104 protein-coding genes, 5 tRNA genes, 3 rRNA genes and 1 pseudogene (2 of these 113 running past the window's edge) are annotated in these 115053 nt (G+C 55.3%); 52 read left to right on the forward strand and 61 right to left on the reverse strand.

Annotation, left to right across the window (positions count from 1 at the left end; translation table 11 throughout):
• On the reverse strand, positions 1–1432 hold the 5' portion of the coding sequence (psbB, locus tag SynMITS9220_RS02545) for a photosystem II chlorophyll-binding protein CP47 (protein WP_115124822.1). 128 nt of this gene lie to the left of the window's left edge; only the first 1432 of its 1560 coding nucleotides appear in the window; its start codon is at positions 1430–1432; its stop codon lies off the left edge, out of view.
• Between psbB and SynMITS9220_RS02550 the strand changes: the two genes are divergently transcribed.
• Complete coding sequence (locus SynMITS9220_RS02550) at positions 1431–2189, forward strand: 2Fe-2S iron-sulfur cluster-binding protein (RefSeq protein ID WP_370594357.1); 759 nt, start codon at positions 1431–1433, stop codon at positions 2187–2189. The two genes, psbB and SynMITS9220_RS02550, sit on opposite strands and share 2 nt — an antisense overlap.
• Positions 2190–2247: 58 nt before the next feature.
• On the forward strand, positions 2248–2352 hold the full coding sequence (psbM, locus tag SynMITS9220_RS02555; protein ID WP_006042119.1) for a photosystem II reaction center protein PsbM: 105 nt from the start codon (positions 2248–2250) through the stop codon (positions 2350–2352).
• 30 nt (positions 2353–2382) lie between these two features.
• On the opposite strand, the gene SynMITS9220_RS02560 is transcribed toward psbM, so the two are convergent.
• On the reverse strand, positions 2383–3231 hold the full coding sequence (locus SynMITS9220_RS02560; protein ID WP_186990501.1) for a universal stress protein: 849 nt from the start codon (positions 3229–3231) through the stop codon (positions 2383–2385).
• A 54-nt stretch (positions 3232–3285) separates the two neighbouring features.
• On the opposite strand from SynMITS9220_RS02560, the gene SynMITS9220_RS02565 reads away from it, so the two are divergent.
• The 5 genes from SynMITS9220_RS02565 (at position 3286) to SynMITS9220_RS02585 (ending at position 6587) form a co-directional block, all read left to right on the forward strand.
• Complete coding sequence (locus tag SynMITS9220_RS02565; protein ID WP_186990503.1) at positions 3286–3735, forward strand: thioesterase family protein; 450 nt, start codon at positions 3286–3288, stop codon at positions 3733–3735.
• 87 nt (positions 3736–3822) lie between these two features.
• Positions 3823–4878 carry a DNA-processing protein DprA gene (locus SynMITS9220_RS02570; protein ID WP_186990505.1) on the forward strand — a complete coding sequence of 352 codons (1056 nt, stop codon included), beginning with the start codon at positions 3823–3825 and terminating at the stop codon, positions 4876–4878.
• 9 nt (positions 4879–4887) lie between these two features.
• Positions 4888–5781 (forward strand): peptide chain release factor N(5)-glutamine methyltransferase, encoded by an 894-nt coding sequence (gene prmC / locus SynMITS9220_RS02575; protein ID WP_186990507.1) that lies wholly within the window; start codon positions 4888–4890, stop codon positions 5779–5781.
• A 27-nt stretch (positions 5782–5808) separates the two neighbouring features.
• On the forward strand, positions 5809–6426 hold the full coding sequence (locus SynMITS9220_RS02580) for an L-threonylcarbamoyladenylate synthase (RefSeq protein WP_186990509.1): 618 nt from the start codon (positions 5809–5811) through the stop codon (positions 6424–6426).
• Complete coding sequence (locus SynMITS9220_RS02585; RefSeq protein ID WP_170951729.1) at positions 6414–6587, forward strand: hypothetical protein; 174 nt, start codon at positions 6414–6416, stop codon at positions 6585–6587. Before SynMITS9220_RS02580 ends, SynMITS9220_RS02585 begins: the two co-directional genes overlap by 13 nt.
• Positions 6588–6610: 23 nt before the next feature.
• On the opposite strand, the gene SynMITS9220_RS02590 is transcribed toward SynMITS9220_RS02585, so the two are convergent.
• The 7 genes from SynMITS9220_RS02590 to ctpZ form a co-directional block, all read right to left on the reverse strand.
• Positions 6611–6682 (reverse strand) — tRNA-Thr (locus SynMITS9220_RS02590).
• A complete protein-coding gene (locus tag SynMITS9220_RS02595; RefSeq protein ID WP_115124815.1) occupies positions 6673–6915 on the reverse strand; it encodes a response regulator transcription factor in 243 nt (80 codons plus the stop codon). Before SynMITS9220_RS02595 ends, SynMITS9220_RS02590 begins: the two co-directional genes overlap by 10 nt.
• Before the next feature lie 48 nt (positions 6916–6963).
• Positions 6964–7242, reverse strand: a complete 279-nt coding sequence (gene minE, locus SynMITS9220_RS02600; RefSeq protein WP_067095546.1) for a cell division topological specificity factor MinE — start codon at positions 7240–7242, stop codon at positions 6964–6966.
• Positions 7243–7247: 5 nt separating this feature from the next.
• A complete protein-coding gene (gene minD, locus SynMITS9220_RS02605) occupies positions 7248–8063 on the reverse strand; it encodes a septum site-determining protein MinD (protein WP_067095549.1) in 816 nt (271 codons plus the stop codon).
• A gap of 62 nt (positions 8064–8125) precedes the next feature.
• A complete protein-coding gene (gene minC, locus SynMITS9220_RS02610) occupies positions 8126–8806 on the reverse strand; it encodes a septum site-determining protein MinC (RefSeq protein WP_186990511.1) in 681 nt (226 codons plus the stop codon).
• 26 nt (positions 8807–8832) lie between these two features.
• Positions 8833–10080, reverse strand: a complete 1248-nt coding sequence (locus tag SynMITS9220_RS02615) for an HD domain-containing protein (RefSeq protein ID WP_186990513.1) — start codon at positions 10078–10080, stop codon at positions 8833–8835.
• The gene (gene ctpZ / locus SynMITS9220_RS02620) at positions 10081–11382 is read right to left on the reverse strand and encodes a carboxyl-terminal processing protease CtpZ (protein ID WP_186990515.1); all 1302 of its coding nucleotides are present in this window, start codon (positions 11380–11382) and stop codon (positions 10081–10083) included. It abuts the gene before it with no gap.
• Between the two features lie 66 nt (positions 11383–11448).
• Between ctpZ and petB the strand changes: the two genes are divergently transcribed.
• Together petB and petD are read left to right on the forward strand one after the other, a co-directional pair.
• The gene (gene petB / locus SynMITS9220_RS02625) at positions 11449–12105 is read left to right on the forward strand and encodes a cytochrome b6 (RefSeq protein WP_007100534.1); all 657 of its coding nucleotides are present in this window, start codon (positions 11449–11451) and stop codon (positions 12103–12105) included.
• Between the two features lie 75 nt (positions 12106–12180).
• A complete protein-coding gene (petD, locus tag SynMITS9220_RS02630) occupies positions 12181–12663 on the forward strand; it encodes a cytochrome b6-f complex subunit IV (RefSeq protein WP_067095562.1) in 483 nt (160 codons plus the stop codon).
• Between the two features lie 48 nt (positions 12664–12711).
• On the opposite strand, the gene SynMITS9220_RS02635 is transcribed toward petD, so the two are convergent.
• Entirely contained in the window at positions 12712–14220 is a 1509-nt protein-coding gene (locus SynMITS9220_RS02635; protein ID WP_115124812.1) for a glycoside hydrolase 100 family protein, read from the reverse strand.
• A 664-nt stretch (positions 14221–14884) separates the two neighbouring features.
• Here SynMITS9220_RS02635 and SynMITS9220_RS02640 point away from each other — a divergent pair.
• From SynMITS9220_RS02640 to rrf, 5 genes are all read left to right on the forward strand, one after another.
• Positions 14885–16369, forward strand: a 16S ribosomal RNA gene (locus SynMITS9220_RS02640).
• A 183-nt stretch (positions 16370–16552) separates the two neighbouring features.
• Positions 16553–16626: transfer RNA gene (locus SynMITS9220_RS02645), tRNA-Ile, on the forward strand.
• Between the two features lie 9 nt (positions 16627–16635).
• Positions 16636–16708 (forward strand) — tRNA-Ala (locus tag SynMITS9220_RS02650).
• A 394-nt stretch (positions 16709–17102) separates the two neighbouring features.
• A 23S ribosomal RNA gene (locus tag SynMITS9220_RS02655) occupies positions 17103–19968 on the forward strand.
• Positions 19969–20084: 116 nt separating this feature from the next.
• A 5S ribosomal RNA gene (gene rrf, locus SynMITS9220_RS02660) occupies positions 20085–20201 on the forward strand.
• Together the 16S, 23S and 5S rRNA genes with 2 tRNA genes alongside form the textbook arrangement of a ribosomal RNA operon.
• Positions 20202–20296: 95 nt before the next feature.
• Here the strand turns inward: rrf and mtnC are convergent.
• From mtnC to SynMITS9220_RS02680, 4 genes are read right to left on the reverse strand one after another with little or no spacing between them, the layout of a single operon-like run.
• Positions 20297–21055, reverse strand: coding sequence for an acireductone synthase (gene mtnC / locus SynMITS9220_RS02665; protein ID WP_186990517.1), 759 nt, complete (start codon positions 21053–21055; stop codon positions 20297–20299).
• Positions 21052–21663: a methylthioribulose 1-phosphate dehydratase gene (gene mtnB / locus SynMITS9220_RS02670; RefSeq protein ID WP_255483191.1), complete on the reverse strand. Its 612-nt coding sequence runs from the start codon at positions 21661–21663 to the stop codon at positions 21052–21054. The genes mtnC and mtnB overlap by 4 nt, the downstream gene beginning before the upstream one ends.
• Before the next feature lie 52 nt (positions 21664–21715).
• On the reverse strand, positions 21716–22567 hold the full coding sequence (locus SynMITS9220_RS02675; protein WP_186990519.1) for a DNA-formamidopyrimidine glycosylase: 852 nt from the start codon (positions 22565–22567) through the stop codon (positions 21716–21718).
• A gap of 5 nt (positions 22568–22572) precedes the next feature.
• A complete protein-coding gene (locus tag SynMITS9220_RS02680) occupies positions 22573–22782 on the reverse strand; it encodes a photosystem I reaction center subunit IV (RefSeq protein ID WP_066912053.1) in 210 nt (69 codons plus the stop codon).
• A gap of 156 nt (positions 22783–22938) precedes the next feature.
• Between SynMITS9220_RS02680 and SynMITS9220_RS02685 the strand changes: the two genes are divergently transcribed.
• A complete protein-coding gene (locus SynMITS9220_RS02685) occupies positions 22939–23961 on the forward strand; it encodes a hypothetical protein (RefSeq protein ID WP_067093881.1) in 1023 nt (340 codons plus the stop codon).
• 42 nt (positions 23962–24003) lie between these two features.
• Complete coding sequence (locus SynMITS9220_RS02690; RefSeq protein WP_186990521.1) at positions 24004–25491, forward strand: ATP-dependent DNA helicase RecQ; 1488 nt, start codon at positions 24004–24006, stop codon at positions 25489–25491.
• 7 nt (positions 25492–25498) lie between these two features.
• Here SynMITS9220_RS02690 and SynMITS9220_RS02695 read toward each other — a convergent pair whose 3' ends face one another.
• Both SynMITS9220_RS02695 and SynMITS9220_RS02700 read right to left on the reverse strand, forming a co-directional pair.
• The gene (locus SynMITS9220_RS02695; RefSeq protein ID WP_186990523.1) at positions 25499–26584 is read right to left on the reverse strand and encodes a LysM peptidoglycan-binding domain-containing protein; all 1086 of its coding nucleotides are present in this window, start codon (positions 26582–26584) and stop codon (positions 25499–25501) included.
• A 78-nt stretch (positions 26585–26662) separates the two neighbouring features.
• Positions 26663–28063 (reverse strand): aldehyde dehydrogenase family protein, encoded by a 1401-nt coding sequence (locus SynMITS9220_RS02700; RefSeq protein ID WP_186990524.1) that lies wholly within the window; start codon positions 28061–28063, stop codon positions 26663–26665.
• Between the two features lie 118 nt (positions 28064–28181).
• Here SynMITS9220_RS02700 and SynMITS9220_RS02705 point away from each other — a divergent pair, with 118 nt between their 5' ends.
• Positions 28182–29843 (forward strand): alpha-amylase family protein, encoded by a 1662-nt coding sequence (locus SynMITS9220_RS02705; protein ID WP_186990526.1) that lies wholly within the window; start codon positions 28182–28184, stop codon positions 29841–29843.
• Between the two features lie 21 nt (positions 29844–29864).
• Here SynMITS9220_RS02705 and SynMITS9220_RS02710 read toward each other — a convergent pair whose 3' ends face one another.
• The 4 genes from SynMITS9220_RS02710 to SynMITS9220_RS02725 all read right to left on the reverse strand — a co-directional run bounded on the left by SynMITS9220_RS02710 (position 29865) and on the right by SynMITS9220_RS02725 (position 33322).
• Positions 29865–31433: a glycerol-3-phosphate dehydrogenase/oxidase gene (locus SynMITS9220_RS02710; protein WP_186990528.1), complete on the reverse strand. Its 1569-nt coding sequence runs from the start codon at positions 31431–31433 to the stop codon at positions 29865–29867.
• Positions 31426–32931 carry a glycerol kinase GlpK gene (glpK, locus tag SynMITS9220_RS02715; protein WP_186991785.1) on the reverse strand — a complete coding sequence of 502 codons (1506 nt, stop codon included), beginning with the start codon at positions 32929–32931 and terminating at the stop codon, positions 31426–31428. Before glpK ends, SynMITS9220_RS02710 begins: the two co-directional genes overlap by 8 nt.
• A 227-nt stretch (positions 32932–33158) precedes the next feature.
• Positions 33159–33230 (reverse strand) — tRNA-Thr (locus SynMITS9220_RS02720).
• A 10-nt stretch (positions 33231–33240) separates the two neighbouring features.
• Positions 33241–33322 (reverse strand) — tRNA-Tyr (locus SynMITS9220_RS02725).
• A 105-nt stretch (positions 33323–33427) separates the two neighbouring features.
• On the opposite strand from SynMITS9220_RS02725, the gene aroQ reads away from it, so the two are divergent.
• The 3 genes from aroQ (at position 33428) to SynMITS9220_RS02740 (ending at position 34903) form a co-directional block, all read left to right on the forward strand.
• Positions 33428–33871 carry a type II 3-dehydroquinate dehydratase gene (gene aroQ, locus SynMITS9220_RS02730; protein WP_186990530.1) on the forward strand — a complete coding sequence of 148 codons (444 nt, stop codon included), beginning with the start codon at positions 33428–33430 and terminating at the stop codon, positions 33869–33871.
• On the forward strand, positions 33868–34494 hold the full coding sequence (locus SynMITS9220_RS02735) for a tRNA-(ms[2]io[6]A)-hydroxylase (protein WP_186990532.1): 627 nt from the start codon (positions 33868–33870) through the stop codon (positions 34492–34494). Before aroQ ends, SynMITS9220_RS02735 begins: the two co-directional genes overlap by 4 nt.
• A 172-nt stretch (positions 34495–34666) precedes the next feature.
• On the forward strand, positions 34667–34903 hold the full coding sequence (locus tag SynMITS9220_RS02740) for a hypothetical protein (protein ID WP_186990534.1): 237 nt from the start codon (positions 34667–34669) through the stop codon (positions 34901–34903).
• A gap of 4 nt (positions 34904–34907) precedes the next feature.
• On the opposite strand, the gene SynMITS9220_RS02745 is transcribed toward SynMITS9220_RS02740, so the two are convergent.
• Positions 34908–35453, reverse strand: a complete 546-nt coding sequence (locus SynMITS9220_RS02745; RefSeq protein WP_186990536.1) for an acireductone dioxygenase — start codon at positions 35451–35453, stop codon at positions 34908–34910.
• Between the two features lie 61 nt (positions 35454–35514).
• Here SynMITS9220_RS02745 and cobI point away from each other — a divergent pair, with 61 nt between their 5' ends.
• Both cobI and SynMITS9220_RS02755 read left to right on the forward strand, forming a co-directional pair.
• Complete coding sequence (gene cobI, locus SynMITS9220_RS02750) at positions 35515–36306, forward strand: precorrin-2 C(20)-methyltransferase (protein ID WP_186990538.1); 792 nt, start codon at positions 35515–35517, stop codon at positions 36304–36306.
• A complete protein-coding gene (locus SynMITS9220_RS02755) occupies positions 36297–36929 on the forward strand; it encodes a DUF4079 domain-containing protein (protein ID WP_370594387.1) in 633 nt (210 codons plus the stop codon). Before cobI ends, SynMITS9220_RS02755 begins: the two co-directional genes overlap by 10 nt.
• Before the next feature lie 3 nt (positions 36930–36932).
• Here the strand turns inward: SynMITS9220_RS02755 and SynMITS9220_RS02760 are convergent, their stop codons facing one another.
• Genes SynMITS9220_RS02760 through SynMITS9220_RS13275 form a run of 3 tightly spaced genes read right to left on the reverse strand, consistent with a single transcriptional unit; the run spans position 36933 to position 40130 of the window.
• Positions 36933–38924, reverse strand: a complete 1992-nt coding sequence (locus SynMITS9220_RS02760) for a glycosyltransferase (protein ID WP_186990540.1) — start codon at positions 38922–38924, stop codon at positions 36933–36935.
• Positions 38921–39925: a tRNA dihydrouridine synthase DusB gene (dusB, locus tag SynMITS9220_RS02765; RefSeq protein ID WP_186991789.1), complete on the reverse strand. Its 1005-nt coding sequence runs from the start codon at positions 39923–39925 to the stop codon at positions 38921–38923. Before dusB ends, SynMITS9220_RS02760 begins: the two co-directional genes overlap by 4 nt.
• A gap of 52 nt (positions 39926–39977) precedes the next feature.
• Positions 39978–40130 carry a hypothetical protein gene (locus SynMITS9220_RS13275; protein ID WP_255483193.1) on the reverse strand — a complete coding sequence of 51 codons (153 nt, stop codon included), beginning with the start codon at positions 40128–40130 and terminating at the stop codon, positions 39978–39980.
• A gap of 259 nt (positions 40131–40389) precedes the next feature.
• On the opposite strand from SynMITS9220_RS13275, the gene SynMITS9220_RS02775 reads away from it, so the two are divergent.
• The gene (locus SynMITS9220_RS02775; RefSeq protein ID WP_186990543.1) at positions 40390–40854 is read left to right on the forward strand and encodes a DUF1823 family protein; all 465 of its coding nucleotides are present in this window, start codon (positions 40390–40392) and stop codon (positions 40852–40854) included.
• A 3-nt stretch (positions 40855–40857) separates the two neighbouring features.
• Here SynMITS9220_RS02775 and SynMITS9220_RS02780 read toward each other — a convergent pair whose 3' ends face one another.
• Positions 40858–41241 (reverse strand): L,D-transpeptidase, encoded by a 384-nt coding sequence (locus SynMITS9220_RS02780; protein ID WP_115125202.1) that lies wholly within the window; start codon positions 41239–41241, stop codon positions 40858–40860.
• 183 nt (positions 41242–41424) lie between these two features.
• On the opposite strand from SynMITS9220_RS02780, the gene der reads away from it, so the two are divergent.
• The 6 genes from der (at position 41425) to proC (ending at position 46189) form a co-directional block, all read left to right on the forward strand.
• On the forward strand, positions 41425–42792 hold the full coding sequence (gene der, locus SynMITS9220_RS02785; protein WP_115125365.1) for a ribosome biogenesis GTPase Der: 1368 nt from the start codon (positions 41425–41427) through the stop codon (positions 42790–42792).
• Positions 42793–42797: 5 nt separating this feature from the next.
• Complete coding sequence (locus tag SynMITS9220_RS02790) at positions 42798–43715, forward strand: energy-coupling factor transporter transmembrane protein EcfT (protein WP_186990545.1); 918 nt, start codon at positions 42798–42800, stop codon at positions 43713–43715.
• Positions 43716–43732: 17 nt separating this feature from the next.
• Positions 43733–43999, forward strand: coding sequence for a PipX family protein (locus SynMITS9220_RS02795; RefSeq protein WP_067093917.1), 267 nt, complete (start codon positions 43733–43735; stop codon positions 43997–43999).
• A gap of 23 nt (positions 44000–44022) precedes the next feature.
• Positions 44023–44676, forward strand: coding sequence for a YggS family pyridoxal phosphate-dependent enzyme (locus tag SynMITS9220_RS02800; RefSeq protein WP_186990547.1), 654 nt, complete (start codon positions 44023–44025; stop codon positions 44674–44676).
• A 106-nt stretch (positions 44677–44782) separates the two neighbouring features.
• Positions 44783–45358, forward strand: coding sequence for a cell division protein SepF (locus SynMITS9220_RS02805; RefSeq protein ID WP_186990549.1), 576 nt, complete (start codon positions 44783–44785; stop codon positions 45356–45358).
• Positions 45359–45370: 12 nt separating this feature from the next.
• Positions 45371–46189 (forward strand): pyrroline-5-carboxylate reductase, encoded by an 819-nt coding sequence (gene proC, locus SynMITS9220_RS02810; protein WP_186990551.1) that lies wholly within the window; start codon positions 45371–45373, stop codon positions 46187–46189.
• Here proC and SynMITS9220_RS02815 read toward each other — a convergent pair.
• The 5 genes from SynMITS9220_RS02815 to hpf are packed head-to-tail and all read right to left on the reverse strand — an operon-like array spanning position 46186 to position 50903.
• Positions 46186–47373 carry a glycosyltransferase family 4 protein gene (locus SynMITS9220_RS02815; RefSeq protein ID WP_186991791.1) on the reverse strand — a complete coding sequence of 396 codons (1188 nt, stop codon included), beginning with the start codon at positions 47371–47373 and terminating at the stop codon, positions 46186–46188. The genes proC and SynMITS9220_RS02815 overlap by 4 nt on opposite strands.
• Before the next feature lie 27 nt (positions 47374–47400).
• Positions 47401–48780: an MFS transporter gene (locus SynMITS9220_RS02820; RefSeq protein WP_067093923.1), complete on the reverse strand. Its 1380-nt coding sequence runs from the start codon at positions 48778–48780 to the stop codon at positions 47401–47403.
• Positions 48781–48809: 29 nt separating this feature from the next.
• Positions 48810–49598, reverse strand: a complete 789-nt coding sequence (gene recO, locus SynMITS9220_RS02825) for a DNA repair protein RecO (RefSeq protein WP_186990553.1) — start codon at positions 49596–49598, stop codon at positions 48810–48812.
• Positions 49595–50278, reverse strand: coding sequence for a 2-deoxyribose-5-phosphate aldolase (locus SynMITS9220_RS02830; protein ID WP_186990555.1), 684 nt, complete (start codon positions 50276–50278; stop codon positions 49595–49597). Before SynMITS9220_RS02830 ends, recO begins: the two co-directional genes overlap by 4 nt.
• A 37-nt stretch (positions 50279–50315) precedes the next feature.
• Positions 50316–50903, reverse strand: a complete 588-nt coding sequence (hpf, locus tag SynMITS9220_RS02835) for a ribosome hibernation-promoting factor, HPF/YfiA family (protein WP_186990557.1) — start codon at positions 50901–50903, stop codon at positions 50316–50318.
• Between the two features lie 11 nt (positions 50904–50914).
• Between hpf and lipB the strand changes: the two genes are divergently transcribed.
• The 6 genes from lipB to SynMITS9220_RS02865 all read left to right on the forward strand — a co-directional run bounded on the left by lipB (position 50915) and on the right by SynMITS9220_RS02865 (position 59031).
• Positions 50915–51643, forward strand: a complete 729-nt coding sequence (gene lipB / locus SynMITS9220_RS02840; RefSeq protein WP_255483194.1) for a lipoyl(octanoyl) transferase LipB — start codon at positions 50915–50917, stop codon at positions 51641–51643.
• A 51-nt stretch (positions 51644–51694) separates the two neighbouring features.
• Positions 51695–53638 (forward strand): AMP-binding protein, encoded by a 1944-nt coding sequence (locus tag SynMITS9220_RS02845; RefSeq protein WP_186990561.1) that lies wholly within the window; start codon positions 51695–51697, stop codon positions 53636–53638.
• Positions 53639–53710: 72 nt separating this feature from the next.
• Positions 53711–54154, forward strand: coding sequence for a YlqD family protein (locus SynMITS9220_RS02850; protein ID WP_186990563.1), 444 nt, complete (start codon positions 53711–53713; stop codon positions 54152–54154).
• A gap of 172 nt (positions 54155–54326) precedes the next feature.
• Complete coding sequence (locus SynMITS9220_RS02855) at positions 54327–54863, forward strand: mannose-6-phosphate (RefSeq protein WP_255483195.1); 537 nt, start codon at positions 54327–54329, stop codon at positions 54861–54863.
• Entirely contained in the window at positions 54863–56320 is a 1458-nt protein-coding gene (locus SynMITS9220_RS02860) for a site-specific integrase (RefSeq protein ID WP_186990565.1), read from the forward strand. Before SynMITS9220_RS02855 ends, SynMITS9220_RS02860 begins: the two co-directional genes overlap by 1 nt.
• A gap of 1277 nt (positions 56321–57597) precedes the next feature.
• A complete protein-coding gene (locus SynMITS9220_RS02865; RefSeq protein ID WP_186990567.1) occupies positions 57598–59031 on the forward strand; it encodes a transcriptional regulator in 1434 nt (477 codons plus the stop codon).
• Positions 59032–60214: 1183 nt separating this feature from the next.
• Here the strand turns inward: SynMITS9220_RS02865 and SynMITS9220_RS02870 are convergent.
• Positions 60215–60484 carry a hypothetical protein gene (locus SynMITS9220_RS02870; protein ID WP_186990569.1) on the reverse strand — a complete coding sequence of 90 codons (270 nt, stop codon included), beginning with the start codon at positions 60482–60484 and terminating at the stop codon, positions 60215–60217.
• On the reverse strand, positions 60478–61041 hold the full coding sequence (locus SynMITS9220_RS02875; protein ID WP_186990571.1) for a recombinase family protein: 564 nt from the start codon (positions 61039–61041) through the stop codon (positions 60478–60480). Before SynMITS9220_RS02875 ends, SynMITS9220_RS02870 begins: the two co-directional genes overlap by 7 nt.
• 1332 nt (positions 61042–62373) lie before the next feature.
• On the opposite strand from SynMITS9220_RS02875, the gene SynMITS9220_RS02880 reads away from it, so the two are divergent.
• The gene (locus SynMITS9220_RS02880) at positions 62374–62649 is read left to right on the forward strand and encodes a hypothetical protein (RefSeq protein WP_186990573.1); all 276 of its coding nucleotides are present in this window, start codon (positions 62374–62376) and stop codon (positions 62647–62649) included.
• A gap of 336 nt (positions 62650–62985) precedes the next feature.
• Here SynMITS9220_RS02880 and SynMITS9220_RS02885 read toward each other — a convergent pair whose 3' ends face one another.
• Positions 62986–63153: a hypothetical protein gene (locus tag SynMITS9220_RS02885; protein ID WP_186990576.1), complete on the reverse strand. Its 168-nt coding sequence runs from the start codon at positions 63151–63153 to the stop codon at positions 62986–62988.
• Positions 63154–63502: 349 nt separating this feature from the next.
• Here SynMITS9220_RS02885 and SynMITS9220_RS02890 point away from each other — a divergent pair, with 349 nt between their 5' ends.
• The 3 genes from SynMITS9220_RS02890 (at position 63503) to queA (ending at position 67974) form a co-directional block, all read left to right on the forward strand.
• Positions 63503–64867 (forward strand): dihydrolipoamide acetyltransferase family protein, encoded by a 1365-nt coding sequence (locus tag SynMITS9220_RS02890; RefSeq protein WP_186990578.1) that lies wholly within the window; start codon positions 63503–63505, stop codon positions 64865–64867.
• Between the two features lie 74 nt (positions 64868–64941).
• Positions 64942–66837 (forward strand): APC family permease, encoded by a 1896-nt coding sequence (locus tag SynMITS9220_RS02895; protein ID WP_255483196.1) that lies wholly within the window; start codon positions 64942–64944, stop codon positions 66835–66837.
• A gap of 15 nt (positions 66838–66852) precedes the next feature.
• Positions 66853–67974 (forward strand): tRNA preQ1(34) S-adenosylmethionine ribosyltransferase-isomerase QueA, encoded by a 1122-nt coding sequence (gene queA / locus SynMITS9220_RS02900; RefSeq protein ID WP_186990580.1) that lies wholly within the window; start codon positions 66853–66855, stop codon positions 67972–67974.
• 60 nt (positions 67975–68034) lie between these two features.
• Here queA and cysK read toward each other — a convergent pair whose 3' ends face one another.
• From cysK to SynMITS9220_RS02915, 3 genes are all read right to left on the reverse strand, one after another.
• Positions 68035–69021, reverse strand: a complete 987-nt coding sequence (gene cysK / locus SynMITS9220_RS02905; RefSeq protein ID WP_186990582.1) for a cysteine synthase A — start codon at positions 69019–69021, stop codon at positions 68035–68037.
• A gap of 135 nt (positions 69022–69156) precedes the next feature.
• Complete coding sequence (locus tag SynMITS9220_RS02910; RefSeq protein ID WP_186990584.1) at positions 69157–70644, reverse strand: PLP-dependent transferase; 1488 nt, start codon at positions 70642–70644, stop codon at positions 69157–69159.
• The gene (locus SynMITS9220_RS02915) at positions 70641–71798 is read right to left on the reverse strand and encodes a PLP-dependent aspartate aminotransferase family protein (protein WP_186990586.1); all 1158 of its coding nucleotides are present in this window, start codon (positions 71796–71798) and stop codon (positions 70641–70643) included. Before SynMITS9220_RS02915 ends, SynMITS9220_RS02910 begins: the two co-directional genes overlap by 4 nt.
• Positions 71799–71882: 84 nt before the next feature.
• Between SynMITS9220_RS02915 and SynMITS9220_RS02920 the strand changes: the two genes are divergently transcribed.
• Positions 71883–72140 carry a hypothetical protein gene (locus SynMITS9220_RS02920; RefSeq protein WP_186990588.1) on the forward strand — a complete coding sequence of 86 codons (258 nt, stop codon included), beginning with the start codon at positions 71883–71885 and terminating at the stop codon, positions 72138–72140.
• Between the two features lie 176 nt (positions 72141–72316).
• Here the strand turns inward: SynMITS9220_RS02920 and SynMITS9220_RS02925 are convergent, their stop codons facing one another.
• Positions 72317–72499, reverse strand: a complete 183-nt coding sequence (locus SynMITS9220_RS02925; RefSeq protein ID WP_186990590.1) for a hypothetical protein — start codon at positions 72497–72499, stop codon at positions 72317–72319.
• 588 nt (positions 72500–73087) lie between these two features.
• Between SynMITS9220_RS02925 and SynMITS9220_RS02930 the strand changes: the two genes are divergently transcribed.
• Positions 73088–73390: a hypothetical protein gene (locus SynMITS9220_RS02930; RefSeq protein ID WP_186990592.1), complete on the forward strand. Its 303-nt coding sequence runs from the start codon at positions 73088–73090 to the stop codon at positions 73388–73390.
• Between the two features lie 139 nt (positions 73391–73529).
• On the opposite strand, the gene rpsD is transcribed toward SynMITS9220_RS02930, so the two are convergent.
• Positions 73530–74138, reverse strand: coding sequence for a 30S ribosomal protein S4 (gene rpsD, locus SynMITS9220_RS02935; RefSeq protein ID WP_067094008.1), 609 nt, complete (start codon positions 74136–74138; stop codon positions 73530–73532).
• A 74-nt stretch (positions 74139–74212) separates the two neighbouring features.
• Between rpsD and yidD the strand changes: the two genes are divergently transcribed.
• Genes yidD through SynMITS9220_RS02950 form a run of 3 tightly spaced genes read left to right on the forward strand, consistent with a single transcriptional unit; the run spans position 74213 to position 76306 of the window.
• Positions 74213–74491, forward strand: coding sequence for a membrane protein insertion efficiency factor YidD (gene yidD / locus SynMITS9220_RS02940; RefSeq protein ID WP_186991797.1), 279 nt, complete (start codon positions 74213–74215; stop codon positions 74489–74491).
• Positions 74472–74780 (forward strand): glutaredoxin family protein, encoded by a 309-nt coding sequence (locus tag SynMITS9220_RS02945; RefSeq protein ID WP_255483267.1) that lies wholly within the window; start codon positions 74472–74474, stop codon positions 74778–74780. Before yidD ends, SynMITS9220_RS02945 begins: the two co-directional genes overlap by 20 nt.
• 26 nt (positions 74781–74806) lie before the next feature.
• Complete coding sequence (locus tag SynMITS9220_RS02950) at positions 74807–76306, forward strand: UDP-N-acetylmuramoyl-L-alanyl-D-glutamate--2,6-diaminopimelate ligase (RefSeq protein ID WP_186990596.1); 1500 nt, start codon at positions 74807–74809, stop codon at positions 76304–76306.
• Here SynMITS9220_RS02950 and SynMITS9220_RS02955 read toward each other — a convergent pair.
• Positions 76303–77505, reverse strand: a complete 1203-nt coding sequence (locus SynMITS9220_RS02955; RefSeq protein ID WP_186990598.1) for an aminotransferase class V-fold PLP-dependent enzyme — start codon at positions 77503–77505, stop codon at positions 76303–76305. The genes SynMITS9220_RS02950 and SynMITS9220_RS02955 overlap by 4 nt on opposite strands.
• A gap of 44 nt (positions 77506–77549) precedes the next feature.
• On the opposite strand from SynMITS9220_RS02955, the gene SynMITS9220_RS13280 reads away from it, so the two are divergent.
• Together SynMITS9220_RS13280 and SynMITS9220_RS02960 are read left to right on the forward strand one after the other, a co-directional pair.
• Positions 77550–77864 (forward strand): hypothetical protein, encoded by a 315-nt coding sequence (locus SynMITS9220_RS13280; protein ID WP_255483306.1) that lies wholly within the window; start codon positions 77550–77552, stop codon positions 77862–77864.
• Entirely contained in the window at positions 77746–78405 is a 660-nt protein-coding gene (locus SynMITS9220_RS02960; RefSeq protein ID WP_255483197.1) for a DUF4079 domain-containing protein, read from the forward strand. The genes SynMITS9220_RS13280 and SynMITS9220_RS02960 overlap by 119 nt, the downstream gene beginning before the upstream one ends.
• Positions 78406–78560: 155 nt before the next feature.
• On the opposite strand, the gene SynMITS9220_RS02965 is transcribed toward SynMITS9220_RS02960, so the two are convergent.
• The 4 genes from SynMITS9220_RS02965 to SynMITS9220_RS02980 are packed head-to-tail and all read right to left on the reverse strand — an operon-like array spanning position 78561 to position 84608.
• Entirely contained in the window at positions 78561–79256 is a 696-nt protein-coding gene (locus SynMITS9220_RS02965; RefSeq protein WP_186990600.1) for a hypothetical protein, read from the reverse strand.
• Positions 79253–81313 carry an ATP-binding cassette domain-containing protein gene (locus tag SynMITS9220_RS02970; protein WP_186990602.1) on the reverse strand — a complete coding sequence of 687 codons (2061 nt, stop codon included), beginning with the start codon at positions 81311–81313 and terminating at the stop codon, positions 79253–79255. Before SynMITS9220_RS02970 ends, SynMITS9220_RS02965 begins: the two co-directional genes overlap by 4 nt.
• Positions 81310–83454 (reverse strand): ABC transporter transmembrane domain-containing protein, encoded by a 2145-nt coding sequence (locus SynMITS9220_RS02975; protein WP_186990604.1) that lies wholly within the window; start codon positions 83452–83454, stop codon positions 81310–81312. Before SynMITS9220_RS02975 ends, SynMITS9220_RS02970 begins: the two co-directional genes overlap by 4 nt.
• Before the next feature lie 5 nt (positions 83455–83459).
• Positions 83460–84608, reverse strand: a complete 1149-nt coding sequence (locus tag SynMITS9220_RS02980) for a biotin/lipoyl-binding protein (RefSeq protein ID WP_186990606.1) — start codon at positions 84606–84608, stop codon at positions 83460–83462.
• A gap of 219 nt (positions 84609–84827) precedes the next feature.
• Between SynMITS9220_RS02980 and SynMITS9220_RS02985 the strand changes: the two genes are divergently transcribed.
• On the forward strand, positions 84828–86579 hold the full coding sequence (locus SynMITS9220_RS02985) for a TolC family protein (protein ID WP_186990608.1): 1752 nt from the start codon (positions 84828–84830) through the stop codon (positions 86577–86579).
• 94 nt (positions 86580–86673) lie between these two features.
• The gene (locus tag SynMITS9220_RS02990; RefSeq protein ID WP_186990610.1) at positions 86674–88416 is read left to right on the forward strand and encodes a hypothetical protein; all 1743 of its coding nucleotides are present in this window, start codon (positions 86674–86676) and stop codon (positions 88414–88416) included.
• 1 nt (position 88417) lies between these two features.
• On the opposite strand, the gene SynMITS9220_RS02995 is transcribed toward SynMITS9220_RS02990, so the two are convergent.
• From SynMITS9220_RS02995 to SynMITS9220_RS03010, 4 genes are read right to left on the reverse strand one after another with little or no spacing between them, the layout of a single operon-like run.
• A complete protein-coding gene (locus SynMITS9220_RS02995; protein WP_186990612.1) occupies positions 88418–89461 on the reverse strand; it encodes a hypothetical protein in 1044 nt (347 codons plus the stop codon).
• Positions 89458–90705, reverse strand: coding sequence for a tryptophan 7-halogenase (locus SynMITS9220_RS03000; protein ID WP_186990614.1), 1248 nt, complete (start codon positions 90703–90705; stop codon positions 89458–89460). Before SynMITS9220_RS03000 ends, SynMITS9220_RS02995 begins: the two co-directional genes overlap by 4 nt.
• A 59-nt stretch (positions 90706–90764) precedes the next feature.
• Positions 90765–91166: a gamma-glutamylcyclotransferase gene (locus tag SynMITS9220_RS03005; protein WP_186991799.1), complete on the reverse strand. Its 402-nt coding sequence runs from the start codon at positions 91164–91166 to the stop codon at positions 90765–90767.
• 3 nt (positions 91167–91169) lie between these two features.
• Positions 91170–91415, reverse strand: coding sequence for a NifU family protein (locus SynMITS9220_RS03010; protein ID WP_067094052.1), 246 nt, complete (start codon positions 91413–91415; stop codon positions 91170–91172).
• 90 nt (positions 91416–91505) lie between these two features.
• Between SynMITS9220_RS03010 and SynMITS9220_RS03015 the strand changes: the two genes are divergently transcribed.
• Positions 91506–92987 (forward strand): malate:quinone oxidoreductase, encoded by a 1482-nt coding sequence (locus tag SynMITS9220_RS03015; RefSeq protein WP_186990616.1) that lies wholly within the window; start codon positions 91506–91508, stop codon positions 92985–92987.
• Here the strand turns inward: SynMITS9220_RS03015 and SynMITS9220_RS03020 are convergent.
• Entirely contained in the window at positions 92976–93629 is a 654-nt protein-coding gene (locus SynMITS9220_RS03020) for a TVP38/TMEM64 family protein (RefSeq protein WP_186990618.1), read from the reverse strand. The genes SynMITS9220_RS03015 and SynMITS9220_RS03020 overlap by 12 nt on opposite strands.
• Positions 93630–93753: 124 nt before the next feature.
• Complete coding sequence (locus SynMITS9220_RS03025; RefSeq protein ID WP_186990620.1) at positions 93754–94089, reverse strand: multidrug efflux SMR transporter; 336 nt, start codon at positions 94087–94089, stop codon at positions 93754–93756.
• Positions 94090–94161: 72 nt separating this feature from the next.
• On the opposite strand from SynMITS9220_RS03025, the gene lepA reads away from it, so the two are divergent.
• Positions 94162–95976, forward strand: coding sequence for a translation elongation factor 4 (gene lepA / locus SynMITS9220_RS03030; RefSeq protein ID WP_186990622.1), 1815 nt, complete (start codon positions 94162–94164; stop codon positions 95974–95976).
• A gap of 62 nt (positions 95977–96038) precedes the next feature.
• Here the strand turns inward: lepA and SynMITS9220_RS13455 are convergent, their stop codons facing one another.
• From SynMITS9220_RS13455 to SynMITS9220_RS03075, 9 genes are all read right to left on the reverse strand, one after another.
• The gene (locus tag SynMITS9220_RS13455; RefSeq protein ID WP_186990624.1) at positions 96039–97388 is read right to left on the reverse strand and encodes a prepilin-type N-terminal cleavage/methylation domain-containing protein; all 1350 of its coding nucleotides are present in this window, start codon (positions 97386–97388) and stop codon (positions 96039–96041) included.
• A complete protein-coding gene (locus tag SynMITS9220_RS03040; RefSeq protein ID WP_186990626.1) occupies positions 97388–97936 on the reverse strand; it encodes a Tfp pilus assembly protein FimT/FimU in 549 nt (182 codons plus the stop codon). The genes SynMITS9220_RS13455 and SynMITS9220_RS03040 overlap by 1 nt, the downstream gene beginning before the upstream one ends.
• Positions 97914–98432, reverse strand: a complete 519-nt coding sequence (locus tag SynMITS9220_RS03045; RefSeq protein WP_186990628.1) for a hypothetical protein — start codon at positions 98430–98432, stop codon at positions 97914–97916. The genes SynMITS9220_RS03040 and SynMITS9220_RS03045 overlap by 23 nt, the downstream gene beginning before the upstream one ends.
• A 77-nt stretch (positions 98433–98509) precedes the next feature.
• Positions 98510–103936 carry a calcium-binding protein gene (locus SynMITS9220_RS03050; protein ID WP_186990630.1) on the reverse strand — a complete coding sequence of 1809 codons (5427 nt, stop codon included), beginning with the start codon at positions 103934–103936 and terminating at the stop codon, positions 98510–98512.
• A gap of 790 nt (positions 103937–104726) precedes the next feature.
• Positions 104727–106061 (reverse strand): hypothetical protein, encoded by a 1335-nt coding sequence (locus SynMITS9220_RS03055; protein ID WP_186990632.1) that lies wholly within the window; start codon positions 106059–106061, stop codon positions 104727–104729.
• 124 nt (positions 106062–106185) lie between these two features.
• Complete coding sequence (locus SynMITS9220_RS13460; protein WP_304623070.1) at positions 106186–106695, reverse strand: type IV pilin protein; 510 nt, start codon at positions 106693–106695, stop codon at positions 106186–106188.
• 299 nt (positions 106696–106994) lie between these two features.
• Positions 106995–108155 (reverse strand): HlyD family efflux transporter periplasmic adaptor subunit, encoded by a 1161-nt coding sequence (locus tag SynMITS9220_RS03065; protein WP_186990634.1) that lies wholly within the window; start codon positions 108153–108155, stop codon positions 106995–106997.
• A complete protein-coding gene (locus SynMITS9220_RS03070; protein WP_255483198.1) occupies positions 108152–111040 on the reverse strand; it encodes an ABC transporter transmembrane domain-containing protein in 2889 nt (962 codons plus the stop codon). Before SynMITS9220_RS03070 ends, SynMITS9220_RS03065 begins: the two co-directional genes overlap by 4 nt.
• A 75-nt stretch (positions 111041–111115) precedes the next feature.
• Complete coding sequence (locus SynMITS9220_RS03075; RefSeq protein WP_186990638.1) at positions 111116–111772, reverse strand: peptidylprolyl isomerase; 657 nt, start codon at positions 111770–111772, stop codon at positions 111116–111118.
• Between the two features lie 231 nt (positions 111773–112003).
• Here SynMITS9220_RS03075 and SynMITS9220_RS03080 point away from each other — a divergent pair.
• Positions 112004–112270 (forward strand): annotated as a pseudogene (locus SynMITS9220_RS03080) (elongation factor 4); the annotation flags it as partial.
• Between the two features lie 328 nt (positions 112271–112598).
• Here the strand turns inward: SynMITS9220_RS03080 and SynMITS9220_RS03085 are convergent.
• Complete coding sequence (locus tag SynMITS9220_RS03085) at positions 112599–113090, reverse strand: hypothetical protein (protein WP_186990640.1); 492 nt, start codon at positions 113088–113090, stop codon at positions 112599–112601.
• Positions 113091–113155: 65 nt separating this feature from the next.
• Complete coding sequence (locus SynMITS9220_RS03090) at positions 113156–113587, reverse strand: type II secretion system protein (protein WP_186990642.1); 432 nt, start codon at positions 113585–113587, stop codon at positions 113156–113158.
• Positions 113588–113673: 86 nt separating this feature from the next.
• Here SynMITS9220_RS03090 and SynMITS9220_RS03095 point away from each other — a divergent pair, with 86 nt between their 5' ends.
• Entirely contained in the window at positions 113674–114987 is a 1314-nt protein-coding gene (locus SynMITS9220_RS03095; RefSeq protein WP_255483199.1) for a sensor histidine kinase KdpD, read from the forward strand.
• Here SynMITS9220_RS03095 and SynMITS9220_RS03100 read toward each other — a convergent pair.
• A protein-coding gene (locus SynMITS9220_RS03100) for a response regulator transcription factor (RefSeq protein WP_186990644.1) crosses the window boundary here: on the reverse strand, positions 114941–115053 show its 3' portion. Its footprint extends 628 nt past the window's final position; only the last 113 of its 741 coding nucleotides appear in the window; its start codon lies beyond the right edge, outside the window — the gene reads right to left on this strand; the stop codon is at positions 114941–114943. The two genes, SynMITS9220_RS03095 and SynMITS9220_RS03100, sit on opposite strands and share 47 nt — an antisense overlap.

A 115053-nucleotide genomic window follows, 5' to 3' on the forward strand; every position in this document is an offset into this window, starting at 1 on the left:
CATCGCGATACAACGTACGAGCTCCGTGCCAGATGTGGCCGAAGAAGAACAGCAGCGCGAATGTGGCGTGCCCGAAGGTGAACCAGCCGCGAGGTGAGCTGCGGAAGACGCCGTCGGAGTTGTAGGTCTCGCGATCGAATTCGAACGCTTCTCCCAGCTGTGCTTTGCGGGCTAATCGCTTCACGTCAGCGGGGTCAGTGAAGGTTTGACCGTCGAGTGCACCACCGAAGACTGATGCTGTGACGCCTTGCTGTTCGAAGGAGTACTTGGCTTCAGCGCGACGGAAGGGAATATCAGCCCGGACAATGCCATCGGAGTCTTCGAGAATCACTGGGAAGTTCTCAAAGAAGTTGGGCAGACGGCGAACTTGAAGTTCGCGTCCTTCTTTGTCGGTGAAAGCGATATGCCCAAGCCAGCCGGTCGGCAGGCCATCACCATTGACCATGGGACCGACGCGGAACAGTCCACCTTTGGCAGGACTGTTGCCGACATAGTCATAGAAGGCCAGCTTTTCGGGGATCGAAGCGTAGGCCTCTGATTCCGATTGACCTTGATCCATCGCGGTTTGAACGCGACGGTTGATCTCAGTCTTGAAGTAGCTCTGGTCCCACTGATAACGAGTGGGGCCAAATAGCTCAATCGGAGTGGCAGCAGCTCCGTACCACATGGTCCCTGCAACGATGAACGCAGCAAAGAACACGGCAGCGATCGCACTCGCCAAAACGGTTTCGATGTTGCCCATCCGTAGTGCCTTGTAAAGGCGCTCCGGCGGACGCGTTGTGATGTGGAAAATTCCAGCAATGATGCCGACGATTCCAGCTGCAATGTGGTGGGCAACGATTCCGCCAGGGTTGAAGGGGTTGAAACCTTCAGGACCCCATGACGGTTGCACCGGCTCTAAGTGACCCGTGATGCCATAAGGATCAGAGATCCACATCCCAGGACCGAAAACACCGGTGAGGTGGAAGGCTCCAAATCCGAAGCAGCCGAGGCCTGCGAGGAGCAGGTGGATGCCAAAGATTTTGGGGAGATCGAGAGCTGGCTCCCCGGTGCGGGGGTCCTGCCAGATCTCAAGATCCCAAAAAGTCCAGTGCCAGATGGCGGCCAGCATGAGCAGGCCGCTGAACACGATGTGAGCAGCTGCGACACCTTCGAAGCTCCAGAAGCCAGGATCCACACCAGTGGCCCCTGTAATGCTCCAGCCACCCCAGCTGTCCGTCACGCCCAGGCGGGCCATGAAGGGCATCACGAACATGCCCTGACGCCACATCGGGTTCAGGACTGGATCGGAGGGGTCGAAGATGGCGAGTTCATAAAGAGCCATCGAGCCGGCCCAGCCGGCGACGAGGGCAGTGTGCATGAGGTGCACGGCCAGAAGGCGGCCTGGGTCGTTAATGACGACGGTGTGCACCCGATACCAGGGCAATCCCATGGGTCAGGTTCGGGGGAACGGAGCTGCCAATGCAGCCAGACCTGGCGATCGTAGGGCGTTCACTTCGATGTACGCGTCAGGCTGTCGTGAGCTGCAACGTGAATTGACGGTTGCCCAGGTGATCGAAATTCTCGATCCCGCCGCTTTCCTGGCATTGCTTGTGTTCGCTGCCATCTCTGGCCGGGGGGTTACAAAACGCAACCTGGGGCTCGTAGTGTCTATGCCTCGGCGTGTCGCAGCGCCCTTCTCTGCAAGAGGTTCAATGCCTGTCATCCGTTTTGTGCGTGAGGGTCGGGATGTGGAGTGCTTCCCGGGTGAAAACCTGCGCGCTGTGGCCGTCCGTGAAGGGATTCAGCTCTATGGGCTGAAAGGGCAGCTCGGTAACTGTGGTGGCTGCGGACAGTGCAGCACCTGCTTTGTGAAAGTTGAAGGCGAGACGTCGACAGCCGCCATGAGTCCGAGAACTGCGGTGGAGGAGGCCAAGCTCAGACGGAGGCCAGAAGGATGGCGCCTTGCTTGTCAATCTCTGGTTGAGCAGTCGGTCGTGGTGGTAACCAAGCCACAGGCTTCGATGCCTGATCAGGACAAGCGGGTGGCTGCAGCCTTGGCGGCGCCTCTGCCTCCCGGACCCTTGGAATGGCCTGGTGCGTCCGCCGTTGATGAGGACGCTGATGACAAGTCAGTCACTGACGAAACCATGCAGCCTTTGGAAGTCTCTCGTCAAGGTTCGCCTGCAACGCCCGGTGAAGAGCGCTGATCGGTTCGAGTCAAAGCTTTCCGGACGGTGATACGTTCCAGCAGGTTCTTTCACATTCATGGAAACCAACGATCTCGGCTTCGTGGCCAGCCTGCTGTTTGTTCTGGTGCCGACCGTCTTCCTGATCATCCTGTTTATTCAGACCAACAGCCGTGAGGGGTGACTTCCCTCAGGACTATCAGCTCCCTAGTCATCACCGCTGTTCCGGTTCTCTCACGAGAAGCACTGGGGCAGGGGCATGAACTCGGATGTAATCGCTCACTGAACCTCCCAGCAGTTTGTCGAGGTCAACGAGTCCTCTCGCCACCAGAGGACGACGGTCTTGAGAGGCCAACACGACCAGATCAGCGTTGACCGTCTCGGCTGCCATGCACACCCCTTTGCCGATGTCTGAGTCGGTCACGTGCAAGGGCTTGAGTTCTACCCCCAGCTTGCGAGCTCTCTGGACGGCGCGGTCGAGGTAGGTATCGCTTTTGCTGGCTGCTCCTCGTGATGGTGTGGGGTCTTGGCGCGCCACGTGAACGCCGGTCAGTTGTCCTCCTGGAATCTCTCGCACCATTTCGCAGGCCAGCTTGAGGGCGTCGTCGCCGACTCCCGTGCCATCGATGGTGACCAGAACACGGTTGATATGACGGATATAAAGATCGTCTCGGACTAGCAACATCGGCCGGGTCGACAGTTGAAAGACGTACTGGCTCGCGCTGTTGGCCAGGATCGACCGGAGCCGGCCAAGACCTCGTGATCCCATCACGATCAGGTCCACGTTCAGTTCATCCGCCACGCTGAGAACGGTCTGCTTGGCGTCCCCCTGGCGAATGATTGAATTCACGTCCTGTGGATTGAGTCCCAGTCTCTCCACGGATTCAGCCAGAAGGCTGCCGGCACTTTCCCAGTGCTGTTGCGTTGCTGCCATGGTCTGTTCCGGGACCACATGCAGCAGGTTGATCCTGGCTGCCTGAAAGGCCGGCAGGTCACGCAGCATGTTGATCATTTCACCGACATGGCCTTTGCCTGAATCGGCGATCAAAAGGTTCTTGAACACGGCGAAGTTTCAGCCTATGCAGCAGCCTATGGCCGATTGGAGTGTCCAGTTCGGATGGTGAATGAGAGCGTTACTAGGCATCCCTGGCGCCTGGTCAAACGAGTGCTGCCACAGCACACAGACCATGGCGGTGTGATGTGGCATGGGGCCTATGTGGGATGGCTTGAGGAGGCTCGGGTGGAGGCGCTATCCGTAACGGGCTATCCCTATGAAGCGATGGCCTCAGTCGGCCTGGAAATGCCCGTTGTTCAGCTACAGATCCGCTATCGGGAAGCGCTGATGCTTGGGGATGAGGTGGAGCTGATCAGTGTCTCCAGTGCTCCCCAGGGTGTTCGCTGGCCCTGGTCGACCCGATTTATCAAAAATAGTGTCTGCGTGGCTGAAGCTTCCGTGGAGCTTGCCCTGGTGAGCGTGCATCCGGTCCGAAGGGTTTTGCGTCATCCGCCCGAAGCAGTGGCGGATGCATTTCGCGCTCTCGTCGACGGACCAAAAGAAGGGTTTTGATAGTATTTTTGTACTAGTAATGATGGCGTGTCGGAGCGCTCCTGGCGGTGGTTGTGGTTGCAGTGTCCTGGGATTGGGTCAGCCCGAATGCGCCAGCTCTGTTCTGCCGCCGCTCAGGCCCCTCAAGGTTTTCAGGAGCTCTGGAGTTGGCCTCTCTCGAAATTGCACAAGGAGTTCGCATGGCCGGCGTCGGTGCTGTCTTCGCTCGAGCGTTATCGAGCCAGCATCGGCCTGCGACCTTGCATCGAGGTTCCTGTCGATGTTTTGTTGCCTTGTGATCCTGAGTGGCCCGCTGGCTTTGAGAGGTTGGAGCGCCCACCTTTGTCGATTCAGTGGCGTGGACGTCGACGTCTTTTGTCCTTGCTCTCATTGCAGCAAGCGGTTGCGGTTGTCGGCACGAGAAGGCCTTCTAACCACGGCCTTCGGATGGCGGACAAATTGGGTCGAGCCCTTGCCCAGGCTCATTGGCCTGTGGTCAGCGGTCTGGCTGAGGGCATTGATGCAGCTGCACATCGAGCCTGTCTTCAGGCTGGCGGCAGTCCCGTCGCGGTGCTTGGAACGCCGCTGCATCGTGTTTATCCGCCTGAGCATCGCGCTTTGCAGCACGAGGTCGCGCAGGCTGGCTTGCTGATCACTGAGCTCCGTGATTCCGAGTGCGTCACACGATCCAGTTTTGCTCTGCGCAACCGCTTGCTCGTTGCTGTGACCAAGGCTGTTGTGGTGGTGGAATGTCCAGAAAACAGTGGGGCGCTGCGTTCGGCAGCGATGGCGCGTTCTTTGGGTATCCCGGTCTGGGTTGTTCCAGGCGATGCTCTGCGGGAATCGTCTCAAGGCAGCAATGCGTTGCTGCAGTCGGGGGCGCTGCCGCTGATCAACACGCAGACTTTGATGGATCAACTTGGGGCAGGCCCTTGTGTGTCTTCTTTTAGGCAGGGTGATGCCTCTGCGTTGCAGTCAAAGAAGCCTCAAACTTCCGACCCTGTGCAAACCCATTTACTGAAGCTGGTGGATGACGATTCCAGCTTCGACGAGATGGTGCAAGCACTTCAATCCAATCCTGAACGTGTTGCAGCGGAGCTGCTGAAGCTTGAGTTGGAGGGTTTGGTGGTGGCGCAGCCAGGGCTGCGCTGGCGCTCGCTCTAGGTTGATTTCATGGAGTCCGCCTCGTGCTCAGGACAGGAGTTGCTGGCTTGGCGTCGCCGACAGTTGCTGCGTGGCGGGCGGGCTGTTGATCTCGACTGGCTTCTGGCGATGGAGGCCAACCTGAGCTGGGCTGAATTGCAGCGGCTGCGCATCTTGCCTGAGTCAACCGCTTCTCTGGCCAGCACCCTCCAGGACCTGGAGAAGCTCTGGGCCGTGCATCTTCAAAATCATGTTCCGTTGCAACATCTCGTCGGACGTTGTCCGTGGCGCGATCTTGATCTTCAGATCAGCCCAGCCGCACTGATTCCCCGTCAGGAGACCGAGCTTCTGATTGATTTTGCGCTTGATTGTCTGCAGGATCCACTAACGGCAGGCTGTGCCTCTGCGGGTCGCTGGGCAGATCTCGGCACAGGCAGTGGAGCCCTGGCCATTGCCCTCGCTCGTGCACTGCCGGGTTGGGACGGACATGCTGTGGATCTCAGCGCTGCTGCTCTCAAGTTGGCGCGGATCAACCTCAACGCCTTGACGACGTCTCGGACATGGCAGCTGCATCAAGGGTCTTGGTGGGATCCCCTGGATCGCTGGTGGGGACAGTTTGATCTTGTTGTGGCCAATCCGCCCTATATCCCCTCCGAGGTTGTGGAGGTGCTCGACCCTCTCGTTCGCGACCATGAACCCAGGCAGGCGCTGTGCGGCGGTGAGGATGGTTTGGATTGCTGCAGAGCGATCCTGGAACGGGCTCCTGAGGCGCTCTCTCCAGGCGGATGGCTCCTGCTCGAGCATCATCACGACCAGAGTGATCAGGTGCTTGGCCTGATGAGGTCCGCAGGGCTGGTGTTGTCCAGAGCCTGCTCAGATCTCAGCGGTGTGAAGCGTTTTGCAATCGCTAGACGCCCCCTTTGACTCGGATCTTGTTGCTCGCTCGTTCCCATGACCAACGATGAGTCCCCATTGATGTCAGCCAAGGAGTTGGCCCAACATCTCAGGGGTGGTGGAGCAGCTCTGCTGCCCACGGATACCTTGCCAGCTCTTGCTGCTGCTCCTGACCATGCGGCTCAGATCTGGACCCTCAAGCAGCGTCCGCAGGACAAACCACTGATCCTGATGGCAGCACAGGCCGACCAGTTACTGGCACTCACCAGTGAAGACGCCAGAGTTGATGCTGAACCGCTGGCCCGTCGCTTCTGGCCAGGCGCACTCACTCTGGTGCTTCCTGTGGAGGGGCATCTGACTCAGCGCCTCAACCCTGGTCAAGCAACTCTGGGCATGCGCATTCCAGATTGTGATCTCACCCGAGCCCTGCTGGCGCAGAGCGGTCCACTGGCCACAACCAGTGCCAATGCTTCCGGAGCTCCGCCAACTCAGAGCGCAGAAGAAGCCGCTATTGCTTTTCCAGATCTGCCGTTGCTGACTCCTTTGCCCTGGCCTGATCCCTCTGGGCTGGCGAGCACCGTGATTGCCTGGACATCACCAGGTTGCTGGCAACTCCTGCGCCAGGGCGCTGTGATGGTTGATGTGATTGAGAGATCTCCCCCATGCTCTGGCTGATCGCGCTTGTGCTGGTGCTCCAGGCCCTCTTTCACTGGACGCTGGAGCCTGCGATCCGATGGTTCACGCCCTTGTTCGAACTGAGGGTGCTGCCTTTGTTGTTGGGCTTGGTAGGAATCTGGTTGCTGGCTGGGCGCACTGACTCAGATCGAGTGCCCTGAACAGTCGTATTTGAGTCCCGAGAAGCCGGCTGACGGATTTGAACCGACGACCTTCGCTTTACAAAAGCGCTGCTCTACCACTGAGCTAAGCCGGCAATGATCGAACTCTACCGGCGCACATCCGCTGATCCGCGCTGACCTGATGCATCCACCAGAGACTGAGCTGCAGTCTTGAACGACAGCCTGTCTTTCTGAGGGAACTGCTGATATGGCTTTCAACCGTTCGCACACTCAGAACCAGTGCTTCAGCGATGGCGTGGTTGCTGCAGCCCTGCAATAAAAGATTGAGCACGCCAATTTCGGCTGGTGTGAGCTGAAAGTTCGTCATGGATCAAGGGAAGTCCTGCTCTTGGGATTCCCCTCAATCGCCGTGCCGTCAATCTTGTGAGCTAGTCGCCATTGAACGTCGGATCGGCAGATTGGCCACGAGTGCTGTGACGCGATCTTCGGTCTCCAGGCTCACATCGCCTTCCTCGAGATCAATGTCCACGTATTTGGCCACGACTTCAAAGATTTCGCGTCGCATCTGATCCAGCGTTTCAGGGCTCAGGTCGCTGCGATCGTGAGCCAGAACCAGTTGCAAGCGTTCACGTGCAGTGGTTGCACTGGCGGGCTGACGGCGCAGGATTTTGTCGATCAAGTCTTGCAAGGTCATGGCGTTCAGAAAATCTTGGTTTGCATCAGTTGGCGCACCCTGGCGCGAATTCCCCGTCGTCCATCCTTCGCAGGGTCCATCAGTGGGATGTCCTCTCCTTGAAGGCGACGGGCGATGTTCCCGTAAGCCTTGGCAGCAGGAGAAGCACTTCCATTGAGTGTCAGAGGCTCCCCTCGGTTGGTGCTGACAATCACCTGTTCATCTTCAAGAACCAGGCCAAGCAGCGGTAGAGCCAGGATGTCGGTAACGTCATCGACCGCCAACATCTCCTGATTGGCCATCATTTTTGGCCTGACTCGATTCAGCACGAGCTGAACGGGTGAAACCCCATGGGTGTTGAGCAATCCGATCACGCGATCCGCGTCTCTGACTGCAGACACTTCCGGGGTCGTGATCACGATCGCTTCCTTCGCTGCTGCCACGGCGTTCTTGAAGCCGTCTTCGATGCCTGCGGGGCAATCGATCAGCACGTAGTCGAAACGTTCCGACAGCATTCCAGCAATGGTCTGCATGTCTTCAGGTTTCAACCACTCGAGCATGCGTGGATTCCCCGCAGGCAGCAGTGCCAGGTTCGGCTCCTGTTTGTGCTTCACCAAGGCCTGATCAAGGCGGCAGGTTTCTGCCAGCACTTCCTGAGCAGTGAACACGATTCGATTCTCGAGTCCAAGCAACAGATCGAGATTTCTGAGGCCGAAGTCCGCATCGAGAACCACGGTGCGAGCCCCTTGCCCGGCTAGAGCAATGCCGAGATTGGCAGTGAGGGTGGTCTTGCCGACGCCGCCCTTTCCCGAGCAGATCAGGATCGTTCGCGAATTGGTCACGGGGTCCCGTTTTGATCGCGCCACCTTAATGGCATTAATTCATCTCGTCCGCCTGAAATCGATCAGATTTGCTGAGGCAAAAAGGGCGGACTGGCTGGCTCGATGGAGATGGCACCATCGAGAATGCAAGCCTGCTCGGCCAGACCAGGCTGGGGCCGATCCTCAGGACCTCGGGCCACAAGCTCCGCGATCCGCAGCTGAAGTGGCCTCAGTTGCAACGCCACGATCTTGGCGTTGCTGTTGCCCTTGCTGCCTGCGTGAGCCCGGCCTCGTAGACGTCCCCAGACATAGACATCCCCCTCGGCGGACGCTGACCCCCCTGGATTCACATCACCCACGATCAGCAAGTGACCCTGGGTTTCGATGTGATCACCGGACCGCAAGGTTCCCCGATGAACTGTGAGGTCAACCATGGTTTTGGTCGCGTTCGGCTGATCATCCCTGCCTTCACGTGTGGGAATGACATTGCTGGCCTCGCGAACAGACAAACCCAGTGCCGCTGCGCTGATCAACGTGTCGCGGCAGCGCGTGATCAGCAGCTGAACGCCGTGGCCAGCCTGATCTAAAGCATGCAGCAGCTCGTCTAGATCGCGACAGCTCAGGCTCCAGTCTCCGATGTCTAGATCCAGATCACCTGGAGGGAGAGATGGCAGCTGTGCCGGAAGCCATTGCTGCCAGGACACGGACCGGAACGCCGGCAGCCTGAGGCAGTAAGGAACCTGAGGTGTTGGTTCAGCGGTCATGGCCGGAGATTAGTGAGATCATCCGCCTAACGAATGCTGGCCATGGCCACATGGAGTTCGGTTGTGATCTCTCCCGGGTGAATTAACCAGGCAGATGCCGCGGGAATCGCGAGGCTGTTCACCAGTGGCGAGCACTGTTCGAGCGCCTGAAGGCTTTGACCATCCCAAAGGCGCAATCCACCTCGATAGGGGTGATATCCCCGGATTTGATGGTGCCGAAGTCCGCAACACATTTCAGGGTCGAGGCCTGCTGCAGCCGCATAAGTCTGCGCTTTAGCCAGCAGTTCCAACTGTGTTGATGCATCCATCTGGCTGACATCGAGAGCTTTAAACAGTCGGCGGTTGAGGAATCGATCGCAGAGATCGGCAAGCGGCTCCGGTGCCTCCTCTCTCCATCGCTGAAAGTGATAACCGGTGCGCAGGTCGTCGTTGGCGAGATAACTGTGGAGGTCAAGCTCCTGGGTCTGCCACAGCCAAGCCTGCATGGTTTGGTCAGCCCAGATGCGACTAGGTCCCAGCAGTCGTGCTTGGCGGATCAACTGATCTAGCAACCAATTGCAAACCACATTGAGGCGGTGGTTATAGACGCTGCGGTACATCAGGCTGCGGACCACCAGGTAATGCTCCACCGCCATCAGCCCTTTCGGATGAATGGCTAATTCACCATCGGGCGCCAGGGTGATCGCACCAAGGATGCGATCAAGATCCAGCTGGCCATATCGGGCCCCTGTGCTGTAACTGTCGCGCAAGAGGTAATCCAGACGATCGCAGTCAAGCTGGCTGCTCACTAGGGCCTTGATGACGCCCCGTTCTGCACGACCATGTTCGAGAAGATCGGCCACCGAGGCAGCTGTGCCTGTTGAAAACTGTTCGAGGGGGGCCTGAATGTCGGGGTGTTCCCGGATCACACGCGCTGACCACTGTTCGTGGTGCGTGCCAAACATCTCCTCGCCTGAATGGCTGAGAGGAGCATGGCCAAGGTCATGAAGCAGGGCGGCGGCGTAAAGCACACCCTTTTGTTTGTTCAGAGAGGGATCGAGCTCAATCAGGCGGCCCATCGCTCGGCGGGCGATGGCAAAGACACCCAGTGAGTGAGTGAATCGGCTGGATTCCGCCCCGTGAAACGTGAGGAATGCTGGGCCGAGCTGGCGGATACGCCTCAGTCGTTGAAAAGGAGCCGAGTCCACCAGCGCGAGCACCATGGCTTCGGCGGGTTGATCGGCGTCCAGGCTGATGCCGTGATGAAGTGGGTCGTGATAAGTGCGGGAGCCCATTCAGCTCGTTGGCTCCGCTTCAACGTCATCCGTGATCGGCATGGGATCTGGACTGGCCTGACTGGCTTCCTGATCAATCATCGACTGGAGCACGAGTTCGGCGTCGCTTAGCCAGCGATCGCCTTCTCCGCCGGGATTCAGTGGTTCAGGTCCGTCAAGAATTCTGTCTGGAGTGATGCCTTCGCCCTGAATGTCCCTCCCGCTGGGAGTGACATAGCCCGCCACCGTCACGGCGAGTCCACTGCCATCACTGAGGTTGGTCAGAGTCTGAATCAGGCCTTTGCCGAAGGTGTTGCTGCCTAGCAGCAGTGATCGTTCATCGTCCTGAAGTGCGCCCGCAAGGATTTCGCTGGCACTTGCTGTCCCTTCATTGACCAGCGTCACCATCGGTCCGCTGTAAAGCACTTCAGCTCCTGCCTGGATCGGATCGGCGATGCCGCTGCGATTTCGGGTCTCCACGATCGGCTGCTGATCCAGAAATGCATCGGCAACCTCAAGCCCTGCGCTGACCAGCCCCCCTGAGTTGTTGCGTAGATCAAGCACCAGCCCCTCAACGCTCTTGTCGGAGAGCTCGTCGATGGCTGCGCGAACCTGTTCGGGCACGCCTTCGCTGAACTGTGTGATCCGGATGTAACCGAGCGTGTGGGTGTCACTGCGCAGCCGCCTTGTCCGCACCGGCCGCAGATCGATGTTGCGTCGTTCCAAAGTGATTTCCTGCTGCTCGCCTTGCGGTGGCAGCAGGGTGAGCACCACCTGGGTTCCCACTGCTCCCCGGAGGCGTGCCGCGATCGTTTCGAGGCCGAGCATCTCGACAGCCTCTCCATTCACGGCCAAGACTTCAGTTCCACTGACGATGCCGGCTTCAGCTGCGGGGGACCCTTCCAGTGGAGCAATCACCACGGTTGCATTGCTGTCTTGGCGATGACCGAGCTGCAGGCCAACGCCGCTGAGGTTCCCCTCGTTACTGGCCTTCATTACCTCGTAGTCCGCAGGTCTCAGCAGGCGGGTGTAGGGGTCATTGAGCGGCAGCAGCATCGCCTCGATGGCGCTGTAAGCCTCTTCGCTGCTTTCAATGGTGTTTTCAAGAGCCTTCTGGCGAAGGCGTTTCCAGCGGATCCGATCGAACTGGTCAGGGTCCAGATAACCCTGGTTCACAAGACGCCAGCTTTCCACCACCAGTTGCTGCGCATCGTTGAGCGCCAGGGCCTGCGGGCTGGCAATCAGAACGATGAGAATGGCACTCGCCAAACCAAAAGCCAGACGTCGCAGACGATCTGGCCATCCGTTAACAGTCGGCAACATTGGCTTCATCCCTGCCCGCAACCGGAACGACATCGGTAGACTCTCGCAATCCAAGCCCACCTCTGCATGGCGAACTCCTCACCTGTCTACGACTGGTTCCAGGAACGTCTTGAAATTCAGGACATTGCTGATGACATCAGCAGCAAGTACGTGCCTCCACACGTCAACATTTTTTACTGCCTCGGTGGAATCACACTTGTGTGTTTCCTGATTCAGTTCGCGACAGGCTTCGCGATGACCTTCTACTACAAACCCACGGTCGCTGAGGCTTACACATCCGTCCAGTACCTGATGACGGATGTGAGTTTTGGATGGTTGATCCGTTCGGTTCATCGCTGGAGTGCCTCGATGATGGTGCTGATGCTGATTCTCCACGTGTTCCGGGTCTATCTCACTGGCGGTTTCAAGCGCCCCCGTGAACTCACCTGGGTCACCGGCGTCACGATGGCTGTGATCACTGTCTCCTTCGGCGTGACGGGCTATTCCCTTCCTTGGGATCAGGTCGGCTACTGGGCTGTGAAGATCGTTTCAGGTGTTCCTGCTGCCATCCCAGTGGTTGGAGACTTCATGGTTGAACTGCTCCGAGGCGGTGAAAGTGTTGGCCAGTCCACACTGACTCGCTTCTACAGCCTTCACACCTTTGTGATGCCATGGCTTCTGGCGGTGTTCATGCTGATGCACTTCCTGATGATCCGGAAGCAAGGTATTTCTGGTCCCTTGTGATCCGTTTCAGTCTCTGAGCGCTCTGTCGTTCAGCCCCCCTGGTCTGCTTAAGGTTCAAACAACACCCCCTGATCCATGCACATCCTCAAGAAGCCGGATCTGAACGATCCCAAAATGCGCGCCAAGCTCGCTAAGGGCATGGGCCACAACTATTACGGCGAACCTGCCTGGCCGAACGACCTGCTCTACATCTTCCCGGTAGTGATCCTGGGCACCATTGCCTGCATTGTCGGACTTGCCGTCCTGGATCCCGCCATGCTTGGCGACAAGGCGGACCCCTTCGCAACCCCTCTGGAAATCCTTCCTGAGTGGTACTTGTATCCCGTTTTCCAGATCTTGAGGGTTGTTCCCAACAAGCTTCTGGGAATCGCTCTTCAGACCCTTGTTCCTCTCGGTCTGATGTTGGTTCCGTTCATCGAGAGCTTCAACAAGTTCCAGAACCCTTTCCGCCGCCCTGTCGCAATGGCTGTGTTCCTGTTCGGTACAGCAACAACCATCTACCTCGGTATCGGTGCAGCAATGCCCATCGATAAATCTCTGACCCTGGGACTCTTCTGATTTTCCCTGAGATGGATCTCATCGGCCCAGCCCTATGGCTGGGCTTTTTTAATGGTGATCCCAGTCGTGATCATTGTCTTCAGGAAACTCATCCGCAGGGTCAGGAACAGCTCCTTCATCAAGGTCCAAAAGCATCACGTCATCTGGATTGACGCGCAGGAAGTGGTGGAGCAGCAGAAAACCAACAATCGTCCAGGTCTGGTAGGTCCTCGACTGTTGGCCCACCCAGGTCCCTGTTGGGCCATCGAAGTATTCAGCCCACTGTTGCCTTGGTAACTGGTTGAGATGACTCCAATAGCACTCCTCCAGCAGTGCTTTCATCTGCCCCATCAGCAGGACATCGGCATGGGGATGGCGGCGCTCGTGCAGAAGGATGGAGCCACCGAAGAACCACAACAGGCTCGGCCAGTGGCCACCGTTGTGATAGCTCCAGGGCCAGTTCTTCGGATCCGACCCGGTCTTGTTTTGCCACTCAAGGCTTTCCATCGGAGGGTGGCAGATGCGCATGGGCATCTCGGCCATTAGGTGGTCGCGGTTGTGCAGCGTCAAGCGGAACAGTGCACGTTGTTGTGGGGCCGTCAGCAGTCCGAACAGGCAGCCGAGTGAATTTCCGAGGCTGTAGAAGCGGAAGTCCGGACGTCCTGTGCGCATGTTGCCGATCAGGTAGCCCCCACGGTTTTCCAGCCAGTCCTGCAGCCAGTCAGGAATGACTTGAGGCTGAACATTGAATTCGTTTTGGTGCTGGTTGTCTCCGTATTGTTCGGTCGGTCTGCGACGCAGCACCTGCATGGTTTTGCTCGTGACCCAGTAGTGCTTGAGAAGAAACTGGCGAAGGTCGTGAACCCACTGCCGGGTTAGCACCAGTCGTTGATCCAGCAGCCTGCTGTTGTGGTGCTTTCGTCCCAGCTCCATGAGCTGAGTGCAGCAACGCAGAGATCCGTACAGCAACACCTCCACTTCCAGTGGTGCACCCCAGACGTCCATCGGACGGTCAATCATGAAAGCGCAGTCCGGCACGAACAGCACCGGAGTTCCTTCAAAGGTGGGATGCAACACAAGGTCCAGCAGCAGCTGAACTCCGCGCTGAACAGCCTGACTCGAGGCGAATTCCTCGTCTCCACTGGACTTCACGTACATCCAGCACAGAACCGGCCACCAGAGGCTTGCGTCGACTGAGGTGATCCGACCGATGGAGCGTTGGCCATAGTCCGCAATCAGATGTCCTTCCTCTTCCACGAAGCTGGTGGGGAAGACTCCTCGTGTCTGGTAGGTGGTGCTCTGCAGGTCAAGGCAGATGGTCAGGAATTGACGGACAATGTCGAATCGTTTCTGCGTCAGCAGGTAGACCATCACGGGAACGTTGTCCCTCAGGAAGATCTCGCCGTAGTTGAGAGCTTCGTCGTGACGGGGATGTTCCAGGGCGGCGACGCTGCCAGCCAAATGTCCACGCAGGGGAATCAGCGTTCGCTCGAAGTGCTCGCGGGCCTTCTGGACCACCTGGTCTTCCTTTGAGCTCGGTCGGACACGCTGGTTCTGCTGGCTGAAGCGTCCTGCCATGATCCGTTGCGTGTAGCCAAAACGTAGTGCTGGCTTTCGATTGCGGCAGTGGAAGCAAGTCTTGAGATGCGATCAGTTGCGTCAGGGGGTGTTTGTGAGTTATGTTTTTGGACTGCGCGGCAGGCGGAAGCCTGGAGCGCAGTCACTGAGCATGAAGAGCGCGAGCTTGTAATGTTTAGGGGTGCTTACAAGGCCAAGAGGGAGCGATCCCACGGTGTTGTAGGTTTCACAAGCGGTCGCGAGACCGCACCGCCAACCGTTCCTGAGAGGGAACGCGACGGCAGAACCTGGACAATCGAAAAGTTTAGGAACTGACGCTTTCATCGCGTCGAGTTTTGATTGCTGAGCTGAAAGGTTTGGTGATTGAGCTTGATGATATAGCGATGTAAGTGTGAGGTCCCGTCAACAATTTTTAGTTGCAAAGAAGCAACGTGCTTACAAGATTAGAAGTTTTCACGAGCTTTTGATGTTGTCGGTGTGCGCGTTGTGGAGCAACGACCGGATCTGAGATCCTGGAAAGTCACGAGGGAGAGATTCTAAGTGCACTCTTAAGAACCCTTCTGTCAGAGGAAGGTGGTTTTAACTGCAATCAGTGCGCCAGTGCTGATGAGTGGGTAAAGCAAATCAAGTTGAAGAGGTGAAAGCCTTTAAGAGGACTTGATCTACAACGGAGAGTTTGATCCTGGCTCAGGATGAACGCTGGCGGCGTGCTTAACACATGCAAGTCGAACGAACCTTCGGGTTAGTGGCGGACGGGTGAGTAACGCGTGGGAATCTGCCCTCAGGAGGGGGATAACGGCTGGAAACGGCCGCTAATACCCCATATGCCGAGAGGTGAAATGAATTTCGCCTGAGGATGAGCCCGCGTCTGATTAGCTAGTTGGTGAGGTAAGAGCTCACCAAGGCATCGATCAGTAGCTGGTCTGAGAGGATGATCAGCCACACTGGGACTGAGACACGGCCCAGACTCCTACGGGAGGCAGCAGTGGGGAATTTTCCGCAATGGGCGAAAGCCTGACGGAGCAACGCCGCGTGAGGGATGAAGGCCTCTGGGCTGTAAACCTCTTTTCTCAAGGAAGAAGATCTGACGGTACTTGAGGAATAAGCCACGGCTAATTCCGTGCCAGCAGCCGCGGTAATACGGGAGTGGCAAGCGTTATCCGGAATTATTGGGCGTAAAGCGTCCGCAGGCGGCCTTTCAAGTCTGCTGTTAAAACGTGGAGCTTAACTCCATCATGGCAGTGGAAACTGTTGGGCTTGAGTGTGGTAGGGGCAGAGGGAATTCCCGGTGTAGCGGTGAAATGCGTAGATATCGGGAAGAACACCAGTGGCGAAGGCGCTCTGCTGGGCCATAACTGACGCTCATGGACGAAAGCCAGGGGAGCGAAAGGGATTAGATACCCCTGTAGTCCTGGCCGTAAACGATGAACACTAGGTGTCGGGGGAATCGACCCCCTCGGTGTCGTAGCCAACGCGTTAAGTGTTCCGCCTGGGGAGTACGCACGCAAGTGTGAAACTCAAAGGAATTGACGGGGGCCCGCACAAGCGGTGGAGTATGTGGTTTAATTCGATGCAACGCGAAGAACCTTACCAGGGTTTGACATCCTGCGAATCTCTTGGAAACGAGAGAGTGCCCTCGGGAACGCAGTGACAGGTGGTGCATGGCTGTCGTCAGCTCGTGTCGTGAGATGTTGGGTTAAGTCCCGCAACGAGCGCAACCCACGTCTTTAGTTGCCAGCATTTAGTTGGGCACTCTAGAGAGACCGCCGGTGATAAACCGGAGGAAGGTGTGGATGACGTCAAGTCATCATGCCCCTTACATCCTGGGCTACACACGTACTACAATGCTACGGACAAAGAGCAGCAAGTTCGCGAGGACAAGCAAATCTCATAAACCGTGGCTCAGTTCAGATCGTAGGCTGCAACTCGCCTACGTGAAGGAGGAATCGCTAGTAATCGCAGGTCAGCATACTGCGGTGAATACGTTCCCGGGCCTTGTACACACCGCCCGTCACACCATGGAAGTTGGCCACGCCCGAAGCCGTTACTCCAACCCTTGTGGAGGAGGACGTCGAAGGTGGGGCTGATGACTGGGGTGAAGTCGTAACAAGGTAGCCGTACCGGAAGGTGCGGCTGGATCACCTCCTAACAGGGAGACAAACAATGATTTTGATGTCTGAGTACTTAATTCTTAGGCCGAAATCCTGTCACCTTAGGTCGATCGGTACCTCAATTTTGAAGTCAAGAATACATAGAGATATGGATTGCTTGATGGAAATTTTCAGTTCCTAAACTTTGTCTAGGTCACATCCCACAAGGGTTGAGTCTTCCTGGGCCATTAGCTCAGGTGGTTAGAGCGCACCCCTGATAAGGGTGAGGTCCCTGGTTCAAGTCCAGGATGGCCCATTCGGTGTTGGGGGTTTAGCTCAGTTGGTAGAGCGCCTGCTTTGCAAGCAGGATGTCAGGAGTTCGAGTCTCCTAACCTCCACTGATCGAACTCAATCTCCATCTTCTGAATGATGGAAGGTGAACTCGAATGTGATGTGATTTAGATGTGTCCGCTGGCATGACCCCAGCTTCCTGTCATTCCGAAATGACGTGAATTATCATGATCTTTTGGTTGATAAGATGCTGGGCTCGAACTGTTTAAGCAGTTTGATGTCTAGCAGAACCTTGACAACTGCATAGGAAAAAGTCTGTAAGAATAAAGCATCTCTCATGGATGCATCATTCTTTTTTAGGATGATGTCAATTCTTGAGCAAGAGCCGAGACTCCATAACGTTCTTCTAATTGTGTCGAGCAATTGGGAGTTTGATGATTGATTCAGCAATGAATCGTTCAGAATCTGTTTCAACGACAGCAAGCGTTTTGGAGATTAAATGGTCAAGCTACAAAGAGCTCACGGCGGATACCTTGGCACACAGAGGCGATGAAGGACGTGGTTACCTGCGATAAGTCTCGGGGAGCTGGAAACACGCTTTGATCCGGGAATTTCCGAATGGGGCAACCCTTAGAACGGCCAGCTGAATCCATAGGCTGGCACGAGCCAACCCAGCGAACTGAAACATCTTAGTAGCTGGAGGAAAGGAAAGTAAAAACGACTCCCTGAGTAGCGGCGAGCGAACGGGGAAGAGCCTAAACCGATGGTTTCGACCATCGGGGTTGTGGGACAGCAATGTGGAAAAGGGATGTTAGTGGAAGTGTTTGAAAGACACGCCAAAGAAGGTGAAAGCCCCGTACACGAAAACTGAACTGACCTAGCTGTATCCCGAGTAGCACGGAGCACGTGAAATTCCGTGTGAATCCGCGAGGACCACCTCGTAAGGCTAAGTACTACTGTGTGACCGATAGCGAAACAGTACCGCGAGGGAAAGGTGAAAAGAACCCCGGGAGGGGAGTGAAATAGAACATGAAACCGTGAGCTTACAAGCAATGGGAGCCCGACTTATCGGGTGACCGTGTGCCTGTTGAAGAATGAGCCGGCGACTTATAGGTACTGGCGGGTTAAACCGGAAATGGTGGAGCCATAGCGAAAGCGAGTCTGAATAGGGCGTTTGTCAGTATTTATAGACCCGAACCCGGGTGATCTAACCATGGCCAGGATGAAGCTTGGGTGATACCAAGTGGAGGTCCCAACCAACTGACGTTGAAAAGTCACTGGATGAGCTGTGGTTAGCGGTGAAATGCCAATCGAACCCGGAGCTAGCTGGTTCTCCCCGAAATACGTTGAGGCGTAGCGTCTCGTGCTCCAGCAGGGGGGTAAAGCCACCATTTCGGTGCGGGCTGCGAGAGCGGTACCAAATCGAGATGAACTCTGAATACCCTGTGTGTAGCGAGGCAGTCAGACTGTGGGGGATAAGCTCCATGGTCGAGAGGGAAACAGCCCAGACCGCCAGCTAAGGTCCCCAAATCAACGCTAAGTGATAAAGGAGGTGGGATTGCCCAGACAACCAGGAGGTTTGCCTAGAAGCAGCCATCCTCAAAGGAGTGCGTAATAGCTCACTGGTCGAGCGATCCTGCGCCGAAAATGAACGGGGCTAAGCGTTGTACCGAAGCTGCGGATTTATGGTAGGGGAGCGTTCTATGTGGGGCGAAGCGTTAGCGTGAGCGGGCGTGGACTGCATGGAAGTGAGAATGTCGGCTTGAGTAGCGAAAACATGGGTGAGAATCCCATGCACCGAAACCCTAAGGGTTCCTCCGGCAGGCTCGTCCGCGGAGGGTTAGTCTGGTCCTAAGGTCAGGCCGAAAGGCGTAGTCGATGGATAACAGGTCAACATTCCTGTACCGGTTATGTTTTGGGAAGAGGGACGGAGAAGGCTAGCCGAGCCAGACGTTGGTTACTGGTTCAAGCGTTCGAGGCTATGAGGAGCGGCGAAAACGTTCCGAGCTGAGGCGTGAGTACGAGCTGCTACGGCAGCGAAGTCGGTGATGTCATGCTTCCAAGAAAAGCTCTATACCCGTTAAGGCATAACTGCCAGTACCCGAAACCGACACAGGTGGGGTGGTAGAGAATACCGAGGTGCGCGAGGTAACTCTCTCTAAGGAACTCGGCAAATTAGCCCCGTAACTTCGGGAGAAGGGGTGCCACCGCAAGGTGGTCGCAGTGAAAAGGCCCTGGCGACTGTTTACCAAAAACACAGGTCTCCGCTAAGTCGCAAGACGATGTATGGGGGCTGACGCCTGCCCAGTGCCGGAAGGTTAAGGAAGCCGGTCAGCGTAAGCGAAGCTGGCGACTGAAGCCCCGGTGAACGGCGGCCGTAACTATAACGGTCCTAAGGTAGCGAAATTCCTTGTCGGGTAAGTTCCGACCCGCACGAAAGGCGTAACGATCAGGGCGCTGTCTCGGAGAGAGGCTCGGCGAAATAGAATTGTCTGTGAAGATGCGGACTACATACACCCGGACAGAAAGACCCTATGAAGCTTTACTGTAGCTTGGTATTGTGCCCGGGCTCTGAATGCGCAGGATAGGTGGGAGACGTTGATCTAGTGCTCGTGGGTACTAGGGAGTCAATGGTGAGATACCACTCTTTCAGAGCTAGGGTTCTAACGTTCACCCGTTATCCGGGGAGCGGACAGTATCAGGTGGGCAGTTTGACTGGGGCGGTCGCCTCCTAAAAGGTAACGGAGGCGCACAAAGGTTTCCTCAGGCTGGTTGGAAATCAGCTGACGAGTGCAAAAGCAGAAGGAAGCTTGACTGTGAGACCTACAAGTCGAACAGGGACGAAAGTCGGTTTTAGTGATCCGACGGTTCTGAGTGGAAGGGCCGTCGCTCAACGGATAAAAGTTACTCTAGGGATAACAGGCTGATCTCCCCCAAGAGTTCACATCGACGGGGAGGTTTGGCACCTCGATGTCGGCTCATCGCAACCTGGGGCTGAAGTCGGTCCCAAGGGTTGGGCTGTTCGCCCATTAAAGCGGTACGCGAGCTGGGTTCAGAACGTCGTGAGACAGTTCGGTCCATATCCGGTGTATGCGTAGGAATATTGAGAGGATTTCTCCCTAGTACGAGAGGACCGGGAGGAACGCACCTCTGGTGTACCAGTTATCGTGCCAACGGTAAACGCTGGGTAGCCATGTGCGGAGTGGATAACCGCTGAAAGCATCTAAGTGGGAAGCCCACCTCAAGATGAGTATTCCCATGGGGTAACCCAGTAAGGTCACGGGAAGAACACCCGTTGATAGGCTCTACGTCGAAGTCCAGTAATGGATGCAGCGGAGGAGTACTAATAGACCGAGGGCTTGACCATGATTTGGTTCTTGCCTGAGGCGATGATTTATTCGATTCAGACGCATGATCAACGATGAAAGTTGTTGGTGATGTCCTATGCAGTTCTCAGGGTTCAACCTTGGGAATGTTTTCTATCCTGGTGTCCATAGCGTTGTGGAACCACTCCGATCCATCTCGAACTCGGTTGTGAAACGCAGCAGCGGCGACGATATTTGGGGGGTAGCCCCCTGAGAAAATAGCTCGATGCCAGGTAAAACATTTCTATCACGCATGTGATGCGAAGAAAGCCACCCTTGAGGGGTGGCTTTTTTTGTGCCCTGGCGCGTTTTGTTGTTGTCAGGTTCAATTCAGCGCTGGTTGTTGTGCGCTGCATTGATCTTCTCGAGATCGATATCGCAAAGTTGTTGTACGACTGCGTGCTCGCCAGGGTCTTGATGTGGATTGCCTTCACGCAGGCAGAACACAGTGTTCATGCCTGACTGCCAGGCTGCATCGCATTCGCCTGGGTGATCGCTGATAAACAGCACTTGGTTCGATTGAATGCCTAGTTTTTGCGCAATGACTGTGTAGCTCTGATGGGCAAGTTTGGGGCCTGTGCGTGTGTCAAACCAGTGGTCAAAGCGATCCGTGAGGTCTCCTTTGCTTGTATGGGCGTAGAGAAGTTTCTGGGCCTGAATGCTGCCAGATGAGTACACGGCAAGCGTGATTTCCTTGCGTTTCCAGTGATCGAGTTGTTTGCATACATCGCTGAATAGGGGTGATATCAGCTCCCCTGATAAGTAGCCTTGCTTCCAGATGATGCCTTGTAATTCCTTAAGAGCCGTCGACTTTCTGTCTGATTGAATCAGGTGCTGTAAGTACTCTTCCACCTCCTTTGTGGATGGAGGCTTTTGAGTGGTCTGGCTCAGCATTGTTTGGCTGGTTGGATCCAAATCGGCCAGCCATTCATTGATGGCTTCATCCACTAATGCATCAATCTCAGCATCGTTTGATCTGTTCATCAATGCTGCATTCAGATTCTTCTGCGCGAAAGGAAACAGCGTCTGGCTAACAAAATCGACAGGGCAGGTTGTTCCTTCGATATCCAGCAGGATGGCCCGAATCATTGTTGGCTCCGCATGAGTGATTGTCTCCAGCTGAGTTCCAAGAGAAATTCGAGGATTTCGGTATGACGACGAGCTTCTTTCAGGTTGTCGCCCCAGGCGTAGAGGCCATGGCCTGAAACCAGCAGCCCTTGGGGAGCTTCACTTAATCGTTCGGCAGCTGCTTCGCTCAGTGCCTGTAGATCCTGATTGTTGGCAATGATCGGTACGTTGACACTGGTGTCATGGGTGGTGACTCCCTTCAGTCCCTTCAACATCTCCCAGCCCTCAAGAGTCACCTTGCCTCGCTCCAGCTCCGTTTTCGACAGCAGCGTTCCTGATAGGGAGTGGGTATGCAGCACGGCCCCGGCTCCGCAACAGTCAATGATGCGCAGATGCAGCAGGGTTTCTGCACTCGCTTTGCCTGCTCCTCGGGTGACGTCACCGCTGCTATTCACTTCGATCAGTTCTTCGGGTTGGACTGAACCCTTGTCGACTCCGCTGGGGGCCATCAACAATCGCAGAGGTTCATGCGCCACCACAACGCTGAAATTGCCTCCAGTGCCATCGCACCAACCCCTGCGATGCAGCAGTTTCATCGTGGCTGAGAGTTCTTCAGCAGCCTGAACCAACGCCTTCGCTCCTCCCGCGTTCCATGCGTCTCCGTCCTATCGCACCCGAGATTCAGGATTGGCAGGTGGGGCACCAATGGGTGCTACGGCCGGCAAGTTTCACCCGATCAATGGCAGTGCCACAGTTCAAACACGGTTGCCCGGTGCGTCGATACACCGCGGCTTGTCCTCCGTAATTGCCGTTGACGCCTTCAAGGTCTCGGAAATCGCTGAATGTTGTGCCACCAACGCCGATGCTGATCTCGAGCACATGCACAAGGCTGTCGCACACGTGTTCCAGTTGTTTGCGGTTGAGCCTGCCTGCTGGTGTTTGGGGTGCAATGCCCGCTGCAAACAAGCTTTCGTCGGCATAGATATTGCCTGCGCCTGCCACCAGTGATTGGTCCAGCAGGGCTGCCTTGATCGAGCGTGTTGATCCTTTCAGCTTCTTTTGCAAATAACCGGCATTGAATTCTTCGCTGAAGGGTTCGGGTCCTAGTCGCTTCAATCCGGTGATGACGGATTCGGTGGCTGTTCCTTGCGGAACCCACCACATCTCGCCAAAGCTACGTACGTCGACGAAACGCAGCTCCTGCTCCCTGGCATTCCAGAAGCGCGCCCTTGTGTGCTGGCAAGGTTCTGTGGGTTCTTCGTGCCACTGGAACTGGCCGGTCATGCGCAGATGCACTCCCCAGCAGCCACTGGGCTCGCCAGTGCTGGGATTCAAGAGCTGAGCAATCAAATATTTGCCGCGTCGCCGCCACTCGCCAACGGTCTGGCCTGCAAGACCACGGCAAAAAGCTGTCGCGCCCCCAGGGCTTGCCACGGCTCTCTCACGGAGGATTTCGGCTTCTTGAATCACAAACGATTGAAGACGGTTCGCCAGTCCCCGACGAACCGTCTCAACTTCCGGAAGTTCCGGCAAGGGAGTTAGGCCGGCTCGAGTTCGTCGAGCGCGAAGTTGTTGGTGTTGATGCCACCGTCTGAACCCTGCAGGCCGTTGTAGTTGACCTGTTCGAACCTGACCACGACCGGGTAGCGGATGCCGGACGTGTCGATTGAGGCGACCTTGCCCACATCGTTGAACCAGAAGGACTCAGGGCGCTTGATCCGCACCATGTCACCGCGGGAGATCGCCATCGCTTCGTAGCAACTAAAAGCACATTGAGCGTATCTCTAGGTCTTTCCCTGGAGTGCTGTTGCGTCACACAATGTCGCCCTGATCAGCTCTTTGCCGGCACTGCGCCATGCCAGCATCCAGCCTCCGGACTGCTGCCTGCCTTGCTGCCAACGAACATGGAAACTCCAGTTCTGGAGCTCGATCTGCCAGATCCTGATCAGGACGACATCAGCACGATGGAGTTTCTGGCTCGCTTGGAACAGGCCTGGGCTGTCTGTGACAAGTTCGATCTGCAGACCGAAATCTGGCGTGGAAAGATCCTCAAGGCCGTTCGTGACCGTGAAAAGAGGGGTGGAGAAGGACGTGGCGCCGGATTCCTGCAGTGGCTCAGGGAGCGGGAGATCAGCAAAACCCGGGCCTACGGATTGATCCAGCTTGCGGAGTCGGCGCAGGAGATGTTGGGCGAGGGGGTGCTCGAGGAGACCAGCGTCAATCAGTTTTCCAAACGCGCCTTCATGGAAACCGCACAGGCGGCTCCGGAGGTGCAGCTGATGATCTCTGAAGCTGCCAATGAAGGGCAGGAGATCACCCGCAAGCAGGTCCGACGGCTGACGGATGAGTTCATGGCTGCCACCAGTCCTCTGCTGCCAGAGGAAATTCGGCAACGCACCCAGGAGAATCTGCTGCCCCCAAAAGTGGTTGCGCCGCTGGTGCGTGAGCTGGCCAAGCTGCCGGAGCCACAGCAGGATGATTTGCGCAAGGTGCTGCGCGATGAGCCTGAGCTTGACCGCATCAAGGATGTGACCCACACCGCGCGCTGGATCACCAAGGCGACAGAATCCAGTGTTGCCGTCCGTGCCTTTCAGCAGGGTGAGCTTGATCTGGAGAAGGCCATGCAGGAAGCCCAGAGGCTGGATGCACTGGGATTGCTGGCTGATGCAGTCGGTCAGGCTCAGTCCCTGGAATCGGCAGTGCTCAAGCTGCACACGTCCTGGCGACGACTGGGTGGTTTGCAGGAACGGCTTTGGGTAGAAAGTGGCAGCAGTACTCCGTATCTCCGGGATGTGCTCTCGGCGCTGCAGAGTCTCAGCGGCGCGACGCTTCGGGTGTCTTTAGGTGAGTTGGCTGGGGGTAAGCGGGTGCGACTCCAGCTGGTTGAGGAATCACCGGATCAGCTGGATCCTCCTCCGCTCCCCTAGATCTGGGGCTCGATAGGCTGGGCACACCATCTGTGGAGTGCTTTGGACCTGCTGCTGGATGCGCTCAAGCGTCATTACGGCTGGTCTGAGTTCCGGCCAGGGCAGCGTCCTGTTGTGGAATGCCTGTTGCAGGGGCAGGACTGCCTGGCGGTGCTGCCGACTGGTGGTGGCAAGTCACTGTGTTTTCAGTTGCCCGCTCTGGTGAGATCAGGTCTCGTCGTGGTGATCTCGCCTTTGGTAGCTCTGATGGAGGATCAGGTTCTCCAGTTGAGACGTCGAGGCATCGCAGCAGCCTGTCTTCATGGAGGAATTGATCCAGTTCAGCGGCGACAGACGCTTTCGCAGCTCAGCGACGGATCCTTGCGGCTGTTGTATCTCGCTCCGGAGCGTCTTCAGGGTGAAGCCACCCGTTCTGTTCTGCAGGAGCACGCTGCTACAGGACAGCTGGTGGCGCTCGCTGTCGATGAGGCTCACTGCATCAGCGCTTGGGGCCATGACTTCCGTCCTGATTACCGCCGGCTGGGTGAGCTGCGTGCCCTTTGCCCAGGGGTTCCTCTGGTGGCTCTCAGTGCTACGGCAGCCCCTCGGGTCAGAGCAGATATTCTTCGCCTTCTGCATCTCAGGCGGCCGCTGATCCAGGTCGGATCGGCCCGACGTCACAACCTCCACTACGCCATGCGCCGCCGGGTTGGTGATCCTTTGCAGGATGTGGTTGATGCCTTGGAGAATGCCCGTGGCGCTTGTTTGATTTACGCCCGCACCCGTGTTTCGGTGGAGCGTTGGACAGAGCGACTCTGTGCCAACGGGATTCAGGCCATCGCCTATCACGCCGGTCTTGAACCTGAAGTTCGACATCGAGCGCTGGAGCATTTCCTGGGAGCGCAGGACCCTGTGTTGGTGGCCACGGTGGCGTTTGGTATGGGGGTGGACCGATCGGACGTCGGTCTGGTTTTGCATCTGGATCTCCCGAGCACGCCGGAGGGCTATCTGCAGGAGTCAGGTCGTGCAGGGCGTGATGGCAAGCCAGCTCACTGCCTGGTGCTGTTCTCGCCGAGAGATCGAACCAGTCTGGGATGGGCGATGCAGAGCGCTCTGCGCCGGTCATCCGCCAGCGATGCCGCCGAAGAATCGCGTCGAATTGAACTGGCGCAGCAGCAGTTGCGCCGTATGGAAGCTGTGGCAGAGGGAGAAACCTGCAGAGAACAAGCTCTGCTGCTGTCCGTCGGTGAACTAGTCCCTCCCTGTGGCCGCTGTGACCGCTGTCTTTCCAGTACCTCAAGTAAGGACTGGTCTGACCAGGCCACGGCTGTTCTGGAGTTGCTCGCGGAGGTTCACGGCACAGATTCCCGCAGACTCAGTGAACGACTCAATGCTGAAGAGGGTCGTTCGGCGCACTGGGGATGGCTGACGCGGCGGCTGGTTCAGGAGGAGTTGATCCATGAAACCGATGACGGCAGCCAGCGTCTGTATCTAAAGGAAAGTGGCCGTCGCTTTTTGCGTCAGCCCTGGCCTTTGCACTACGCCGCTTAAGCCGCGTTCAACCCTTTGCTGCCGTGCAGCGATCCTTCACGAGAGCCTTCTCGAATTCCGACTGGGGTGCAATCCAGTTTTTCCACTTCCCGTTGGCGCCAGTGGCATTGATTTTTTTGGCGGAGCAGTTCACCGCCACATAGAGCGACTGTCCATCGCTGTTCAGTGTCGGAGCTACTTCGCTTCCACCCATCGACTGCCAGTTTCCCCAGTCGACTTGAAGGGGGCCATAGTTCCGCCAAGAGGCTGGCTTCGGCTGCACGCTTGTTGTCGTTGTTGCTTGGGTCGCCTTGGCAGTGGTGACAGGTTTGACAACTTTGGGCTTCACCGCACTGGTTTTCACAGCCGTTGGTTTGACAGTCGCCGGCTTGGCAGCAGACGTCTTGATGCTTTCGGGCTTGGGTTGGACTTGTGCTGGCTCCTGCTGATCGGGCTGGCTTTCGGTCAGCAATGGTTGTTGCTCAACAGGTGTTGTGGCCTTGGATGTGGCTGTTGATGTGTTGCTGATGCTTTCGGTGGAGCGCAGCATCAGCTGGGTTCCGATATTGACCTGATTAGGGTTTTCAATCGCATTGATGCTCACCAACGAGGTGAGCGGGATGTCGTAGGCCTTAGCGATCTGGCTGAGAGTCTGGCCGCGGGCCACGGTGTGGGAGATGGCATTGGGTTTGGCCCGAATCGGCACCGGCTTGGCCGTGGGTTTGGGCTTGGCCTGAGGAAGCACCGCGTTGCTGGGCAGCTTCAGGGTCTGACCGATCTCAACATGGTCAGCACTCGACAGTCCGTTCAGGGCCATTAACTGGCGTTCACCAACTCTGTATTGCGCCGCAATCCCGCTGAGGGTGTCACCGGACTGCACGTTGTGACGCCCCTTGCCTGCTGAAACGCTCCCAGGCAGCCGCAGTGTCTGGCCGGCCTCCACATGGTCCGAGTTCCTGATTCCGTTGAGGCGCATCAGGCTGTTGATCGATACGCCGTAGCGAGCCGCAATATCCGAAAGGGTCTCCCCTGACTGAACCGTCACGTTGGCGGCATGACCGGCGAGTGGTGTCAGAGCCATCGCGGCAAGGACGGTCAGGAGAGTGCGGCGCATGCGTGAGCGTTGGCTGGGCGAAAGATAAGGTGCCTCCCGTTCAGCGCCAGTGCTGTTCTGAACTTGTTGTCGCGTCCTTCAGCTCAAGAGACGACGGAATGTTTCTGGCTTGAGGGTGTAAGGCGGATAGCGCTGGGGTAGATCCAGCCAGAATGGACGCCTCAGAACCGAGCGCTCGTGGGAAAAGGTTCTGAATCCCGCTTCGCCGTGATGGGCTCCCATCCCGCTGGCGCCAACGCCACCAAAGGGCAGATCGGGGACGCCACATTGCATCAAGACGTCGTTGAAACACACACCACCGGAATGGGTGCTGTTTAGGACGAGTTCCTGATCATGATCGTTGCCGCCGAATAAATAGAGCGCGAGTGGTTTGTCCTGCTTCTGGATTCTCTGAATGGCTTCATTCAGGTCGTTGATCTCCAGCACAGGCAGCAGCGGTCCAAACAGTTCGTCGGCCATCAGCGGATCTTTTTCGTCTTGAACAGCGATCAACGTCGGTGCAATCCGGCGTCTGATCGGGTCGCACTCACCTCCGAGCAGCAAGCGACCATCATCTTTGGCTTCTTGCAACAAAGCCTCCAGTCGGCCGTAATGACGGTCGTGAATCAGACACGCCAGGGATTCGGATTCGAGTGGATCGCTGCCGTAAAGCTTCAGCCGTTCCTCAGCGATGGCTTGCAGCAGAGGCGTACGCAGATCGGATTGGACAAGCAGATGATCCGGTGCGATACAGGCCTGCCCCGCATTGAATCCCTTCCCCCAGACCAGTCTGCGTGCCGTGATGGAAAGATCGGCCCCAGGCAGCACGATCGCAGGGTTTTTGCCTCCGAGTTCCAGGGTTACGGGCGTGAGGTTGGCGGCGGCTCCCTCCAGCACCTTGGCTCCGATCTGTCCGCCGCCGGTGAAAAAGATGTGATCGAAGCGTTGCCGAACCAATTGAGCGGCAACAGCTCCATCACCATTGACGACCTGAACCACATGGTCTGAGAAGTGCTCTGGCACCAGCCTCTCGATCAGCTCGGCTGTTGCTGGGGCATGTTCGGAAGGTTTGATCACGGCGGTGTTGCCGGCTGCAAGAGCGCTGACTAACGGCCATAACGTGAGACTGAACGGCAGATTCCAGGGGCCAATCAGCAGCACGCATCCGAGTGGTTCGCGGATCAGCTCGGCCCGGCCGGGCTGCTGCACAAGCGGCACACGGACTCGGCGTGGACGCATCCAGGTACGAAGACGCCGTTCCGCGAGTTTGAGTTCCTGAAGCAGGGTCACAACCTCAGCCATCCCTTCAAGATCGGGTTTGGAAAGGTCATGGCGAAGGGCCTCGAGAATCTCTGGCTCGTGTTCTGTTACGAGCTCACGCAGGCGCTGAAGCTGTTCACGACGCCAAGCTTCCGGCCTCGTGAGTCCCTCCAACACAGGTTGTCGCAGCCGGTCCAGGTCGGTTTCGGTAAAGGGGTATGCAGCGTTGGCCTGGACCATGACGAGAAGAGCGTTCTGTCTGTGCAGGTCATGCTCGCAGTTTCGTGAGCTCAACCGTTGATGAGGGGATGACGCAGAGCACGATCGCCATTACACCGTGATCAGAGGCAACGGCCTGATGAGTCAGCAGCAGCCGTGGTGGAACGGCGCCGTCATCTATCAGTTGATCGTGCGCAGTTACCGCGATGGCAACGGTGATGGGATTGGAGACCTGCAGGGCTTATCCAGCCGGCTTCCTTATTTGCGTTGGCTTGGGGTGGAAGCCATCTGGCTCACGCCCATCTACCCCTCACCGCTGGATGACGGCGGGTATGACATCACCGACTTCAAGGCGATCCATCCCGATCTGGGCGATCTCGCCGCGTTTCATCGTTTCCTAACGGCCGCACATGCGCAGGGGCTGAAGGTGGTGATGGATCTGGTGATGAATCACACCAGCACCCTTCATCCCTGGTTTCAGCGCGCTCGATGGGCCGCCAAGGGCAGCCCTGAGCGCGAGATCTACGTGTGGAGTGATGACCCGCATCGTTATGCCGATGCCCCAGTGCTCTTCCGCCATTTCGAGTCGTCGAACTGGGAATGGGATGAGGTGGCAGGTCAGTACTTCCTCCACCGTTTCCTTCGCCATCAGCCCGATCTCAACTACGCCAATCCATTTGTCCAGGAGGCGATGTTGGATGTGGTGGATTTCTGGATTGATCGTGGTGTCGATGGTTTCCGCCTGGATGCCGTGCCTTTCCTGTGTGAGGAGGAGGGATCACGCTGTGAGGGGCTTCCGGAAACCCACGCTTTTTTACAGCGACTTCGCCAGCGGGTGGATTCCCATGGCAAGGATGTTTTGTTGCTGGGTGAAGCGATCCAGCCCGTTGAAGAAATTGCGCCTTACTTATTGCAGGATGAGCTCCACGGTGCATACAACTTTGCGCTGACCGCTCACCTCTTTGCTGCGATCGCCAGCGGCAGTGTGAAAAATCTGCGCAATTGTCTGGAGAAGGCACAGCAAGTTGTCAGTGGCTGTCGCTGGGCATTGCCTCTGCGTAACCACGATGAGTTGTGGTTGGGTGATGGTCACCTGATCCCGGAGGAGGTGATCCAGACCATCCGTGCCGGACTGCATCAAGGACAGGGACATTGGCTCAACTGGGGCATTAACCGTCGCCTGGCGCCATTGCTCAATGGCGATCCGGGTTCCAACCGCGTTCTTCACGCCCTGCTGTACAGCCTGCCGGGGATGCCTTGCCTCTATTACGGCGATGAGCTCGGCATGGGCGATTGGCCGGGATTGCGTGACCGCGATCCCAATCGCACCCCGATGGCCTGGACTCCCGCGCGTAACGGGGGCTTCTCCACCGCACCTGATCCGCTGTTGGTGCTGCCGCCGATCACAGCTCCTGGCTACGACTATCGCGTGGTGAATGTTGAAGTGCAGAAGCAGCTGCCTGGTTCACTGCTGAACTGGCACCGGCGCATGCTCACCTGCAGGCGACTCTTGCCGGCGCTGCGACATGGCAATTTCGAGCTGTTGAAATGTGCTCACCCAGGTGTGATCACCTACGTGCGCTGTGACGGCAGCATGACGGTGTTGGTGGCGGCCAACCTCTCAGCAGCAGGGGCTTCGCTGCACCTTGACCTCAGTCGTTGGAGCGGTGTGCGTACGCGTGAGGTGTTCTGGGGTTGTGAATATCCCCCTGCTTCAGAGCGTTGGTTTGTCTACCTGCCGGCCCATGGATTCAGCTGGTGGCTGATCGGTGAAGTGGAGGACGTAAACGCTGAGCAATGAAATCTGAGCAATGAAATCTGATCAGTGACTCAGTTCAAGAGGTGCGCTGTCGCCATGGCCGCACTGCTCAAGCATTTGATTCACCACTGGAGCCAACCGTTGCGCTTCGTCGCGGTCAACCATGGCCAGACGCGTCCGCCTGGCCAGCACGTCCGTGATGCTTCTCGCCTTTTCGGTCTCAATGGCATGCCGCAGCTCTCCGCTGCAGATGGGCATCACCGGGCTGAGAGGTTCACGCTCTGCTGTTGACCAGCTGTTGACCAGGGCTTCCGCATTGAGGCCATGACTGCTTTCAAGATGTTCGATCTGTTCCGCTTGCTGCGGCGATTTCGGCAACAGATCCTGGAGGGTTGAGCGTTGTGCAATCAGACGGTTTGGGGTTTGCAGGGGATCGCGGTCTGAGCCGATGAGAGGCAGTTCCTTGGCCGGTGGCAGTGACTGTCCCAATTGCTTCGCGACGGCCGTGAGGGTGTCGAGAGCCATGGGACGGCAGGTGGTCCATTTGCCGCCCATCACGCTCACCAGCCCGCTGGGCATCGTCTCCACCTCGTGCTCGCGCACCACACGGCTGCTGTTCATGTCGGCATCGGCAGGCTTGAGCAGGGGTCTTCCTCCAGCCCAGCAACTGCCGATGTCAATGCTGTTGAGGCCTGGGAACCATCGCTTCACGTAGTCGAGGAGATAGTTCTGTTCCTGATCGGATGGCACAGCTGCCTGCGGATGGCTGCAGGGCGTGTCGGTTGTTCCGACCAGTGTGCTCCCGAAGAAGGGCAGCATGAACAGCACCCGGCCGTCATCGGTGGAGGGCAGCAGCAGGCCGATTCGTTGCGGACAGAGACGCTGCTTCAGCACCAGATGCACTCCACGACTGGTCAGCATGCGTTCCTGGCACTCGGGTTCGGCCATGCGCCTCAGTGCATCGGCATGAATGCCGGTGGCGTTGACCACCACGCGGGCTTTCCAGCGCTCTCTCTGGCCATCGGCGTTTTCGCTGATAGCTGCGCACAGCTTCCCGTGGCTGTCTTTCTCCAGCTCCACCACCGGTGTCCGCGTGCGCACGACCGCCCCGTGTTGCTCGGCGCTGAGTGCCATCAGCAGGTTCAGCCTGGCATCGTCAAACTGCCCATCGCTGTAGGCAACCCCTCCGCTGATATCGCTGCGCAGCGCGGGCAGCGCTTGGTGCAACAGCGTCCGAGACAGCAGCCGGCTACTGCCGATCCCTGCACGGCCTGAGAGGGCGTCGTACATGCCGAGCCCGAGGCGGTAATACAGCTGGCCGATGAGCCCATCTGTGGGCAGAGCCAGTTCAAGGCGATGGGCAAGAAATGGCGCCTGTTTCAGCCAATGTCCACGTTCCAGCAACGCTTCTCTGACCAGTCGAAGCTGAGCGGCGTCGGCGGTTTTGAACGCCAGTTCGAGATAGCGAACACCTCCGTGTAAGAGCTTGGTGCTGCGCGAACTTGTGCCGCCACCAAGGTCATGGCCTTCGAGCAGGGCCACCTTCAGCCCCCGGCAGACCGCTTCGTAGGCCACGCAGGCTCCACTGGCCCCGCCGCCAATTACCAGAAGGTCGAAGCAGTTGTCAGGCATGCCAGCGCAGGCTCCTTGAGATGGCGTCGCCCCATTGCTTCATCCAACGCTGGCGTTGTTCAGCACTCAGCGAGGGTTCAAACACGTCGGCCTGCTCACCCCGGAGGGATTCCAGATCCTTCAGGTTGTTGATCAGTCCTGCCTGAACTCCTGCCAACAGTGCGACACCACGGGCGGTGCTTTCCAGGTAAGCCGGACGTCGCACCCTCAGCCCCGTGCTGTCGGCCTGGGCCTGCAGCAGTGGATCCGATGCGGCTGCACCACCATCCACGGCCAGCTCCCCGAGTCCATGGCCGATGGACTGCTCCGCAAGCTGCACCAGTCCCGCCACCGAGAGTGCGATGCCATCAAGGGCGGCACGGGCGATCTGGCCGCGACCAGTGTCGCGGGTCAATCCGATCAAAAGGCCCCTAGCTCCAGGATCCCAATGCGGTGTTCCCCAGCCTGTGAAGGCAGGAACAAGCATCACTCCGCCTGCATCGGCAACGCTGAGGGCTAACTGGTTGATTTCTGCCGCTGTCTCGATGATTCCCAGTCCATCCCGCAGCCACTGCACCACCGTGCCGGCGTTGAACAAGCTGCCCTCAAGGCAGTAGGTGGGCTGCCCCTGGTCGTCGGTCCAGCCGAGAGTGCTCAGCAACCCAGCATCACTGCGTTGAATGCCGCTGCCTGTATTCACTACCAGAAATGCACCTGTGCCGTAGGTGCATTTGGCTTCGCCTGGTTGAAGGCACAACTGGCCGAGTGTGGCGGCTTGTTGGTCGCCTAGCAGGGCATGGATTGGCACTCCTGCAAAGGGGAGTCCTGATGCGATGGTTCCAAAGTCGCCACGACAGGGCACCAGCTCCGGCAATGCACTCAATGGCAGCCCGGTCTGCTCGCAGAACGCATCCACCCACTCACGTTGTTTCAGGTCCATCAGCAGGGTGCGGCTGGCATTGCTCATGTCGGAGCAGTGCCGCTTTTGTCCGCTGAGGTTCCACAGCAACCAGCTCTCCACCGTGCCGAAGCAGAGATCATCATGTGCGGCAGCGCTGGAAGCGCTTGCCTCATGCCGCATCAGCCAGCGAATCTTGCTGGCGCTGAAGTAGGGATCGAGGAGCAGGCCGGTGCGAGCTCGCCATTCCTTCTCAAGGCCTTCTTCTTTCCACTGTTGACAGATATCGGAAGTGCGGCCGTCCTGCCAGACCAAAGCGGGGCCGCAGGGCTGCCCATCGCCGCGTCGCCACAGGATCGTTGTTTCCCTCTGATTGGTGACTCCGCAGGCCACCACAGCGTCCCTCTGTTCTTGGCTGATGGTCTTCTCCAAGCGCTCCATCGCCAGGCGCTGGCTCTCCCAGATGTCCCTGGGGTTCTGTTCCACCCATCCGTCAGCTGGATAGCTGATGGCTAAGGGAGCGCTGGCACTGGCAACAGGGAATCCACGCGGGTCAAAGAGAGCGGCGCGTGAGCTGCTGGTGCCCTGATCCAGTGCAAGAAGGAGGGGCGTTGCTGCCATAGCCGAGACTTTTTTTAGTGCTAGCGGCACTGGTCGGCTGTCGCCACTCGATGTTGAGGTCTTATCGCCAAGCCAGGTTGTTCTTTGGCACGTTTCGATCCATCGACCGCGAGCTTGCCAGCTGCGCTCGGGAGCTGAGGCAACTCTGACCTCGAGGAAACGTCCTGAGAGGCAATCCATCCTTGATTGCCTCTGGACACAACACCCGGTGCCTGGGTGTTGTGTGAAGCCCTTGTCGAGACTTGAACTCGAGACCTCTCCCTTACCAAGGGAGTGCTCTACCGCTGAGCTACAAGGGCTTGTGGTGGATGGGCCGGGTTGGATTTGAACCAACGTAGGCAGAGCCAGCGGATTTACAGTCCGCCCCCATTAACCACTCGGGCACCGACCCGAACCACCCGAAGAACTTACCAGTCGGCCTGGCGATCCTTTCAGCGATCTGTGCCTCTCGTTGGTTCTCGATACGATCGAGTTTCAAAGGAATTCTCGTAAGGCCATGCGCCTGCTGCTCCTCAACGGCCCCAATCTCAACCTGCTGGGGCAACGAGAGCCTGGTCTCTATGGACGACAGACGCTCGAGCAGATTGAGCAAGCTTTGAAACAGCGTGCGACGGCAGCAGGCGTGCAGCTGGACTGTTTTCAAAGCAATTTTGAAGGTGCGCTGGTAGAGCGCGTCCATCAGGCCATGGGTGAGGTGAACGGGATTCTTGTGAATGCAGGCGCCTACACCCACACGTCGATCGCCTTGCGTGACGCTTTGCTGGGAGTGGCCATTCCCTACGTGGAGCTTCATCTCAGCAACACGCATGCCCGCGAGCCCTTCCGCCATCACTCATTTCTGGCCGATCGCGCGGTTGGTGTGGTGAGTGGTTTCGGGCCTTTCAGCTATGACCTGGCCTTCGATGGTCTGCTGAATCACCTGCGTCAAGCTGCCGTATGACCATCACCTCGTCGGTGACGAGCATCCGCTGGCTTGCAGCGCCCACCAGTCGTCGCTGGGTTGAGCAGGCCATTGCCAGGCCAATGGAAGTGCTGATCGACCATGCCCATTGCGAACGCAAAGCGGCTGGGGCGGCAGTGCAGCTGATGTTCCGCTACTTGTGCGAACCAGGCCTGGGCGAGGCCCTCAGTCCGCTGGCGCGGGAAGAGCTCGAACACTTTGAACGGGTGTTGAAGCTGCTCAAGGACCGGGGGCGCTATCTGGAGCCGCTGCGCTCTCCCGGTTATGGGGCATGGCTGGCCAAGCAGGTGCGCCGGGCAGAGCCCGAGCGCATGCTCGATTCTTTTTTGGTTGCCGGGTTGATCGAGGCCAGAAGTCATGAGCGTATGGCACTACTGGCTGAGCACAGTCCGGATCCAGACCTGCGCTTGCTCTATGGCGACCTGCTGAAGAGCGAAGCCCGCCATTTCGGTCTCTACTGGGTGCTATCTGCAGACCGATATCCAAGGGACGAGATTGTGCCTCGGCTTCAAGAGCTGGCCGCGGCTGAGGTGGATGCGCTACGCGGGGAGCTCTCTGCACCGGAGGCTGTGCGCATGCATTCAGTGGGAGTTGATGCCTGATTCAGTCATGACCTGTCGATCTCTGGATAGAGACGAGGCTTTTTCAGTTGGTCGAGCGTGGCGCCAGGGCCAGACTCGGAAGGTTTGTAATCAGAGTCCAAAAGAAGTCTGAAGAGACGCGCCATGGGCCCTGGGTCACTTCTAGAATTGACCCAGCCAATTTGCGATGTCGATGCCTGACCCTGTAATCGCTGTCGCAGATTCGTTGCAGGCCCTGCGGAATGGCACCACCGACGAACAATGGGATGGTCTCAAGTCCAACCCACTGGTCCGTGATCTGATCGGGCGTTGTGCCGACCTGGAGGCCGCGATGCTGCTCGATGATCAGACATTGGCGGCCGAACGACCCACCAGTCGGATCGCATCGTTGAAATCTGCTGTCGACGCGCGTCTGTTGCTGGCGGCCTGAGTGTCTAAGACGGTCGGAGGCGGGGGTAGCGCTCGGCGATTGGGTCTCCGGTGAATTCTGCGACCCAGCCGTTTGGATTGTTGAAAAACCTGAGTGTGCAGAAATAGGGCGTTTCGCCCATGTCAAACCAGTGAGGTGTTCCTGCAGGAACACTGATCCAGTCGTTTGTTTCACAGAGCACCTGCACAACTTCATCGCCGATGTGCAGGCAGAACAGACCGCAACCTTCCACAAAGAACCGCACTTCGTCCTCTGCGTGGACGTGCTCTTTCAGAAACTTTCGGCGCAGGGAGACGCGATCTGGATGATCAGGAAGCACCCTGATGGCATCAACGCTCGGGTAATGCCCTCGAGCCTGCGTTTGTTCGATTTCGCTTTTGTAGTTCTCCAGGATCTGTTGAGGTGAGGCGTTGCCATCTGGCCGATGGTGCGCCGGCCAGCGTTCGAAGCCAATGCCCCGTTGCTTCAGTACATCCTGGATCCGCTTGCCTTCCTGGGTTTTCAGCAGGATGGTGTTGGACCGTGCTGAATACAGCGTCAGTTCGCTCATGGGCCCGAAGCAATCCTGAAGCAGTGCATCAAGGCTCCTTCCACCCTGTTCAGCATGCTGGATGGCTGGTTGGCTTGCATTGCCGTTGTCCATCACGTCCGAGTGTCCCCAAGATCAGCTGGTGTTAGTGGGCGTCGGTCCGGGGGATCCCGAGCTGCTCACCGTTGCTGCAGTTCGAGCTTTGGAAGCTGCTGATGTCGTTGCCCATCCCATCGCGCATGAGGGGGCTGAAGGTATGGCACTGGCGATTGCATCCCGCTGGATTCGGCCTGATCAGCGTTGTCTGCCTCTGTTGTTCCCCATGGTGACTGAATCTCAGCCACGAATCGCAGCCTGGAGGCAGGCGGCTGATGTGTTGGCTGCAGAGGTCAGATCCGGCAACCGGGTGGTGCTGCTGTGCGAGGGGGACGTCTCACTGTTCGCGACCGGGAGCTACGTGCAACTGGCTCTGCGGCGCCATCACCCTGATGTGCCGTTCATCTTGATTCCAGGCATCACGTCGGTGAGTGCTGCAGCGGCAGCAGCGGCCAAAGATTTTTTCGATGTCCCTTTGGCGTTTCAGCAGGAGGGCTTGCTCATTCGTCCCTGTCCGGAAACGCATGCCGAGTTGATCGCCTTGCTGCAGAGTGCTCGCAAGACCTCCACGGTGCTGGGTTTGATCAAGCTGGGGCAGCGCTGGTCTTGGGTGCGAGCGGCTCTGCAGCAGGAACAGCTGCTCGATCGTGCCCTCTTTGCGCAGCGGGTTGGTTGGCCAGATCAGTGGGTGGCATCGGCTCAGGCGGTGCCAGACGATGTGAGGCCCTACTTCTCAATGCTGCTCATCCGTCAGCAATGGCCTGAGGTATTGCCTTGATCGCCGCATTGCAACCGCTGACACCCCTGCAATGGCTGGCGCTGGTGCATCCGGTGCTGATCATTCTGTTTGTGTATCCGGTGATCGGCGCCACGATCCGCCTTGGAATTCTGGCCAGGGAGCGGCGTCTAGAGATCAACCCCATCGCTCCCACAGTGCCTGTTGAACATGTTGATCACGGCCGTTGGGCAACGGCTGGTCTGCTCGTGGCTGTGCTGTTTGCCTTGAGTCACGATTTGGCTGCTGCCGGCGCCGGTTTCAGCAGCTGGGCGCTGGTCATCCTTCAGGCGTGCGGCGTTGTGCTGTCGTTTGTGGCCCTTCTGCGCACCCGACGACTGGCCCTGAGGCTGCTGTTCTCCTGGAGCTGTTGGCTGTTTCTGCTGCTGATCACGATCCAGCCTTTGCTGGTGAGTGAGCGTGCGCTGGCTGCTCCTGCTGTCTGGCAGTCCCACGCCTGGGGCGGACTGTTGCTGCTCGCTTTTCTGCTGCTGACCATGGCCTGTCAGCGAGAGATCGCCGGGCGCCTGTGGATGCGCCGTCTGCATGTGTCTGTCAATGTTCTCGTGGCCCTTTTGCTGGCGACTCAGGCCATCACGGGGACCCGTGATCTCTGGCTTGGTTGAGTGTCACTGCGGCGGGGTCTGTGGCATCAGGCAGCGGTGGAACGGGCGTCGTGAAGGCAGGATGATCAGACGGCTGATCAGGGCAATCAATGCTCGCCATTCAGGCGGTGCCTGACGTTCCGGCCAGCAGCCTGGCCGGCAGAACAACCAGAGGATGAGCTGTTGTCGAGTCTGGTCGCTGAGTTCTTGCCAGCGAAGCGCCAGTCGATTGCCTTGAGTGCGTTCCCAAGCAACTGGCAGTGGCGACACGTCGTCTGTCCAGCGAAGCCGCTTGATCTTCAGCTCGGCTGGCAATGGAGTGTCCAGATCCAGCTCAGCGCCGCTTTCGCTGAGCGCCGTGATTCGACAGGGTCGCCGCTGCCCGTCGCTGTCTTCCAGCTCCGCTGGCAAGCAAGCGGCCTGCCATGGGGCCGGGTCGCGTGCGGGTGGATCCCAGCAGGCGCGCAGTGCAATCCAGAGGCTGAGAAGGTTGATCACCGCCCAGGTCAGGCCAAGCGGCCGCGAGTCGAGAATCTCGCTGTCCAGTGGTGTTGTCGTCACCAATCCAAACAGGTTGATGAGGTTCAGCAGCAGCAGTGCCAGCAGGGGGATCACCAGAACGAGGCTGAAGCTGCCCCGATTGCGTTTCTGGTGTTTTGGTGTCACCCGAAAGCCACCGATGTACCCCATCAGATTGGTGAACACCGTCAGCGTCAGCGGCACCGTCAGCACCCAGCTGGTGAGTTCGCTCAACAAGGCTGTGCGTGAGCCGCGGTTGATCCAGCCGATGCTGAGCAGAAGTGTGGCCCAGAGAGGCAACAGCAGCCGGAGAGCTTCACTGCTGCTGATCAGAATGGGAACAGTGCCAAGCAGGCCGTAGCTGAGTGGCATCAGCATCAGCACCAGCCGGGGCATGTTGTTGAACCAGTGCACAACGCCTTCGAGGTAGGCCATTCGTTCCCCGAAACGAAGCTCGCCTGGGCCCAGTGGTCCATCGCTCAGTCGCAGGCTTTGCAGCGTTCCATTGGCCCAGCGCTGGCGCTGACGCACAAAGTCGGCCATTGTTTCCGCTGCAAGGCCAGCACTGAGCTTCTGTTGGAGATACAGCAGTTTCCAGCCCTTGCGCCGTAGCCGTAGCCCCGTCACGAAATCCTCTGAGATCGCCTGTTCCTTGAATCCTCCGACTGAATCAATGGCGCTGCGTCGAGCCAGAAAAGCAGTGCCGGCGCAAACCACTGCTCCCCAGCCATCCCGGACGGGTTCGATCCATCGATAGAAGCTCTCTTCGTCGGGTAATAACCAATGCTCCATGCCCAGGTTCCGCATCGCTGGATCGGCATTGATGAAGGTCTGCGGGGTCTGAAGCAGCCCAACCGATGGGTCCTGGAGAAAGCCGATGCAGCACTCGAGAAAGTCTCTCTGCGGAATGAAGTCAGCGTCGAACACCGCCAGCAGCTCTCCGCTGCAGTGCTGAAGTCCGTCATTGAGATTGCCGGCTTTGGCGTGGGTTCGAGTCGGTCGATGGCGGTAATGGCACCCGTGCCGAAGAGCTAGTTCTCTGACTTCGTCACGGCCGCTGTCATCCAGTACCCACACGCAATGGTTCGGATAGTTCTGATGACAACAAGCGATCAGGCTGCGTTCCAGCACCTCAAGGGGTTCGCCGTAGGTGGGCACGAGAATGTCGACCATCGGCCGCCAGTCGCTGCTCTGCCATTTTTTTTTCAGTTGGTCGATCGTGCTTCGACGGTCGGGGAAGCGACGCCAGGCCAGCCATAGCGGCAATAAGCCCGACAGCAGCAGCCAGGCTTCCGCTGTCAACAACAACAGGCTCAACCCTGTGCTCAGGTGCGTGCTCAGGTTGAGGCTGCTGGTGATTCGCCAGTGCAGATACCTGGCTGTCAGCAGGCTGATCAGCACAATCAGGCTGCGTCGCTTCCAGATGGGGCTCTGCTGCTCAGGCTGTTGCCTCAACCAAAGGGGCCACGCCAGCAGCACCAGTGGCAGCCAGTTCAAGCCAACTGCTCCTGTTGCTGTTGAAGCAGTGTCAGTGCCTGATCAGGGGTGGGTGCACGCATCAGTTTCTGGCGGAACTGGGATGCACCTGTGAATCCTGTGCAGGTCCAGCTCATGTGTTTCCGCGCGATCAGCAGGCCGTGATCTCCCCGCGAGTCAACGAGGGCCTGCAGTTGTTCAGAGGCCAGCATCAGGCGTTCCCGCGGACTTGGAGTGGGGGGAATGGCGCGACCGGTCAGCGCCGCATCGATCTGCCCCACCAGCCAGGGCGCTCCCATGGTGCCTCTCCCCACCATCACCCCATCGGCACCGGTCTTTTCGAGGCAGCGCAAGGCGGCGTCAGGGTTGTTGACGTCGCCATTGGCGATCACCGGAATGCTGAGTGACTGCTTGACCGATGCAATCGCTTCCCAATCCGCGGATCCGCTGAAGCGTTGTTCCCGTGTCCGACCGTGCACGGTCAGCAGAGTGGCGCCCGCACTCTCCAGCTGTTTGCACCAGGCCACTGCCGCGTGATGGGAGCCTTCGATTTGGGCTTGATTGCACCATCCCAGGCGTGTCTTCACCGTGACAGGAACGCCGACGGCTGAAGCCACAGAATCAACGATTTGGCAGGCCAGATCGGGATCGCGGATCAGGCCGCTGCCGCCACCTTTGCGGGCGATTTTTCTCACGGGACAGCCCATGTTGATGTCGATCAAGAAGGCACCTGCGTCTTCAGCTCTTCGGGCTGCATCGGCCATTGCCACGGGTCTGTGATCAAACAGTTGGACGCCGATGGGGCCCGTTTCCTCACTCAGCTCATCGACTTTGCCTCTGCCGTGGCCGAGCTCAAGACTCGTGGCGTTCACCATTTCCGTGAACAGAAGAGCATCCGGCGCCCAGCGTCTGACGAGAGCGCGAAAAATTTTGTCGCTGACTCCTGCAAGCGGAGACTGCAGCACGTTGCAGCGCAGAACGCGTTCAACGCTGCTTCCCTTCAGCCGCAGACCCCTCACCATCAGGATTGGATTCAGTTCATACATCCTCGCTAACTGCAGGTTTCAAGCGGTGTCAGGACGCGGACTCATCCAGTCCGAGCCGGGCATGCATGTCGCGAACCTGGGCTTCGATGGCGTTGCGTAGCCAGGCCTGGTTGGACCAGTCTTCGCACTGAGCCAGTCGCTCCACGTCCTGCATCAGATCCAGCGGCAACTGAAGGTTCACGGTCTGAATGCTGTGGGGACTGGCCAGTCCCCCCTAATCAGGGGTCTTGAGTCGTCGTCGTCGATCGCGTCTGGCCGTTGCCATGACCTCGTGGGGAAGTCGAAAAATCAGACGCTGCAGGCGTGCATCACCAAGAAGCGACGTCTTCGGTTCCAGGACTGTGTCGAAGACTTACATGGCTCCGAAGTTAATCGAGGTGCTGCAGGGCATGTCATGTCATCCCTTCCCCCTCAGCGGCTGTCGATGACAGCATGCGGCGATGTCCTCACACTCCTGGAGCCTGAGCCGGGCCCTACTCATGGCGATCCTTGAAGATCGGCTCAGCGACCGATTCGTGGCGTCGCTGGTCTGGGAGCGATTGGGCTATCTCCCCCCTGAGGATGGTGCGGGGTCATGGCTGGCAGGCCCTGCGACGCCCGCCGCCTGGAGAGAGGCCTTCCCGGAAGCTCCGCAGGTGATTGCTGTGCGGCCCGCTTCGGTGCGTCTGACCCGGTCGATTCCCAAGGAATCCAAACAGCTGCTGAAGCAACAGCTGCAGTTCGGCGGCTATCGAATTCATGAGCTCTATCCAAGGCGCACTCGCCGCGCCACGGCGGTGAACTGGTTACTCGCCTGGTTGGTCTCAGCTGGTGAGCTGCTGCCAGAGGAAGGAGCTCTGCCGCCTCTGCTCGATGCACCGGCGGATCCGGTGCGGGGGCACCCCGGAGATCCGCCGGTGCAATGAGCCTCATACCTGTATGACCACCTTGGTGCCCTTGAGCGTGTTTTCAAACAGCCAGCGGGCCTGATGCGTGGGCATGCGGACACAGCCATGACTGCGGGGAACGCCGAAGGCCTGGCCGGCGTCTTCCTGCCAGGGAGCTCCGTGCATGCAGATCATTTCGTTTGCGGTGATGCACATCGCATAGGGCACGCCGGGTGCGACATAACCACGGCCGCGCATGGTGACGGAGCGATATTTGGTCAGCACCTTGGCTTCTCCAGTGGGAGTTGGCGTGGATGCCTTGCCGGTGCTCACGGGGATGACCCGCACAATTTCTTGGTTCTGGTCGTAGACGGTGAGCTGTTGATCTGAGAGGTCCACCACCAGGGTGGCGATCAGTTCGAGCATGATGGTGTGACAGCAGGTTCACTGACCTATCGCTAGCTGTCTCATCCGAGTCTTACTGGTCTCGCTTGGAAAGAATTCCCATTCCTGTTGGCGAAATGAAAAGTTGAGCGGCTTCCCTTTCGGGTCCTGATCTCGCAGGCAGGTGCCTCTGTACTGTCAAGACTGTTCTTGCTGTGGACCTTCTTGGCGCGTCCCGTCGTCGCGATTATCGGGCGCCCCAACGTTGGTAAATCCACGCTGGTCAATCGTCTCTGCCGAAGTCGAGAGGCGATCGTCCACGACCAGCCAGGTGTGACGCGTGATCGCACCTATCAAGATGGCTATTGGGGAGATCGCGAATTCAAGGTGGTCGACACCGGTGGGTTGGTGTTCGATGACGACAGTGAGTTTCTGCCTGAAATCCGTGAGCAGGCTGCGCTGGCTCTCGAGGAGGCCAGTGTTGCTGTGGTGATTGTTGATGGTCAGCAGGGCCTCACGGCATCGGATGAGGCCATCGCGGAGTTCCTGCGCGGTCAGCGTTGTCCAACGCTGCTCGCGGTGAACAAGTGCGAGTCACCTGATCAGGGTCTGGCCATGGCTGCGGAGTTCTGGAGCCTTGGCCTCGGAGAGCCCTACCCCATTTCCGCAATTCATGGTGCAGGCACTGCAGAAGTCCTGGATCGGGTGCTCACATTCCTGCCTCCGAAAGATCAAGAGGGTGATCAGGAAGAGCCGATTCAAATGGCCATCATTGGTCGTCCCAACGTGGGTAAATCAAGCCTTCTGAATGCCATTTGCGGTGAACAGAGGGCCATTGTGAGTCCGATTCGAGGCACCACGCGCGACACGATCGACACCAGCATCGTGCGTGAAAACCGTCCTTGGCGCCTGGTGGACACCGCTGGGATCCGCCGGCGTCGCAGTGTTAATTACGGGCCTGAATTCTTTGGAATCAACCGCAGTTTCAAGGCGATTGAGCGCAGTGATGTGTGCGTGCTGGTGATCGATGCATTGGACGGTGTGACCGAGCAGGATCAACGCCTTGCAGGTCGCATCGAAGAAGACGGTCGGGCCTGCGTGGTTGTTGTCAATAAATGGGATGCCGTGGAGAAGGACAGCCATACCATGACGGCCATGGAGAAGGAGCTGCGTTCCAAGCTGTATTTCCTCGACTGGGCCCAGATGCTGTTCACCTCAGCACTCACCGGCCAGCGTGTTGACAGCATTTTCGCTCTGGCTGTTCTGGCTGTGGAGCAGCACCGTCGTCGTGTCAGCACTTCCGTGGTCAACGAAGTGCTGAAGGAAGCCCTCAGCTGGCGGAGCCCGCCGACAACAAGAGGCGGACGTCAGGGCCGGCTGTACTACGGCACCCAGGTGGCAACCAGGCCCCCGAGTTTCACCCTGTTCGTGAATGACCCCAAGCTGTTCGGTGACACCTATCGGCGTTATGTCGAGCGTCAGATCCGGGAAGGGCTCGGATTTGATGGCACTCCCTTGAAGCTGTTCTGGCGTGGGAAGCAGCAGCGCGACGCCGAAAAGGATCTGGCCAGGCAGCAGAACCATCAGGGCTGAGCAGCATGGATTGGCTGAGGCAGATTCCGATCGGGCAGTACGTGGATGGTGCCGGTGGTTGGCTGCGCCAGCTGGATCCCCGCCTGAAGCTGTTGTGGGTTCTGGTGTTTCTGCTCACGCCTGTACTGGCAGGCCCTCTGTGGCGCGTGGCGCTCGTGCTGGCCCTGCTGTTAATCACGTTGGTGAGTGGATTGCCAGCTCGGCTGTGGTGGCGCTCGTTGCTGCTGGTCAGTGTTCTCGGCTGTGCGGTCGGGCTGCTGGCCATGTTGCTGCCCACCGGTGATCCTGGAGCCAGCGTGCACCTGCGGTCGCCGGCGGAGATTCCAGGCCTCACACTGACCTCACCTTCCTGGGAGTTGATTCGTCTAGGGCCTCTGCAGTTGGGATCTCTGCAACTGGGCCCGCTTGTGGTCGATCGCCGCTCGGCTGAATTGGGGTTGAACAGCGCCACCTTGATCGTGACCGTTGTCCACAGCGTGAATCTGATGTTGCTGTCGACCCCCAGTGAGGAGTTGATGTGGTCTCTCAGTTGGTGGTTGGCTCCCCTGGCTCGACTTGGAGTGCCGATTGATCGACTGAGCTTTCAGCTGCTTCTGGCTCTTCGCTTTCTGCCGTTGGTTCAGGAAGAACTCCAGAACCTGTTGCGCTCGCTCGCCAGTCGTGCCGTCAACCTGCGCCGGCTCGGTTTTAAAGCTTCCTTCGGGCTTGTGCTTTCAGTGGGAGAGCGCCTTCTGGCCAACATCCTGCTGCGTGCAGAACAAGGTGCTGAAGCGTTGCTTGCGCGAGGTGGAACCTGGTTGCCTGCAGATGCGTTTCGTCCTGAGCAGGCTTCGAAGGGTGCTGTCCCAAGCATTCTCAACGGGGTTGCTGCTGTGGGGCTTGTCACTGTTCTTGTTCTGCGCGGAAGGTACGGTGCTCTCTGATCCCCGTTTTCAGGTCTGTGAGCGCTGAGGGTTATCTCAACCACCCCACCTTTGGGATGCTCTACAGAGTGGCCCCTGCGGGGGAAGGTCGTGATGTGTACGCCACCTTGTACGCCCAGCGCATGTTCTTTCTCGTCACCCTGCAGCCTCGAGGGGCTCAGTTTGAAGTGATTCCTTATCTAGATGCGCGCCACCACGCTGAGTTGAATCTTGCCCGCCGTCGCCGGGATGCTTCGGAGGATTACGGCAGCTGGAAGCAGTTATTCGATCAGACCTTCATCTGAACCATGCAAGACGGACCGCTCGGGTGACGGAGATTCAGACCCGCTGGCAGCAACTGCAACAGCGTCTTCCGCAGGGAGTCAACCTGCTTGCTGTGAGCAAGATGCAGCCTGCGTCGGCAGTTCGAGAGCTTGCCGCTTGTGGTCAGATTGATTTCGGCGAAAGTCGGGTTCAGGAGGCTTTGCCTAAGCAGCAGGCTCTCGCCGACCTCACCGCTTTGCGCTGGCATTTCATTGGCCGCCTGCAGGCCAATAAGGTCCGCGCGGTGGTGAAGGCCTTCAGCTGGATTCATTCCATCGACTCGATGGCGCTGGCGGAGCGTTCATCCCGAATTGCCCTGGAGGAGGGGTGTTGTCCTTCAGTGTTGTTCCAGGTGAAGCTGAGGTCTGATCCCTCTAAGGGCGGCTGGGATCCTCAGTCACTTAAAGAGGCCTGGCCCGTGTTGCGACAGTTGCCTGGACTGAAGGCCTCCGGGCTGATGACGATGGCTCCGTTGGGACTAGACAGCATCGAGCGTCAGGGGCTTTTCAGGGATTGCCGTGATCTGGCGGATGAGCTCGATCTGTCTCAATGTTCGATGGGGATGAGCGGCGACTGGCCGCAAGCTGCCGCCGCCGGTGCGACCTGGGTTCGTGTGGGATCAGCCCTGTTTGGTGCGCGGCCGCCTGTGTCTTCTTGATCGGAATGATCAAATCAACGTTGCGAGATGGACATCAATTCATCTGGACACGCTTGCTCACAACTCCCTTGAGCGCTATTCAGGGTCAAGGTTCTGCAGATTTCCAGTGTCGTTGATTTCTCGTCTTCGTGCGGTCGTTGCTGGTGACGATTACCTAGATGGCGATTATGACGAGCTCGACTACGACACAGGCGAGCAAGATGACAGCATGCAGGGCATGTCGTCTGTCAACAGCAGTGCTCTAGCGCCTCTGGATGCATCCAATCCGTTTGAGATGGACCAGAACTTCTCAGGTTCGAATGTGATCGGGATGCCTGGGATTAGTTCCGGCACCGCAGAGGTTTCTCTGATGGAGCCGCGCAGTTTTGATGAAATGCCAAGGGCGATTCAGGCCTTGCGCGAACGCAAGACCGTGATTCTCAACCTCACGATGATGGAGCCTGATCAGGCTCAAAGAGCGGTTGATTTCGTGGCCGGTGGAACGTTCGCCATTGATGGACATCAAGAGCGTGTTGGCGAGAGCATTTTCCTGTTTGCCCCGAGTTGCGTCACTGTGACCAACGCCAGTCAGGACGAAAGCACGACTCCAACGGTTGTCACCAAGGATGTTGAGCAAACTTCAGCTGAGAGCAGCGTTGCTCCCGCACCGGCCTGGGCTGTTTCGGATGCCGCCGCTCTTTGAGTTTTCGCTTCGGTGACTGTTTCTGTTGGTGTGATTGGTCTGGGTCGGATGGCCCAGGCCCTGATCTTCCCTCTGATTGAACGAGGCAAGCTTCAGTCAGCCGATGTCATCGGGGTTGTTGGCAGTCAGTCTTCTGTCTCACGGCTGACCCCTGATTTGCCCAATGGGTTGACCGTTGTTTCCGCTTCTGATCCCCGGGCTATGGACGCCTGGAATGCTCCGGTTCAGTTGTTAGCGGTGAAGCCCCAGCAGCTTGATGCTGTGGCCGAATGCGTTGGGCCAGTTCCATCAGGCCAGTCGCCGCTGCTGATCTCTGTGTTGGCGGGCGTTACTCTGGAGCGTCTTCAGAGTCAATTTCCTGGTCGTGCGTGCGTGCGTGCGGTTCCTAATACCCCTTGCTTGGTGGGTGAAGGCTTGTGTGGACTTGCATTTGCAGAAGGTGTCTCGGCGCAGCAGCGTCAGTGGGTGAAGGAGGCTTTCGATCCAGTGAGCGAAGTTCTTGAGCTGCCGGAGTCCAGGCTTGATGCGTTTCTGGCGTTGACCTCCTCAGGCCCTGCTTACGTGGCTCTTGTGGCTGAAGCCATGGCTGATGGCGCAGTAGCTGCCGGTTTGCCGCGTGATCAAGCCCACCGGCTCGCTCATCGGACATTGGCCGGAACGGCTGCATTGCTCGATCAGCAGCAACTCCATCCAGCTCAGCTCAAAGATATGGTCGCCTCACCTGGCGGTACGACCATGGCGGCTCTGCGCAAATTGGAGAACGCTGGTGTTCGAACAGCCCTGATCGAAGCGGTGATTGCTGCCGCCGAACATGGACGGACTTTGCGCTAGGCCGCCAGCGGAGCTCGACGCATTAGCTCGCCATACAACTGCTCGAGTGCGTCGATATTGCGGCTGATGGTGTAACGCTCCAGCACTCTTTCGCGGGCCTGTCGTCCTAGTTCGCGCGTCAAAACGGGTTGATCACGCAGCACCGGAAGCAAGGTGCGCAGTTGGCTGGTCACGCCCAGGGTGCTCATCACGATTCCTGCCCCACCAGCGAGCACTTCTCCGTCGGCTCCAGCATCGGTGGCCACACAGGCACAGCCACTGGCCATAGCTTCAAGCAAGGCGAGTGAAAGCCCCTCCACCAGAGAGGGAAGCACGAACACCTCGGCGCATTGCAGCAAGGCAATGCGCGTGGCCAGATCGGCTTCGTAGCCCCACCAGAGCACGTCATCGTCGTCGTAACTGTTCTGCAGGGTGCTGCGCAAAGGCCCTTCGCCGACGATCACCAGGCGACAGCCCTGCATGGCGACCAGACGCCAAGACTGCAGAAGAGCTTCCACGTTTTTTTCGGTGGCAACGCGTCCCATGTAGAGGAAGACGCGCTCCTGACCAAGACGGCAGCGCACCTGATGCATTGCGCTGCCGATGGGCGGTGTGATGCCCGGTTCTGGTCGTGGGTCAGCGGGACTCCACTGGTTGGTATCAACCCCGTTGGGGATCACGGCTAAACGGTCTTCGCGTACGCCAAGACGCGCCAGGAATTCAGCTTGTAGATCGGAGAACACGATCACCCGGTCGTACTTGGAGAGTGCCGGTGCGTAGAGCTGATAAGTGAGTTGCTGTGTCCCTGCCGTCAGGTTGCGGAGGCTGGCGTCGAAGGGAGGGTGGAAGGTGGCCACCAGGGGGACTCCCAACTGCTGACAGAGCTCCGGCAGTCGGAAATCCAGCGGCGACAGCGTGAGACTTGCATGCACCAGATCAGGTTGCAGACGTTCCAGCGATTCCCGCAACTCACGCTGGGCACCCGGCGAGGGGATTGTGTAAACCTGCGATTTGACCAGATACGGAAGGCTGACATCGGGATCGTTGGCGAGAAGCGATGTGCTGCTGCCAGGTGCCTTCGGATTATCGAAGTGAATGAAACTGGTCTGATGACCCCGTGCCCTCAGGGCCTCCGTTGTGCTGAGCCCGTAGATGACATTGCCGCAGAACGGAGTTTTTTTGCCCAGCCAGGCAATATGCGTCACCGCCACCAGTTTCAGCCTTGGCAAACGCTAGCAGCGTTGCCAAGGTCGTTCGAGCAAGGCGGCAACAAGTGCCAGCAGGGCGAGCAACCACAACACCGGACTGAGCCCGATGCTGCTGACCAGAGTGCCTGCCAGCACTAGCGGCAAGCTGAGAGCGATATTGATCAGGTTGTTCTGAAGACCGAAGACTCTGCCTCTCTGGGAGACCGGAGTTTCCTCCTGAATAGTCGTCTGTGCCGGAATGGCGACCAGTGCGGCTCCGATCCCGAGGATTCCGCAGAACGCCAGAGTGCTGTTGAGCGAGCCTTTGAACTGGCTCAGCAACACCAATGAAAAGGTGATCAGGCCGAGTCCTGCTGCGGTGAGTCGACGGCGACTGAAGTGATGACCGAGCTGGGCCATCATCACGGCGCCAAGAGCCATGCCCAGGCCGCTCATCGCCAGCAGCATGCCGAAACCAGAGGGGCCAAGACTGCGAATCAGGCCTGCCAGCTGAAGGGCCAGAACGTAGAGAGCCGCGAGCAGGCTGTAGAGCAACACCAGATGAACCATGGCGTTGCGCACCGTGGGGATGCGCTTCAGCACCTGCAGCCCTTCTCCGATTTCGTGCCAGACCGATCGACCATCGTTGTGGATTTCCCGCTCCCGGTGGCTGACCGCCAGCAGGCTTAGGGCCGCCATGCCGTAACAGAACGGCAGCAGAATGAACTCACCACCGCGCACGCCGACCGCGCTGAACAGGTGATTCAGTGCTCGCAGGATTGGCTCACCCAGAGCGAAGCCGACGATGGTGGCTCCCATGCTGGTGGTTTGGTAGAGCGAGTTCGCTGCCAGTAGGTGTTGGCCAGGCACAAGCAGGGTGATGGCCGCCTGTTCGGCCGGTGCGAAGAACTGCGTGAGGATCGATTCGATAAACGTCATGCCGATCAGACCCCAGTAGCCCCAGGGCAGTCCCAGGATTAGGGGGCCTGGAATCAGAAACAGAGGCGTCAGCATCACCATCAGTGCCCGCAATCCGTTCGAGGCCACCATCACCCGTCGTTTCGGCCAGCGGTCAACCCACACCCCCGCCACGCTGCCCAGGACCATCGCCGGCAGTGTGTTCGCTACGAAGATTCCCGTGGCCAGAAGGGTGATGACTTTGGTGCGGGTACTGATATCGAGACCGTAATCGGAGGCCACCTCCGCAAGAACGCCGTTCTGTTGGGTGGTCAGCAGCAAGTGCTGATCGATCAGAAAGACCATCAGCACGATGTAGAACTTGTCCGCCAGCTGAGAGAAGATCTGGCCGATCCAGAGTTTGCGGAAGTCGCTCAGGCGCAACACAGCCTGGAGCCCGCGGCCTCCCTCCGGATTGTTGCCGGTGGGTAGAACCGGCTCAGGACTGTTCAGGGGGGATCCGCTCAAGGTTCCAGCAATGACCGGCTCATGATCGCTTACTGCGACGGCATGCAGTTGCCGACCATCTCCAGTGAGCGCACCGGGCGGGGCAAATGGGTGCGGCACCAGCACTCCAGGACAGCCAGGAGCTTCAGCCACACCGGACGTGGACCCATCAGTTGGCCATCGCGTCTCCTGGGGAGTTCCGCCCTGGGCAATCGTTGCAAAAGAGCCAGTTCGGATGGGTTGAACTGAAGCGTGGCGCCCGGTAATGAGCCGATCGCTAGTCCCTCCTCAGGCAGAAGGCTGCAGCGCCATTCCCACTGGCCGATTGGAGGAGCCAGATCTGCTCCAGTGCGGCAGCAGATCTGCAGTGGAATGCCATAGCCGCCCAGCGCCAGCAGATGCACTCCCGCCTGCACGAGCATGGCCAGGCAGAGATCTGCGTTTGGTTGGTCGGAGCGGCTCAGGGCTTCGAAACTCTCGAGATGAATCAGCACCGCGTCCAGCATTCCCGGAACAGGGTCGCAGTCGCTCACAAGGGCAATGGCTAGTTCCGCCAGGGCTTGGGCGGCAGCCAGTGTTTCCAGTTGCTTGCCAACACCGCTGTAGTTATGCACGACTTGCAGCTGACGCACCCTTTTCAAACTGCGACGACCCACCACTTGCAGTTCCAGCAGAGTGAGCGGGACTGCCGCGGCAAGGCTGCTGCGTGGCTTGCGTGCTCCGGGCACTGCCAGTCGCACCACGCCGGCTTCATCACTGAGCAGGGTGAGCAGCCGGTCATGCTCCCCGAGGGGCCCCACCTTGAGGGCCAGTCCAGACAGGCGCTTGTCCCCACTCATCGTCGTGGTTGTCGCAGGGCTTTCACCAACGCTGGACCGTGACCGGTTCCCAGCGCGATGGCTCCTGCTTCCACGAGATCAAGCGCCTGTTCAAGCTCCCTGATCCCACCGGCGGCCTTGATGGCGCAACGGCCTCGGGTGAGCTGCCGTAGTTCTCTGATCTGACTGGGGGAGACCGCTGCTCCAAATCCGTTGCCGGCCTGCAGCGATGCAGCCCCTGCATCCATGGCGGCCTCCGCTGCCAGAGCAAGCTGCGCCTCAGTTAGCTGATTCATATCCATCACGACGGTCATGGGTAGATCCAGTGCTGCGATCGCTGCCAGCTCCTCGGCGAAGCTGTTGGCGCGACCGTTCACGAGAGCAGACCAGTCGGGTGTGACTTCGAGGGCTTCGGCACCATGGGCAGCAGCCCATTCGGCCTGGGCCTGTTTCAGTTCGGCGGGCAGTGCTCCGAATGGAAAGGCAACGGTGGCGATCAACGTCACCGGTCCCTGTCCCCCCAGGCGCTTGCGCACTGCTTCGAGGTGGATGAGGCTGACGCACACGCCGCCGAAGCCCAGTTGTTTGGCTGCGTCGCAGAGCGTCAGCAGTTCCTCCTCTTGCAGGAGTGGATTGAGCAGAGCCTGGTGAATCAGAGGGGGGATGTCCGGCAGGTCCTGCCGGCGCGGTGACTTGGTCATCGCTGAGCAAACGACGGATCAAGCCGCCACGAAAAGTTCAGTTGCGTGCCTGGATCACTCCATAGCCACCGTGGTTGCGCCGATAAATCACCTGTAGTTCGCCGCTTTCACTGTCGCGGAAAAGGTAAAAGTCATGGTCGATGAGATCCAGCTGGGTGCGTGCGTCATCCAGCGTCATCGGCGGCATGGCGAAGTACTTGCGCCGCACACCCGGGCTCGGTAACCGGGCTTCTTTCCCCTCGAACAGTGAATCGTCCACGGGGGTGTCATCAAGCACCGCTTCAGTGGTGGGAGTCTCGGTGGCCCGGTGGCCGGGGCTGTGATGGTGGTCGCTGTGGCGTTCTTTGAAGCGTCGCAGCTGCCGTGCCAGCTTGCTCGCCACTAGGTCAATGCTCGCGTAGAGATTCTCACTGCGTTCCTGGGCACGAATCACGGTGCCGTTAGCGAAGACCGTCACCTCGGCCGTCTGCTGCGGCACGCGGGGGTTGCGCGCTACTGACAGATGCACATCTGCTTCCTGAACCAGGTCATTGAAGTGATGGATCGCCCGATCAAGCTTCGTCTCGGTGTAATCCCGTAATGCGGGAGTCACATCCAGATTGCGACCATGGATCAAAAGCTTCATGCATCCCTCCGGTGCCTGCGCCTAACGGAAAGCTAGTGACGCCGACAGATTCCGGAACCGGGTCTTCGGCATTTCTTTTTCAGCCTGAACAGCTGGTGCCGTTTCAGCAGGCCTGGGATCTGCAGCGCTGCTGGCAGGAGCGGTTGCTCCTGGAGTCAGACAACGCCTCTGATGCGGACACTGAAGCTGAAGCGGTTTGGCTGCTGCAGCACCCCAGCTGTTACACCCTCGGCCGCGGCGCCAGTGAAGACCATCTGCTCTTTGATCCTGAACATCCGCCTGCCCCGCTGCACCGCATCGATCGTGGTGGGGAAGTCACGCATCATGCACCCGGTCAACTGGTGGCCTATCCGGTGTTGGACCTGCGCCGTCGTCGCACCGATCTGCACTGGTATCTGCGTCAGCTGGAACAGGTGGTGATTGATGTGTTGCAGCGTCTCGGGCTGCAGGGGGAACGGATCGAAGGACTTACCGGGGTCTGGCTCGATCAGCAGAAGGTGGCGGCCATCGGTGTCGGTTGCCGTCGCTGGATCACCCAGCACGGCCTTGCGTTGAACGTGACCTGCGATCTGGAGGGTTTCGAATCCGTGGTGCCCTGTGGACTCAAAGGACGAGCCGTCGGTCGACTTTGCGACTGGATCCCTGATCTGGAGATCGAGAGCGTGCAACCCCTGTTGCGCGATGCACTGGCTGCCCGCTTTGATTTGGTTTGGCAGGAGAGAGATGAAGAGCAGCTGTGATTGCCGAAGCAGCGTTGAGGTGATAGGCCTGGGCGACTACAGACCGTTCCCGTGACTGCCGCCGCTCAATCCACCTGGCAACCAACGTCCCGCGAGCAGGCAGCATTGGCTCGCCAGGCTCATGTTCAAACTCTCGGCCGGGTGGATCAGGTCTGGCCTTGGTTGCAATCACATCACGGTGAGGTGATGGCGGTTGATGCTCCTCACGCCGCCCATCCGGAGCGTCTCAGCTACCAAGAATTGGCAGAGAGGATTGATCAGGCCGCTGCCGCATTCCGAAGTTTGCAGATCGGCAGTGGCGATGTGGTGGGGCTTTTCGCAGAGAACAGTCCTCGCTGGCTGGTGGCTGATCAGGGCTTGATGCGGGCAGGTGCCATTGATGCTGTGCGTGGGGCAGCAGCACCAGTGGAAGAGCTGCGCTACATCCTCGAGGATTCCTCTGCCGTCGCGCTGGTGGTGCAAACCGCTGATCTGCTGCAGCGTTTACAGCTGCCGGCGGAGCTGCAGGAGCGTTTGCGCTTTGTGCTCGTGCTTGAGGGGGCTGCACCTGATGGCGCGCTCGACTTCGACACTTTCCTCGGCCTTGCCAATGGACAGGATGTACCGGATCCAATCACTGGGCGGGACCGTGCCTCTGCGCCAGCCACCACGGCCACGATCCTCTACACGAGTGGGACCACCGGTCGGCCCAAAGGCGTGCCGCTGACGCACGCCAACCTCCTGCATCAGATGCGCAGCCTCGCTTGCGTGACCCGCCCGGAACCGGGATCACCGGTGCTGAGCGTTCTGCCGATCTGGCATTCCTATGAACGCAGCGCTGAGTACTACTTCTTCTCCTGTGCCTGCTCGCAGAGTTACACCACGATCAAGCAGCTCAAGAAGGATCTTCCACGGGTCAAGCCGGTGATCATGGCCACGGTCCCCAGGTTGTGGGAAGCGGTTCAGGCTGGTTTCGAGGATGCCGTGAAAACATTTCCCGCCTCGCGTCAACGCCTGTTGAGAGCAGCCTTGGCCAACAGCACGGCCTTCACCCTCGCCAGGCGCCGCAGTCGTGACCTGATGATTCAGCCGCTGCGCAAACGCGACCGTCTAAAGGCTGCTGCTGAGGCGAGCCGTCGCTGGCCAGCCCATGCGCTGGCCTCCAAGCTGATCTGGCCCAAGCTGAGGCAGCAGCTCAGTGGCGGAGCACTGCGCTTTCCGATTAATGGGGGAGGTGCCATCGCTCCCCACGTGGATGCCTTCTTTGAAGCGGTGGGAATCGAGCTCCTGGTCGGATACGGTCTCACGGAAACCAGTCCGGTGGTGAGTTGCCGGCGGCCCTGGCGCAATATTCGCGGTAGCTCCGGTCTGCCTCTCCCGGATACCGAGTTCCGCATTGTTGATGCCGACAGCAGGAAGCCGCTTGGGTTCCGTGAACGTGGGGTGGTGCTGGTGCGCGGCCCTCAGGTGATGGCTGGCTACCTCGGCAAACCTGCGGCCACAGCCAAGGTGCTGGATGCCGATGGCTGGTTTGATACAGGCGATCTGGGCATGCTTCTCCCCGATGGATCTGTGGTCCTGACCGGACGGGCCAAGGACACGATCGTGCTCAGCAGCGGTGAGAACATCGAGCCAGGGCCGCTTGAAGAGGCTCTGGTCTCCAGCCCGCTGATCGAGCAAGTGATGCTGGTGGGGCAGGACGAACGTCAACTGGGGGCTCTGGTGGTGCCGCGGGCGGATGCGATCAAGGCCTGGGCCAGCTCACAGGGCTGCGATCCAGGTGATGACCTGGGCGGTCATCCCGGTGATCAGCGCTTGCTCAAGCTGCTGCGCGGGGAGTTGAACCGACTGTTGGCGGACCGTGCTGGATCCAGGGCTGATGAGCGTCTTGCTGGTGTGGCTCTGGTCGAACCATTCTCGATCGAGAACGGCCTGCTCACCCAGACGCTCAAGCAACGCCGAGACCGGATCACGGAACGGGATCGCTCATTGATTGAGAGCGTGTATGGCCGTTGATCGCCCTCCAGTCAGGGTCGGGTTGACCATCCGCCGTGAGGCTGAGACGCTTGGCGCTGATTCCTCGCCCCAATGTCTGACGGCACCACTCTGTCGATCAAGCGTTCCATCACCATCCGTGCCGTGGTCACGCCGGCCTGGAAGGAAGAGGCCGAGCGTGAGTTGAGCGCTGGCATCGCCACCACCGACCAGCAACTGGCTCAGCTTGAGCAGGAGGGGCAGCAGGTTGTGGATGATGTTCGGCGTCAGAGCGCCAATCCCCTTGATCCGCGTGTGCAAGAGCAGGTCGCTCAGGTGCAGCAGCAGGTTGCTGCTAAGCGGGCTGAGCTCGACGAGCAGAAGCGCAATCTTCTTCAGCAGCAGGCCCAGGTTCGCGAGCTTGAAATGGAACAGATCGTGGATCAGGGCCAGCTTGAGAGCTTCTGCGACATTCAAGTGGGCGACAACCTGGTGAGCAAGATGCAGGTTGCGGTCGTGGTTCGCGACGGCGTGATCGAGGCCATCGACCAGGGCTGAGCGCTGATGAGGGCCGGCCTGCCGGCCCGTAAGATTTTTCTTAGTCAGCCCCTCTGGAGACGGTTTTGGCAACCCACGACATTCCCTGACTCAAGTCACTGGAATGGGTTTGCTAGTTGGACAAGAGTTGGACAAGGCAAAGTGCCCCTCTTAACATCAGTGCTGACGGTGCTTGTCTTCACGTGGTTGGACAGGAGGTTGGACACTTCGCAGCGATCTGGAGATGTTGAGTTCTCTGGTGCTGCTGGTCCTTAGTGCCGCCACCCCTTCCTCAGTGCCGCAGGAGCACGTTCTTCCGGTCTTTGGGTGTGGAACTGGTTGCAGGGTCAAGACAGAGCAGTTGTCGCGTCCTCAGCGGATGTCTGACGGGTGGTGGAGGGTCAAAGTCAGACAGCGGCGCTGGGTTCAGAACTGCGACTGGAAATCCACTCCAGTGACATGTGTTGATGAACCGGCATCGGGCAGAGCAGGTCCGCCGGTGCAGGACCTTTGGTTGTTTGCTGATTGCAGGGGAGAACGATTCGCCACCAGCAAGAACCCTGATCGGAGTGGTGCCTGGGAGCAGGACGTCTTCTATCGGGATGGAGCGTCGGCAGGAGAACCCAAGTTCCAAACAGTTGTAGGTAATCCGTTTATGAGGTGGGCAAAGTTGTGCCCTGCTGAGGCGGAAGAGGGAAACCAAAAAATCCGTGAGGGATTTCAACGCTGATGCCGAAAATCCAGTTCAAGGAAGAAACCCTGAATGGACGGGCATTCATCATCGGGTATGCAGACCGTGAATATTTGACGCTTCGTATTCCAAGAGGCGATAAAAAGTATTCCAATATCTCTCTTGGGACGACCGACATCCAGATTGCTCACGATAAGGCGCTTGATATATATGCCTCAACTATTAATCAACCTCTGAGGTCAAGGAATAAAAAGTTTCTATTTGCCACTGCTTGTAAGGAGTTTTTGGAATGGAAGGAAGAGCAAGCGCAGATCGGAGAAATCAAAGAGAGTGCTGTTAAGACATATGCCCAGCGAATTCACCAACGCATTATCCCTTATGCAAAGTTGACTGGTGTTAACAGTATTGGAGATATTTGTAAGGAGAGTTTTGGGAATTATGGTGTTCACTACCGGAAGGTAGAGACAAAGGGTAAGTGGAAGACTGTGACTTCTGGTCTTTCGGTTGCGACAATCAATTCTGATTTGACAACACTCAATGAACTGATGGGTTGGATGGTTGAGAGGAATGTCTTGGATGCAACCTCTTTCCCTAAAGTTAAAAAACTTAGAGATAGAAAAGAGTATAAGGAAGATGCTAATCCGGCATTTATGCCAGATGAATGGGATGCAGTGAAGTCCCAACTTATGGAATGGGTGCAGAAGAGGGACGATGACGATGAACTGACCTTATGGCGAAGGAGATGGATGTTTAATTGGATATTTTTTATGTACCACTTTGGAGGAAGATATCACGAAGCAATGCTTTTGCGGGTCGGAGATGTCAGTACAAAGAGAATGCCGGATGGAAGACTAAAAGGCATTATTGAGGTCAGTTCAGCAACGAAAACGGGACGCCGAATCGCAGTAATGAATGGTCATTGGGTCAATTCCGTTAAATCTCATCTGAATAAGGGTGTGATATTGCGTAACCAAATAATCGAAGAGCACAATGAATTAGTTGAAAGTGGTGAGATAAAGAAATACCGTTGGAGGTTTCAGGGGAGAATCCCTTTATTGTCTAAACCAGAAAAAGATACCTTGCTTTTTTTGAATCCTATTTTTCATACGATTAATAAAGAAGATAAGAGGAATATGAGGAGGTTTGAGGCGGAACAGAAATTGGATGAGGTCCGTTGGAAGACGTCTCCGTATTCGTCAGAACAAATACGTAAGAAGTATCAATCGTTGGTTGAGGCAGCAATGGTCTTTAAATTTCCCCGTGATGGCAGAACGCCAACTGACTTCAGGAAATTCACGTTGCACTCCTTGCGATCAACTCACATAACTCATCAACTCTTGAATGGAGTTCGTATACGGTTGATTGCTGACAACGTTGGAAACTCTGAGGCAGAAATTGAAAGGACTTACTACAGGTTGAATAACTTGCTCAATATTGAGGAACTTGGCATGCATCGAAAAGTAGTCAAACCTGAAGATGAATTGAATATCGTTTGAGAGTTTAACGCCTTGTCTTACTTTTGTAGTTTTCTTCTATAAGTTCTGCGATCAGATCTTCTGTTTTCATTCTCCATCGTTTGCCAAGTGCCACAAGCATTTCATATTGGACTGAACTGATTTTGACTTGTCTCATGTGATCTCCAAGTGTGCCTGCTTTCTTTGCCTGTAAAGGTTCTTAAGTGCAATCTTGTATGTATCACTCCTGGTGGGAATATCTAAATCATCCATCAGGAACTCTTCCATCGGCATGTAGACGGGAACCTCTTTTGTCTTAAAGGAAAGTTGGAACCTGTTTTGTTTCTTCTTTGGGAACATCGTTTTGACTGGCGTATTTACTGGGTAGGGACTCTTCTTGGGGTTTCTAGAGGCACGTCTGGAGTCTTCTTGACTAGTAGTCTTAGGTCGCTAGGGATACAAAAAGCACCTTTATTTATTTGATGCTTCTTTAATGGTTTCACCCCACTTCGTGTGGTGAAAATGCCTTCGGCATCTACTCTTGTGTTTGGTCTTTAATTATTTAGATGTAGAATTTCTGAAAGACTCTATGTATTATATAGGCAACTTAGAAGTTCTAAGTACACAGCATTTGCTGAACAACTCTATGCATTCATTCTATTGGATAATTGTTATTCTGTCATGTGTTATTGATCGATATAAGTATTGACTAAATAGAATAAATTGTGTATAATGTGCATGTGCCAATGAGGGCAATTATATTTCGCTTTAAACTAATGACTATTACGGAAAAGTATATCCAGATGATGCAATTATCTTTGCTTCACTGCCAAAAGAAACAGTTCAGGGATGGAATGGGTTGGACACTTGCTTGCCCCTTCTGTAGGGACGCACAGAAGCGTGAGAGCAAGATCAACGAGAAGTGTGCCTCTCTCTATCCAGTAGAGGGTACCTTCACCTATTTCTTCTCCTGCAATAGAGGACTGAATGGCGGTGTACAGGGAGTTCATTCCTGTAATCACACAATGAGGTTCTCCACCTTCCTCAAGAGGTGGAATCCACCACAATACAGGAATTATGCAAGGGAGAAGGAGTTGGCAAAGAAGAACTACCAACCCAGTTTTCCTGATTAGGGATAGAAGAGTTGTAGTCAGTTCCCTTGCTTTTCGTGCTCATTCTATTGAAGAGAGTTTCTTCGGGAATATTGCTTTGGCAATGTATGTAAGTATCACTATTTACTGTTAAATGATCAATATTCTCTCTATGGGACTGGGATCCTCTTGATGAGGGTCTAAGGTTCTGGTCGCTTCTCATTTGCAATGAATCTGGGGACTGCTGCTCGAAATGTCCTCAAAAAGGTGTTTGGTGAATCCTTCTACAGACAGTTGAGGGATGTCTATCGGAGTAGTCGGTACGCCAATAAGGGCAGGCGTGAAGGACGGTTCACAGGGGACCTGACGTATGAGGCGCCTGAACCTCAATGGAAGGAGGTTGGTGCCTCGACGTACAAGTGGGTACCACCTGAAAAGGTGCAGGAGGCATTGCCAGAAGTGGTACTGCAACCACGGGTTGCCCCTAAGGATCCTGAGACCGACTTCAATGAAGAGCAAAAGCGCCCACTGCTTTGCGAGAAATTCTTAGTCCAGGACCGTCTCCTGATCGACTACGTCGATAAGTCAGGCATAACGACAAGGCGAGAGGTCCGTATCGAGGAGGTCTATGCATATGACGACGGGGTTTACGTCTTACGCGCTTGGTGTTTGCTCAGGAAGGGGTACAGGACTTTTGTCAGTACCCGTATTAAGGGGTGCCGTGACACTTTCTCTAATGAGACGGTCTTTGACTTGCTCTCCCGTCTGAAGAAAAGGTCACAGTCGGACCCAGGCAACGTTGCCCAGGAAATCCTAGATTATATGAATAATGAGATTGTTATTTCCATCTATTCATTGACGAACTACTCAACGGGTAAGGGTTATGAGAAGCGGTTCGTCAGTGGAAAGAAGAAAAATTTCTTGATCGATTGGGTGTTGGAGCAGTCCAATGTGCAATCAATGTTGGGTTCGCTGGATACCGAAAAGCACAGTGAAGTAGAGGACCTGGTTCGGGAGTCCATCGGAGATATCAAGGTTACCCAGAGCAGTTATGAATCCTGTGCTCGTTCAATGAAAAGAACGCGATATGTTTTTTCTAATGACGATGCTCTAGAAGTCAAGAGGCAGCAACTCATTTTATTCGTAAAAGAGGCACTTGAGGGTGAAGCAGCAAGAGAAACTGCCGTCACCCGCCTTAAGGAGGACCTTTTGGATCCCTCCTTCCGTCTCGGAAAGGAGGTTGACTCTGACCTTTTCGGAAAGGAGTTCGGCAAAGTCAAGAAGGATTCCAAAAAAGCAGAGAAGAAATACAGGTGCAAGAGGAAACCAGAGGTCGTTTCTAAGCAGTACCGACGCTATGAGCGTGGTGAACCTGTTCGCCTATTGGCGATTGAGGTGGCACAACGGAACCTTCAGCAATGTCTTGACGATGACCGTTTGCTTTTTGGCAAAGACGAATTCGAAGACTGCGTTATGAGAGAGGTGGAATTTGCGTTCACAGAAAAAGAGTTGAAGAAAGCAGGAGAAATGTTTCGTAAACGTTGTGGAGCAGGTTTGAGCACTGCTTATTGTGCTTTTGGACTACGCAAGGAGAACCGTTCTTGGTTCACTGATTCAACAGGTAAATCATGGTTGAATTTGAAGACAAGGATTGGTATTTAATGACTAGGAATATTTAAGTGGTTTAGAAGGTATTTCATGTCTATAGTTCTAATGTGAGAGGGAGATCGATCAGGTGTGGTTACCTGTATCGATGGGTGGGGTCACGCTCACTGCCTCTCTCACATCTCTTTGATTGGTTTGCCATCACCAGCGTGGGGTGTCTTGACTGCTACGGCAAGGAAATTGATTAGTGGAAGTCACAACCTCATTCCCACATACGTTTCCATTTTTCAAGAAGAACTCTGTTGAGTCGGTCATCACATCCAACAACACATTTGCGGGACTCCCTGGGAAGACATCAGACACCTGGGAAAGACAGAGGAACTCATCACCAGTTCCCCCGACCTGGAGTTTCGCAGTTGGTTGGTATTTGCCAGAAACCTTCTGCTGCTGTGATCAACCCCCTTTCGCCACGCATATCGGAGTAATAGATATCTGACCCCAGACCGACGATCAGCGCTTTCCTTGGCGCTGTTTCGCCCAAGTCCTCTCGGTTGGTACCTCTGGTCGGTTGATTGCCCTTGAAGGGCACAAGGCGACCACCTCCGATTGGTTTCCCGTCGTTGCCCTTGTGCGCCCACCACCTGGAACCGTATCCATTTGGTTGCCCCATCAATAAGGAACGAATCACCTTTCCTTTCCATACGAGTTCAGCGGACAAGATCCCTATCGGACTGACCTCTCCGATTTGGATGACCGCATCAGGGTTTGGTTCGCTGACCCATTGGCACTTTGGAGATGCAATAACGGTTGAAGGGGCAAGAAGGAAAAGGACTAGAAGGCGTTTCATGTCTATTGTTTTGATGTGAGAGGGAGATCAATCAGGCATGGTTGCCTGTTTTGATGGGTGGGTTCACGCTCACTGCCTCTTTCGCACCACTAATAAGGGTTTGAACAGCAGCACAGGCAGTTCTTCCTTGACTGCTGCACCAAGCACATTGAAGATTAGAAGTTACAACTTTATCTTCCCATGCGATTCCACTCTTTAAGGAGGACTCTGTTGAGTCGGTCATCACAACCAACTACAAGTTGCGGATAAATTGTTCCTTGCAAATAAGGTCTATACACATTTGAGCAGACCTCTCTGGTTGCTTCTATCCATTGCTTCATGGTCTCTGGGGCGAGTTTTTTCTCAAGTGCTGAATTGGATTCCTGCAAACTTTTTGAGGCGCACCATCTCATCTCAACGGTGTTTTTCCCCGGGCACTGGATGTCTGGTTGTGCTGCCTTCGCTGGGATTAGCGGAAGCAACATCAGCAGTAGAAGTACTCTCATTTTTTTCTAGGACTTGTTCAAGCACAGCATCCTGAACTCGGTCTTGAAATGCTTTGCCTTCATGCTCTGGCGCAAGAGCATCTGCAGCAGCACGCAGTGCATCAGCAGTGACCTGGCGCACACCTGGATTGGTGAAGAGCAAATACCCCAGACCAACGCCAACTAGAACTTTCAGCACAGTGCTGCCTCCTGTTCAGCAATGATCCGCCGAATCGTGGAGAGCGCCAGTCCCGTCTGCTCACGAATGGAGCGATAGGAGCATCCTTCATTCCTGAGGCGAAGCACCAAGCGTTCCTTTGCTTCGTTGGTCTTTGGGCGACCGCCCAGGTTCCCTCCTGTTGATCTGCGGTGCTGGATGCTCTCCAGTGTTCGCTCCTGGATCAGTGATCGTTCAACTTCTGCCAAACCAGAGAGCAGACCAATAAGGACAGGAGCGAACTTGCCCAGTCCTTTTGTGTTGACCAGTCCATCCAGCGTTCGGACATGGATCCCTTTCTCCTGCAGTTGATGCAGGCGAGAAACCACTTCCACTTGCGTTCTGCCGAGACGATCCAATTTCGCCACAACCAGTTCATCACCTTCCACGACGGCATTCAGTGCCGCCTGAAGTTCAGGTCGGTCTTTCTCTTTGACCCTGGTCCTGATGGTCTCCTCAAAGTCGACCGCACAACATTCTTCCTTCAACGTCGCAATCTGAGCGTCTGTTTTTTGGGGATGCCGTGAAACAGCGGGCATATCCAACGCTTCAAGCAGTCATCGTTTCAAAAAGGGCGTTAGTGAAACCATGGCAACCGAACACCCTTATTGGAACCGTAAGGACTCAGTGTTGGCACTTGCGTGTGATGTTCTCGTTTCCGTTTGGTTGTTGGAACACCTGCTTCGTTTCCCTTCCTTGGCGCCTGTACGTGGTCCGGAGGATTCATAGTTTTAAGGAAAGATCTGTATTGCACGACACATTGATAAACTTGAATAAATGAGTAGATTTAATTTTATTGTCTGCTTAGCGTGTGGCGACTTACGAGTGGGTAGCGAGTATAGAAAGTTCTGATATGCGCTCTGCGCTATCAAATCGTTTGGCAAGTATCGGTTTTCAAATTGATAATGATTGGACCACTGATAAACAGTTATTCGCGGTATGCACCCCTGATGCTGAACTGGGATATAAGTCGTGTATAAAATTGATTACAAGTTGGACAAATGAACAAAAATGTCTTTTAAAGATTGAGGTTAGGAGTGATGAACCTGCACTAAGATCTGGAACCCGTTGCGAGCACAAGGCAAAGATGCTGATGAATTATTTACCCCCGCAACCCCTCTAGTTGATTGAAAAAATGGCGAAGCATCTTGTTCGGAACCATGGTCACTCGGATTTATTTGCATTCGCTATGTTGATCAAATTGTTGGTGGTCATCCAGGGTGATGTGGGAAGTTTCTTTGTTGGAAGTAGTATTGAAATTTTGTGAGGTCTTTTGACTCATATTCATCTTGCTGTTGCTTTCGTTCTTGCGGGTGCGATCTCGGCGATAGGAATGCCTGCTTCTGCTAACCAGATGTTTCGTGCTGGAGGCAGTAGTGGGACTGCTTGTCCGTCTGGGTCGCAATACAAGGGTGGTGGGTTTTGTAAGGCGAATAATCCTGGTGATCAGTTCTTTCCTGCGGGTGGAAGCGGCAGGACCTCATGTCCTAGTGGATCCCAGTACAGGGGAAGTGGGTTTTGCTTGGCGAGGTGACTGCCTTAGGTCAGTCGATATGCACCGCCGGTTGGTTCGCGCCGCGTCCCATGCATGCTCTTGATCACTTCAGGAATCAGGTTTCGTATTCGCATCCTTGCTTTCCTTTCTATTGCTCAGATGATTTGCCTTGGTTGGGTCTGCTTAGAAATCAGGAAGACCCGAGGAACACCTGCCCTTTGGAGGGCACAGAGTTCTCATGGGTAGGAGGGGACAGAAATGCCCCTTTTTTTATGGGATCTGACGCCTAGTAGTTGCTGGCAACAGCACCCGCCGCCGGGGTTTTCGACTTCTCGTCATCAGTCAACAGCAGCAAAACAAATGACCCACTGCCGATATGACCAAACCATTCAGCACCAACCCAAAACTGGCGGACTGGGTTCCGTCTCCTCAGCAGATCAAGACCATCGAGGAAGCACGTCTTCTCCTTGATCTCGTCCCAGAAGAAGAGGGTGACGCCACCAATCGATTGAGGATCAATACCCTCAATGTCTATGCCTGCCTCCATCCAGAAGTGACTGACCCTCAGCAGTTGGTTGACGACGCTTGTGAGTTCATGGCGCAGCAAGTCATTCGCCGCCGTCTCTCTAAAGGTCAGGAGAAAGGTGAATGAGTCGCGTAATGCAAGAAATAGCGGGAACTCATAGGAGTGAGAACCTCGCTGCTCTGTCTTCGCTGGGTGAACAGGTGGTGCTCGAGGTGGGTCGGCAACCCGTAAGTACAAATGCTTAGCAGATGCTGCTAGACCAGTTTCATCGCATGAGAACCAAGTCCCGGGAGGTCAAACACTCCTGGGTCTTTTTTTGAGAAACCCTCACTGCGCCCACGGCATCTCGTTCCCATGCGTAAGGGTGTGATTCGCTTGGCGTCATTGCCTTAAGCGACATTTTCAATTCATCAGGAGGGGCGATAGGGATACCGACCCTCCTTTTTTGTGCCTGTTGCAGGGTTAGTTGGTTTCGGTGACTGCTGCTGGAGCGGCGCCTTTGCCTGACATCTCCTTGAGCGAATCAGCGGCACAGATTGTGGATGCCGCGATGGCGACAAACGCGACTGTGTTGATGACCTTGAGGACAACAGGAAGATGGGTGTTGACCATCTCGCGGACTTTTTCCATCAGAAAAGTTTGTGGTGAACAGTTGCATGGTGCTCCTGCTGTCAAGGCGTTTGAGGGGGTCTTGTGCCTTGCGGAACCTTTTTCTAGAAATGTGCCTTCAACGACGTTGTGTATCAAGTTGATACACAAAACTGAAATCGCTCAGATGAAGGGGGTGCTGACGGAAACGCGAACACGCCAATAGAGGGGCGGGATGGTCCGGGAAACCATCCCGTTTTTTTGTGCTTCGGGACACCGACAATCAGGGGTGGAAATGCTGTCGGGTGCTGATTTACGTTGAAAGAGCAGTTGGACAACCGTTGGATAAATGGTTGGACAGCATCCTCAAAACCGTTGCAATTAGGACTAGATGGCGACCTACGACATCTTCATGCCTGCCCTCAGCTCCACGATGACGGAGGGGAAGATCGTTGAGTGGCTCAAGAATCCTGGCGACAAGGTGGGCCGCGGCGAGTCTGTGCTCGTGGTCGAGTCCGACAAGGCCGACATGGATGTTGAGTCCTTCAATGAGGGCTACCTCGCAGCTGTGCTGATGCCCGCGGGCAGCACGGCTCCTGTGGGCGAGACCATTGGTTTGATCGTGGAGACCGAGGCTGAGATTGCCGAAGCTCAGGCCAAGGCACCGTCGGGTGGTGGATCGGCTCCTGCAGCTACAGCACCAGCGCCAACATCGGCTGCTCCAACGGCACCTGCTCCAACGGCACCTGCTCCAACGGCACCTGCTCCAACAGCACCAGCCCCAGCTGCGGCTCAACCCGCACCAGTTGCGCCTCCTGCTCCGGTGGCTGCGCCAGCGAGCAACGGTCGACTGATTGCCAGTCCTAGGGCTAAGAAGCTGGCTTCTCAGATGGGCGTCGACCTCGCCGGGATCCGCGGCAGTGGTCCTAACGGTCGAATTCAGGCTGAAGACGTGGAGCGCGCCGCAGGGCGTCCCATCAGTGTGCCCCTGGTCGGGGAGGGTACTGCTGCTGCCGTCAGTGCCGGAGCTGCGAGCACCGCCAAGCCTCCGAGCTCACCGGCCGGCAATAGCTTTGGCCGCCCTGGCGACACCGTGGCGTTCAACACGCTCCAGGGCGCGGTCAACCGCAATATGGAAGCCAGCCTCGCGGTCCCCTGCTTCCGGGTGGGCTACACGATCACCACCGATCAACTGGATGCCTTTTACAAACAGGTGAAGCCCAAGGGCGTCACGATGACGGCCCTGCTGGCGAAGGCCGTGGCCGTCACTCTGGCCCGGCATCCGCAGGTGAATGCTGCAACGACTGCTGCGGGAATGACCTATCCCGCTGATGTGAATGTCGCCGTTGCCGTGGCAATGGAAGACGGTGGTTTGATCACCCCTGTGCTGCGTCAGGCCGATCGAACCGATCTGTATGAGCTCTCGCGTCAGTGGGGGGATCTGGTGAAGCGCTCGCGCAGCAAACAGTTGCAGCCTGAGGAATACAGCACCGGAACCTTCACCCTCTCCAATCTCGGCATGTTCGGGGTGGATCGTTTCGATGCCATCCTTCCTCCCGGCACCGGTGCCATCCTCGCAGTGGCGGCTTCAAGACCTGCCGTTGTGGCTGGAAAAGATGGGTCCATCGCTGTCAAGCGGCAGATGCAGGTGAATCTCACGGCGGACCACCGTGTGATCTATGGCGCCGATGGCGCCGCCTTCCTCAAGGATCTGGCGGAATTGATTGAAACCCGTCCCGAAAGTTTGGCGATTTGAATCAGGCCAGGGGATGGTGCGTAGCTGCGGAGCTCAGGGAGCCTTGCCACTCTTGATGTGGTGATGGTCGCTCTGTGTCAGTTCCGTCCTTTTCACGTCTGCTGGGCCGTCCCCTGCCGCGTTCCAGTGCCAAGGATGAGCGACTTCCCAATCTTCAGGCGCTGCCCATCCTCTCCTCGGATGCTTTGTCATCCGTGGCCTATGCCACGGAAGCGGCGCTTGGAATTCTGATCCTGGGAGGCAGTGCCGCTTTGCGGCTGTCGCTGCCAATCACCGTGGCGATCATCGCCTTGATCACGATCGTGGTGCTGTCGTACCGGCAGGCGATCTCTGCCTATCCCAACGGTGGCGGTTCCTACGTGGTGGCTCGCGACAATCTCGGACGCAACGTGGGATTGGTAGCAGCCGCTGCGTTGCTGATCGACTACACCCTCACTGCAGCGGTCAGCTTGATGGCGGGCACCCAGGCGCTGTCGTCACTGGATCCAGCGTTGTTGGCCTATGAGGTCCCGATCGCTCTGTTCATGCTCCTGCTCGTGGGCTGGGCCAACCTGCGCGGGGTGAAGGAAGCGGGACGCGTGTTCTCGGTGCCCACCTATGCCTTCGTGGTGATGATTGTTCTGCTCACGGTGGCTGGGCTCAAGGACCTCACCTTCCATCATGGCTGGACTCCCGATGCTCCCCCGCTCACGGCTGCGCTGCAGCCAATCGGCTTATTTCTGGTGCTCCGGGCCTTCAGTTCCGGCTGTTCAGCGATGACCGGGATCGAAGCCATCGCTAATGGTGTGCAGGTTTTTAAGGAGCCTGCTCCCGTTAATGCCCGCAAAACCCTGCTGGTGATGAGTGTGTTGCTGTCGGTGATGTTCCTTGCGGTCAGCACCATGGGCTTCATGTATGGAGTCGCACCCAATCCCGACATCACCGTGTTGGCTCAGATCGGTCAGCGTGTGTTCGGCGACGGCAGCGTTCTGTACTGGACCCTGCAGATCTCAACACTGCTGATTCTGGTGCTGGCAGCGAATACGGCCTTCTCCGGCTTTCCACGTCTGGCGGCAATGCTGGCGGAAGACCACTGCTTGCCCATGCAGATGAAGCTGCTGGGTGATCGGCTCGTCTACCAGAACGGGATCAGTGCGCTGGTCGTGATTACGGCGCTGATCATCGTGATTTGCCGAGGTGACACCACCGTGGCGGTCAATCTGTATGCCCTTGGAGTGTTCACGGCCTTCACGTTGTCGCAGCTGGGCCTGGTCTGTCGCTGGTGGAAGCGGCGTGGAGAGGGCTGGCGCGGGCGAATGGCCATGAATGCGCTCGGATCGCTCACCACCTTTGTGGTCCTGCTGGTGATTGTGGTGAGCAAATTTGATGAGGGGGCCTGGACTGTGGTCATCGCCATTCCTCTGCTGGTCTGGGGACTGGCCTTGATCCGTCGCCGCTACCGGGAGATCTTCGCTGCCCTCGCTCTGGACCCTGATGGGTCGTCACTGAAGCTGATTCCCCGTGATCCACCCACCGGACACCACGCGATTGTCTGGGTCGCAAGCATGATGCAACCGTCGTTTGAGGCGCTGCGCTACGCCTGTTCATTCGCCGATTCGGTCACGGCGGTGATGGTGGTGCAGAAGGAAGAAGACGCCGGCCAGCTCAGCCAACTGTGGGATCGCTACGCCGGCACCGACACCGGTGCTCTTGAGCTGGTGCTGCTCGACAGCCCATACAGTTCGCTGTTGGATCCCTTCTGTGACTTCGTGATGGAGCAGGAGCAACGGCATCCCGAGCGCACCACCACGGTGGTGATGCCGGTGGCCATTCCCAGGGATCGACTGGATGTGGCTTTACTCAACCAAAGGGCTCGCAGCCTGTTCGAGGCACTCTCCACCGATCAGAGCCGCGTGTTCTCGATTGTGCGCTATTTCGTTCCCCGCTTGGCAAGCAAAGCAGGGACGTTGCCCTCAGGCAGCATGGATTAATCACGTTCAAGCGTTGTGGTGGATCCAAGGGATCTTCAGCTCAGCTCCTACGACTACCGCCTGCCTGAAGAGCGCATCGCGCAGGCACCCGTGGAGCCTCGCCATGCAGCACGACTGCTGATGGCTCCCCCCATGAACCGACCCGTGACGGAGCTGATGCATCGTCAGGTGTGGGATTGGCAGGATGAGCTCCGTTCTGGCGACCTGCTGGTGGTCAACGACACCCGGGTTCTGCGGGCGCGCCTGAGGGTGCGGCGTTCCGGTGGTGGCCTGGCGGAGCTGCTGGTGCTCGAGCCCCGCGGCGAAGGCCGCTGGCTCTGTCTGGCCAGACCCGGCAAGAAATTGAAGCCTGGCGATCAGGTTTGGCTTGAAGCCCTTGAGCAGGAGCCCATCCCTCTGCAGGTGTTGACCGCAGATGGCGCCAGTGGCGGTCGCATCATTCAATTCCCAGCTGCTTTCGTCGATGCTGCAGCGATCGAAACCCTGCTGGAGCGTTATGGCGAAGTGCCGTTACCGCCTTACATCACGCGTCACGATGAGTCGGATCAGGAGCGTTATCAAACTCGCTACGCCTCCAGGCCAGGAGCGGTTGCTGCACCAACCGCGGGCTTGCACCTCAGTGATGAGCTTCTCAAGGCGATCCGCGGCCGCGGCGTTCAACTGGCCACGGTGACGTTGCACGTTGGGTTAGGCACATTCCGACCTGTGGAGACTGAAGATCTCACGGATCTGAGTTTGCACAGCGAATGGGTGGAGGTCACTCCTGAGCTGGTGGCTGCTGTCGTCGCTTGCCGGCAGCGTGGAGGCCGTGTGATTGCTGTGGGCACCACCAGTGTGCGGGCTCTGGAGGGAGCTGCTGCGGCAGGGGGCGGCAGCCTGCAACCTCTGCGGGGACCTGTTGATTTGGTGATCCAGCCCGGCTTTCGTTTCCAAGTGGTGCAGGGTCTGCTGACCAACTTTCATTTGCCCAAGAGCTCGCTACTGCTTCTGGTCAGCGCTCTGATCGGACGCAGCAGGTTGCTTGAGCTGTATGGGATCGCCATTCAGGAGGCCTATCGCTTCTATTCCTTCGGTGATGCGATGTGGATCGCTCCGGATGCCGTGCTTCCGGGCGTGACGCTGCCAGTGGATGGCTGAGCAGTCGGCATGAAAAAAGCCCCGGTGTTCCGGGGCTGCACGCTGTGTCAACGCTGTTGTTCAGGCTGTCACGGGTTGCTCGATGATCCCTGTGGGAACGTCGGCGAACATTACTGAAGAGAGGTAGCGCTCAGCCAGATCGGGGAGAACAACCACGATGGTCTTGCCGGCGTAAGCATCTTGTTTGGCCAGACGAATGGCAGCGGCAGCTGCGGCTCCGCAGGAGATGCCCACCAGCAGGCCCTCTTCCTTGGCCAGACGAAGAGCCATCTCAACGGACTCGTCGTTGGTGACCTGTTCCACCTTGTCGACGATGGAGAGGTCGAGGTTCTTCGGAATGAAGCCAGCGCCGATCCCTTGGATCTTGTGGGGACCTGGCTTCACTTCCTCGCCGTTCATGGTCTGGGTGATCACCGGGCTGTGGCTGGGCTCCACGGCAACCGATTCAATCGCCTTGCCTTTGGCGTTCTTGATGTAACGGGACACGCCAGTGATGGTGCCGCCGGTGCCTACGCCGGCCACCAGAACGTCGATGGCGCCTTCGCAGTCGTTCCAGATCTCAGGGCCAGTGGTCTTTTCGTGAATCTCCGGGTTGGCGGGATTCTCAAACTGCCCGGGCATGAAGTACTTGCCAGGGTCGCTGGCAGCGATCTCCTTGGCTTTGGCGATGGCGCCAGGCATGCCTTTGGCGGCTTCGGTGAGCACGATTTCAGCGCCGAGAACGGCCATCACGCGGCGACGTTCGATCGACATCGACTCGGGCATCGTGAGCACGAGCTTGTAACCGCGAGCGGCGGCGGTGAAGGCGAGAGCAACCCCGGTATTGCCTGATGTGGGCTCAACGATCACCTTGCCTTCGGTGAGTTCACCACGCTTTTCGGCATCCCAGATCATGTTCGCGCCAATGCGGCACTTCACGCTGTAGGCGGGATTGCGGCCTTCGATCTTGGCGAGAACGGTGGCTTTGCAGTCCTTGGTGACATGGTTCAGACGCACCAGGGGGGTATTACCGATGGCCTGGCTGTTATCGGCGTAAACGCGAGACATGAGTGAGTCGAAAAAATGGCCAATTTTTGCAATTTAGGGAGACTCTCAGCCAGGTGCCTGGCTCTTAAGAGCTTGTTCAAACTCTGTCAATCCAGCAGGCAGCAACTTCGCCTTCATCACAAGCCTGTTTTCCGCTTATGCCGAGTCCAGAGCCAGCAGGAACCGCTTCCAGAGATCCGGCTGCTTCTCAAGTCCTACGGAAACGCGCAGTAGATGGGATGGCACATCGCAGCGTTTCGCCCAAACCAACTCGTCGTAGTGAGCAAGAAGCACGTAGGGGCAGACCAGGGTGAAGGCGGTGCCGAGACTTGGCCCCTTGCAGACCGTCAGTGCGTCGTAGACCTTCTGCGCGGAGGGGGTTCCTCCTTTCAGTTCAAAAGACAGCAGGCAGCCATGGCCTGCACCTGGCCGCTGCAGAGCCTTGAAGTTCTTGCATTCACCCGGATGGAACACCTTCTCCACGGCGGGGTGATCGCGCAGCTGTTCAGCCAGAAACAGCGTGTTGCGATTGAGCTGATGCACCCGTTCGACCACGTCTTCACTGCCCTGGTCGAGGGCGATGACATCCACGTCGGCAAGCTCCGCCAACGGTTGCAGGAAGCGAGCTGATGCAACGAGCTGATCTCTCCACGGGGAGTGCGGACTCAGCACCAGACTTCCGGCCAGAACATCGCCACGGCCGGCGAAGCTTTTGGTGAGCGAGCTGAAGACCAGATCGGCGTGGGGCAACCCGTCGATATTGACCCCAGATCCAATGGTGTCGTCGGCGATCACGGGGATCCCCCGCCGGTTGGCAAGCCTGGCGATCGTTGGCAGATCAATGCAGCGCAGCAGGGGATTGCTAGGCAGCTCCACCACCACTGCCGACGGCTCTAGGCGCTCGAGAGCGTCACCCACACTGTCTGCACTGTCATCCAGCAGCAGTTCGGCTCCGTTGAACACCACCTGGGGCAGCTTGAGCACATCCACATAGGGGAAACCGATCTGCAGCACGGGCCTGTTGGGCCGAATGGCCGAGATCAGTTGGAGTGCTCGGTGCAGAGCTGACATGCCTGAGGGGTGGAGGCTGATCGCATCTCCCTCGCAGCCATAGATCCGCGCCAGCCGCCCAATCACATTGAGGCGGGCGTTCTCAGCTGCGGAGCCGCTGGCGTTCTGCTCCTGACCAAGGGTGATGGCAGCCAGTCTGGAGGAGGCTCCAAGGCCAGTGTGCTGCCAGAAGGCCTTCGCGGCAGGAGTGCTGGCTGGGTCGGCAATCAGGCAGGTCAGTCCACCGATCACGCTGAGCTGTGTTTCTGTCGCAGGCCTTGTTCTGCGGCAGTGGGCGAGAGCGGCTTCTGCCGCTGCGAGGTTCGGATACGGCCAGCTGCTTGCTCCCTTGGAGGGGGCGAGGTCGGAGACCTGCAGCGAAAGCTTCGCAACCTGTGCCACCAGCGGATGCTGACCAAATCGCGGATACACCGCCCGTAACGCTCCTCGGCAAGCGGGATCGTGTTCCTCGTAGGCGATCACATCGCTCCATCGAGGCAGGGCGACCGAGACGGCATGGGTGGCATCAGGGAGGGGATGGCCGAGATCGCTGCCTTGCCAGCAGGGATCCCGCAGCAGGTCGCGCGAACTCATCGGAGCAAGCAAAGTGCCTGATCGAGATCCGCGATCAGATCCGCGGCGTCTTCACAGCCCACGGACAGACGGATCAGGTCATCGCTGATACCCAGTTTCTGTTTCACCTCCATAGACACAGAAGCGTGAGTCATTGTGGCCGGGTGGCAGATCAGGCTTTCCACGCCTCCGAGGCTTTCGGCCATGGTGAACCACTGCAGCGCCTTACACATGGCATAAGCCTGGTCGCGGCTGGCTTCGACTCCAATCGTGACGATGGCACCACCACTACTCATCTGCTGCATGGCCAGCGCGTGTTGGGGGTGATCCGGGCGATGGGGATAGCGCACCCAGTTCACAGCGTCGTGGTGAGCGAGGTGATCAGCCAAAGCGGCGGCGTTGGCCATCTGTTGTTTGAGCCGCAGAGGCAGGGTCTTGATGCCGCGGGTGATCAGCCAGCAATCGAATGGTGAAGGCTGCAGGCCCAGGGCTTTCTGGGCAAACACCATTCTTTGGTGCCAGGCCGGATCGTCGGTGCAGACTGCACCGCCAAGGGCATCGGAGTGTCCGTTGATGTATTTGGTGGTGCTGGTCAGTGAAAGGGTGGCCCCAAGCTGCAGAGGCCGCTGCACAAGGGCGGTGGCGAAGGTGTTATCCACCACCACGGGGACACCGATGGCCGCGGCTGCCGTGCAGACCTGTTTGAGGTCGATCACCTTGAGCAGCGGGTTGGTGGGACTCTCCAGCCAGACCATGGCGGGCTTTCGAGCCGCGATGCTGGAGACAGCCTCGGCTGATGTGAAATCCACCCACTCGGTGCGGACCCCGAATTTGGCGAACACCTGTTCAAACAGCCTCACCGTGCAGCCGTAAAGGTTTTCCTCGCAGAGCACAAGATCCCCTTGGCTGAGGCCTGAGGCAATCGCCGTGATCGCGCTCACTCCCGAGCCAAACACCGTGGCATGGTTGCAGTGCTCAACCGAAGCGAGCACCCCCTCAAGGATGCGGAAGTTGGGATTGCCAGAGCGTGTGTAATCGAAACCACCGGCGTTGCCATGAGCAAACGTCGATGTGGAGTAAATCGGCGGCATCACGGTGCCCGTCCCGTCCGCAAAGCTCTCCCCGTGATGAATCGCCCGGGTGGCATCGGCTGGTGTTGCTGCTGGGCGCTGCAAGTGATGGCTGCTATCAGTTCTTCAAGCTAGGAAACAGGCTGTCCTTCGCCGCTAGCGTCGAGCCGGACGTTGAGATCCGGAGCCTTGGCTGATACCTCAGTGCAGCAGAGCCACAAGGATGAGTGGCGGGATCATGTGCTCAATGAAATCGTCACGTTTCTGAGCGAAAATAAGCAGCAGATTCATGCTCGCTACCTGGAGCAGCGACAAGGGCAATTACCCCGCGACTTGATCGAGCAGGAGGGACTGATGGATTTTGAGCTGGCCCTCACTTTTCTGGAGGACAAACCGAAAGGCTTTGGGTTGGGGCTCGGCTTTTTTAAAGCAAACTTGATTCGTTGATCGACGAACCTGAACCATCTAACCCGTCAGCGTTCGGTTGGTGTTGAGAATCGATCTCTGGCTCTGCGGTAGAAGCCTTGACCGAGTGAAATCAAGTTCTTGTTAGGAACATTTATCCCATTCTTGTCATCATCTTCTTGGTTGCGAACTTATTTCAGTGATCAGTCGAGAAAGATTCAGCGCTTTTCATTGGTTTTGTTGTCAAACATCCATTCCATCATTCCCTTGCTGTCGTTTTTAAGGGAGACAATTCCGAAGCTCACTAGAAATACCAGCGAGACGGTGATGAGAACAGCGGCACTCATCTCGCTGATTTCGAGATTTCCGAGCGATAGGGTGAGCAGAACTGGGTGATTCATTCAGCTGTTTCGCTTCTTCCTTCTCTGGGGATCGGGCCGAGAATTAAGAGCATTTTTTCGTCTGGGAAAGTTTGCTCACCAGATAGCATCGACATTAACCAGCCAAGCATTCTATTCGACCATTTTTTTTGAAGTTTAGCTGTTGGGATTGAACTGGAGTTCGACTGTTATGACCGCTTATCAACACTCAATGTCGTTGTATCCGATTTAACTGATTGTCAGACACTTTTGCGATTCGGTGGTTTTGGTTGCCGCTGTTTGGTCTTCGGCGAATCTCGATCCCAAGCAAAAGGGGCCGGTTAAATCCGACCCCAACCACCTGCATCGTTTTAATGATGACAATGATGATGCTTTTCGCAGGCAGCTCTTAACGTCTTGAGATCAACCTGGTCATGAGCTTCAGGACTGAGCCTCGGCGTCCTGCTTTTGCTCCGTGATTTCTGCATCTGCTGATGTCTGGCTGCGCTGGCACCCGGATGACGCCAGTTCAATCTTGAGGAGGAGAGTTGTGTTCAATTCATCGTCAATGCTGTGTGATCCCAAAGCTCGTCTGTTGCTTACTGGCTTAAAAATGCTCGCTGACTCAAAGTGCGCTCATCAGAGGGTGCGATCGTGTTTTGTATTCAACGGCTTTCAGATCAAGGCTGGGTCGGCATTGCAGAAAACCTCAACCTGCTGGAAGCCCGAGCCAAGGCGACACTGTTGTCACAAGAGCATGGCGCTGCGTTTCGGGTGGTGAGTGATGATCAATCAGATATGCAGTTCCTTTGCCGAAATGGGTTAATTCTGGTTGATCTTTCCGAACCCGCGGATCTTGCTGCCGCTCTTGAGGGTCAGCCATCGGTGTTGATGGAAGACATCTCCTGGAAAATTCTTGCTGAGGCCAACTGAAGGTTCTCGTGATTGTTGCTGCTGATGGGTCGGCGCGGTGAACGTGTCACTCACTCCTACGTCCGACATGAAAAACCCCGCTCCGGAAGAACCGTGCGGGGATTGCAAAGTAAGAACGTGCTGAGAAGTGAGGTAGGCCTCAGACCTTGCGGGAGTAGTACTCCACAACCAGCAGTTCATTGATCTCAAGTGCGACCCATTCGCGTTCGCACTTGCTGATCACTTTGGCGCTGAGTTTTGCCTTGTCGAGCTCCAGGTGGGGCGGCACGTTGGCGAGACCAGGGAATTCCAGGTTGCCTTCAGCCAGTTTTTTGCTGCCCTTGCGCTCGCGAACGGCGATCAGATCACCGGCTTTGCACTGGTAGCTGGCAATGTCGGTGACGCGGCCGTTCACGGTGACATGGCCATGGTTCACCAGCTGGCGGGCGCCAGGCACTGTGGGGCCAAATCCGAGACGGAAGCAGACGTTGTCGAGACGGTTCTCGAGAAGTTTGAGCAGGTTGGTTCCTGTGGAACCCTCCTGTGCGCGCGCTTTTTTCACGTAGCGCACGAGTTGGCGTTCAGAGACGCCGTAGTTGAAGCGAAGCTTTTGCTTCTCCTCAAGGCGGATTGCGTATTCAGAGCGCTTGCGACGGGCTTGGCCGTGCTGACCGGGTGGATAGGACCGCTTTGCGGCCTTCCGGGTGAGACCAGGGAGGTCTCCCAAGCGCCGCGTGATCCTCAGGCGAGGGCCGCGGTAACGAGACATAAGGAAGGAAGGTGTTGGACCATTCACGCCGGCGAAACGCCATGCTGGACTTGAAGTCAGCCTTGCGTTTCTGCATGCGCGAACCACGCATCCTATCTGTCGGCTTCTTGGCGAGGTTTGGGGAGGCTTTCAGTCAGGCCCTGGCCCAGCTGATGATCGCGGCGATTGGCTCTTACCGCAGCTGGTTTTCGCCCTTCTTCGGCCCCCGTTGTCGCTTCATTCCCAGCTGCAGTGCCTACGGATTAGAAGCGATTCAGCGCCATGGCCCCTGGCGGGGTAGCTGGCTCACTCTGCGCCGGATCTGTCGCTGTCATCCCTTTACCCCTTGTGGCTGTGATCCAGTCCCCGATTGAGCCCCTGCAGCTGACCTTGTTCAGCAGGCAGGGCTGCTGTCTTTGTGAAGGCTTGGAGCAACGTCTGCAAGACCTCGATCTCAGTCGTTTGCAGCCACCGCTGAGTTTGGAGGTGATTGATATTGATGCTGCGGGGATTGAGCCGGAGCTTCGCACTCGTTACGACCTGGAAGTGCCTGTTTTGGCACTGCAGGGGAAACCTCTGCCACGGGTCTCTCCTCGCCTAAGCGGAGAGGGACTGTTCAATTGGTTGCAACGGCTCTGCTCCACCATCGCCGTATCGGACTAGAACGGCCTCAGCTTTAGGGGCTGGTGATGACGCAGATGCTCCATTCGCTGCTGAACGCAGTACGGCTGCCAGTGCCGTCTGAGCTGCCCAACCCAGCGGTCACGTCCATCACGTGTGATTCCCGCAGTGTCGGCAAGGGCTGCGTCTTCATCGGTCTTCCCGGTGAACGGGTGGATGGGGGCTGTTTCTGGCCAGAGGCTCTGAAGGCCGGCGCTGTGGCCGCGCTGATCGGTGAGCAAGCAGCGCAGTCGCTTCCGCCCTCCTCTCAGGATCCTGTTTTGGTGATCCCTGAGCCGGTGTCCCATTGGGCGGGAGAGCTGGCTGCCGCGTTCTGGCAGCAGCCCTCTTCGCGCATGCAGTTGATTGGTGTGACTGGCACCAATGGCAAAACCACCACAACCCATTTGATTGAACACCTCAGCCTGGAGTGCGGTCGCTCTTCGGCCCTGTTCGGAACGCTGGTCAACCGATGGCCCGGCCAAAGCCTGACGTCCACCCACACCACTGCGGTTGCGGATCGGCTGCAGGCCCAGCTCGCTGAAGCGTTGAATCAGGGCACACAGGTGGCGGCCATGGAGGTCAGTTCCCATGCTCTGGATCAGCAACGGGTCGCCGGTTGTCGTTTCTCCTCCGCTGTGTTTACCAACCTCACGCAGGATCATCTCGACTACCACGCATCCATGGAGGCCTATTTCGAAGCGAAAGCGCGCCTGTTTGCCGATCCCTTTTTGATTGGTGAAGGCCCCCGAGCGGTGGTGAATGTTGACGATGCTTGGGGACGTCGACTGGCTGATCGCCTTGGTGATCGTTGTTGGCGCTGCAGTGTCGACGAGGCTGCCGATCTCAGCATGCGTGATCTCGTGATGACATCGAACGGCGTAGAGGGAATGCTGCTCACTCCCCGAGGCGAAGGGCGTTTCCATTCGCCTTTGGTGGGTCGCTTCAATCTGATGAATGTGATTCAGGCCGTCGGCTCGCTGCTCCAGCAGGACTTACCACTGCCCCTGTTGTTGGAGGCCCTTCCGAAATTCCGAGGTGTGCCAGGCCGTATGGAGCGGGTGCTGCCCTCCAGCCCTTCCACAGATCAGCTCCCCGCCGTCGTTGTGGATTACGCCCATACCCCGGATGGCCTGCGTAGCGCGCTCCAGGCCAGCCGCCCCTTTGTGGATGGGCGTCTGGTGTGTGTGTTTGGCTGCGGTGGAGACCGCGACCGGGGCAAACGTCCTCAGATGGCCTCGATTGCCGCAGAGCTGGCTGATCGCGTTGTAGTCACATCCGACAATCCTCGGACTGAGGATCGAAAGCGCATTCTCGACGATGTGGTGGCTGGCCTTCCTTCAGGCATCGACTACCAGGTGCAAGCCGACCGAGCGATCGCGATCGCTCAGGCGATTGCTCAGGCACGACCTGGCGATCTTGTCTTGATCGCTGGTAAAGGGCATGAGGATTACCAGATTGTCGGCACTGAAAAGTTGCATTTCGATGATCGAGAAGAAGCGGAGAAAGCACTGCACTCTTGGAGCTAGCTGCTCATTGCTGACAACGTCCGAATCTGATCGGTGAGTTGTGCGATGTCGTTCTGGCTGGTGCAGATATGGGTGCATGCCCGCAGGCAGACGGGGTCTGCCAGGTCACGGATCCAAAGTTGTTGTCCGCCGAGGGCCTTCACCACCTCGGCTGGTGTGGCTCCCGTTGCCTCAGGGCGCATCTGAAAACTCACCAGACCAGCCGGTGGTGGGCCGTCGAGCAGCGGTGAAACCCCAGGGATCGACTTCAGCTCTTTCCAGAGCTGTTCGCTCAGGATGCGGATCTGCCCGAGTCGTTCGTCGTCTGAGCCCTCCTGCTCCAGCAGGTCAAGAGAGCAGCGCAGGCCAGCCATCAGTGGCACGCAGCTCGTGGCCACCTCAAAGCGACGGCTGTCGTGATGGAAGGGGTCTGGATCTTCTGCCACAGCACGCGTTTCATCCTGAAGGCTGCGCCAACCGATCACGGTGGGATAGCCATCCGAGAGCACACGCTCTGAGATCGCGACCCCGCCCAGTCCTTCCGGACCGCATGCCCATTTGTGCCCAGTAAAGGCATAGATATCGGCTGCTGCTGCCGCCTCTGAAACGGGAATCTGGCCGACGCTCTGCGCAGCATCTACAAGCAGGAACGGCCGGGCCGGATGTTGTTGCAGTTGTGCGGCCACCGCTGCGATCGGCATCTTCTGACCGGTGTTCCAGAGCAGATGCGACAGCACCACGATGCGGGTCTTGCTGGTGAGCTGCTCGTCGAGGGCTGCCAGCACCTCGTGATCGGTATGGGCCTGATCATCGCGGCCGAGTCTGCATTGCTTCACGGGCAGCGTGTGGACCTGAAGCTGGCGGCGACGAGCCAGTTCGTGGCAGGCCGCTACGACACCGGGGTGCTCACAGTCGCTGATCAGGATGTGGTCGCCATCGTCGATGGGCAGGCCCCAGAGGGGAAGCACACATCCGGTGGTCACGTTCTCGCTCAGGGCGAGCCGATGCGCTGGCACATTGCATAACCGGGCTAGACGGCCGCGTGTGCTGTTCACTTCGGCGCTGATGTAGGGCCAGATGTCTGTGGTGAAGGGGCCGAGTTCCTGGATACGTTTCCAGCTGCTGGTGATGGCATCCAGTGAGGGTGTGGGCAGCGGCCCCTGCCCGCCATAGTTGAAGTAGGTCTTGTTGGCCAGTGCGGGGCAGAGTTCTCTCAGCATTGGGGATCAGGACCTGATCTCATGATCGCTCCTCAGCTCATGTATTGCCGCGTTACCGGGCTGCTTCGGGTGAGGTTGCATTGAGTGCTGCACTAGGCAGCTTCGAGCGGGTCCATGTCGAATTTCAAGAGTTGGCTCTGCTGAGGAGCGTTCAGCCAAGTGATGGCTACGTTGCGTTTGTTTGTTGGCTTGGTATCACCGATGGCACTGGTGGACTGGCTCTAGATTCTTCACCCGGTTTTGGCGGTGGTGTTGATCTATCCCCTCACCGGGATCGTGATGCGACTGGCGATGCAGACACGATCTCGGCGATTGAAGACCGCAAAACCGCCTCCGACGGTGGGGCGCGACCACAGTGATCTCGGTCGCTGGCTCGCCGCAGCTGTGGTTGGTCTGGTGATCGTTGCACTCACCGTGGTCATCGCAACACATGCGCCGCTCGATCAGTTCCAAGGGGGCTTCGCTCGTGCTGGCATGCTGCTGATGGTGATGGCCGGAACCCTGCTTAGTCTGGGCGCGCTGTGGATTGCGAAGGCACCTGGCCTGCGGCTGGCGTTTGCTCTGATCACCTGGGCTGGTGTTCTTGGCCTGGGAGCTCAGCCGGAGGTGTGGCGACTGTCTGATGACCCGTTGTCGCCAGCGTTCTGGCAATCCCATTACTGGTCTGTTGTCGCCGTGGTGGGCCTGATGTTGTTTTCGCTCGGTGCCCGACCGGAGATTTTGCGCGATCTGCGCCTGCGCCGCCTGCATGTCACCGCTAATGTGCTTGCGGCACTGCTGTTCGTTGCGCAGGGCGTCACCGGCACCCGCGATCTGCTGGAGATTCCATTGAGTTGGCAGAAGCCGACGATCTATGTCTGCAATTTCGATCTCCGAACCTGTCTGCCGCCAGCACAGTGACCAACAGGTCTGTACGGAGTGCACTTTGTTAGTTCCAGTTGCTCCTCTTTTATCTGCTGTTATCAGGATGGTTCTTTGAGTTGAGCTTGTCCGGACGCTTCCAAGGAGAGAGAGAGAACTCAAAACTCTTGCTTTTCAAGACTTATGCACGCCATTCATCTAAGGGTTGGCGTCAATGCGTCATGCTCAAAGGTTAAGTAGCTAGATCTCCATGAATAGGAAATTCCAACGCAAGGAGAAAGATTGAGAGTCGCATGGAAATAGCGGTCGGGAATAAATAAAGCCTCTCCTTTTCGAGATTTGACGAGCTTGGCTCCTTCCAATTGCGGCCACAACTGTTTGATATCCAACTGAAACCACTCTGAAAGTGATTGTCGACTTGGCCCAGAAACTTCATGATTGAACTTCGCAAGTGCAGCACTGTTCTGTTTGGAATGGGGAGCGAGAAACCAGAGCTTCTCTCCTTGAAGACACTCAAAGCAGGCTCGTGTGTGTTGATGCACGTGGGTTCCAGTGCCACGGCAACCAGCAAACAGACGTGCCATTCGAATCTGGTTGGGCTCTAAATTCACCGTTTGTGGTCCTCCCACTGCAGCATAAAGCTCTGGACTTAAAATTAATCCCTCAAAGAGGAATGGATGGGAAACATAGAGTTTGGATTCAGGTTCAGGTTGGTCGAGTTGCCTGAGAAATAGATCAAGCTGAAGATGCCCATTGGGCTCAGTGACGTAAGGATCGAGTGAGTATTCGACTGAAATTGATTGATTCTCGCAAACTGTGAAGAGCTCCTTCAGTTTATGTGTTGAAATGGATTGAAGATAAGGCTTAAAATCCTGTCTGTTGCGTTTCATCGGTTTGATCCCATTCGTTGATTTTGTGATTCCAGGTGAATGACTTTGTCAAATGAGTCTTTCGCGCTGAGTCGATGCAGGCAGGAAATATGAATTGAGCAGGATTGATTCAGCTTTTTCAAGAGAATCTGATGGCTTTCTTCATCTAGATAAGATGTCGGTTCATCGGATAGAAGAACCGTGGGTTGACCTAAAACAACGCGCGCAATGTGCAGACGTTGAAGCTCTGCATGTGAGATGTCTTGTGAGGATTCACTTAAGTTGGTCTTCAAGCCCATTGGTAAGCTCTCGAGAATGGGGTCACATAAACAATTTTTTAAAGCCTCAAGGATTGCATCGTCAGAAAAATGATTCCAAGGGTCTAAAAATTCGCGTATTGTTGAGCTCGATAGCTTAGGATTCTGGGGAATAGCCATGACTCTTGCGAAGTTCTTGAGGCTCTGTTGATTCGATAGAAGCGTATTATTGATGATGATTTCTCCTTCGCTGGCATCATGAAGACCACCAAGGACTTTGATCAAAGTTGACTTCCCTGAACCCGGTTCTCCTGTGATCGCATATTTTTGACCCTTCTCAAAAACAAGATTCAGGTCACTGATGATATTGAATTTTGCGTTGTTGTGTTTATAAGCGATTTGCTTGAGTTCAATAGACTTAACTGGTTCCATTGAATCCATTGTCGAAGATGGTTGAAGTAACGAAATCCTTTGCTTTTCGAATTGGTCTAGACCTCGCAAGCTGTTTTTGCTGAAGTAAGTTGGCAAGGCAATCATGAGTGAGGAGATGGCTTCTGCAACTTGTGAAAACCCTGCAGAGATAAACGAAAATGCTGTGAACATCACGAGATATTTTCCTTGGGACAAACCACTACTCGCTGAATAACCAAACAGAATGAGTGCAACCAGCAGCGAGCTGACGATTCTTGAAAACAGCACTCCATAGCTACTCCATTGATTAATGGAGATGATCATCTTGTAATAGCGACTTTTGGTATTCGTGAATGATTGATCGTATAAAGTTTCCAGTCCAAGCGAACGAATTTCGTTAATGTAGTTGACAGTATCAATTATAATTTGATTGTTCTCTGCTTGGTTGCGAATGAGTTGAAACGATATCCGACCTGTGATGTACCCTGATGCAAGAGACACCCAGGCAGGAAGAGAGCTTAACAGCAGAATTAAAAAGACAATTCTTGGCTCAAGAAGGTAAAAGCCAAAGACGGTCATATATGTACCAATCGTTAGGAGTGCGATCGGGATTGAAATTAGTAGCGCTCTTGCACTTGACGTGAATGCCAGTGCCGTCTTGAAATTTTGCTCCCAAAGACTGAGTGAAAGCGTTGGAAGAGCACTTGGTTTTGCAGACAAATAGCGATCAAGTAAGCTGATTAATCCATGAAAATCAATAGAGGATTGTGCAATGCTAATGGAGACGGTGGAGACTGTTTTGAATAATGTTCCAATTAATTGGCTCGAGAAAAGGCCAATACAGATAATGATTAATTGATTGATTTGACCCGTTGGTATTAATTGATCAAAGATTGGCCCCATTGCTAGAACGGGTAGGGTCGATAAAAGTGTGAATACTGATAAACCAATCAATGTCAATGCATAGCCTTTCCATCGAGCAGCAATTTGCCACCATGAAAGCTCAAGTTTGCTCAGTTTCCGATGGGGGAGTGATGAGATAAGACTGAAGTAATTCCATGTTTCACTGGATTCAGTTTGACCACGGAGAAAGAGTTGATATCTTTGATAGGAATCGATGTAGCACCATTGATGATTCTCCTCATTGATCACGAGAATCTTCAGTGGCACAGATGAAAGCGGTTTCAATGTTGGTTGTCGATCAAATCGAATCGCTAAGATCTTTGTCTTTGTCTCTATAAAAGTGAGGCATTGGTTTGAGTCTGCATGCCGCAAAGACTCAGCTTGGTGCATTACGGCATCTTCTTCTGATGCACTCAAGCCAATCCGCAGTAGAGGATCCTTGAGGATTTTTTGGATGATATCCGCGGGTTTTCCCCAGTGGACACTGACTTGATTAGTGTGGGTCATTCTTGCTTGCTCCTCAATCGACCCACTTGACCATTTATTAATGCAAAGGCATGCACTTTCTCTAGCAGATCGTTATCTTGATCAACCAAAAAAATGCTGTTTTGTTGATACTTAATGATCCCTTGAATGAACCCATCTTTGAGTGTGGCTGGCAGGCTGTCGAGAACATTGTCGATGACCAGAATTTTCGGTTCACGGATCAAACAACGAATCACCTGGAGTATCACCTTCTCTCCACCACTTAAAGTCTTTACGTCATTCAGTTGGCGGTTCAAGTCTCTAAATAAATTCAACTTGCCTACACCGAGTTTTTCAACTATGGTCATTATTTGCTCATAGCTGCTTGTTTGAAATGGGTCTAAGTTGAACAGCAATGTGTTTTGAAATAGCAGTGGCTCTGACTCCACCATCAAAACCAATTGGTTGAGTCTTTTGCCTGATTGCTGATGGATATTTTCACCAAATATCTTGATCATTCCCAAACCCGGTCTAATGCGCCCTGCAAGTAGCTTGCCAAGGGTTGTTTTCCCTGATGACTGATCAGCAGCAATGGCGATTGGAAAAGCCGATGCATTCAGATTTAACGATGCGCGTTCAAGAATCTTTCGACTGAACAACGAATACTTAAAACTGACCTGATTCAACTGGAGAATCGTCAATTCCTGTGATTGATTAATTGCAACTACTGGTTGATTATTGAATTTAGGATTGTATCGTCCGTCTAATTGCGTCGTTGTGAGGTCTTCCAACCTTTTGTAGGCGATCAAGGTCTCTTGCAGATTTTGAATCGTCGTGACCAATCCTGATAATGGTGCTAACGACAAGCTCACCAAAGCATCTAAAGCTGCATATTGTCCAAGCGTGATTTGACCATTGAGGATTAATAGTGATGCCGCTAATAAAAGAACGACAGTGGATAAGCTATCAACTAATCCAAGAAAGAAATTTTGCTGTGCATAAGTGATATTTAACAAATTTTCTGACTGGTGTGCAATGATGAGGCTCTGTGCATAACGTGAGAGATGGAAGTGCTCTTGTCCTTCCATTTTGATTTGATCATATCCATTGATGATTTGATAAAGATCCGCTTGGTTTTTGGCTAATGATTGCTGATTTTCTTGTTGCAGATCAACCTGAACGGGAATCATCACGAGCGATGCTGTAATGATAATGATCATCAGAATAGCAATGAAGATGAAAAGCCAAAATGATGTGGCCAGTAGAATAAAAAATAAGATCAGTAAATTAATGGCTGCGATGAGCAGCGTAATCAGAGACGACTGGTTTGCGAGCAAAAGTTGATCGAGGCTTTCAAACTTTGCACTGATGTCCCCAGTATGGCGGCTTAGAAAATAGTTTTCTGGTAGCCTGATCAGTTTTCGATAGAAGTATTGGTTGAGCTTTAGGCTTAATTGACTGATGCCAAGGCAAACACATCCGAAGAGTAAAAATGTCCCAACTCCACTGATAATGGCAATCACAACTTGGGAGATGGCTAGGGATCGGCTCCACTGTGGAAGATTGAGCTCGATCACCCAAGTGAAAAATATGTTTAATATTTGCGCATTGGCTAATTCGAAGGTGGCAATAATGATTAATAGAAGTGCGATGACTGTGAGAATCGAAGCTGAAAAGCTTTGCTTTAAACTGGTGAGCCAAATTGCTGGTGTTTTTGGTGACTGCTGGGCTTTCTTTTCGGCAGAATTTTCATCAATTTTTCGACCAACAAGTGCATACTGATCAATGCAATGAGCTAATGTTTGCTTCTCAATCTCTAAAAATCCTGTGGCTGGATCATGCGCAATGAAGTGAGTGTCTGTTTTTTCAAGTATCAGAATAAAATGATTGCTTTTCCAGCAAACAATCGTGGGTAAGTCAAGTTCATTCAGCAACTCCTCCTTGTTATTCGTGTCATGTACCACAATGCGAATGCCGATATGCTCAGCCAGTCGTTGAAGTTGGCTTGCATTGATGCCTCCACGACAGGACCCATAGATTGCTCGGATCTGCTGTAAGGAGACATTGAGTTTGAAGGACTTTGCCATCATTGCGAGGCAAACTAACCCACACTCAGATTCATCCGACTGAAATAGCGGACGCGTCTTTGGATTGGCAGGTAATCCTAGGATTGATGGAAACAATGCATCTACCTCCCATACCCTAGATTCTTTTTCATTAGGGGAACCAGATAACTAATGGGTGTCCACGTGTCATAAACGCAGTCGACAGTTGCTGCTCCACCTGTACTGAATCCCCAACTCGGTGGTCGTTGTGTTGTCCATTGAAGATCTCCTTTCTTGTTCTTGTCCATCGTTATCACAAGCATGTATGGGAAAGCAGAAAACTCTTGGATTGTGGATCGGTTTCTTAGTTCATCAAACAGAGAGTTAGCAGTGTATTCAAGTCCCAGAATCCTTGTTAACTCCTGAGGATTGGTCGGGAGCTCTCCCACTGACTTGACTTTTGCGAGGATATACCCATATCGAGAGGCTGGTGTTTCCGCCGGACTCAAAAAACACCGCTCCCCTTGATTGAGTCTTTTTGCTGCTTCTGCAGAGAGGAGAAACACTCCCAAAGCTGGTCCTTCCTTTAAAGCGATTGTCGCAACTGTTTGTCCTTCTTGGACGTAATCTCCTTCGTTCACATCAATCACACTGACAATGCCATTTGTACCAGAAAGGATGTCGCGTGATAGTTTTAATTGATTATCCGAGAGGTCGGCATTTGTATCACTGGTGATTTGAGAGGACTTGGCGGAAAGCTGCAGTTGGAGTAGATCAGATTGTTTCTGCTCAATGGATCCTTTTAATTGTAGAAGCTGAGTTTTAATAACATCAACCTGATTCAGTTGGCTTAGATACTCAACTTGACTGATGTCTTGATTGTCAACGAGTTTTTGATATCGCCTGAGCTGCTCTTGATTCAATAGCAATTGTTGCCGAAGAGTCTTTTGTGTCTCGAGCAATCCATCGATGCTTTGTTCTGTAGAAATCATCATCGTGCTCAACTGCTTGGGAGTCATTGCATTGCTGAGCTCTTGAATTGCTTGATTCGATTCTGCCTCGATTCTTTGAACCTGGTTATCAAGACTGATCAGAGTTTGCCCTTCGATGACCCGTTGCCCTGTCTCGATGTGAACCTTGTGAACTCTCCCCGAAACACGAGCGTAGGCGCGATTATTTTTTCCTTGATTCAGAGTAAAACCAATCCCACTGACGGTTGCATTCACACGATAAACACAAGCCCAGATCAGGAAACAGCCACTGATCGCTACCAAGCCATAGCTGGCAAGCACGAATGGCTGTTGTGTCACGAAGCCAAGAAAGGGGTAAATTCTCTTGATTCGCTTTGTATTGAATCTCATATTGATAAGCTAGCTGCCATCTCATCATTGGCAATTATTTAATGGGTTTCTTTGCCGCCGGAGTGTGTGTTTGCGTTTAAGGTGTTTTTTCGGGCTCGTTGCCCTTGCTCCAGTTGCCGCTAAGATTGGCCGATCAAACTGATACCGATGATGGCTAAGTGTTTCGCCAACACTTTTTTGGTATCAGGGATTGTCCTGATCAGTTTTTCCTCCTTTTCCGCTGGCAAGGCGGATTCGTTGGATCCTTTTGATCTTTCTAATTTTACGCAGGAAATTAAATCTCATCAGCCTTCTGCCTATCAAGAGCTCTCAAATCTTCTATCAGAGATACCGTCTGAAGTTAAGCAAGCGATTGTTCCGGTTCGATTTCTGCTTGATGAGACAGCGAACTCTTATCAATTTGCTGGATTAAGTTTTCAATGCGATCAATACTTTGGCTCTGAATCAGATCGCTCGTTATCCGGTCAACGATGTCGCCCGTTTGAACCGACATTGGATCATCAAGCGCTTGGTTTTAAAAATCTGTTGTTGAGATCAGTTGTTTTATCGCCTTCGATCGCTGCCTCACTCAGCACTGTGGACTCCAATCGTTGGCTTGTGAGACAGTCTTTTAGCTCTTGGTATCCATCCTTGAGCTTGACATCTGGGTCTGTGATGTCGGTGAATATTTCTAATACCCAAAATTACACCTCTTCTGATTCTGGAGGATCCAACCCATCTGCAAGCGGCACTTCTTTTCAACCCACCACTGAGATTGGTGGTAACCGGCGTAGGACCATTCAGGCTGATTCGAGTGATAACAGCTCCGGACTTGTTCCTGCGTATACTCAAACCTCTTCGTATCTGCAGGCATATCCAGTTTTAACGCTCAACTGGCAACTCTTTGACTTGTCACGCTCGTCGTCGATTTCAGCATCAAAGGAACAGCTGACCGCTTCACAATTCCAGGCTTTAGATCAATCCAGACAAACGATTCTGGCTGTTGCGACGCTCTACAGCCAGCTTCAAGCATCTGAATACCAGATCGCCACACTGTTGTCTCTTTGCATCGCTTCTCAACAATTATTGGAACGCTATCAAAACCAACTTGATGAAGGTTTAATTTCCAAAGCTGTTTTACTTTCGCAACGTTCTAATTTTGAATCATCTAAATCACAGTTGCTTTCCGCTGTTGTGAACTATCAATCTACTTTGGAGCAGATCAAGGCTTCGGCAATGATTTTTGACTCGTCGATCAACTTGGTTTTTCCGCAAACCCTTGCCTTGCCTCAAGCTTGGCCGATTAGTCTTGATCAGACGAAACAGCTCGTTGCCCAATATCCCAGTGTCTTGGCTTATCAACATCAAGCACAACAATATTCTCAATTATCTCAAGGTAGTTTGAATGGATATTGGCCTGTGATTTCCGTACTTGGCTACATCACTTATGAGGGCACACAAGGTAGTCAAAATTACTCACCACCTCGGCAGCCTTCAGGTGCTTGGTCCTCTCAAATTTCTAATTACATAGGATTGAACTTTACTTGGAATATTTTTGATGGCTTTTCTTCCTATCAGCAGTCTCGCAGCTATGCCTCTCAATCATTGTCTTACACTCAGCAGGGTTTGGCTGAACGTCAATCATTGCTGTCAGAGGCAATGTCAAGCATTGAAGAAATTAAATTCACTCTGCCATTGCTACATTCCTTGGATTCAAGTTATCAATCTGAAGCTCAGGCTTATGACACTTATATGCTGAGGATGCAGGCTGGCATTGATGACTATTCTGTGATTTTTCAATCCCAACAGCAACTCACTTCTTTGCTGTCTTCTTATAGTTCGTCTTATCAGGACTTGTTCTCTTCGTATTTCCAGTTGATTGCACTCACTGGAATGCATTTGAACGCTGCTTTTTTTGATTAAGGTGTTCTGATGGCATTTAATTCTGAATTTTTTTGGTGTTTTTTTGTGGTGATATGAGCGATTGCTAGGTTGAATAATCACATGCAGTCTCATTGTGGCTACTCGTGTTGCGCTGGATGAGTTTCTGTCGTTCATACTTATACTTCAGTCCCGCCAGGCTCTTCGCCGTCGTTTCCTGCAACTGCCAACGCGTGAAGCTAGAGGTCAGATGATGACCAGGCTTGGTTTCGACAAGTTTCAGATTTGGGCTGCTTTAGACACACTTAGTTTTGAGATTGACGGTCAAACGTATACTTTTGCCTCCTGGATCGCCGGTCGTCAGAAAGGAAACGGAGTATCCATTGTTCCGTTTTCGACGATTATCGATAGCGCTTGCCAATTGGGTGCAGACGAGACGCATGCTTCCATTCGTCTCCAGTTGCTAGCAGTGCAAGGAACGCTTCGTGCTGTTGCGGGCGGTTCGGGTCGTCCCGTACCTCAGCGCTCAGGCAATGGATCCGTCGCATTTGGTGTCGGACGTCAATTGGAATATGAGCCTCTGCACGACTCTCAGGGTTTTCAAGATCATCAGCCCTTGAGTGTCGAGCCTGATGTCTTTTCAGACCAATCAGTGGGTCCTGGTTCGGTTGATGTGGCCGGTGTTCTCAGCATGCCTGACGATGTGTTTGAGGGCTCCGGTCCTCAGGCCCTTCGTGAGGGCTTCGGCTCTGATGCACCGTTTGAACGTTCCGAATCTAATCTTTTCTCGTCTGATCAATCCTCATCATCGTCGGATCGAGAGCAGCCGTCTGATGCGTCTGCTTCACAGATTCAAGATCTGTCATCGCGTGAATCCTCCTCTCGTGAAGGTCAAGGTGGATCGTTCGGATCTGGTCCCCTGGATGGTGACCGTGGCGGCTTGATCAGCAATGTGCGTGAACAAATTGATCAAAAAACATCTATTCCAATTGATTGGTCAAGTTCTTCGGTTGATCTGTATGACGGTAAATATGGTGACGTTTCACTCTCAGCCAGTATTGATGGCACGTTGAATCCCTCGATTGAGCGTGATGGAAAGGGTGATTACAGTCTGACTTTTGACCAATCTGATTTGAATTTCAACCTCACACTCAGTGGTGAAGCAACTTATACAAAACTAATCCCAGAATATGATCTGGAGTTTTCAGCGACGTTGGGAACCAGCTTAACGCTGACGCTCGAAAAAAATCCTGGTCAGCAAGGGATCAGTGGTTACAACATCTCTTCCTCTGGGCTGGAGTTGGAAATGGTTGCCGGTTTCATCGTTCATCCTGAATATGATGGGGTTTATTTGTCTGCCTCGATTGACCCGGAATTGAGTTGGACCATTGATGCATCTCTGCAGGATGGTATCCAAATCGGTAGGCCGGAGTTTGCCTTGAATTTTGACTACAGCTTCAATAAGCCTGATTTTTGGGATGCCGTAACGGGTGCTTTTGATAGGGTTGGTGATGATTTTGCCGACTTTTTTAAAAACCCTTCGTGGTCAAATTTTGTTGACAGTGTTGACTCTTTGGTCAATCTTGGTGAGTTTTTGACAAGTCCTGAATTCATGAATTGGGCTGTGGATCAGGCTTCCGCGTATGTCAAAAGTGTGGTGAATGAGGCAGCGAGCTACGCCGAGCAGGCGTTGTCGGATGTTTACGCAGGGCTTCAATCGGCGGCTGCTCAGGTTGAATCTGCCGTTACGAAAGCGGCTGATGAGGTCTGGTCAGCGGCGAGTGACTGGGCGTCTGAAGCCAGCAGTTGGGCTTCCGATGCTTGGGATTCAACCTCAGACTGGGCTTCAGACACCTGGGATGATGTGACCTCCTGGTGACTCAGCAGCTTGGTTGATCGACTCGTGCGTTCCACTGTTTCCAGATATCCATGGCGTCGCTGTCAGTGATGGTTGAGGTCTTGGTTTGATGTTGGTCTTGAGCGGATGGGAGTGATTTGGTGAAGTCTTCTACGTAGTTGATCCCTTGGGTCTGCTTAAGCCATGTATTTGAAGAGTGATAGTAGTCAGAAAATTCTTTTGATTGTTTGTACGTCGCTTCGTAGCTGTCGGTTTCTTGGTAGTGCTTGATCACATAATCAATGAACCGGAATCTTTTTCTGGTATCGACTTTGGTCTTACTTGCTCTCATCTGTCGATTGAGGCTGGTCATGATTTGCAGTCCCTTCAGGCTGAGGCTTTGATTCGACCGTCGTGTTTGTCCAAAGCTGTCTCTCCAGGTGATTCCGGTGTGCTTGCAAAAGTCTTGGAGCAGTGTGCCGTATTTTTGTTGTGAATCATAGTCTCTGATCTTGAAATGGTCGGGTCGGAATGCGTTTTGCCAAATTGTTATTGTTTGTTGGTGATTGCAGAGGTTCCGGTAGTAAGCGGGTCTTTCAATTTCGAATTTATGTTTCCCCATTTTTACTTCTGTTGACATCATTGAGACGGCTGCACGAATCGGTTTTCTCACATAGAGAAGGAGATTGATTTCGTTGAAGTATTGTCTGAGCATTTCGGCCAAGGATGTGATTTCATGCTCGGCCTGTAGGCAGTGTTGCAGGAATTCGCTTGAAATGATCCACTGCTGGTTTGGCTTGCTCTCAAGTTCTTCTTTGAGACTGGCTTCCCATAGAGCTCTGAACTTGAGACGTTCTTCTGTTGTCTGCAGGTGATTGTTTTTAGCAAGAAAGTCTGCTTTATGGTTTGTACTGTAAAACATCAGTGCCAGTTTGTAGTGCGAGTAGGGTCCTAAGCACGTTGGAATCTCGATGGATTGTTTGCTGATCTCTTGGCGTTGACTATGCAAAAATGTTTGGATTGTTGAGCTGCCTGTCTTGGGAAGCCCAATGTGAAGATCAAGTTTGCGGTTTGGTTGCATAGTCATGCGATGCTGTTGCGAATTGCATTGAATGAGTGGGTGTTCCATGCAAAAAACATTTGATCTTTTCCTTGGCTTGGTTTGTTGCTGGTTTCTTCTTGATGCTCTTTTGTGCACCAGTTTGAAAAATCTTTTACTGTTTCGCGGCTGATTTGTTCTTTGAGTAAACGGCCGTGATTGTCCTTTGCTTTCCTCCAATAAGCAGTGTTGTAGATGGAGCCATTGGAGTAATGCCAGCTCACGAATAGTGCGACTTTCTCCATGTTGCTTCGCACGATTGCGTTGAAACGCTTCTCACTGCTGCGGAGATTTGCTTCATTGGCGCTCGTTAGTTCTCGCTGTTTGATGTGTGCTGCGATTAGTTTGCAGTGATGCACCGTCATCTCAATGGAGGTTGCTTCCAGCGGTTCGATGAATCCTGCTCTGTTTCCTAATCGGTACACCCTTCCTTGCAGGTGTTGCTCTCCGAGATGGTTTTTGAATTGAATGGTTCTCCTTTTGCTGCTTGCAACGAGTCGATGCTCTTCCATGTAGTGGTTGAGATCCTGGTTGACGGTTTCTGGAGTGCACAGGCTTGAGTCGTGAACGTATCCGACTGAGTTTTTGTTGTTTAGCGGGATCTGGAAAATCCAGCCGTATGGCCTGGCAACCGCTTTTGTCGATTTGAGTTCATCGTGTTCGTTGGACTCTGTGATTGTCGTCTCTTCGCATTTTTGAAGAATGGCGGCGTTGGCGATTAAGGGCTGTGTTTCTGTACTTGCTGGGACGCCCTCACTGGCCTTAAATCCGCGGCAATCAATTACATAGTCATAATTCACTTTCTCTTGTCCGTTGAGCTTCACCCAAACGCTTTGCTGATTTTGTGCCAACGCTTCAGATGCTGTCTTCGGGATCACTTGGACCTTGATGCCTCTGAGTAGGAGAGTTGTGATTTTGTTGGCATCGAAGTGATAGGAGAAGGCTGTCCTGGCCGGTGTGAAGATGTGATGGTGTTGTTTGGCATGGCCGCCCCAGTTTTCAAAACAGATCCCCTGTTTTTTTGTGGCATTGGCTTCGGCCTCCATCAGGGTTGGCGTGATTCCTTCTTCATCGAGCCAGCGCCGAAACCATGGTCCAGCGCCCTCCCCGACGCCAATGGTGGGGATTTCTGGCGCGTGAAAGATTGTGATTGAGGCACCAGGAAATTGGCGCCTCAACATGCGCGCTCCGATCGCACCTGCCGTTCCCAGTCCAAGGATGGCGAATCGCATTGGAATGCACTTTTTTGAAAGCTAGTGCTTTCTTTGATGTCCATCAGTGCTTTCTCAAGTCATTGGCGATTCTTGTGATTCGCTTTGGTTTTCAGCTGGCAGCCAAAACCTGTTGCCGAGTGCCCTTCGTTGTGTCCCGTCGCTCTTCTCGGCATTGCTGACTCTTCAGCGTCTGCCTGTCGATAGATCCACACCCAGCGACCGTCTTCCAGCTGATGCTGCGCGCATTCATAAACGTTTGGGTATTCCTCCCAGGCATGCAGTTCAGGCCACTGCTCATCAGGTATCTGATACACCTCACCGAACACGGTGCCCACGCCTTTGCTCAGCATCGGATAGCCATTGTGTTCCAGAAGCTTTACTTGGCTGAGCGTTCCGTCAGCTTCTCTTGTGCATTCACTAAGGAGGGGATGCGTCTCACATCCCGCTTTCAGGCTTCCGTAGACGAAGAGTCGTTTCAGACTTCAAAGCACCTGAACCACTTCACTCACTTCAGGAATGGACTCGCGCATCTTGCGCTCGATTCCCATTTTCAGCGTCATGGTGCTGCTGGGGCAGCTGCCGCAAGCACCCTGCAACCGCACTTTGACCACCGGTCCATCGATTTCCACCACTTCCACGTTGCCGCCATCGGCCATCAGGAACGGGCGCAGCTCATCGAGCACCTTCTCCACGTTTTCAGTGGTGAGCGGCATTGTTTCGGTGCTCATGGCCGGATGGGGGTGAGTGCTTTCGCTCAGGGTAGGCAGGCATGTGTCCGGATTGATTCATACCCTTGAGAAGCATGATCACCCGACGCGATGGATCGTTACGACGCCGTGCTGGTGGGTGCGGGAATGATGAGTGCCACCCTGGCTTCACTGCTGCATGCCCTCGACCCGGAGATGCGCTTGCTGCTGGTGGAGCGTCTCGAGGCACCGGCTTTAGAAAGCAGTGCTGCGGTCAACAACGCCGGCACCGGCCATGCCGCCAACTGTGAGCTCAATTACACCCCTCAGCAGGCCGATGGAACGGTGTCGACTGCGAAGGCTCTGGCCATCAATGCAGCATTCGAGCGCAGTCTGGAGTTCTGGGCCTCACTCACAGACCAAGGGGTGCTGCATCCAGGCAGCTTTCTTCACCAGGTGCCCCATCTCAGTTTTGTCTGGGGACAGGAGGATGTGGCATTTCTTCAGCAGCGGCAGCGGCAGTTGAGTGCTCTGCCGGCCTTTTCCGCCATGGAGTGGAGTACGGATGCCGGGCAGATCGGTGACTGGATGCCCCTGGTGATGGAAGGGCGCCGCCCTGATCAACAGATTGCCGCCACCCGTATCGAGCGTGGGCTCGATCTCGACTTCGGAGCGCTGACCAAAGCACTGCTGCTGCCGTTGCAGACAGCGGGTGTTCTTCAGGTGATGTACGGCACGTCAGTGCAGGGACTCAAACGACCGCTGACAGAATCAATGAGCTGCTGTGACTGGCAGCTTGAGCTGCGCGGTCCATCCGGCCGACGCAAGGTGCAGGCTCCGTTTGTGTTTCTCGGTGCTGGTGGTGGTGCCCTGCCACTGCTTCAAAGCAGTGGCATTCCTGAGGCTGCCGACTATGCCGGCTTCCCGGTGAGTGGCCAGTGGCTGGTGTGCGGTGAGCCTGCTTTGGTGGAGCGCCACCACGCCAAGGTCTACGGCAAGGCGAAGATGGGCGCACCGCCGATGTCGGTGCCCCATCTGGATACCCGCTGGATCGATGGCAAGCGCTCACTGCTGTTCGGTCCTTATGCCGGATTTAGTAGCAAATTCCTGAAGACTGGTTCTCTGTTGGATCTGCCGCGCTCGGTCAGGCCCACCAACCTGCTGCCGATGCTGCAGGTGGGAGTTCACAATCTGCCTCTTGTGAAATATCTGATCAATCAGCTGCGCCAAAGCGAAGCTGATCGGATCGAGGCCTTGCGGGCTTTTCTGCCAGAGGCCGATGCAGATCACTGGAGCCTGTCGGTGGCCGGACAGCGGGTTCAGATCATCAAACGCACGTCTGATGGCGGTCGCCTGCAGATGGGCACGGAAGTGGTGAGTGCAGCGGATGGATCCCTGGCAGCACTGCTTGGAGCGTCTCCTGGGGCCAGCACCTCCGTGCAGATCATGGTGGAGGTACTGGAGCGTTGCTTTGCCTCAAAACTGGCCACGCAGGCCTGGCAGGAGCGCCTGCAGCAACTGCTTCCCAGCTATGGCCAGGATCTCAACAGCGATTCCGGGCTCTTGACGCGGACTCGGGAACGCAGTGATGCGCTGCTCGGTCTAAGCGTCTGAGCCTGTCTGCTTGCGCATCCGCTGCTGAATCACACTCGCCACGATCGCCAGGGCGAACATGCCGAACACAGCGCCGATCAGTAACAGTTTGCCGCCGCTGAAAATGCCAGCGCCCAGGGCCACGATCGGTGCACTGCTCAGCAACACACTGGCCAGCAACGGCAGGGCGAATGCCCGCCAGGGGATGCCTCCCAGGCCTGCGGCATAGCTCACGAAATCGAACAGGCCTGTCATCAGCAGACCGGTGAGCAGAAACGGATTGCCTTCCAGTTGGTTGCGGCTGAAGCGTTCAATGGTTTTCATCGCTCCCTCTCCCACCAGCTTCTGGATCGGGCCGCGTCCGTAGTTGCTGGCCAGCAGGAACGCGGCCTGGCAGAAGATCAGATCGCAGACCACGATCGTGATGAAGCCCGTCTGGAACCCCAGCAGTGCTCCGGCCAGCAGCGAGTAAGCCGTGCTGGGGAGCGCCGGCAGGATGATGCTGACGCCGCGCAAGAACAGGATCCCAAGCGGGGCCCAGACCCCCAGGCGCTCCACCTGAGCCCGGATCGGCTCAAGCCCGTGCACGTTGATCAGGTGAAACAGCACGGCAAGCCCGGCAATCACAGCTGCAATCAGCAGGAATCGACGAAAGCGCGGCACAGGCAGGGAGGTTCAGCGTGCTGATGACCTTCCCATATCAATGTCGTCTCCTGCGACCAGAGGTATCAGTTGATATGCACACCTTCCCCGATCCAGCAGCGCTTCTGTGGTCGCGTTTTGGTGTTCAGCCTGGGTGCCCCTGAAGGTTTACGGTGATCACGCCGGCAGTGATCAAGGCCATGCCAACGAGCTGCCCCTGAGTTGGCACCTGTCGATACACCAGCAGGCCGACTAGCACGATGGCCACGATGCCGATGCCACTCCAGAGGGCGTAGGTGAGGCCCATAGGAAGCACCTGCACCACCCGCGACATCAAGGTCATTGAGATGGCATAGGCCGACAGCACGATCAACGTGGGGCCTGGTCTGCTGAACCCCTGCGAAAGCTTGAGGCAGGAGGTGCCGATCACCTCAGCGCTGATCGCCAGCAACAGGAGCAGCCAGGGGTTGGTTGAAGTCACAGAGAGCTGGTCGCTGCTCCCTAGGATCGCTTGACTGAGTCGATACGCCCGAGCCGGGATTCCGCCAACCGCATGACCGACGCCCCCGTCTCACGGATTCGCAATTTCTGCATCATTGCCCACATCGACCATGGCAAGTCGACGCTGGCCGACCGTTTGCTGCAGGACACGGGCACGGTGGCCAACCGGGACATGCAGGAGCAGTTCCTGGACAACATGGATCTTGAGCGTGAGCGCGGCATCACGATCAAGCTGCAGGCGGCGCGCATGAACTACACAGCCGCTGATGGTGAGACCTACACCCTCAACCTGATCGATACACCTGGCCATGTGGACTTCTCCTATGAGGTGAGCCGCAGCCTGCAGGCCTGTGAGGGCGCTCTGTTGGTGGTGGATGCCAGCCAGGGTGTGGAAGCTCAGACCCTGGCCAACGTGTATCTGGCCCTTGAGAACGATCTGGAGATCATTCCAGTGCTGAACAAGATCGATCTGCCGGGTGCGGATCCCGATCGCATCAAGGAAGAGATCGAAGCGATCATCGGGCTGGATTGCAGCAACGCGATTCCCTGTTCAGCCAAGACCGGTCTCGGTGTGCCTGAGATTCTTCAGGAGGTGGTGGACAAGGTGCCGCCGCCGGCGGATGCGGTGGACGAGCCCACCAAGGCGCTGATTTTTGACTCCTATTACGACCCTTACCGGGGGGTGATTGTGTATTTCCGGGTGATGAGCGGCCGGATTAGTTGCAAGGACAAGGTCTTGCTGATGGAAAGCAAGAAGATCTACGAGCTCGACGAAGTGGGCGTGATGGCGCCTGACCAGCGCAAGGTGGATGAACTGCATGCCGGCGAAGTTGGTTATCTGGCTGCATCGATCAAGGCTGTGGCTGATGCGCGTGTGGGTGACACCATCACCTTGCTGAATGCACCGGCGGAGGAGCCACTGCCCGGTTACACCGAGGCCAAGCCGATGGTGTTTTGCGGTCTGTTCCCAACTGAAGCGGATCAGTATCCAGACCTGCGTGAAGCGCTCGACAAGTTGCAGCTCTCGGATGCGGCACTGAAGTTCGAGCCTGAAACCAGCAGCGCCATGGGTTTTGGTTTCCGCTGCGGCTTCCTTGGCTTGCTGCACATGGAAATCGTGCAGGAGCGCCTGGAGCGCGAATACGACCTTGATCTGATCGTCACCGCACCGTCGGTGATCTATCAGGTGAACATGATTGATGGCAGCGAGGAGATGGTGGACAACCCCGCCACGCTTCCGGATCCGCAGAAACGTGAATCGATTGAAGAGCCCTATGTGCGCATGGAGATCTATGCGCCCAACGACTACAACGGTGCGTTGATGGGCCTCTGTCAGGAGCGTCGTGGGGAGTACATCGATATGAAGTACATCACGACCGACCGGGTGACGTTGATTTATGAATTACCGCTGGCTGAAGTAGTGACCGACTTCTTCGATCAGATGAAGACGCGCACCCAGGGCTATGCCTCGATGGAATATCACCTGATTGGTTACCGCAAAAACGAACTCGTGCGCCTGGATGTGCTGATCAACGGTGAACGGGCTGACCCGCTCACCACGATCGTGCACCGCGATAAGGCTTATAACGTGGGCAAGGGCTTGGTGGAAAAGCTCAAGGAGCTGATTCCCCGCCAGCAGTTCAAGATTCCCCTGCAGGCATCGATCGGTAGTCGCATCATTGCCTCCACCAGCATCAGTGCGATGCGCAAAGACGTGCTGGCTAAGTGCTATGGCGGCGATATTTCGCGAAAGAAGAAACTGCTGAAGAAGCAGGCCAAAGGTAAGAAACGCATGAAGGCCATGGGCAAGGTGGATGTGCCTCAGGAAGCCTTTATGGCGGTGCTCAAGCTCAACGGGAACGAATAGGACAAAGCTTTTTGAATCTCCGCCCAAATCTCTTTGACCGATTTATAGCTCTTGATGATTGCTTATTGGAGTCGTTTCCTTCCATCTAGAAAAATCAGAATATCTCCCTTGGTGATGTTCGCCTCGAAGCTTGGATCCCCCTTGTAGCTGCTGCTATCTGAGGCCACGCATTCCTTTTTGCTGCAGCTACCAAGGCTCACATTTGCCTTTGGGCGCTTGATGTAGATGATGTCCACACCATCAGATCCTTCAATCGTGTCATCTCCTTCAACGAGGTAGGTGTTCTTGCCGCTACCTCCTTTGAGGATGTCATTCCCAGCGCCACCAATCAACACATCATCGCCAGCGCCAGCTTCGATGATGTCATTGGCATCGCCTCCTAGTAGCCGGTCATCACCGTCACCTCCATCGATCTCAACAGGTTTATCGCTATCTGCATTCGTCACATCGCTGGCTTCGATGATGTCGTTTTGATCAGAGCCTTCAATCTTGTCAAAGAAGTTGGCACCACACATCACGACTTGCTGATCTCCTCCAATGGCACCCTGCGGTAGTCGCAGAGTACGGTCGCCTGCACTTCCGTAGCTGCCGGGATCTATTGAGCGATCCACTGATACATAGAGCAAGTCGCGCTTGCTGATGTTGCCTGCTCCCGAGCAGACATTGCTGGTATCTGGGAAGTAGTGCACCGGTGCCACGCGTGACTGGCTGCCGAGGCATTGCCCATAGGGGCTCTTGGAGCTGGTACTTAAGCCATTGGCGAGTAAGTAAAACCGCAGCCCTCGCCGGTCAAGCTCATCGCTTTCGCATGCTGTGGCATTTACGCAAAAGCCCTCGTTGCAGTCGTCGTTACTACCCAGGTTGTCGAGGATTACCTCACGGCAATTGCTGTCTATGCCATCGGTACACAACTCAGCCTCATAAAACCCCCCATAGCTGTTGTTGTGGTTGATGCGTGGGCCGCATCGCACAAGCGCCTTGCCGCTGATCGCACTTCCATCGTCAATGTTCTGCACTCCATAGATCGCCATTGGCAACACCTGGAAGTTTTCTCTGAGTGAGGCGTCGGCTTTCACCCGCATCGGTCGCTCCAGCGGGAACACAATTGCGTGGGTGAATTCGTCGTTATCGATTCCGCATTCCTCGGGAATCTCAATGGCAGCAAGGTCGGTGATCACGCGCGTTGCAGAGGTGACTTCTGCCTCAATAAATCGGCGTGCGAGATTCCATTCAGCCCGTTTGCGGCGAAGCTCTTCTGCGCTTGCCCTCCATTGCATTGATTCGATCACCAAATTGGCCGCTGCCATCACTACAACGGTGCTCACGCCCATGGCGATCAGCAGCTCCACAAGGGTGAAGCCTGCGTGCCGCTGATCCCGCTGCTTGTGGAGTCGTTGCAGCAGTTTATTCACTAGTACTTCAACTCCTTCTCATAGCTGCAGGCTCCATCACGCTTGATGCCGCTGCGCACGAGTCCAACAGGAGCAATCACCTTGATGCAGCGGACGGTTGGACTCCCCTCCATGGTGAGTTCCATTTCCTGATCGCGATTCACACTGCCTCGGGGCGAAAAGCTGAACTCATTGTCTGCGCTATCCGATAACGCCAGCGAGATATCAGTCGGTGTGTTCTCTTGATTATTAATGTTGAACATCGTTAGCTCTCTGCAGCCAGGACTATCCAATGTGATGGCCAATGATGCATCGCTGGCATCATCAGCGGTAATGCTGAGCTGGCATGTTTCCATGTCTTTAACGGCTTGATTCCTTGCCCGCTCAAGCCAATTCACGATGCCAAGGCTTGCGGCTGTAAGTTGCTCGCGCCGCATGCCTGGGCGCAAATTGGGTAGAGCTATAGCGCTGAGGACCGCCACGATCACCAGCACAACCATTAATTCCCAGATTGTGAAGCCGCTACTGGCTTGCTTGCCTTGGCGGCTAGTGACACCAGTGAACAGCATTCGGGACAAGCGTCGTTTTGAGCGTAGCGATGACCTTATTGTCTTTTTCTGCGTCGTACTCAATCATTGCCTGGTTGTCGTTGGAGTCGTCTAAGGAGATGCGTCTGGTGATTGTGATGTTCCTATCAGCTAACAAGCTGCTGGGAATGGCTTTCTCGCCAGTGGTGACACCATTTTCATCCTCCGATAAGAGTTCTTTTGCAAGATCCCTCGCATTGCAGCGCTCCATAAAGTCTTGTTTATCGTCTGAATCTTCCCTGTTGTAATACATCAGGCTCTTGTCATTTTCTGCTGTTGCGGCTTTGCATGGTCCTTGCCTGCAGCGAAAGGTGTAGAACCGGTGCTTAACGGTCGATTCCAAGTCATCGGTGATCGCGCTTTCAGCTGCTTTTCGCAAGCTGGCTTGATGTGTGATCTGGTTTGAGCGAATGATGCCGCTGGTAAAGCCACTAATGGTGATAGCCAAAATAGACGATGCAATCAGTACCTCATGCAAGGTCTGGCCAGACTCTTGCAGGGTCTTCTGGTTGTTAAATCTTTTTTGTTGAGCCCTTAATTTCAGTTTCATATGACTTACGCGAAGGTCTCGTCTTCTTGCCTTGTGAGTTGAACGCCGTTGGCAACACCTAGATAATCAGTGCCGCTGTAGAACAGGCTGTTTTTATCTTTGTATTCCATCGTGATATCACCCATATCGGAAAACTCAACGATGTCTTCTCCAACAACGAAGTCGTAAATCGTGGCGTAGCCTTCACCCAAATTCAGGATGAAGGTGTCTTCTCCATCACCTCCATAGAGTTTGTCTAGGCCTATCCCGGCATCAAGAATGTCGTCACCTTCTCCGCCTTTCAGCGTGTCATTGCCGGTGTAGCCATTGAGGATGTCGTTGTCGGCGCCGCCTAGCAGGGTGTCATTGCCTTCATCGCCGTTGAGTTCATCTTCGCCAGCGCCGCCTTGGACAGTCGCGTCGCCTGTTCCGTAGAGATCAACAACGTCGTCGCCATCTCCAGCATCAATCGTGCTGTTTTCAATCTCGCCATCAATGGTGATGTAGTCATCACCATCACCAGCCTCGATCAAGCTGTCCACCATGGCTTTGGCTGAGCTTTCTCCCCATACCTCCACATAGATGGAGTCATCGCCCCCACCACTGGAGATTGTGCTTCCGCTGAGGCCAATGGCTTCGCCATCCTCCTCGTTGGTCGCTTCCACGATCACGTCAATGATGTCATCGGAATCGCCCACATTCAGGGTTGAATTCTCCATGCCAATGGCGAGAGTCTCACCGGTCACTTCCATGAGCAGGGCGTCGTCATCCGCGCCCGCATCGAGTGTCGTATCGACGAGCCCTTTCGCGACGCCTTCATCGCTTGCCTCGTCGCTGCTTTCAGCAGTGCTTTCAACCTCGATCAGGTCATCACCATCACCAGTTGAGACTTCAGAGTCTTCGATGGCAGTGGCGCTCGATGATGCTCTTGCTGTGATGGAGACGTTGTCATCACCTTCTCCAGTATTAATCGTTGAATTAACGGCTCCCTTCGCAATTCCTGTGTTGAGAAGCCATGAGTCTTCGTTGTCACTCCAAGAACCTGAGCTGGCATAGCCATACCCATACTTCCACTGAGAGTCATAGCTTCCGCTGTAACTCCGCCCATACGACCACCATGGGTAGCTATAGCGATAGGAATTGGAATACTCGCCAGATCGGCTGCCAGATGACTGGTAGTTATAGCTGTAGTCGTAACTGCCCAGGTTTCGCCGTAAGTAGCTGGAGAAGCCGAATGCGCTGCTGCTGATAGTAAAGACATCATCCCCTTTCCCGAGATCAATAGAGCTATTTTTGATCCCGACCGCCTCTGTGTATCCCTTGGCATCAATCGTTAGAAAATCATCTCCATTACCAGTTTCAATGGTTGATCGATTGGCGCCAATGGCTGAGCCGAGTTTTTGGATCAAAGAATTTTCATAATCCTGTATAAACAGGCTTTGATTGTTGCCTTGACTGTTGTGGTTGCCTTTGTTGTTGTATGAATGACTGCTTTCACTCGTTTGGTTCCACCAGCCCCAGCCATAGCGTGATTGATTGAGGCCTTCGCCTTGGGATGAATATTCACTCTTATGGCTATAAACAGAGCTGTGTTCACTGAGATATTCATTTTTGTTGATCAGGCTGCTTTCACCAAGTGCTGTGGCACTGAGCGAGATGACATCATCGCCTTTTCCGGTTTCTAGGCTGCTATCACTGAGCGCCTCAGCTCTTTTGCCGCCATTGGCGCTAATGGATGCTTCGTTGTCGCCATTGCCCAAGTTGATGCTGCTCTTTTGGGCTCCATAGGCTGTGCCAAATCGTTTGATCCTTGAGTATTCATAGTTTTGGTTGTATCTGCTGCGGGAGATTGAAAAGCCATCGCTTTCGCTTTCGTGATTTCTTGAGTATTCCTCAATTCTGTTGTACCAGTAGTATGCACTTGTGTAGCTGCGGCTGTACTCTTCAGATCTTTTGTTGGAATTCCAAGAATCGTGATTCCATGTTGAGCTGCTCTTGTTCCGGTTGATGTAACTATCTTCTCCTTCGGCAAGGCCAATGATTGCTAGCGAATCGTCTCCGCTGCCAGCAGTAATTGAGGAGCTGGCAAGAGCAATGGCAAGCTCTCCGCCGACTGATTGGAGATTGATGCTGTTGTTGCCATCGCCTGCGTCAATGGAGCTGTCTTCAGCACCAATCGATACCCCAAAGCGGTAAGTTCGCGAGTACTCATTGTCCCAGTTGGATTGCCCTTGGTTCGTGTATTCCCCCTGGGACTTGTAGTCGTAGTTTCCTTCTCGACTCGATTGGTTGTATCCATACCATCTAGCTGATGAAGACGTGTATTCATGGGTATTGCTGTAGCTGTAGCTGTAGATGTTGGAGTAACTGTTGCTGTAGTTCCCCTTGCTTGTGTTGCTGTATCCAACGAATCCATCAGCACTTGTGTCGATAGAAATGGTGTCTGATCCAGATCCTGTTAGTAAGTCACTGCTGATTAGGCCTAGTGCGCGTTCTCCTCCTTTGACTGAGATCTCTGCGTTGTTGTCGCCGTTGCCTAAGTCGATCGTGCTGTTTTCACTGCCTAGGGCACTGCCAAAGCGCTGTATATTGGACTGCTTGTTTGTACTTTGACTGCTGTACTCATGGCTGCGATTCCAGGAGTTGTCCCATTGGCGTTCATTTTCACCCTGGCTTTGATGGTTGCCCCAAGACCAATAGCGATAGTTGTTCCGATTGGAATTCCACGAGCTTGATTCGCCGCTATTGCTTCCAATGTCGTAACCAGATGATGCGTAGTCGTAATCACTTGTGTGGCTATAGCCCCGCTCGCCATTGGCATTAATACTCAAGCTGAAGCTGTCATCGCCATTCCCGCTTTGCAGGCTTGTGTTTCTGAATCCAACCGCTTGGTTGCCCGCCACAACATTGACAATTTCTGTGTTATCACCACTGCCAAGGTCAATATTGGAATCGATTGATCCATACGAAACTCCCCCTGAGATATCAACGTGGCGGTTGCTATGGCTGCTCTTGTAGTGCCCTTTGTTGGCATATTCATGGTCGTAATCATATTTCGATTGGTATCCGTAGCTCGAGCTGTAGCTTCCATACCAGCCTCTATAGCCCCAGCTACTTGAGTGGCTGTGCTCGCCACTCCACTGATTTGAGCCGCTGTGGCTGTAGTCGTATCCCCCAGTTGATTGGCTATTCCATTCATTTTGTCTTCCATGAGCGATCACATTGATGCTCAGGTTGTCATCACCACTCCCAGTATTGATCTCTGTTGAGCCAATACCAGTTGCCGTCGCAGCGTTACCCCATCCCCAGTTGTTGTTGTTAGCAGAAGCATTGATGGAGATGGCATCGTCGCCAGATCCAGCATCAATGGTGGAATCGAGCGCACCAAATGCGCGGATATCGCCTTGGCCAGAGGCATTGGCGTTGATGAACAGTCGGTCGTTACCGCTGCCCAAGTCGATGGAGCTGTTTTCAGATCCGTAGGCAGGGTCGTAGCGACGTTGTGTTTGGAGGGTTGTGGCATTGAGGCTGACGACGTCATCGCCAGAGCTCACATCAATGGAGCTATCGCGAATGCCCCAGGCATTGGTGTTGGCACCTGAAGCAAAGGAATTGACGTAGACCGAGTCGTTGCCAGCGCCCGTGCTGATGGAAGAGTTGTTGTCAATACCCACAGAATCGGCATTGCCGCCTCCGCCCCACCACCAGCCACCACCATTGCTGGTTGCAGTTGTGTTGATGGAGATGAAATCCTCACCACTACCTGTAGTGATGTCTGATTTGTTGAGACCTTTGGCGTTGGCTGGATTTCCATTGCGGTTCCACCACCAGCCGCCGCCGTTAGCGCGAGCGTTGGCATTAATGGAGACTGCATTATCGCCAGAGCCGGCATCGATACTCGTGTCCTCTACCCCTGTGGCTTGCGAGTTACCGCCATTGCTGGACGCATTAACGGCGAGGAAGTCGTTACCAGAGCCAAGATCAACGTCGGCATTGGCTAGACCTTTAGCTGTGGCAGGGTCATTGCCGCCCCACCACCAGCCGTTGTTGCTGTTGGCAGAAGCGTTGATGGAAATAGCATCGTCGCCAGATCCAGCATCAATGGTGGAATCGAGCGCACCAAATGCGCGCATTTCGCCTTGGCCAGAGGCATTGGCGTTGATGAACAGTCGGTCGTTACCGCTGCCCAAGTCGATGGAGCTGTTTTCAGATCCGTAGGCAGGGTCGTAGCGACGTTGAGTTTGGCGGGTTGTGGCATTGAGGCTGACAACGTCATCCCCAGATCCAACATCAATGGAGCTATCACGAATGGCCCAGGCATTGGTGTTGGCACCTGAAGCAAAGGAATTGACGTAGACCGAGTCGTTGCCAGCGCCCGTGCTGATGGAAGAGTTGTTGTCAATACCCACAGAATCGGCATTGCCGCCTCCGCCCCACCACCAGCCACCACCATTGCTGGTTGCAGTTGTGTTGATGGAGATGAAATCCTCACCATCGCCGGTTGAAATCTCTGAATTGTCCAGGCCTTTGGCAGTAGCTGGATTGCCACCGCGGTTCCACCACCACCGGCCACCGCCATTGGCTTGAGCGTTGGCATTGATGTTGATGACATCGTTGCCTGATCCAGCGTCAATGCTGGAATCTTCTACAGCTGTGGCATTTGAGATGCCGCCATTGGTGGAGGCACTAACGGAGAGAAAGTCGTTACCAGAGCCAAGATCAACGTCGGAATTGTCCAGACCTTTGGCTGTGGCAGGGTCATTTCCTCCGCCCCACCACCACCAGCCGTTGTTGCTGTTGGCAGAAGCATTGATGGAAATAGCATCGTCGCCAGATCCAGCATCAATGGTGGAATCGAGCGCACCAAATGCGCGCATTTCGCCTTGGCCAGAGGCGTTGGCGTTGATGAACAGTCGGTCGTTACCGCTGCCTAAGTCGATAGAGCTGTTTTCTGAACCCCATGCAGGGTCGTAGCGACGTTGTGTTTGGCGGGTTGTGGCATTGAGGCTGACAACGTCATCCCCAGATCCAACATCAATGGAGCTATCACGAATGGCCCAGGCATTGGTGGCAGCGCCTGAAGCAAAGGAATTGACGTAGACCGAGTCGTTGCCAGCGCCCGTGCTGATGGAGGAGTTGTTGTCGATGCCAACAGAATCGGCATTGCCACCCCTACGCCACCACCAGCCACCGCCATTGCTGTTGGCATTGGCATTGATATTGATGACGTCGTTGCCAGAACCCGTTTGGATGCTGGTGTTGCTGATGCCGGTGGTGTTGCTCCTGCCGCTGTTCCACCACCAGCCACCATTGCTGTTGGAGGAAGCGTTGATATCGATGCGTGTGCCTAAATCACTCGTTGCAATGAAGGATGTATTGCGAAGCGCTGTGGTTGATCCCTGGCCCCCAGAGGAGTGGCTTTGGATATTGACGTACTGACCGGTAAAAGTCACCGATGCGTTGTTGATTGCAGTTGCAGAGCTCGAACCGCTCCAGCTCCATGCATTTGAGAAAACGTTGAGCCTGTCGCTATTAACGGATAGGCGTTGATTATTGACAGCGTTGGCATTGGAAGATCCACCTCTCCACCAGGAAGACCAGCCACCAGAAGAGCTTGAGCTGAAAGTAGTCGTCGACATTGGTGAATTCAGGGAATGTGGACTACTGGCTTTCTCGAAAAACCAGGGATTTGGGCGCTGTCCTTGCCTTGGGAAGAAGCTTCAACTACCACTCCCTCAAGCCGCCTCCCCCAAATGGGGGATATCTGAAAGATTGATGAGGGATGGATGAGAGATCCTTTTGGTGGCTCTCTCCCCTTGCTCCCGCCCACAATTGATGGAGGGAACTAATGGCTGGGCACAAGAAGTAGACCCATCTCGATTGACAAAATGAGCCTTTAGGTATTGATAGGTAGGTTGATTGCCTGCCTTTAGATGTTTGTTGGTGTTTGGCCGAGTTGATTGCTTGGGGCGATCAAGGCTCGACTAGGGCTGCATGAGTCCTGAGTGAGACGAGGGTGAGACTTTATCTCATGGGCGTGAGAATTTCCAGGAGGTTGGCAAGTGATTAGAAGATTTGATCAATGCAGGATATGCATAAATACTTACTGGCCTGTGGCAGCCTTGGATTTCAATTTTTTCTGACTAAATATAAACTTTAATTTTCCTGGAGCCCGAAAAATATCGGGCGAATTGGGACTGCCTGCTTGCTTTTCCTCTGGATAAATTATTTGTTTTTAGCTGCTTAGTCGGGCGTTCTGCCGTAGCTGCGCCAGCTGGTTACCCCCTGGGCGACATAGTCGCGTTGGCCGATTCCAAATTCTTTGCCCAGTCGTTGGTAGATCAATTGGGGCATGTCTTCTGGCAGCCTCAGTTCAAACTCACCGAGTTGTGCGTTTGCTGATCGCCAAAAGCTGTCTGCCCAGATAGCGCCTTCCACCAAGCGTTTTTCTTTTCCAGTCTGAAATTTAACTTCTCCCTTGGGAAGCCACACAAACGTTTTGAGCGCTTCTCCGTTGGGTGCTTCCCCGCTGATATCAATTCTTTGACTGGTCTTGGCTTTTGGTGTTCCCAAGATCATGAAATCAGCAGCGTGGTTGACATCAGTGGTGTCAATCCATGTTCTTGATCCAATCTTGAGGCTTCCATCGAGATAAAGGCGGACAGGCCCGGAATTCGAGATTTTGATCGAGCTATTGGGGTTTTTGCACTTGGAGTAGCCATTCAGGCTGGCAGATCCGGTGCCGCTGATATAAACGTGCCATGTGCCACTACTGTCCTGCCATGCGCCGCCAAGGTCGACGAGATCTTCCGGGATCCGGAAGTTCTTGCACGCTTTTAATTTTTTTTTGACGGCATCTCTGAATTTTTTGGTGCTGATGCCTTTAACCTGCTCTGGTGGCTCTTGTGTGTTTGGGAGCTCAATATCGCCAATGGTTGGCTCTGGTGGGTAGTCGCTATCCCATTTTCCTGAGACACAGTCAGCTTCTGTGCAAATAATCTCTGCTGCTTCTTGTGGCTCAGAACCTTTCATGACGGCCTTGCCGCCGCGATAATTTTGTATTCTGCTCAGAACAAAGATTCCAGGCCAAATAGAATCTTGACTGTTGGTATCGCCAGGAAGTGCATTGCATGCTTTGGCGATGATGCTCATGTCTTGATAGATCTTGGCGGAAGCCAGCAGCTTGTTGTTGCTTGATCTGATCTCACCTTCCATTTCGAAGCTGCCAACTCCGCCATAGAAGTTGTTTCCTTCAAATGAGTACTTGGATAGTTTGTATCTCCCTTCTGTGCCGTTGTTATAGGTGTTACTCGTTCCTTGAATGGTTGGATTCTCGATGGCATTAATGCGGCAGCCGCCAGTGGCAGCTCTGCTAATTGACCAGCTGCCATCACCGTTGTAAGGCTCAATTAGCCATTCAGGGTGATCTTCGTTGAGGCTTTCAATCAGAATATTGAGCCCTGCTTCAGCTGCTTCTTTGGCGCGGTCGGCCAGGCTTTGCCTGGTTCCATTGACATAACTGTTGTAAGAACGTATCGCTACTGCAATGGTTGTTGTGGCAGCAATGGCTGAAGCCATCAACACAATCACCATGGCTAAGCCTTGCTCATCGCGAAGACTGCATGGATGGCTTATTTGTTTTTTGTGTCTATTGAACAGCATTTATTGCTGCTCGCTTCAAGGTTTGTTTGTTGAGTTGTATTTAACAGCTAACATCTTTATCTGCTTCTGCATCTTTCTTCGTTGCGAAAAGCTGTTTGCCGATAGCCACCTTGCCGGTGTCGAAGTTGACGCATCCTGCAATGGCTTTGCCCGTGTCGACATTGCTTTTGCTGTGGGCAGTTGCAGTAACGGTCCAGATATTGTTAGTTGAGTTAAAGGACTGAGTGTAATTAAAATTGGTTGCGTCATCTATTGGTGTGCCATATGCGGAATTCATATTTGTATTCGTGCTTTCTGGATCTTCGTTGTCTTCTAGAAATTTTGCTTGCCCCTGTTTGAGCGTTGCTGAAATATTGGTCTTGGCTTCCGTTGCTTTGGCCTTGTCAGTTTGAGATAAGAAGTTGGGGAGAGCAACAGCTGAAAGGATGCCCACGATGGCGACCACTACGAGCAGCTCGACCAAGGTGAAGCCGTTGGGCGTTCTGGCCTGTTTCCTCTTCAGTCGCTGGATCAAGCGCATGGCCAGCATCGGGCTGGTAGAGCTCGTCATGGGGTGCATTCAACTAACTTGCCTCTAAGAATAAGACACATGGGACCAGACTTGAGCTAATGCCTTTGGGGTTGGCTTTGCAGTCTGATGCGATGGCTGCTCTACTGCCCTCAGTGCAGAAGGCTGATCATGGTGTTTCAGGCTTTATGCCTGGCGTCTGCGGTCTCTTTCAACCCAATTGCATCCAGGGGTGAATGGTGGGCTGTGCACTGCGCCCCGGGCCATTCGATGCCCAAAAAGGAGCTGGCGCTGACCCAAGCCAGGTTCTTCAGGTCTCCAGGGGGAAGTCGCTTGATCGGTCAGGGTTGATCGTTCTTGATGCCGCGCAGGGCGTCAAATGCTTTCTCTACCGAATCGGTCAGCAGGCTGATCACAGGCTTATCTCGCACAATGAAGTTCACCGACACGCTTTGACCAGCGGCCACGGGGAAGCGTTTGCCGCGTTTTTCGAGGTACTGACGTTTCAGCACCACTTGCGCTGGGAAGCGGGGTTCGGGGTTTTGTTGATCGGCTTCGAGTGATTGTTTGCCAACACGTTTCAGCTCGCCTGGAATATCACCGTATTGAGTGAAGGGGTAAGCATCGACGCGCACTTGGGCAGGCATCTTGGGCCTTAAAAAACCCACATCGGCGTTGGTGACAAACACACTGGCTTCCAGCATTCCTTCGGGAACGATCTTCAGAAGTGTTTCGCCTCTGCTGGCGGCATAGCCCGGACTGGCGACGATCAGATCAAAGACATAGCCCTTCACCGGAGCACGTAGGGACTCGTACTCCTGGGATTTGTTGGTTTCTACCAGCTGACGCTCGAGATCAGACAGTTCTCGTTGGATCTGCTGCTTGCTTTTGATCGATTCGGCCTGCACTTCACGCAGGGTGGCTTCGGTTTGTGCAATCTCTGACTGCAGCTCCTGGAGTCGATTCTTTTGCTGCAGATACTGCACCTCTGCAATCGCACCTTGGTTAACCATGCCAGCCATGCGATCGACGATGGATTGTTCAACCTTCAGGGTCATCTGCAAGCTTTTGAGCTTGGCCTGCACACTGTCTTCCCGCGCCTCAAAGGCTTGGATTTCTTCTGTGAGACGCCTGCTTTCCAGTATTTTTTGGAGCTCTAAGGACCGCAACCGCTCGGTATTGACCTCAGGGTCGAACTGAATCAACACCTGGCCTGCGGTGACGAGTTCGCCCTCGCTGACCGCGATGCCACTGACAACTCCAGAGACCGGAGCTTTGATGGGACGCTCTGCACCGATGCCCTTGAGTTCGCCTCGGGCAATCACTACTTCATCAATTCGGGCGACGACGGCGTAAACGATGCCAAAACCGATGCAGCCGACGATGGCCCATTGCAGGGCCCTGGTCCAAGTGGGAGCAGCGCGATAGCGCACTTCTTGGTGGGCCAAAGGTACCAACGCACCTTTGGCGGCATTGTTCTGCTCGTTGTTGGAGCCGTTCATGACTGCCCCGCCTCCTGTTGCCGGTACAAGGTGGCGTAGCGGCCTCCCAGTTTCATTAATTCACTGTGAGTGCCTTGCTCCACCAAGCTGCCTTCGTGCATCATCAAGATTCGATCGGCATGGCGCAGGCTGCCGAGGCGGTGGGTGATAAACAGCACCGTGCTGCCGCGGTACACCTCAGCCAGATTGCGTGTCACTTGTTGTTCGGTGTTGACATCAAGGGCGCTTGTGGCTTCATCGAGCACTAGCAGCCTGGGCCGCTTCAGCACCATTCGCGCGATGGCCATGCGTTGCCGTTGGCCACCGGAAAGGGCTGAACCACGCTCGCCCACTGAGCTGGAATAACCACCGGGTAAGGCCTGGATGAAATCATGGGCGCAGGCCACTTGTGCGGCACCGGTGATCTCTTCGAAGCTGGCATCGGGCCTGGTCAGAGCGATGTTGGCTTGCGCCGTGCCATCAAAGAGAAGGCTGTCCTGTGGAACCACTCCCACTTGGCTGCGCAGGGAATAGAGGTCCACCTTGGCGATGTCGTAGCCATCGATGCGGATGGTGCCTTCCAGCGGATCGAAGAGGCGAGTGAGCATTTTCAGCATCGTGCTTTTACCTGAACCGCTGCTGCCCACAATTCCAACGAAACTGCCAGCAGGAATCTCAAAGTTCACATTGAGCAGCTGCAAGGGCCCGCTGCTGCCAAAGCGGAAATTCACGCCCTCGTAAGAGATAGCGCCTTGCAGAGGAGGAATTGGCGGCAGGTTTTCCCCTGCAATTTCGATTTCTTCGCGGTGATCGACGATGTCGGAGAGGCGTTCAAGCGACAGGGCTGTTTCCTGGAAGTTTTGCCAGAGGCTGGCCAGGCGCAGTAGGGGGCTGGTGACGTAGCCCGAGAGGATGCGGAAGGCGATCAATTGGCCCAGGGTCATTTCCCCCTCGAGCACCAACATGGCTCCAAACCAAATCACGATCAGACCGGAGACTTGTCCCAGGAATTGGTTGGCTGACCCTGCCGCAGTGCTGGTGATGGTGTTGCGGAAACCCGCTTCAATTTTTCCGCCATAAAGCTGCTCCCAGCGCCATTCACTAGGAAGTTCCATGCCTTGGCCTTTGACCGTCTCCATGCCAGAGAGGGTTTCCACCAGATGGCTCTGCACCTTGGCATTGGCTTCGGCTTGCTGGCGCAACTGCCGGCGAATGATGGGTGCCACCCCCATGGTGAGACCCACAAACAACGGCAAGACGCCAAGAGCGGCAAAGGTGAGTGGCACCGAATAAAGCAGCATCACAGCGATATAGACCACCGAAAACACCGCATCAAGCAGAACGGTGAGGGCGGTACCTGTGAGGAAGCTTCGGATCTTCTCCAGTTCGCCAATACGGCTGCTGACTTCCCCCACCGGCCGTTTGGCGAAATAGCTGAGCGGTAAGCGCAGCAAGTGGTGAATGATTGAGGCTCCAAGGGAGATGTCAATCCGGTTGGTGGTGTCGGAAAACAGGTAGGTACGCAATGACCCCAGAAGCGCCTGGGCTAAGGCCATGGCGACCAGCAATGTACCGAGCACGTTGAGGCTGGAAAAATTGCCCTGGCTGATCACCGCATCGATGATCTGTTGAATCAGCAGTGGGTTGAATAAGCCCAGCAGTTGCACAAAAAAGCTGGTGATCACTACCTGCAGCAAGGCATTGCGGTGCTTTTGGATCGCTGGTAGGAACCAGCCCAGACCAAAACGTGCTTTCGGGGTGCTGGCACTGCGCTCAAGGCACAACACCTGCAGCTGCTCGCCAGTGTTTTGCTCCAGCAGCTCAACGGCCTCCATCCAGCGCTGACCAGACACTGGGTCGCCAACTAGCAGCTGCTGTTGGCGGGCTTGCCACAGCACCAAGGGATGACCATTGATCAGGGTGAATGCTGGGAAGGGCAAGCGTGTGAGTAAATCAGCGCTGTTGGGTTGTAGGCCTGAGGTGCGTAGACCGAGGAGATCGCAAATGGCGGCTACAGCTTGCAGGGGCAACGCATCCTGGCCACCGCGTTTCAGTTGGTCATTGAGGATTCGGCTGAGTACATCGCGCCGGAACGGCAGATCGAAGTGGCGGGCCAGCATCCGTAAGCAGGCCAAGGGTTCGTCGATCGGACCATTGCCGTTGTGTTGTGGGTAGCTGCCGTCGTTATGCAGCCGTCCATACCAATCCTCGAGAGCTTCCTGCTGGACTTGCGGGGTTGGTAAGGCTGGCGTGGTCGTGATGCTCTGGTCAGGAGCCTTGATCAACTTGTTGTCTTGAGGATCGAGGTGACGTTGTGGAGGCCAATGGCTCGGTAGAGCGAGTAGACGAGCCGGGAGACGTCCGAGCACCTCAAGGCGACAAGGACTCTGGAGCACAGTGCCCACGGTTTCGCCCTCGATGTTGTCGCTGCTGACTAACCAGGAGCCATCGCTCAAGCCGAGTTCATGGGAACCAGGAGTCAGTAGGCGGACAGGCTGATCACTTAACTCACAAGCTTGTTGAGCCCACCGCAGTAGTTCTTGAGCTGTGGGGTAGCGGGGATCTTGCCGGCTGGCTGCGGCTGACCACAGCTCCCAAGGACTTAGAGAGCAGAACTGACTCAGCTGCTCTGGATGGCGATCGAGGAGTTGAAAAAAACGTTCAGCCGGCAGCAGCGAACCTTCCACGTCGGTGGCTGCCGTCAGCTTCAATCCACTGACACCCCTTAACAACAGCTCACCACCGACTAGCTCGCCGTTGCTGAAGCGCTGCAGGGTGAATGCTTCTTTGCGTTGATCCAGGCCTAACAGGCGCATGTCGCCTCGCTCGATCAAGAGCACACCAGGCGGCAGGTGGTCGCGTTCATGCAGAGCTTGGCCGGGGTTGAGCCGCAGCGGCTGCAGCATCTCTTGGCTGACGCCGGGGAACGTCTGCCACCCGCTGGACTTGGGCTGTGGCTGCTGACTAAGCATATGGAAAATCTAGGCCTGGCCTTTGGTTTCGGCAGCCGAGAGTTGCTCCTCTAAGTGCTGATCGCCCAGCTCCAAGAGCAGACGTTGCTTGAGCGAATCGGTGAGCTCAGTGCAATGCAATTCCTCAAGCCGCACCACAATCCACCAGTCTCCGAGTTGTTTGGGCGGCCATAGTTGCCCTGGGGTGCTCACCTGCAACAACTTGGCGAGCATCGGGTGGGGCTGGCTTAATGGCACAGGGCCGAGCTGGCCTCCTTGCTGGCGCTCAGGACCCTCTGAATACTCTGAGGCAATCTCTTCAAAGCTGGCTTCACTTTCTTTGATGCGTAGGTGCAATTCATTGGCCAAGTGTTGGTCTTTGACGCGCAAGAGCGAATAACTCACCTGATCCAGCTGGCTTTTACGTTCGAGGTAATGGTTGTTCAGCTTGTCTTTGAGGTTTTGCTCGCACCACAGCAGCCAGCAGCCACGGCGGGCCACAAACTGCTGCCATTGCTCTGAGCTCAAGCCCTGTTGTTGTTGCCATCGCTGCAGCTTTTGCGGGGACTCGATGCGTTGCTGCTGGCACCACTGATCCAGCATGGCCTTGCGCTGCTCCGCTGACGGTGGCGGAATGCTTTGGAGGTAATCATCGATGGTGGCCTCGCGACGGGCTTGGCGCAGCATCCCCCAGCTCGCAAGCTGTTGGCTGCTGAAACTGCTTTGAGGAACCTTTGTTTGCTCCAATGGGTTGAGCTAATGGGTAGTCACCCTCTATTTAGGGGTAGTTGATCGCTAATGGCATCCCCCAGGTGAGCGACAGCAGCTCAGATTGCTCTGGATGGAACGGCGGACATGGGCATGAAATGAACGACGATCAGAAACTTGGTCAGTAGCTCTGTTGCTGGCAGTGAAGAGATGGTGGAAAAGCTCAAGGAGCTGATTCCCCGCCAGCAGTTCAAGATTCCACTGCAGGCTTCGATCGGAAGTCGCATCATTGCCTCCACCAGCATCAGTGCCATGCGCAAAGACGTGCTTGCCAAGTGCTATGGCGGTGATATCTCGCGTAAGAAAAAGCTGCTGAAGAAACAGGCCAAAGGCAAGAAACGCATGAAGGCGATGGGCAAGGCGGATGTACCGCAGGAAGCCTTCATGGAGGTGCTGAAGCTGAATCAAGCGAATTAACAGTTCAGCCGCACAAGTTCATCGCCTGGGGGATGATGGAGGTGCTTGTGCTGAATGATTTGTCTCTGGTCTGTCCGCTGTAGCTGATGTCCAGTCGTTTGCCATTCGCCTCCAGATTCCTGATCAGCTCGATATTTTGCCGCTAATTAATGTTGCTTTCCCAGAGAGAATCGCTGTAGCGGGGGGTTGGGGGGATTGGCCGAAGATTTTTTTATTACTTCTGAGATCAAAGGCCAATATTGGTTGATTTAATCCTTTCAGCAGTGCTCTTTTAGATTGAATTGCGAATCTATTGAAAGGCCTGGCTGTCAGGCCAGGCGATTGTCTGTCAGTAACCGGGGTGGTTGCCCCAGCCGTTGATGTTGTTGATGTCATAGAGCCAAGCGTCAGGATCAGAAGCTAGATAAGCGTTTCTGTTCCATGCAGCATCCGGCTTACAAGCTCCGTTCAGTTGGTGATACCACTGAGCGTTGTAACCGTCGGTGCCCCAGGTGTCATAGGTAGGACATTGATGGCCAGAGAACTTCTCTGGTCTATCGTGAGCAAATGAACGTTGACTGGTGCCGCCAGAGTTTTGTGATTGTGCTGGAGGAACGTAAAAACTACGGACTACTTTTGCGCTGTACCTACCACTTCCTTCAGTGCAACTGACTTGATAAACGCCACTGGACTGAGGAGCCGAAACGGCACATGGGCTCCCAGCAGAAATAGTAGGAACTTGCCCTGTTGCTTCTGCTTTAGCTGCAATGGTTACAGCTAGAGCCTCAGCTTGAGTGAAGTGCTGAGACTGTTTCTGGGCAATATGAGGAGTAATGGCCATCCGAGCTAATTGGGGTCCGGCGACCCCCATCAGCCCCAAAGCCACTACGGTTGAGACAATATTCATTATGATTTCGCAGGGTCTCCAGGGATGCCTTCGTCAAGTGTGGTCGTCCAGGTCTCGCCACCGCCAGAGAAGACAAAAGCTGCGTCATCAGCACAAGTAATCGCACCGTTAGTGACTTTGTCTGTTCCAGCAGAGGCTCCTACATTCCCATCAGTAGCTGTTCCACCAATTAGTGCGATGGAGCAGGTCTTAGCTGCATTTACACTCTCTTGCTTGGCAGCAGAGGCATGTCCTCTGGCTTGAGCCTTATTCAGTGCAGGAAGTGAAACTCCTGTAAGAATTCCGACGATAACGATCACCACCATCAGTTCGACGATCGTGAAACCGTTCTGCTTTTTGCTCTTAACCTTGAGAATTTTGCGAGCAAGAACGTAATTTAGAGAAGTCATAGTGTTTTGAGTGAATGTTGAATCGGCACCTGTGGTGCTCACTCATTCACCATCTCTTGTTTTGATGGTCAGCAACGGTGAGAACCGCTAAAGCTCTCTAAGAACGTTCTTAGGGTTTCTCTCACTCGTTGAAACGCCAGTCGCTGCCTTCTCTGCAGGTGTGGTTGCAGACCACATCCGTGTTCAGCGTGATTGCCGGCTACATCGTGTTGCTGGTGATTCATGCTGATTTCGCGGATCTACAGCGCAAGCAGGGTCACCGGCAGCTGGTTGCAGCTTTGACGCAGCGTGTTGAGACAGCAGAACCGCAGATTTTTTCAGTTCCATGGCAAGGCCGGGGTCTGCAAGTCGCACTCATGGATCCCGGTCTGACCCAGGAGCCCCAGCTCCAGGCTGGTCCAGCAGGGCAGCAATGGCTGGTGAGCCGGTCACCACTGGTGTTGTCGACAGGTGAACGCCGATTGCTGCAGGTTCGTCAGAACGTTTCGCAATCGCTTGCCAAGCAACGCTCTAGCCAGTTGCTTCTGATCGCAGCAGCCGTGGTGTCGATCCTGTTCACCTCACTACTGCTGCGGCTGGTGTTGCGCCGCGGGCTTTTGGAGCCTCTAAAAGATCTCGATCAGCAGCTGCAGGCGCTTAACACCAGCAAACTTGGCGCCAATCTCGTGGATTCGGTATCGCAGCCAAGAGAATTGCGATCGATCGCACAGGCCTTCAATAGCCTTCAGCAGCGACTGGCTAAGGCCTGGGAACGTGAGAGTGTTTTTGCCAGCTCCGTCTCCCATGAATTACGCACACCGATCACGGTGATCCTTGGGCATGCACAACGGCTTCGGCGACAGAACCTTCCGCCAGCGGCTGAGCGTTCAGCCGCCTCGATCCGCCTGGAGGCCAAACGCATGGATCAGTTGCTGAGGGTGCTGCGTGATCTAGCTCGCAGTGATTCAGCGCAGCTGCAGCTTCAGCTGATGGCTCTGGATCCCGATCAGCAACTTCTGTTGGCCTATGAAAGGGTGTTGCCGATGGCAGCAGATCGTCTACTCATTCCTCAACCTGCAGATCAGCCACATCCATTGCTGTGCGCCGATCGTGTGCGTCTACAGGAATGTCTGGATGTGCTGCTGGAGAACGCTCTGCTCTACAGCCAGGGCACCGTGCAGATGACCTCCGAGCAGGTCGGCGACCAGATGGTGCTGCACGTGATCGATCAGGGGCCAGGTATCCCCTTGGATGAACGGGAGCTGGTGGTGCGACGCTTCAAGCGAGGCTCCACAGCCGTTGGTACCCAGGGATCTGGAATCGGCCTTGCGCTAGCCGATCAGCTGATGCGAGCGATGCAGGGAGATCTGGTGATTGCGGATGCCAAGGAGGGCGGTTCTGATCTGCAGCTACGTTTCAAGCTTTGGCCGGATCAGTGTCTGCAGGAAGAAGCCGTGCGATGAATCCCACACCGCGCACGGTGTGCAACAAAGCAGGTCGTTCTGGGCTTTCGATCTTGCGGCGCAGAT

Source organism: Synechococcus sp. MIT S9220 (assembly GCF_014304815.1).
Lineage (GTDB): Bacteria > Cyanobacteriota > Cyanobacteriia > PCC-6307 > Cyanobiaceae > Synechococcus_C.

Bases quoted from the DNA above. Each gene is read 5' to 3' on its own strand.
- SynMITS9220_RS02550 (WP_370594357.1), top strand. From the start codon at position 1,431: ATGGGTCAGGTTCGGGGGAACGGAGCTGCCAATGCAGCCAGACCTGGC.
- psbM (WP_006042119.1), top strand. From the start codon at position 2,248: ATGGAAACCAACGATCTCGGCTTCGTGGCCAGCCTGCTGTTTGTTCTG.
- SynMITS9220_RS02565 (WP_186990503.1), top strand. From the start codon at position 3,286: ATGGTGAATGAGAGCGTTACTAGGCATCCCTGGCGCCTGGTCAAACGA.
- SynMITS9220_RS02570 (WP_186990505.1), top strand. From the start codon at position 3,823: ATGCGCCAGCTCTGTTCTGCCGCCGCTCAGGCCCCTCAAGGTTTTCAG.
- prmC (WP_186990507.1), top strand. From the start codon at position 4,888: ATGGAGTCCGCCTCGTGCTCAGGACAGGAGTTGCTGGCTTGGCGTCGC.
- SynMITS9220_RS02580 (WP_186990509.1), top strand. From the start codon at position 5,809: ATGACCAACGATGAGTCCCCATTGATGTCAGCCAAGGAGTTGGCCCAA.
- SynMITS9220_RS02585 (WP_170951729.1), top strand. From the start codon at position 6,414: ATGCTCTGGCTGATCGCGCTTGTGCTGGTGCTCCAGGCCCTCTTTCAC.
- SynMITS9220_RS02595 (WP_115124815.1), bottom strand. From the start codon at position 6,915: ATGACGAACTTTCAGCTCACACCAGCCGAAATTGGCGTGCTCAATCTT.
- minE (WP_067095546.1), bottom strand. From the start codon at position 7,242: ATGACCTTGCAAGACTTGATCGACAAAATCCTGCGCCGTCAGCCCGCC.
- minC (WP_186990511.1), bottom strand. From the start codon at position 8,806: ATGACCGCTGAACCAACACCTCAGGTTCCTTACTGCCTCAGGCTGCCG.
- SynMITS9220_RS02615 (WP_186990513.1), bottom strand. From the start codon at position 10,080: ATGGGCTCCCGCACTTATCACGACCCACTTCATCACGGCATCAGCCTG.
- ctpZ (WP_186990515.1), bottom strand. From the start codon at position 11,382: ATGTTGCCGACTGTTAACGGATGGCCAGATCGTCTGCGACGTCTGGCT.
- petB (WP_007100534.1), top strand. From the start codon at position 11,449: ATGGCGAACTCCTCACCTGTCTACGACTGGTTCCAGGAACGTCTTGAA.
- petD (WP_067095562.1), top strand. From the start codon at position 12,181: ATGCACATCCTCAAGAAGCCGGATCTGAACGATCCCAAAATGCGCGCC.
- SynMITS9220_RS02635 (WP_115124812.1), bottom strand. From the start codon at position 14,220: ATGGCAGGACGCTTCAGCCAGCAGAACCAGCGTGTCCGACCGAGCTCA.
- mtnC (WP_186990517.1), bottom strand. From the start codon at position 21,055: ATGATTCGGGCCATCCTGCTGGATATCGAAGGAACAACCTGCCCTGTC.
- SynMITS9220_RS02680 (WP_066912053.1), bottom strand. From the start codon at position 22,782: ATGGCGATCTCCCGCGGTGACATGGTGCGGATCAAGCGCCCTGAGTCC.
- SynMITS9220_RS02685 (WP_067093881.1), top strand. From the start codon at position 22,939: ATGGAAACTCCAGTTCTGGAGCTCGATCTGCCAGATCCTGATCAGGAC.
- SynMITS9220_RS02695 (WP_186990523.1), bottom strand. From the start codon at position 26,584: ATGCGCCGCACTCTCCTGACCGTCCTTGCCGCGATGGCTCTGACACCA.
- SynMITS9220_RS02700 (WP_186990524.1), bottom strand. From the start codon at position 28,063: ATGGTCCAGGCCAACGCTGCATACCCCTTTACCGAAACCGACCTGGAC.
- SynMITS9220_RS02705 (WP_186990526.1), top strand. From the start codon at position 28,182: ATGAGTCAGCAGCAGCCGTGGTGGAACGGCGCCGTCATCTATCAGTTG.
- SynMITS9220_RS02710 (WP_186990528.1), bottom strand. From the start codon at position 31,433: ATGCCTGACAACTGCTTCGACCTTCTGGTAATTGGCGGCGGGGCCAGT.
- glpK (WP_186991785.1), bottom strand. From the start codon at position 32,931: ATGGCAGCAACGCCCCTCCTTCTTGCACTGGATCAGGGCACCAGCAGC.
- aroQ (WP_186990530.1), top strand. From the start codon at position 33,428: ATGCGCCTGCTGCTCCTCAACGGCCCCAATCTCAACCTGCTGGGGCAA.
- SynMITS9220_RS02735 (WP_186990532.1), top strand. From the start codon at position 33,868: ATGACCATCACCTCGTCGGTGACGAGCATCCGCTGGCTTGCAGCGCCC.
- SynMITS9220_RS02740 (WP_186990534.1), top strand. From the start codon at position 34,667: ATGCCTGACCCTGTAATCGCTGTCGCAGATTCGTTGCAGGCCCTGCGG.
- SynMITS9220_RS02745 (WP_186990536.1), bottom strand. From the start codon at position 35,453: ATGAGCGAACTGACGCTGTATTCAGCACGGTCCAACACCATCCTGCTG.
- cobI (WP_186990538.1), top strand. From the start codon at position 35,515: ATGGCTGGTTGGCTTGCATTGCCGTTGTCCATCACGTCCGAGTGTCCC.
- dusB (WP_186991789.1), bottom strand. From the start codon at position 39,925: ATGGTGAGGGGTCTGCGGCTGAAGGGAAGCAGCGTTGAACGCGTTCTG.
- SynMITS9220_RS02775 (WP_186990543.1), top strand. From the start codon at position 40,390: ATGTCCTCACACTCCTGGAGCCTGAGCCGGGCCCTACTCATGGCGATC.
- SynMITS9220_RS02780 (WP_115125202.1), bottom strand. From the start codon at position 41,241: ATGCTCGAACTGATCGCCACCCTGGTGGTGGACCTCTCAGATCAACAG.
- SynMITS9220_RS02790 (WP_186990545.1), top strand. From the start codon at position 42,798: ATGGATTGGCTGAGGCAGATTCCGATCGGGCAGTACGTGGATGGTGCC.
- recO (WP_186990553.1), bottom strand. From the start codon at position 49,598: ATGAGTGGGGACAAGCGCCTGTCTGGACTGGCCCTCAAGGTGGGGCCC.
- SynMITS9220_RS02830 (WP_186990555.1), bottom strand. From the start codon at position 50,278: ATGACCAAGTCACCGCGCCGGCAGGACCTGCCGGACATCCCCCCTCTG.
- hpf (WP_186990557.1), bottom strand. From the start codon at position 50,903: ATGAAGCTTTTGATCCATGGTCGCAATCTGGATGTGACTCCCGCATTA.
- SynMITS9220_RS02850 (WP_186990563.1), top strand. From the start codon at position 53,711: ATGTCTGACGGCACCACTCTGTCGATCAAGCGTTCCATCACCATCCGT.
- SynMITS9220_RS02860 (WP_186990565.1), top strand. From the start codon at position 54,863: ATGCCGAAAATCCAGTTCAAGGAAGAAACCCTGAATGGACGGGCATTC.
- SynMITS9220_RS02865 (WP_186990567.1), top strand. From the start codon at position 57,598: ATGAATCTGGGGACTGCTGCTCGAAATGTCCTCAAAAAGGTGTTTGGT.
- SynMITS9220_RS02875 (WP_186990571.1), bottom strand. From the start codon at position 61,041: ATGCCCGCTGTTTCACGGCATCCCCAAAAAACAGACGCTCAGATTGCG.
- SynMITS9220_RS02880 (WP_186990573.1), top strand. From the start codon at position 62,374: ATGACCAAACCATTCAGCACCAACCCAAAACTGGCGGACTGGGTTCCG.
- SynMITS9220_RS02885 (WP_186990576.1), bottom strand. From the start codon at position 63,153: ATGGAAAAAGTCCGCGAGATGGTCAACACCCATCTTCCTGTTGTCCTC.
- SynMITS9220_RS02890 (WP_186990578.1), top strand. From the start codon at position 63,503: ATGGCGACCTACGACATCTTCATGCCTGCCCTCAGCTCCACGATGACG.
- cysK (WP_186990582.1), bottom strand. From the start codon at position 69,021: ATGTCTCGCGTTTACGCCGATAACAGCCAGGCCATCGGTAATACCCCC.
- SynMITS9220_RS02910 (WP_186990584.1), bottom strand. From the start codon at position 70,644: ATGAGTTCGCGCGACCTGCTGCGGGATCCCTGCTGGCAAGGCAGCGAT.
- SynMITS9220_RS02925 (WP_186990590.1), bottom strand. From the start codon at position 72,499: ATGAATCACCCAGTTCTGCTCACCCTATCGCTCGGAAATCTCGAAATC.
- rpsD (WP_067094008.1), bottom strand. From the start codon at position 74,138: ATGTCTCGTTACCGCGGCCCTCGCCTGAGGATCACGCGGCGCTTGGGA.
- yidD (WP_186991797.1), top strand. From the start codon at position 74,213: ATGCGCGAACCACGCATCCTATCTGTCGGCTTCTTGGCGAGGTTTGGG.
- SynMITS9220_RS02950 (WP_186990596.1), top strand. From the start codon at position 74,807: ATGACGCAGATGCTCCATTCGCTGCTGAACGCAGTACGGCTGCCAGTG.
- SynMITS9220_RS02955 (WP_186990598.1), bottom strand. From the start codon at position 77,505: ATGCTGAGAGAACTCTGCCCCGCACTGGCCAACAAGACCTACTTCAAC.
- SynMITS9220_RS02965 (WP_186990600.1), bottom strand. From the start codon at position 79,256: ATGAAACGCAACAGACAGGATTTTAAGCCTTATCTTCAATCCATTTCA.
- SynMITS9220_RS02970 (WP_186990602.1), bottom strand. From the start codon at position 81,313: ATGACCCACACTAATCAAGTCAGTGTCCACTGGGGAAAACCCGCGGAT.
- SynMITS9220_RS02985 (WP_186990608.1), top strand. From the start codon at position 84,828: ATGGCTAAGTGTTTCGCCAACACTTTTTTGGTATCAGGGATTGTCCTG.
- SynMITS9220_RS02995 (WP_186990612.1), bottom strand. From the start codon at position 89,461: ATGACTATGCAACCAAACCGCAAACTTGATCTTCACATTGGGCTTCCC.
- SynMITS9220_RS03000 (WP_186990614.1), bottom strand. From the start codon at position 90,705: ATGCGATTCGCCATCCTTGGACTGGGAACGGCAGGTGCGATCGGAGCG.
- SynMITS9220_RS03010 (WP_067094052.1), bottom strand. From the start codon at position 91,415: ATGAGCACCGAAACAATGCCGCTCACCACTGAAAACGTGGAGAAGGTG.
- SynMITS9220_RS03015 (WP_186990616.1), top strand. From the start codon at position 91,506: ATGGATCGTTACGACGCCGTGCTGGTGGGTGCGGGAATGATGAGTGCC.
- lepA (WP_186990622.1), top strand. From the start codon at position 94,162: ATGACCGACGCCCCCGTCTCACGGATTCGCAATTTCTGCATCATTGCC.
- SynMITS9220_RS03040 (WP_186990626.1), bottom strand. From the start codon at position 97,936: ATGCTGTTCACTGGTGTCACTAGCCGCCAAGGCAAGCAAGCCAGTAGC.
- SynMITS9220_RS03055 (WP_186990632.1), bottom strand. From the start codon at position 106,061: ATGGCTTCAGCCATTGCTGCCACAACAACCATTGCAGTAGCGATACGT.
- SynMITS9220_RS13460 (WP_304623070.1), bottom strand. From the start codon at position 106,695: ATGACGAGCTCTACCAGCCCGATGCTGGCCATGCGCTTGATCCAGCGA.
- SynMITS9220_RS03065 (WP_186990634.1), bottom strand. From the start codon at position 108,155: ATGAACGGCTCCAACAACGAGCAGAACAATGCCGCCAAAGGTGCGTTG.
- SynMITS9220_RS03070 (WP_255483198.1), bottom strand. From the start codon at position 111,040: ATGCTGCAGCCGCTGCGGCTCAACCCCGGCCAAGCTCTGCATGAACGC.
- SynMITS9220_RS03075 (WP_186990638.1), bottom strand. From the start codon at position 111,772: ATGCTGCGCCAAGCCCGTCGCGAGGCCACCATCGATGATTACCTCCAA.
- SynMITS9220_RS03085 (WP_186990640.1), bottom strand. From the start codon at position 113,090: ATGGCCATTACTCCTCATATTGCCCAGAAACAGTCTCAGCACTTCACT.